General features: G+C 66.9%; 99 protein-coding genes and 3 tRNA genes (2 of these 102 running past the window's edge). 34 read left to right on the top strand and 68 right to left on the bottom strand.

Annotated features, from left to right (window positions below; genetic code table 11):
• A protein-coding gene (accD, locus tag ACM14_RS06310; RefSeq protein ID WP_065345648.1) for an acetyl-CoA carboxylase, carboxyltransferase subunit beta crosses the window boundary here: on the top strand, positions 1-559 show its 3' portion. It extends 317 nt beyond the left edge of the window; only the last 559 of its 876 coding nucleotides appear in the window; its start codon lies off the left edge, out of view; its stop codon occupies positions 557-559.
• Between the two features lie 77 nt (positions 560-636).
• Here accD and ACM14_RS06305 read toward each other — a convergent pair whose 3' ends face one another.
• Entirely contained in the window at positions 637-1,194 is a 558-nt protein-coding gene (locus ACM14_RS06305; protein ID WP_013801011.1) for a YggT family protein, read from the bottom strand.
• Between the two features lie 90 nt (positions 1,195-1,284).
• Between ACM14_RS06305 and ACM14_RS06300 the strand changes: the two genes are divergently transcribed.
• From ACM14_RS06300 to ACM14_RS06280, 5 genes are all read left to right on the top strand, one after another.
• Positions 1,285-1,959, top strand: coding sequence for an LON peptidase substrate-binding domain-containing protein (locus tag ACM14_RS06300; RefSeq protein WP_065345647.1), 675 nt, complete (start codon positions 1,285-1,287; stop codon positions 1,957-1,959).
• A gap of 245 nt (positions 1,960-2,204) precedes the next feature.
• Positions 2,205-3,764, top strand: a complete 1,560-nt coding sequence (gene lysS / locus ACM14_RS06295) for a lysine--tRNA ligase (protein WP_013801009.1) — start codon at positions 2,205-2,207, stop codon at positions 3,762-3,764.
• A 92-nt stretch (positions 3,765-3,856) separates the two neighbouring features.
• Positions 3,857-4,873 (top strand): hypothetical protein, encoded by a 1,017-nt coding sequence (locus ACM14_RS06290; protein WP_065345646.1) that lies wholly within the window; start codon positions 3,857-3,859, stop codon positions 4,871-4,873.
• A 110-nt stretch (positions 4,874-4,983) separates the two neighbouring features.
• Positions 4,984-6,066, top strand: coding sequence for a diguanylate cyclase (locus ACM14_RS06285; RefSeq protein WP_012207049.1), 1,083 nt, complete (start codon positions 4,984-4,986; stop codon positions 6,064-6,066).
• 108 nt (positions 6,067-6,174) lie between these two features.
• Entirely contained in the window at positions 6,175-6,843 is a 669-nt protein-coding gene (locus ACM14_RS06280; RefSeq protein ID WP_013801006.1) for a mechanosensitive ion channel family protein, read from the top strand.
• 70 nt (positions 6,844-6,913) lie between these two features.
• Here the strand turns inward: ACM14_RS06280 and purT are convergent, their stop codons facing one another.
• The 25 genes from purT to ACM14_RS06160 form a co-directional block, all read right to left on the bottom strand.
• Positions 6,914-8,131, bottom strand: coding sequence for a formate-dependent phosphoribosylglycinamide formyltransferase (gene purT, locus ACM14_RS06275; RefSeq protein WP_065345645.1), 1,218 nt, complete (start codon positions 8,129-8,131; stop codon positions 6,914-6,916).
• Between the two features lie 110 nt (positions 8,132-8,241).
• Positions 8,242-8,904 (bottom strand): N-methyl-D-aspartate receptor NMDAR2C subunit, encoded by a 663-nt coding sequence (locus tag ACM14_RS06270; RefSeq protein ID WP_065345644.1) that lies wholly within the window; start codon positions 8,902-8,904, stop codon positions 8,242-8,244.
• Positions 8,905-8,922: 18 nt separating this feature from the next.
• A complete protein-coding gene (locus ACM14_RS06265) occupies positions 8,923-9,582 on the bottom strand; it encodes a cold shock and DUF1294 domain-containing protein (protein WP_065345652.1) in 660 nt (219 codons plus the stop codon).
• A gap of 7 nt (positions 9,583-9,589) precedes the next feature.
• Positions 9,590-10,687, bottom strand: a complete 1,098-nt coding sequence (locus tag ACM14_RS06260; RefSeq protein WP_065345643.1) for a 6-phosphofructokinase — start codon at positions 10,685-10,687, stop codon at positions 9,590-9,592.
• A 111-nt stretch (positions 10,688-10,798) separates the two neighbouring features.
• Entirely contained in the window at positions 10,799-11,890 is a 1,092-nt protein-coding gene (gene nagZ, locus ACM14_RS06255; RefSeq protein WP_065345642.1) for a beta-N-acetylhexosaminidase, read from the bottom strand.
• A gap of 59 nt (positions 11,891-11,949) precedes the next feature.
• On the bottom strand, positions 11,950-12,345 hold the full coding sequence (acpS, locus tag ACM14_RS06250; protein ID WP_012207056.1) for a holo-ACP synthase: 396 nt from the start codon (positions 12,343-12,345) through the stop codon (positions 11,950-11,952).
• A gap of 20 nt (positions 12,346-12,365) precedes the next feature.
• Positions 12,366-13,139 carry a pyridoxine 5'-phosphate synthase gene (locus ACM14_RS06245; protein WP_043821481.1) on the bottom strand — a complete coding sequence of 258 codons (774 nt, stop codon included), beginning with the start codon at positions 13,137-13,139 and terminating at the stop codon, positions 12,366-12,368.
• A complete protein-coding gene (gene recO / locus ACM14_RS06240; RefSeq protein WP_012207058.1) occupies positions 13,136-13,906 on the bottom strand; it encodes a DNA repair protein RecO in 771 nt (256 codons plus the stop codon). Before recO ends, ACM14_RS06245 begins: the two co-directional genes overlap by 4 nt.
• Positions 13,907-13,933: 27 nt before the next feature.
• Positions 13,934-14,968: a GTPase Era gene (gene era, locus ACM14_RS06235; protein WP_012207059.1), complete on the bottom strand. Its 1,035-nt coding sequence runs from the start codon at positions 14,966-14,968 to the stop codon at positions 13,934-13,936.
• Positions 14,965-15,648, bottom strand: a complete 684-nt coding sequence (gene rnc, locus ACM14_RS06230) for a ribonuclease III (RefSeq protein WP_012207060.1) — start codon at positions 15,646-15,648, stop codon at positions 14,965-14,967. Before rnc ends, era begins: the two co-directional genes overlap by 4 nt.
• A complete protein-coding gene (locus ACM14_RS06225; RefSeq protein WP_063328135.1) occupies positions 15,649-16,011 on the bottom strand; it encodes a DUF4845 domain-containing protein in 363 nt (120 codons plus the stop codon). It abuts the gene before it with no gap.
• Between the two features lie 80 nt (positions 16,012-16,091).
• Entirely contained in the window at positions 16,092-17,069 is a 978-nt protein-coding gene (gene lepB, locus ACM14_RS06220) for a signal peptidase I (protein WP_012207062.1), read from the bottom strand.
• The gene (gene lepA / locus ACM14_RS06215; RefSeq protein ID WP_012207063.1) at positions 17,069-18,877 is read right to left on the bottom strand and encodes a translation elongation factor 4; all 1,809 of its coding nucleotides are present in this window, start codon (positions 18,875-18,877) and stop codon (positions 17,069-17,071) included. Before lepA ends, lepB begins: the two co-directional genes overlap by 1 nt.
• Before the next feature lie 428 nt (positions 18,878-19,305).
• Positions 19,306-20,778 (bottom strand): DegQ family serine endoprotease, encoded by a 1,473-nt coding sequence (locus ACM14_RS06210; RefSeq protein ID WP_043783674.1) that lies wholly within the window; start codon positions 20,776-20,778, stop codon positions 19,306-19,308.
• 304 nt (positions 20,779-21,082) lie between these two features.
• Positions 21,083-21,799, bottom strand: coding sequence for a sigma-E factor negative regulatory protein (locus tag ACM14_RS06205; protein ID WP_063328137.1), 717 nt, complete (start codon positions 21,797-21,799; stop codon positions 21,083-21,085).
• Positions 21,800-21,874: 75 nt separating this feature from the next.
• The gene (gene rpoE, locus ACM14_RS06200; protein ID WP_043783676.1) at positions 21,875-22,504 is read right to left on the bottom strand and encodes an RNA polymerase sigma factor RpoE; all 630 of its coding nucleotides are present in this window, start codon (positions 22,502-22,504) and stop codon (positions 21,875-21,877) included.
• A 38-nt stretch (positions 22,505-22,542) separates the two neighbouring features.
• The gene (locus tag ACM14_RS31405; RefSeq protein WP_139093383.1) at positions 22,543-23,064 is read right to left on the bottom strand and encodes a hypothetical protein; all 522 of its coding nucleotides are present in this window, start codon (positions 23,062-23,064) and stop codon (positions 22,543-22,545) included.
• An 85-nt stretch (positions 23,065-23,149) separates the two neighbouring features.
• Positions 23,150-24,394 carry a beta-ketoacyl-ACP synthase II gene (gene fabF, locus ACM14_RS06195; RefSeq protein ID WP_013800994.1) on the bottom strand — a complete coding sequence of 415 codons (1,245 nt, stop codon included), beginning with the start codon at positions 24,392-24,394 and terminating at the stop codon, positions 23,150-23,152.
• A 39-nt stretch (positions 24,395-24,433) separates the two neighbouring features.
• A complete protein-coding gene (gene acpP / locus ACM14_RS06190) occupies positions 24,434-24,673 on the bottom strand; it encodes an acyl carrier protein (RefSeq protein WP_003058049.1) in 240 nt (79 codons plus the stop codon).
• A gap of 149 nt (positions 24,674-24,822) precedes the next feature.
• A complete protein-coding gene (gene fabG / locus ACM14_RS06185; protein WP_013800993.1) occupies positions 24,823-25,569 on the bottom strand; it encodes a 3-oxoacyl-ACP reductase FabG in 747 nt (248 codons plus the stop codon).
• A complete protein-coding gene (fabD, locus tag ACM14_RS06180; protein WP_043796600.1) occupies positions 25,566-26,510 on the bottom strand; it encodes an ACP S-malonyltransferase in 945 nt (314 codons plus the stop codon). The genes fabG and fabD overlap by 4 nt, the downstream gene beginning before the upstream one ends.
• Positions 26,511-26,566: 56 nt before the next feature.
• Complete coding sequence (locus ACM14_RS06175; RefSeq protein ID WP_012207070.1) at positions 26,567-27,544, bottom strand: beta-ketoacyl-ACP synthase III; 978 nt, start codon at positions 27,542-27,544, stop codon at positions 26,567-26,569.
• Between the two features lie 5 nt (positions 27,545-27,549).
• On the bottom strand, positions 27,550-28,590 hold the full coding sequence (plsX, locus tag ACM14_RS06170; protein ID WP_013800990.1) for a phosphate acyltransferase PlsX: 1,041 nt from the start codon (positions 28,588-28,590) through the stop codon (positions 27,550-27,552).
• A gap of 113 nt (positions 28,591-28,703) precedes the next feature.
• Positions 28,704-28,886, bottom strand: coding sequence for a 50S ribosomal protein L32 (rpmF, locus tag ACM14_RS06165; protein ID WP_012207072.1), 183 nt, complete (start codon positions 28,884-28,886; stop codon positions 28,704-28,706).
• 137 nt (positions 28,887-29,023) lie between these two features.
• Positions 29,024-29,581, bottom strand: coding sequence for a DUF177 domain-containing protein (locus tag ACM14_RS06160; protein WP_034396686.1), 558 nt, complete (start codon positions 29,579-29,581; stop codon positions 29,024-29,026).
• Between the two features lie 25 nt (positions 29,582-29,606).
• On the opposite strand from ACM14_RS06160, the gene ACM14_RS06155 reads away from it, so the two are divergent.
• Both ACM14_RS06155 and ACM14_RS06150 read left to right on the top strand, forming a co-directional pair.
• Positions 29,607-30,227 (top strand): Maf family nucleotide pyrophosphatase, encoded by a 621-nt coding sequence (locus tag ACM14_RS06155; RefSeq protein ID WP_065345641.1) that lies wholly within the window; start codon positions 29,607-29,609, stop codon positions 30,225-30,227.
• Positions 30,224-31,015, top strand: coding sequence for an SAM-dependent methyltransferase (locus tag ACM14_RS06150; RefSeq protein WP_013800987.1), 792 nt, complete (start codon positions 30,224-30,226; stop codon positions 31,013-31,015). Before ACM14_RS06155 ends, ACM14_RS06150 begins: the two co-directional genes overlap by 4 nt.
• An 86-nt stretch (positions 31,016-31,101) precedes the next feature.
• Here ACM14_RS06150 and ACM14_RS06145 read toward each other — a convergent pair whose 3' ends face one another.
• The 5 genes from ACM14_RS06145 to ACM14_RS06125 are packed head-to-tail and all read right to left on the bottom strand — an operon-like array spanning position 31,102 to position 34,663.
• Positions 31,102-32,148, bottom strand: coding sequence for a S49 family peptidase (locus tag ACM14_RS06145; RefSeq protein WP_012207076.1), 1,047 nt, complete (start codon positions 32,146-32,148; stop codon positions 31,102-31,104).
• 1 nt (position 32,149) lies between these two features.
• The gene (locus ACM14_RS06140) at positions 32,150-32,518 is read right to left on the bottom strand and encodes a Rieske 2Fe-2S domain-containing protein (RefSeq protein ID WP_013800985.1); all 369 of its coding nucleotides are present in this window, start codon (positions 32,516-32,518) and stop codon (positions 32,150-32,152) included.
• Between the two features lie 49 nt (positions 32,519-32,567).
• Positions 32,568-33,254 carry an HAD family hydrolase gene (locus tag ACM14_RS06135; RefSeq protein ID WP_012207078.1) on the bottom strand — a complete coding sequence of 229 codons (687 nt, stop codon included), beginning with the start codon at positions 33,252-33,254 and terminating at the stop codon, positions 32,568-32,570.
• 24 nt (positions 33,255-33,278) lie between these two features.
• Positions 33,279-34,340, bottom strand: coding sequence for an RluA family pseudouridine synthase (locus ACM14_RS06130; RefSeq protein WP_034396692.1), 1,062 nt, complete (start codon positions 34,338-34,340; stop codon positions 33,279-33,281).
• Positions 34,298-34,663, bottom strand: a complete 366-nt coding sequence (locus ACM14_RS06125) for a hypothetical protein (RefSeq protein WP_224986162.1) — start codon at positions 34,661-34,663, stop codon at positions 34,298-34,300. Before ACM14_RS06125 ends, ACM14_RS06130 begins: the two co-directional genes overlap by 43 nt.
• Before the next feature lie 212 nt (positions 34,664-34,875).
• Here ACM14_RS06125 and ACM14_RS06120 point away from each other — a divergent pair, with 212 nt between their 5' ends.
• The 4 genes from ACM14_RS06120 (at position 34,876) to queF (ending at position 40,870) form a co-directional block, all read left to right on the top strand.
• A complete protein-coding gene (locus ACM14_RS06120; RefSeq protein ID WP_065345640.1) occupies positions 34,876-37,998 on the top strand; it encodes an Rne/Rng family ribonuclease in 3,123 nt (1,040 codons plus the stop codon).
• Positions 37,999-38,116: 118 nt separating this feature from the next.
• Positions 38,117-38,902 carry a peroxide stress protein YaaA gene (gene yaaA / locus ACM14_RS06115; RefSeq protein ID WP_013800980.1) on the top strand — a complete coding sequence of 262 codons (786 nt, stop codon included), beginning with the start codon at positions 38,117-38,119 and terminating at the stop codon, positions 38,900-38,902.
• A 78-nt stretch (positions 38,903-38,980) separates the two neighbouring features.
• Positions 38,981-39,865 carry a 2OG-Fe(II) oxygenase gene (locus ACM14_RS06110; RefSeq protein ID WP_012207082.1) on the top strand — a complete coding sequence of 295 codons (885 nt, stop codon included), beginning with the start codon at positions 38,981-38,983 and terminating at the stop codon, positions 39,863-39,865.
• A gap of 156 nt (positions 39,866-40,021) precedes the next feature.
• On the top strand, positions 40,022-40,870 hold the full coding sequence (queF, locus tag ACM14_RS06105; protein WP_065345651.1) for an NADPH-dependent 7-cyano-7-deazaguanine reductase QueF: 849 nt from the start codon (positions 40,022-40,024) through the stop codon (positions 40,868-40,870).
• Between the two features lie 23 nt (positions 40,871-40,893).
• Here queF and ACM14_RS06100 read toward each other — a convergent pair whose 3' ends face one another.
• The 5 genes from ACM14_RS06100 to ACM14_RS06080 all read right to left on the bottom strand — a co-directional run bounded on the left by ACM14_RS06100 (position 40,894) and on the right by ACM14_RS06080 (position 46,630).
• Positions 40,894-42,453, bottom strand: coding sequence for a PAS domain-containing methyl-accepting chemotaxis protein (locus ACM14_RS06100; protein ID WP_065345639.1), 1,560 nt, complete (start codon positions 42,451-42,453; stop codon positions 40,894-40,896).
• 191 nt (positions 42,454-42,644) lie between these two features.
• A complete protein-coding gene (gene dinB, locus ACM14_RS06095; RefSeq protein WP_065345638.1) occupies positions 42,645-43,967 on the bottom strand; it encodes a DNA polymerase IV in 1,323 nt (440 codons plus the stop codon).
• A 42-nt stretch (positions 43,968-44,009) separates the two neighbouring features.
• A complete protein-coding gene (locus ACM14_RS06090; protein WP_065345637.1) occupies positions 44,010-44,948 on the bottom strand; it encodes a DMT family transporter in 939 nt (312 codons plus the stop codon).
• A gap of 232 nt (positions 44,949-45,180) precedes the next feature.
• Positions 45,181-46,008, bottom strand: a complete 828-nt coding sequence (locus ACM14_RS06085) for an anti-sigma factor (RefSeq protein ID WP_043821459.1) — start codon at positions 46,006-46,008, stop codon at positions 45,181-45,183.
• Positions 46,009-46,045: 37 nt separating this feature from the next.
• Positions 46,046-46,630, bottom strand: coding sequence for an RNA polymerase sigma factor (locus ACM14_RS06080; RefSeq protein ID WP_013800973.1), 585 nt, complete (start codon positions 46,628-46,630; stop codon positions 46,046-46,048).
• A gap of 313 nt (positions 46,631-46,943) precedes the next feature.
• On the opposite strand from ACM14_RS06080, the gene ACM14_RS06075 reads away from it, so the two are divergent.
• Complete coding sequence (locus tag ACM14_RS06075; RefSeq protein WP_065345636.1) at positions 46,944-47,492, top strand: DUF3455 domain-containing protein; 549 nt, start codon at positions 46,944-46,946, stop codon at positions 47,490-47,492.
• Positions 47,493-47,507: 15 nt separating this feature from the next.
• On the opposite strand, the gene ACM14_RS06070 is transcribed toward ACM14_RS06075, so the two are convergent.
• Positions 47,508-48,377, bottom strand: coding sequence for a helix-turn-helix transcriptional regulator (locus tag ACM14_RS06070; RefSeq protein ID WP_065345650.1), 870 nt, complete (start codon positions 48,375-48,377; stop codon positions 47,508-47,510).
• 296 nt (positions 48,378-48,673) lie between these two features.
• On the opposite strand from ACM14_RS06070, the gene ACM14_RS06065 reads away from it, so the two are divergent.
• Positions 48,674-50,374 carry a 2-isopropylmalate synthase gene (locus ACM14_RS06065; protein WP_065345635.1) on the top strand — a complete coding sequence of 567 codons (1,701 nt, stop codon included), beginning with the start codon at positions 48,674-48,676 and terminating at the stop codon, positions 50,372-50,374.
• Between the two features lie 63 nt (positions 50,375-50,437).
• Here ACM14_RS06065 and ACM14_RS06060 read toward each other — a convergent pair whose 3' ends face one another.
• On the bottom strand, positions 50,438-51,613 hold the full coding sequence (locus ACM14_RS06060) for an alpha-hydroxy acid oxidase (RefSeq protein WP_034396710.1): 1,176 nt from the start codon (positions 51,611-51,613) through the stop codon (positions 50,438-50,440).
• Between the two features lie 219 nt (positions 51,614-51,832).
• Between ACM14_RS06060 and ACM14_RS06055 the strand changes: the two genes are divergently transcribed.
• Both ACM14_RS06055 and ACM14_RS06050 read left to right on the top strand, forming a co-directional pair.
• Positions 51,833-53,491 (top strand): L-lactate permease, encoded by a 1,659-nt coding sequence (locus ACM14_RS06055; protein WP_013800968.1) that lies wholly within the window; start codon positions 51,833-51,835, stop codon positions 53,489-53,491.
• 155 nt (positions 53,492-53,646) lie between these two features.
• On the top strand, positions 53,647-54,648 hold the full coding sequence (locus ACM14_RS06050) for a helix-turn-helix domain-containing GNAT family N-acetyltransferase (protein ID WP_013800967.1): 1,002 nt from the start codon (positions 53,647-53,649) through the stop codon (positions 54,646-54,648).
• Between the two features lies 1 nt (position 54,649).
• Here the strand turns inward: ACM14_RS06050 and ACM14_RS06045 are convergent, their stop codons facing one another.
• Together ACM14_RS06045 and ACM14_RS06040 are read right to left on the bottom strand one after the other, a co-directional pair.
• Positions 54,650-55,201 (bottom strand): cupin domain-containing protein, encoded by a 552-nt coding sequence (locus ACM14_RS06045; protein ID WP_065345634.1) that lies wholly within the window; start codon positions 55,199-55,201, stop codon positions 54,650-54,652.
• Positions 55,202-55,226: 25 nt separating this feature from the next.
• Positions 55,227-56,171, bottom strand: a complete 945-nt coding sequence (locus ACM14_RS06040) for a tripartite tricarboxylate transporter substrate binding protein (protein ID WP_012207096.1) — start codon at positions 56,169-56,171, stop codon at positions 55,227-55,229.
• Between the two features lie 128 nt (positions 56,172-56,299).
• On the opposite strand from ACM14_RS06040, the gene ACM14_RS06035 reads away from it, so the two are divergent.
• Complete coding sequence (locus tag ACM14_RS06035; RefSeq protein WP_065345633.1) at positions 56,300-56,968, top strand: TetR/AcrR family transcriptional regulator; 669 nt, start codon at positions 56,300-56,302, stop codon at positions 56,966-56,968.
• Between the two features lie 17 nt (positions 56,969-56,985).
• Here the strand turns inward: ACM14_RS06035 and pbpC are convergent, their stop codons facing one another.
• From pbpC to argH, 16 genes are all read right to left on the bottom strand, one after another.
• The gene (gene pbpC / locus ACM14_RS06030) at positions 56,986-59,280 is read right to left on the bottom strand and encodes a penicillin-binding protein 1C (RefSeq protein WP_254662004.1); all 2,295 of its coding nucleotides are present in this window, start codon (positions 59,278-59,280) and stop codon (positions 56,986-56,988) included.
• Positions 59,281-59,343: 63 nt separating this feature from the next.
• Positions 59,344-59,904, bottom strand: coding sequence for an HdeD family acid-resistance protein (locus ACM14_RS06025; RefSeq protein ID WP_012207099.1), 561 nt, complete (start codon positions 59,902-59,904; stop codon positions 59,344-59,346).
• Positions 59,905-59,998: 94 nt separating this feature from the next.
• Positions 59,999-60,868, bottom strand: a complete 870-nt coding sequence (locus ACM14_RS06020; RefSeq protein ID WP_016451137.1) for an endonuclease/exonuclease/phosphatase family protein — start codon at positions 60,866-60,868, stop codon at positions 59,999-60,001.
• A complete protein-coding gene (locus ACM14_RS06015) occupies positions 60,865-61,254 on the bottom strand; it encodes a glyoxalase/bleomycin resistance/dioxygenase family protein (protein WP_065345631.1) in 390 nt (129 codons plus the stop codon). Before ACM14_RS06015 ends, ACM14_RS06020 begins: the two co-directional genes overlap by 4 nt.
• 48 nt (positions 61,255-61,302) lie before the next feature.
• On the bottom strand, positions 61,303-62,151 hold the full coding sequence (locus ACM14_RS06010; RefSeq protein ID WP_012207102.1) for a carbohydrate ABC transporter permease: 849 nt from the start codon (positions 62,149-62,151) through the stop codon (positions 61,303-61,305).
• Positions 62,148-63,044: a carbohydrate ABC transporter permease gene (locus tag ACM14_RS06005; protein ID WP_065345630.1), complete on the bottom strand. Its 897-nt coding sequence runs from the start codon at positions 63,042-63,044 to the stop codon at positions 62,148-62,150. Before ACM14_RS06005 ends, ACM14_RS06010 begins: the two co-directional genes overlap by 4 nt.
• Positions 63,045-63,065: 21 nt before the next feature.
• Entirely contained in the window at positions 63,066-64,361 is a 1,296-nt protein-coding gene (locus ACM14_RS06000; RefSeq protein ID WP_065345629.1) for an ABC transporter substrate-binding protein, read from the bottom strand.
• Positions 64,362-64,461: 100 nt separating this feature from the next.
• Positions 64,462-65,529 carry an ABC transporter ATP-binding protein gene (locus tag ACM14_RS05995; protein ID WP_065345628.1) on the bottom strand — a complete coding sequence of 356 codons (1,068 nt, stop codon included), beginning with the start codon at positions 65,527-65,529 and terminating at the stop codon, positions 64,462-64,464.
• Positions 65,530-65,632: 103 nt separating this feature from the next.
• Positions 65,633-67,033 (bottom strand): amidase, encoded by a 1,401-nt coding sequence (locus ACM14_RS05990; RefSeq protein WP_065345627.1) that lies wholly within the window; start codon positions 67,031-67,033, stop codon positions 65,633-65,635.
• Between the two features lie 131 nt (positions 67,034-67,164).
• A complete protein-coding gene (locus ACM14_RS05985) occupies positions 67,165-68,109 on the bottom strand; it encodes a helix-turn-helix domain-containing protein (protein WP_065345626.1) in 945 nt (314 codons plus the stop codon).
• 95 nt (positions 68,110-68,204) lie between these two features.
• A complete protein-coding gene (locus ACM14_RS05980) occupies positions 68,205-70,286 on the bottom strand; it encodes a BCCT family transporter (RefSeq protein WP_065345625.1) in 2,082 nt (693 codons plus the stop codon).
• A 186-nt stretch (positions 70,287-70,472) separates the two neighbouring features.
• On the bottom strand, positions 70,473-70,769 hold the full coding sequence (locus ACM14_RS05975; RefSeq protein ID WP_084027320.1) for a hypothetical protein: 297 nt from the start codon (positions 70,767-70,769) through the stop codon (positions 70,473-70,475).
• Between the two features lie 39 nt (positions 70,770-70,808).
• Positions 70,809-71,336 carry a DUF2867 domain-containing protein gene (locus tag ACM14_RS05970; protein WP_013800955.1) on the bottom strand — a complete coding sequence of 176 codons (528 nt, stop codon included), beginning with the start codon at positions 71,334-71,336 and terminating at the stop codon, positions 70,809-70,811.
• Between the two features lie 89 nt (positions 71,337-71,425).
• Positions 71,426-77,488, bottom strand: coding sequence for an alpha-2-macroglobulin (locus ACM14_RS05965; RefSeq protein WP_065345623.1), 6,063 nt, complete (start codon positions 77,486-77,488; stop codon positions 71,426-71,428).
• Between the two features lie 432 nt (positions 77,489-77,920).
• Positions 77,921-78,919: a Bug family tripartite tricarboxylate transporter substrate binding protein gene (locus ACM14_RS05960; protein ID WP_065345622.1), complete on the bottom strand. Its 999-nt coding sequence runs from the start codon at positions 78,917-78,919 to the stop codon at positions 77,921-77,923.
• 25 nt (positions 78,920-78,944) lie between these two features.
• Positions 78,945-80,426 (bottom strand): argininosuccinate lyase, encoded by a 1,482-nt coding sequence (gene argH, locus ACM14_RS05955; protein ID WP_012207114.1) that lies wholly within the window; start codon positions 80,424-80,426, stop codon positions 78,945-78,947.
• A gap of 149 nt (positions 80,427-80,575) precedes the next feature.
• On the opposite strand from argH, the gene ACM14_RS05950 reads away from it, so the two are divergent.
• Entirely contained in the window at positions 80,576-81,730 is a 1,155-nt protein-coding gene (locus ACM14_RS05950; protein ID WP_065345621.1) for a sensor histidine kinase, read from the top strand.
• Positions 81,711-82,472, top strand: a complete 762-nt coding sequence (locus tag ACM14_RS05945) for a LytTR family DNA-binding domain-containing protein (protein ID WP_012207116.1) — start codon at positions 81,711-81,713, stop codon at positions 82,470-82,472. Before ACM14_RS05950 ends, ACM14_RS05945 begins: the two co-directional genes overlap by 20 nt.
• A gap of 172 nt (positions 82,473-82,644) precedes the next feature.
• Here ACM14_RS05945 and ACM14_RS05940 read toward each other — a convergent pair whose 3' ends face one another.
• A complete protein-coding gene (locus ACM14_RS05940) occupies positions 82,645-84,132 on the bottom strand; it encodes an aminotransferase class V-fold PLP-dependent enzyme (RefSeq protein ID WP_065345620.1) in 1,488 nt (495 codons plus the stop codon).
• A 27-nt stretch (positions 84,133-84,159) separates the two neighbouring features.
• Positions 84,160-84,630 carry a Rid family detoxifying hydrolase gene (locus tag ACM14_RS05935; RefSeq protein ID WP_012207118.1) on the bottom strand — a complete coding sequence of 157 codons (471 nt, stop codon included), beginning with the start codon at positions 84,628-84,630 and terminating at the stop codon, positions 84,160-84,162.
• A 647-nt stretch (positions 84,631-85,277) separates the two neighbouring features.
• Between ACM14_RS05935 and ACM14_RS05930 the strand changes: the two genes are divergently transcribed.
• Both ACM14_RS05930 and ACM14_RS05925 read left to right on the top strand, forming a co-directional pair.
• Positions 85,278-86,690 (top strand): cache domain-containing protein, encoded by a 1,413-nt coding sequence (locus ACM14_RS05930; protein ID WP_065345619.1) that lies wholly within the window; start codon positions 85,278-85,280, stop codon positions 86,688-86,690.
• Positions 86,687-87,349, top strand: coding sequence for a response regulator transcription factor (locus tag ACM14_RS05925; protein WP_065345618.1), 663 nt, complete (start codon positions 86,687-86,689; stop codon positions 87,347-87,349). The genes ACM14_RS05930 and ACM14_RS05925 overlap by 4 nt, the downstream gene beginning before the upstream one ends.
• 16 nt (positions 87,350-87,365) lie before the next feature.
• On the opposite strand, the gene ACM14_RS05920 is transcribed toward ACM14_RS05925, so the two are convergent.
• From ACM14_RS05920 to polA, 3 genes are all read right to left on the bottom strand, one after another.
• Complete coding sequence (locus tag ACM14_RS05920) at positions 87,366-88,199, bottom strand: ZIP family metal transporter (RefSeq protein ID WP_065345617.1); 834 nt, start codon at positions 88,197-88,199, stop codon at positions 87,366-87,368.
• A 172-nt stretch (positions 88,200-88,371) separates the two neighbouring features.
• Positions 88,372-89,268, bottom strand: coding sequence for a dienelactone hydrolase family protein (locus ACM14_RS05915; protein ID WP_012207122.1), 897 nt, complete (start codon positions 89,266-89,268; stop codon positions 88,372-88,374).
• Between the two features lie 57 nt (positions 89,269-89,325).
• Positions 89,326-92,169 carry a DNA polymerase I gene (gene polA / locus ACM14_RS05910; protein ID WP_065345616.1) on the bottom strand — a complete coding sequence of 948 codons (2,844 nt, stop codon included), beginning with the start codon at positions 92,167-92,169 and terminating at the stop codon, positions 89,326-89,328.
• 72 nt (positions 92,170-92,241) lie between these two features.
• On the opposite strand from polA, the gene ACM14_RS05905 reads away from it, so the two are divergent.
• The 5 genes from ACM14_RS05905 to ACM14_RS05885 all read left to right on the top strand — a co-directional run bounded on the left by ACM14_RS05905 (position 92,242) and on the right by ACM14_RS05885 (position 97,842).
• Positions 92,242-92,613, top strand: a complete 372-nt coding sequence (locus ACM14_RS05905; RefSeq protein WP_013800945.1) for a hypothetical protein — start codon at positions 92,242-92,244, stop codon at positions 92,611-92,613.
• 125 nt (positions 92,614-92,738) lie between these two features.
• Entirely contained in the window at positions 92,739-93,695 is a 957-nt protein-coding gene (locus ACM14_RS05900; RefSeq protein ID WP_065345615.1) for a homoserine kinase, read from the top strand.
• A gap of 146 nt (positions 93,696-93,841) precedes the next feature.
• Positions 93,842-94,675, top strand: a complete 834-nt coding sequence (locus ACM14_RS05895; protein ID WP_012207126.1) for a BPSS1780 family membrane protein — start codon at positions 93,842-93,844, stop codon at positions 94,673-94,675.
• Positions 94,676-94,981: 306 nt separating this feature from the next.
• Complete coding sequence (locus ACM14_RS05890; protein ID WP_065345614.1) at positions 94,982-96,934, top strand: PhoX family phosphatase; 1,953 nt, start codon at positions 94,982-94,984, stop codon at positions 96,932-96,934.
• 275 nt (positions 96,935-97,209) lie between these two features.
• Positions 97,210-97,842: a hypothetical protein gene (locus ACM14_RS05885; protein WP_065345613.1), complete on the top strand. Its 633-nt coding sequence runs from the start codon at positions 97,210-97,212 to the stop codon at positions 97,840-97,842.
• Between the two features lie 24 nt (positions 97,843-97,866).
• Here ACM14_RS05885 and ACM14_RS05880 read toward each other — a convergent pair whose 3' ends face one another.
• On the bottom strand, positions 97,867-100,338 hold the full coding sequence (locus tag ACM14_RS05880; RefSeq protein WP_065345612.1) for a UvrD-helicase domain-containing protein: 2,472 nt from the start codon (positions 100,336-100,338) through the stop codon (positions 97,867-97,869).
• Positions 100,339-100,690: 352 nt separating this feature from the next.
• On the opposite strand from ACM14_RS05880, the gene ACM14_RS05875 reads away from it, so the two are divergent.
• From ACM14_RS05875 to ACM14_RS05860, 4 genes are all read left to right on the top strand, one after another.
• Positions 100,691-101,668, top strand: a complete 978-nt coding sequence (locus ACM14_RS05875; protein ID WP_013800939.1) for a GMP reductase — start codon at positions 100,691-100,693, stop codon at positions 101,666-101,668.
• 184 nt (positions 101,669-101,852) lie between these two features.
• A tRNA-Lys gene (locus ACM14_RS05870) sits at positions 101,853-101,928 on the top strand.
• Positions 101,929-101,983: 55 nt separating this feature from the next.
• A tRNA-Lys gene (locus ACM14_RS05865) sits at positions 101,984-102,059 on the top strand.
• A gap of 55 nt (positions 102,060-102,114) precedes the next feature.
• Positions 102,115-102,190, top strand: a tRNA-Lys gene (locus tag ACM14_RS05860).
• Positions 102,191-102,226: 36 nt separating this feature from the next.
• Here ACM14_RS05860 and ACM14_RS05855 read toward each other — a convergent pair.
• Positions 102,227-103,225 carry a TRAP transporter substrate-binding protein gene (locus tag ACM14_RS05855; protein ID WP_065345611.1) on the bottom strand — a complete coding sequence of 333 codons (999 nt, stop codon included), beginning with the start codon at positions 103,223-103,225 and terminating at the stop codon, positions 102,227-102,229.
• A 265-nt stretch (positions 103,226-103,490) separates the two neighbouring features.
• Here ACM14_RS05855 and ACM14_RS05850 point away from each other — a divergent pair, with 265 nt between their 5' ends.
• The gene (locus tag ACM14_RS05850) at positions 103,491-104,723 is read left to right on the top strand and encodes a multidrug effflux MFS transporter (protein ID WP_012207132.1); all 1,233 of its coding nucleotides are present in this window, start codon (positions 103,491-103,493) and stop codon (positions 104,721-104,723) included.
• A gap of 22 nt (positions 104,724-104,745) precedes the next feature.
• Here ACM14_RS05850 and ACM14_RS05845 read toward each other — a convergent pair whose 3' ends face one another.
• From ACM14_RS05845 to orn, 3 genes are all read right to left on the bottom strand, one after another.
• On the bottom strand, positions 104,746-106,215 hold the full coding sequence (locus ACM14_RS05845) for a sensor domain-containing diguanylate cyclase (protein WP_330873353.1): 1,470 nt from the start codon (positions 106,213-106,215) through the stop codon (positions 104,746-104,748).
• 151 nt (positions 106,216-106,366) lie between these two features.
• On the bottom strand, positions 106,367-108,421 hold the full coding sequence (locus ACM14_RS05840) for a DEAD/DEAH box helicase (protein ID WP_065345610.1): 2,055 nt from the start codon (positions 108,419-108,421) through the stop codon (positions 106,367-106,369).
• Between the two features lie 324 nt (positions 108,422-108,745).
• Positions 108,746-109,360, bottom strand: coding sequence for an oligoribonuclease (gene orn / locus ACM14_RS05835; protein WP_065345609.1), 615 nt, complete (start codon positions 109,358-109,360; stop codon positions 108,746-108,748).
• 30 nt (positions 109,361-109,390) lie between these two features.
• On the opposite strand from orn, the gene ACM14_RS05830 reads away from it, so the two are divergent.
• The 3 genes from ACM14_RS05830 to rsgA are packed head-to-tail and all read left to right on the top strand — an operon-like array spanning position 109,391 to position 112,028.
• Complete coding sequence (locus tag ACM14_RS05830) at positions 109,391-110,692, top strand: M48 family metallopeptidase (protein ID WP_065345608.1); 1,302 nt, start codon at positions 109,391-109,393, stop codon at positions 110,690-110,692.
• A 16-nt stretch (positions 110,693-110,708) separates the two neighbouring features.
• A complete protein-coding gene (locus ACM14_RS05825; protein WP_013800932.1) occupies positions 110,709-111,041 on the top strand; it encodes a 4a-hydroxytetrahydrobiopterin dehydratase in 333 nt (110 codons plus the stop codon).
• 18 nt (positions 111,042-111,059) lie between these two features.
• Complete coding sequence (rsgA, locus tag ACM14_RS05820) at positions 111,060-112,028, top strand: ribosome small subunit-dependent GTPase A (RefSeq protein ID WP_012207137.1); 969 nt, start codon at positions 111,060-111,062, stop codon at positions 112,026-112,028.
• A gap of 88 nt (positions 112,029-112,116) precedes the next feature.
• Here rsgA and ACM14_RS05815 read toward each other — a convergent pair whose 3' ends face one another.
• Together ACM14_RS05815 and ACM14_RS05810 are read right to left on the bottom strand one after the other, a co-directional pair.
• Positions 112,117-113,106 (bottom strand): CobD/CbiB family protein, encoded by a 990-nt coding sequence (locus tag ACM14_RS05815; RefSeq protein WP_034398910.1) that lies wholly within the window; start codon positions 113,104-113,106, stop codon positions 112,117-112,119.
• Between the two features lie 68 nt (positions 113,107-113,174).
• A protein-coding gene (locus ACM14_RS05810; RefSeq protein ID WP_043825071.1) for a CoA pyrophosphatase crosses the window boundary here: on the bottom strand, positions 113,175-113,436 show its end. It continues 467 nt past the right edge of the window; 262 of the gene's 729 nt are visible here — the last part of the coding sequence; its start codon lies beyond the right edge, outside the window; it ends in the stop codon at positions 113,175-113,177.

The raw sequence follows: 113,436 nt of genomic DNA, 5'->3' as shown, positions 1-113,436 counted from the left end.
CACCGGCGAGACCGATGCCCTGGTCGTCATGGGCGGCGCCATCAAGAGCGTCAACGTGGTCGCAGCCTGCTTCGAGTTCGAGTTCATGGGCGGCTCCATGGGCTCCGTGGTCGGCGAGCGCTTCGTGCGTGGCGTCGAGACCGCCATCGAGCAGAAGGTCCCCTTCATCTGCTTCACCGCCACGGGCGGTGCGCGCATGCAGGAAGGCCTGTTGAGCCTGATGCAGATGGCCAAGGCCAATGCAGCGCTCACGCGCCTGGCCAAGAAGGGCCTGCCCTACGTCTCGGTGCTGACCGATCCCACCTTCGGTGGCGTCTCCGCCAGCTTCGCCTTCGTCGGCGATATCGTCATTGCCGAGCCCAAGACCCTGGTGGGCTTCGCCGGCCCGCGCGTGATCGAAACCACCGTGCGCGTGAAGCTGCCTGAAGGCTTCCAGCGCGCCGAGTTCCTGCAGGACAAGGGCGCCGTGGACATGATCGTGGACCGCCGCGAGCTGCGCGACCGCATTGCCGCATCGCTTGCCATGCTGCAGCGCCTGCCGGCCGACGCGGTCCAGTAAAGCCTCGCGCAGACACAAAAAAGCCGCCGCAGGTTGATGCCTGCGGCGGCTTTTTCACGTCCAGGAAACCAGGGAAATCAGGCCAGCAGCATCAGGCCCGATCCCTGGATATACCCCAGCACCATCAGCGCGATCTGCAGCAGCACCAGAGCCACCAGTGCCGACAGATCGATACCGCCGATCAGCGGAACAACACGGCGGATGGGCCGCAGCATGGGCTCGGACAGGCGCTGCAGCACGCCATACATCGGCGACTGCGGCTGCACCCACGACAAGATGGCATAGATCAGCAGCACGCCCACCATGCCCGACAGCGCCACGCGCGCCAGGCCGCACAGCGCCAGCCAGGGCAGGGCAACCACGGTGGACTGCCCACCCATCAACAGCCACAGCAGCACGAACTGCAGCATCTGCAGCAGGAAGGCGGCGATCAGGCTGGACATATCCCAGCGCCCGGCCGGCTTGATGATGCGGCGCAGCGGCATCACGATCCAGTCGGACAGCGCAAACACCAGCTGCCCCACGGGGTTGCCGAAGGGCACGCGCTGGGCCTGCATGTACATGCGCAGCAGGCAGACGCCGGTCAACAGGCCAACGACCACGTCGAGCAAAAAGGAAACGATCTGAAAAAGCATGGCGTTGTAGGACTGCGGGAGGAAGATCGGACCACGGCCATCCGGCCTTGGCACAGCATGGGATGATAGCTGCCGCATCCCGCCCATCACATGACCGCCCCTACCGCACTGCACTCCCTGCCGCTGTTCCCCCTGGGCAGCGTCCTCTTTCCCCAAGGCCTGCTGAGCCTTCGCGTCTTTGAAGTCCGCTACCTGGACATGATCCGCAAGTGCGAGCGCACGGGCGCTCCCTTTGGCGTGGTGGCGCTGCAGGCCGGCAGCGAAGTGCGCAAGGCCGGCGCGGCCGCCGAGCAATTGCACGCCGTGGGCACGCTGGCCCGCATCGTCCAGTTGCAGCAGCCCCAGCCCGGCCTGCTGCACCTGCAGTGCGAAGGCACGCAGCGCTTTCGCATGCAGGAGCACCGCCAGCTGCCCCACGGCCTGTGGGTGGCCGATGTGCAGATGCTGCCTGCCGATGCCGCCGTGCCCATCCCCAGCCACCTGCTCGCCACCGCCCAGGCCCTGGCCCAGGTGCTGATGCAGCTGCACGCGCGCTCCACAGACGCCGACCATGCCCGACTGCCCAGCGCCGAACAGATGGGCGACTGCGGCTGGGTAGCCAACCGCTGGACCGAGCTGCTGCCCATGCCGATCTCCATCAAGCAGCAACTGATGGCGCTGGACAGCCCGCTGGTGCGGCTGGAGCTCGTGGCCGATGTGCTGGAGCGCAGCGGCATAGGCCATGCCCAGGGCCCGGCACCCGGCTCCCCTTCCGGCGGGCACTGACGAATTGGCAGGACTGCGGCGTCATACCGCAGCGGCTTCCGGCACATTGGCAGCACCGCGCACCGAAAGCGCGCCAAAAAACTTAAAATCGCGGATTCAGCCCGCCAGCTGCGGGGCTTGCCGGTGGCATTTGCCGCCGCCTCTGCACCCTCCAGCCCTTTGCGCCTGGCTTTTTTCGGCTTTTCCCGCTTTTTTCCCCCGGCTTTTTTCCGGCCCCTCGGCGTTTTGCGCTGGCGCTCATTGTCATGACCGAACACAACACCCCATCCGCAGCGGACCAGACCGCTCCCCAGGACGAAAACCAACTCATCGCCGAGCGCCGCGAAAAACTCAAGGCCCTGCGCGAACAGGTCCGTGAACAGGGCGGCGTGGCCTTCCCCAACGACTTCAAGCCCGCCGACCGCGCCGAGGCGCTGCAGCAGGCCCATGCCGACAAGAGCGCCGAGCAGTTGGACGCCGAAGCCGTGCAGGTCAGCCTGGGCGGCCGCATGATGCTCAAGCGCGTCATGGGCAAGGCCAGCTTTGCCACCATCCAGGACGGATCGCTGGGCCCCACGCACGGCCGCATCCAGCTGTACATCACGCGCGACACCGTGGGCGAGGAGGTCTATGCGGCCTTCAAGCGCTGGGACCTGGGCGATATCCTGGGCGCAGAGGGCACGCTGATGAAGACCAAGACCGGCGAGCTGTCGGTCAAGGTGCAGACGCTGCGCCTGCTCACCAAGAGCCTGCGCCCCATGCCCGACAAGTTCCACGGCATGGCCGACCTGGAGCAGAAGGTGCGCCAGCGCTATGTGGACCTGATGATGGACGAGCAGGCCCGCCGCCGCTTCATCGCACGCAGCAAGGCCGTCTCGGGCATCCGCGAATTCATGGTGGAGCACGGCTTCCTGGAAGTGGAAACGCCCATGCTGCACCCCATTCCCGGCGGCGCCAACGCCAAGCCCTTCGTCACCCACCACAACGCGCTGGACCAGGAGATGTACCTGCGCATCGCGCCCGAGCTGTACCTCAAGCGCCTGGTGGTCGGCGGCTTCGAGCGCGTGTTCGAGATCAACCGCAACTTCCGCAACGAAGGCATCTCGGTTCGCCACAACCCCGAGTTCACCATGATGGAGTTCTACGCGGCCTACTGGAACTACCGCGACCTGATGGACTACACCGAGGCCCTGGTGCGCGACGCCGCGCAAAAGGCCGTGGGCACGCTGCAGCTGACCTACGGCGGCAAGCCCGTGGACCTGTCCCAGCCCTTCCAGCGCCTGACCATTCCCGAGGCCATCGTCAAGTTCACCGAGGCCGGTGACAAGGTGGCCGACCGCGAATGGCTGACCAATGCGCTGCGCAAGCTGGGCATGACGGAAGAAAAGGACCGCCTGTCCGCCCGCACCCTGGCCAGCCTGCAGGTGCTGTACTTCGAGGAAGTGGTGGAAGAAAAGCTCTGGCAGCCCACCTTCATCATGGAGCACCCCACCGAGATTTCGCCGCTGGCGCGCGCCAATGACGAGCGCCCCGAGGTCACCGAGCGCTTCGAGCTGTACATCACGGGCCGCGAATTCGGCAACGGTTTCTCCGAGCTCAACGACGCCGAGGACCAGGCCGCGCGCTTCAACGCCCAGGTCCAGGCCAAGGACGGTGGCGACGACGAAGCCATGTACTTCGACCACGACTTCGTGCGTGCCCTCGAGTACGGCATGCCCCCCACGGGCGGCTGCGGCATCGGCATCGACCGCCTGATGATGCTGCTGACCGACAGCGCCAGCATCCGCGACGTCATCCTGTTCCCCGCCCTGCGCCGCGAACAGTAAAACCCACGGCATCCAGCGCCTGCGCGCGTTGCCAACCGAAGCCGCCTGCGTTCCCTTGGGAGCCAGGCGGCTTTTCCCTATACTGGCTCGCCATGCACATCCCCACCTACTGGGCGCAGGCGCGCCTGCGGCATGAAAGCCGCCCCACCCACGGCATCACCGTCCAGCGCTGGGGATGGTCCGACACCAGCCAGGAAGCCGCCCAGGCCCACGCACAGGAGCGTGCTGGCCAGGCCCTGGAAGCCGCCCGCAATGCGGCGCTTCCAAAGGGCGAGCCCCGCATGGAATGGAAGAACGAGTACGCGCTCGACGGCTTCACCACCCCCATCCGCGAAGAAGTCCTGCAGCGCCGCGACGGCACGGTGATGACGCGCAACAGCTACGGCGCCCACTGCCTGAACACCGAGCGCGTGGCCATCGCCGATATCGACCTGCCCGAGCCGCCCAGCGCCGTGCGCTTTCCCGTCGTGACCCTGCTGTTGTTGGCTTCGGTCGCCATCTGGCTGGCCCGGCTGGCACCGCACAAGAACAATTCGCGGATGGTGGCCACGGCACTGGTCGTGCTGCTGCTGTTCCTGGCCATGCGGCGCGTGCAGCGCTGGTGGGAAGCACGCCAGGCGCGCCAGCGTGCGGCCACGGACTCGCCGGCCGCGCGCGCCATGGAGCGCGTCCAGACCTTCCAACAAAGCCACCCCGACTGGGGCCTGCGCGTCTACGAAACACCCAAGGGCCTGCGCGTCATCGTCACGCATGCCGATTTCGCATCGGACGATCCGGCCGTCGGGCGGCTGTTCGACGTCCTGCAGGTGGACCCGCTCTATGCCCTGCTGTGCGAGCGCCAGCAATGCTTTCGCGCACGTGTCTCCGGCAAGCCCTGGCGCATGGGCCTGACCGGCCTATCCACCTCGCTGCGCAGCTGGCCCATTCCCGAAGACCGGCAGGAGGAGCGCCGCCAGTGGGCACTTGCCTATGACAGCAAAGCCCAGGGCTTTGCTGCCTGCAGGCTGCTGCAGCAACTGGGCAACCCGCGCATCTGCCCGGCTGCCGACGCCTTTGTGCAGTGGCATGACGAGGCCAGCCGCGCCCGCACGGATCTGCCGCTGGCCTAGCAAAAGCCCCGTTGCACACAATCGCACACGGACGCGACACCCGACTTACACTGGCGCCATCCCCCGCCGCGCACTGCGCGGCCCCTTGATCCATTCCTGGTTTCGCAACCATGAAGGCCATGCCCCCCGCCCCACCTCCCCTGCCCACCGACAGCGCCGACTCTCCCGCCATCGAGCCCAGCGGAGCACGCTTCGCCAAGCCGACGGACGAGTCCGCGCCCTTTTGCGTGCTGGTCGTGGAAGACCAGGCCTCGGTGCGCACCAGCCTGGTCAGCGAGCTGCTGCACGCAGGCGTGACCCGCGTGCTGGAGGCTGCCGATGGCCCCAGCGCCCTGGTGCTGTTCCGCGAGCAGCGCCCCGACCTGGTGCTGCTGGACATCCGCCTGCCCGGCGAGGATGGCTACTGGGTCGCCCGCCAGCTGCGCGAGGCCGAGCCCGGCGAGTGGACGCCCGTCATCTTCCTGTCCGGCCTGGACAATGACCTGGATGTGTGGCGCGGCATCGAGGCCGGAGGCGACGACTACCTGGTCAAGCCCGTCAAGCCCATCGTGCTCGTGGCCAAGCTGCGCGCCATGCGCCGCCTGCTGGACATGCGCAGGCGCCTGGTATCGCTGTCGGCCGAGCTGCACGAGGCCAACCAGAAGCTCAATGAAATGGTCGAGCTCGACCAGCTCACGGGCCTGGTCAACCGCCGAGGCTTCGACCGCATCCTGCATGCAGAGATCGCCTCGGCCCGGCGCGAAGGCCAGCCGCTGACGCTGATGCTCTGCGACCTGGACCATTTCAAGCGCTACAACGACACCTATGGCCACGTGCATGGCGATGAATGCCTGAAACAGATCGGACGCCTGCTGCGCGAGGTCTGCGTACGCCCCCGTGACGTGGCGGCGCGCTATGGCGGCGAGGAATTCGCGCTCATCCTGCCGCGCACGCCGCGCTCGGGCGCCATGACGTTTGCGCGCGCCGTGGGCCAGATGCTGCGCGTGCTGCGCATACGCCACCCCGATTCGCCCCATGAATCGGGTCTCACGCTGTCGGGCGGCATCACCACCTGCATTCCCGACGAATACACCAGCGCCGAAGCCATGCTCATGCGCGCCGACCAGGCTCTGTACGCGGCCAAGGCGCAGGGACGCGACCGCTTCTTCAGCTTCGAGATGCAGATGGACACGGTGGAGCAGCGCCGCACCTGACTGCCGGGCCTTGCGCCTGCGCTTACGATCGCAGCTCAACGCCGGGCGCGCGCGAGCTGCGCATCCGGGTCCCGAAAGCGGATTCCTGTTTCCTGAATGTTTGAAGTTATGCGTCGTTTTCAAGCGCACCTGCCCACCTGGATGCAGGATTGGCTGGAGTTCATCATCCCCGGTGCCCAGATCCTGCTGATCATCGGTGCGGCCTGGCTGCTCAATCGCCTGGTTCGCCGGCTGATCGCACGCGCAGGCCGGCACTACGGCCTGCCGCCGGAGCTGCTGGTGCCGCTGCGCGGCGTGTTCCGCTGGATTCTGATTGCCGCCACCGTGCCGCTGGTACTGGAGCGCCTGGGCGTCTCGGCCACCGTGCTGTGGACGGCCTTCACCGGCTTTGCCACCGTGGGCGCCGTGGCTTTCTTCGCGGCTTGGAGCGTGCTGTCCAACCTGTTCTGCGCCCTGCTCATCGTCATCGTCGGGCCCTTTCGCCTGGGTGACTACATCGAGGTGCTGGACACGGCTGAAAAGCCCGGTGCCAAGGGCCGCGTGATCGACATCAACATGCTCTACACCACCTTGCAGGACGCCCATGCGCCCGATGGCTCACCCAACCTGCTGCAGATCCCCAACTCGCTGATCTTCCAGCGCGTGGTCCGGCGCTGGAAGGGCGGCTTGGGTGTGGATGGCGAGCATGCCAGCCATGGCGAGGAGGAGCGCGCCATCCGGCTGACCACGCCGCATGATGCCCAGCCCTCGCAGCCTCCCATGCACACGACCAACTAAGGCCGGCACCGCATGAAAAAAGCCGCCGCCCGGGCAAAGGGACGGCGGCTTCGCCATTGAGCAGCGCGCCTCAGGGCTTGCGCGGCCGGACCTTGCTGGCGGCCAGCTTGGCGTTGGTGCGCGCCTGCTCCACGTCTTGTGCGCGCGCCAGGGCCACGCCCATGCGGCGCCTGACGAAGCTCTCTGGCTTGCCGAACAGGCGCAGGTCCGTGCCCGGCACGGCCAGGGCTTCGTCCACGCCGTCGAACACCAGGCCTTCGGCATCCTGCCCGCCATAGATCACGGCGCTGGCGCCGGGGTTGCGCAGCGAGGCATCCACGGGCAGGCCCAGGATGGCGCGCGCATGCAGCTCGAACTCGCTTTGCCACTGCGTGGCCAGCGTGACCAGCCCCGTGTCGTGCGGGCGTGGCGAGACTTCGCTGAACCAGACCTGCTCACCCTTGACGAACAGCTCCACGCCAAACAGGCCCAGGCCGCCCAGGTCATCGGTCACCGCCTTGGCGATGTCGCGCGACTTCTGCAGCGCCGCCGGGTGCATGGGATGGGGCTGCCAGCTTTCCACATAGTCGCCGGACTGCTGGATGTGGCCGATCGGATCGCAGAAATGCGTCTGCACCTGGCCGTCCGGCCCCTTGGCGCGCACCGTGAGCTGGGTGATCTCGTAGTCGAAGTCGATGAAGCCTTCGACGATCACACGGCCATGGCTCACGCGACCGCCGGCCATGGCGTAATCCCAGGCCTTGGCCACGTCGTCCGGGCCGTCCAGCTTGCTCTGGCCCTTGCCCGAGCTGCTCATCACGGGCTTGACCACGCAAGGGAAGCCGATGGCGGGCTGGCCATCGGTGCCGTCGATGGCGGCCTGCAGCTCCTGCTGCGAATCACAGAAGCGGTAGGGACTGGTGGCCAGGCCCAGCGTCTCGGCGGCCAGGCGGCGAATGCCTTCGCGGTCCATGGTCAGGCGCGCGGCGCGGGCCGTGGGGATCACGGTGACCACACCGGCTGCTTCCAGCTCTTCGAGCATGGACGTGGCAATGGCCTCGATCTCGGGCACGACCAGGTCGGGCTTCTCGGCCTCGATCAAGGCCTTGAGCTGGGCCGGATCGCTCATGGTGATGGTGCGCGCGTGGTGGGCCACCTGCTGGCCGGGCGCGTTCTCGTAGCGGTCCACGGCGATCGTCTCCACGCCCAGGCGCTGCAGCGCGATCAGCACTTCCTTGCCGAGTTCGCCGCTGCCCAGCAGCATGACTTTGGTGGCATGGGGGGAGTAAGGGGTTCCAAGGGTGGTCATCTGCGCGTCCTGTGAGCCAGGCGGAGCCTGGGCAAGATAAGAAAGAGAGGGAGGCGGGCCTGCACGGCCCGCAGCAGCCCCCGATCATAGGACGCCGACGCAGGCGCCGCCTACAAACCCAGCGCCTGCGCGAGGTTGCGCCGCGCCCGCACCTCCAGCCGTTGCCGGAACCAGTCGGTGCAGTAGATGGCCTCGCGCTGCATGAAGCCCTGCAGCACCTCGCGGCGCTTGGCGCGGTACAGCGGCAAGGGCACCCATTCGTACTCGGCCCGCACCTGCACTTCGTATTCGGCAAAGCGCAGGGGGTCGGCCGCGAGAATGCCCAGGTCGGCATCCACCAGCAGTTGGGCGTCGATTCCGGATGGCTGTGCAGCGTGGCAGGTCGCCATGATCAGGCCGTGCACGCGCCCGGCCACATCGGCAGGCAGACCCTGTTCACGCAGCACGGCGGCGGCCCAGTCGGCGCTGCGCGCCTCGTTGTCCTTGGCTTGCGTTTGGTAGACAGCGTCATGGAACCACAGCGCCAGTGCCACCTCGCCGGGGTGCTCGGCCAGAGACAGCGCCGGCTGCAACAAGGCCAGGGCCTCGCCCAGGTGCTGCAGCGTGTGGTAGTGGCGCTGGGGCTCGCTGTAGCTTTGCAGCAACTCGGCCAGCACAGGCTGCGGAGTGCTGGCACCCAGTGCGGACCAGACGCTCTCCCAAGATGTCTGCCAGGTCTGCAGCGATGCATCGTTTGCGGAGGGCATTTCGGGCCATGGTCCAGCATGGGTCATCGCCAGTTCCTTCAATTTTCAGAAGATGCCGGGCGCCAGCGCCCGCAGCGGCGCACCTGCCGATGACAGCAGCCATGCCAGCAGGCCGCAGTTGAGCACCACGGTGATCCAGAACACCAACTGGAACGAGGCCTTGCTGGACTTATGCCGCAGCAGGCCTTGCGCCAGCAATGCGCCGGGCCAGCCGCACAGCATTGCCAGCAGGTGCAGACGGCTTTCGCTGGTGCGCCAGCGGTCGTTCCTGGCGGCGGACTTGTCGAATCCATAGACCATGAAGGTCACAAAGCTTGCCGCCGCATACAGGCCGACCAGTGTCCAGGGCATGCGGCCACTCCAGGCAACAGCCAGCAGCACGCAGAAGAAGGCAGCGGCCAGGCCTACCGCCACCGGGCCTCGCACAGGCGGCAGAGGCCGCGAAGGCGTGCCGGCACGGCTTCGCCGCGCAGGCTGCGGGCGGCCGGTCCTTGGTTCGTCAATGAAGGCCACATCCTGCGCGCGCCATTTTCCCTGGGCGTTGCGGCTGGGCACGTAGCTGACACGCTCTCCGCCCTCGGGCCTGCGGCGGCGATCGGTGAAGGACTTGATATGGACAAAGACCTGCGCGCCGCCTCCATCGGGTTCGATGAAGCCGAAGCCCTGCTCGTCCTTCCAGCCGGTGAGACGTCCCTGCTGCCGCATGGCGGGCTCAGTGGCTGCCGTCTGCGGCCGGCCGCGCATCCTGCTTGCCTGGCTCGCCCAGGCAAATGCCTATGTCGCGCGCCATGGTGAGCAGGCCGTGGTCCAGGGGCACGGTGCGCTGGGTGTTGGCCACGCGGGAGATTTCCACGCTGCCGATCTCGCCACCCTGCAGCGTGACCATGCGGCCGAAGCGCCCCGACAGCACCAGTTGCGCCGCATGGTGGCCGTACTGCGTGGCCAGCACGCGGTCAAAGGGCGTGGGGTCGCCGCCGCGCTGTACATGGCCGAGGACCGTGGTGCGCACCTCGCTCCTGAGGTGGGGCTGCAGGCGCTCGCGCAGCACATGGCCGACGCCGCCCAGGCGGACCGGGTCGGGGCTTTGCTCGATGCGCTCGCGCACCGTGAGGCTGGCGCCGCTTTCCTTGGCGCCCTCGCCGATGCAGATGATGGTGTAACGCTGGCGCTGCTCGCGGCCCCGGCAGAAATCGACGATGGCCTGCAGGTCGTAATCGATCTCGGGCAGCAGGATGACGTCGGCCGCACCGGCAATGCCGGCCTCCAGCGCCAGCCATCCGGCATGGCGCCCCATGGTCTCGACGATCATCACGCGGTGGTGGCTGTTGGCCGTGCTCTCAATGCGGCGCAGCGCCTCGGTGGCCGTGGCCACGGCGGTATCGAAGCCAAAGCTGCGCTCGCAATTGGCAATGTCGTTGTCGATGGTCTTGGGCACCCCCACGCAGGTCAGTCCCACCTGTTCGGCCAGGCCATGCGCCAGGCTCATGGTGCCGTCACCGCCGATGGCCACCACCACGTCCAGGCCCAGCGCCCGGACATTGCGGCCCACATGCTCCAGCGTGGCCGCATCGCGCAGGGGGTTGGCGCTGTTGCTGGTGCCCAGGATGGTGCCGCCCACATGCAGGATGCCCGAGACCTCGTCCCAGCCCAGCGGCTTGACGCCGGGCGGGTCGAGCATCAGACCCTCGAAGCCGTCGGCAATGCCCAGCACCTCGCACTGGCCGTGGTTGATCAGGGACTTGGTGACCGCACGGATCACCGCATTCAGGCCGGGGCAGTCGCCACCTCCGGTCAGCACGCCAACGCGCATGGGAAAACTCTCCTGTGAAACACCGGCCGACGCGCCCTTTACGACACGCACATGCCTTTGCAAAGCCCGCCTTGGCCCTCGGAGCGGCCAGCGGCGGCATTCTTCAATCCATCAAGGCAGCAGGTCCAGCGCCTGCAGATAGGCAGGCTGGCGCATGAGGTCGTCCCAGGGCTGGGGCACGGTCTCCGGCAGCAGGGCCACGCGGCGAGATTCGCTGTCGGCATCGGGCTGCCAGCGGCCGCTGCGCTGCGCGGCCTCCATGCCGGCCAGCAGCTCGTCCACATGCCCGCCCAGGCCCAGGCTCTGGTTGCACAGCAGCACCATGTCGCAGCCCGCCTCCAGCGCGGCCAGGGCCGCATCGGTATAGCCGATGAGCTGGCCGTCGATGCGGCGCGCACCCTCCATGCTCAGGTCATCGCTGAAGATGGCGCCGTCGTAGCGCAGGCGGCTGCGCAGGATGTCCTTGAGCCACTTGGCGGAAAAACCGGCCGGGCGCTTGTCCACCTTGGGGTAGATCACATGGGCCGGCATCACGGCCGTGAGCACGCTGGACAACCAGGGATAGGGCGCGGCGTCCTCGCCCAGGATGGCGGTGAGGCTGCGGCCATCGACCGGAATGTCCACATGCGAATCGGCCTTGACGAAGCCGTGGCCGGGAAAGTGCTTGCCGCAGTTGCCCATGCCGGCCTGCAGCAGGCCGTGCATGAGGCTGCGGGCCAGCGCGGCCACCACGCGCGGGTCGCGGTGGAAGCTGCGGTCGCCGATGACGCTGCTGGCACCGTAGTCAAGGTCCAGCACCGGGGTGAAGCTGAAATCCACGCCGCAGGCACGCAGCTCGGTGCCCAGCACGTAGCCGGCCGCCGTGGCAGCATTCATGGCGGCCAGGGCGCCGCTGCCTTCACGGTGCTTGCTGCCCTTGCCGTCGTCCATCCACATCTGGCCGAAGGCGCGCATGGGCGGCAGGTGCGTGAAGCCGTCAGCGCGAAAACGCTGCACGCGCCCGCCCTCATGGTCCACGCAGATCAGCAAATCGGGCTTGGCCGCCTTGATATCGGCGCACAACTGCACCAGCTGCTCGCGGCTTTCCCAGTTGCGGGCAAAGAGGATGATGCCGCCGACCAGCGGATGCGCCAGGCGCTGGCGGTCCACATCGGTGAGTGCCTTGCCGGCGATGTCGATGATGAGGGGTGCGTGCTCGGTCATGCCGGGAGTTCCTATGAATCCTGTGGAGTCAAAAAAGCCAGCGTCACGCTGGCCGGGTATCAGGCGCGGCGCTCGACCACGCAGAAGCTGGCCGCGTAGTCGCTCTCGTCGGTCACGGACAGGTGCACCTGCAGGTTGCGCGCCTCGAACCATTCCTTGAGCGCGCCGTGCAGCACGATGGCAGGCTGGCCACTGGGCAGTTTGATGACCTCGCAGCTGCGCCAGGTCATGGGCATGACCATGCCCATGCCTATGGCCTTGGAAAAGGCCTCCTTGGCGGAAAAGCGCGTGGCCACGAAGCGGATGCCGCGCTCAGGCCAGCGCGCGCGGCGGGCACGCCAGGTGGCCAGCTCGCCCTCGGCCAGCACCTTCTCGGCGAAACGGTCGCCATGGCGCTCCAGGCTGGCGCGGATGCGGCGCACGTCGCAGATGTCGGTACCGATGCCGTAGATCATGGATTCGCTCCGCGAAAGCTTCAGGCGCGCGCCGCCATGCCCTGGTCTATGCACTGCTGGTAGGCGCGCACGGTTTCGGCGTAGCCCAGCTCCAGCGCGTCGGCGATCAGCGCATGGCCGATGGAGACTTCGAGCAGGCCCGGCACGCGCGCCACGAAGGCGGCCAGGTTGTCACGGCTGAGGTCATGGCCGGCATTGATGCCCAGCCCGGCATCCAAAGCCGCCTGGGCCGCCGCCGCATAGGCCTGCAGTTGCGCTTCCTGATCTGCCGTGCCCCAGGCAGCTGCGTAGGGTTCGGTATACAGCTCGACCCGGTCGGCACCCACGGCGCGCGCAGCGGCCATCTGGGCGGGCACGGGGTCCATGAACAGGCTGACGCGCACGCCGAGTTGGCGGCATTCGGCAATCAGCGGCTTCAGGCGCTCGGCGTCCTGCGGGAAGTTCCAGCCATGGTCGCTGGTGAACTGGTCCTCGCTGTCGGGCACGAAGGTGGCTTGGTGCGGGCGCGTGTCGCGGATGAAGTCCATGAGGTTCTGCGTCGGGTTGCCCTCGATGTTGAACTCCGCCTGCGGCCACTGTGTCATCAGCGCCTGCAGTTCATAGACATCCTCGCTGCGGATATGGCGCTGGTCGGGACGCGGATGGATGGTGATGCCCTGGGCACCGGCCTCCAGGCAGATGCGCGCGGCGCGCGTCACGCTGGGAATGCCCAGGTGGCGCGTGTTGCGCAGCAGCGCAACCTTGTTGACATTGACCGACAGCGCCGTGCGCTGCGAAGCGTGGGAAAGATTCATAGCGATTGCAGATCCATCATCAGCTGGCGGGTGCGCAGCATGGGACTGCCGCAATGGTATTGCAGCAGGGCCCTCAGTTGGGGCTTGAGGGCCAGCGCCTGCTCGGGTTGGGCCACCACATGCAGCGTGGCATTGAAGGCCTGCCGGGCCTGCAGCGCGCTTTCAATGGCCTGCCATTGCGCAGCGCCCAGCACGGCGCGCTCGCCCTGCAGCGCCGGGCGCAGGCCGCCTTCGGCCACCAGCGCATAGCGGCGGCCTTCGGCCAGCGGCGCCAGCGTGGCGCTTTCCTCATTCAAGGCGGGCAGATGGCCCAGTTCGCGCAGCAGCAGCAGCTCGAAGGTGCGCAGCACGGGCTCGATGGCATCGCCATGCTGGCCCGCCAGCACGCGCACCACGCCGGCATAGATGTCGAACAGCGCCGCATAGGGATCGTCTCGCGCCAGCAGGCGCATCAGCAGCTCGTTGAGGTACAGGCCCGACATCAGGGCGTCGCCCTGGGGCATGACATGCCCGCCCACCCACTCGGCACCCTTGAGGGTGTGGATCTCGGCATTGCCCTCGCCGCCCAGGCTGTAGCTCAGGCTCAGCGGCTGCAGCGGCAGCAGCACGGGGCGAAAGTTCGAGGTCGGGCGCTTGACGCCCTTGGCCGCCAGCGCCACGCGGCCCCGGTGCCGCGTGAAGACCTCGAGGATCAGGCTGGACTCGCTCCAGTCGTAGCTGTGCAGTACATAGGCCGGCTCATCCGAGACACGCTTGGCGCTAGCCATGGACAGAGGGCCTTGCGGGGAGGTTTCTCACTCGTAGCCGAAGGAGCGCACGCGGGCCTCGTCGTCGGCCCAGCCCGAGCGCACCTTGACCCAGACTTCGAGGAAGACCTTGGCATCCATGAGCTTTTCCAGCTCCTGGCGGGCCTCGGTGCTGATGCGCTTGAGGCGCTCGCCCTTCTCTCCGATGATCATGGCCTTGTGTCCGTCGCGCTCAACCACGATGGTCGCCGCCACGCGGATGAAGCGCTTGTGCTGCTTGCTGGCCTCTTCCTCGAACTTGTCGATGACCACCGTGGAGGTGTAGGGCAGCTCGTCGCCCGTGAAGCGGAACAGCTTCTCGCGCACGGTTTCCGAGGCGAGGAACTTCTCGCTGCGGTCGGTCAGCTCGTCGGGCGCATACATCCAGTCCTGCTCGGGCAGGTACTTCTCGCAGATGCCGAACAGGCGCTCGATGTCGCCCTTGCTCTTGGCCGACATGGGCACGAACTCGGCAAACGGATGGCGCTCCTGCATGCTCTTGAGCCAGGGGGCGATCTCGGCACGGCGGCCCACGGTATCGAGCTTGTTGGCGATCAGCAGCGTGGGAATGCCGGGCTTGAACAGCGACAGCACCTTGGCATCGGCCAGCGTGAACTGGCCGGCTTCCACGACGAACAGGATCAGGTCCACGTCGCCGATGGCGCCCATCACGGTCTTGTTGAGCGACTTGTTCAGCGCCGTGCTGTGCTTGGTCTGGAAACCCGGTGTATCGACGAAGATGAACTGCGTCGCGGCACGCGAGCGAATGCCCGTGATGCGGTGGCGCGTGGTCTGCGCCTTGCGCGAGGTGATGCTGATCTTCTGGCCCACCAGCGCATTCATCAGCGTGGACTTGCCCACATTGGGCTTGCCGACGATGGCGATCAGCCCGCAGCGCTGCGGGCCCGTCGGCACCTCGGGTGCCTGGGCTTCATCAGGGGCGGATGCCGTGCGTGCTGCGCCGGCGCCGGGCTTGGCCGCAGCCAGCAGGGCATCGAGTTCGGCGGCGGTCTGTGCCGGCGCCGGAGGTTTGTCTTGGTTCATGCGTGTCTTGCTTTCAATAGTTCCAGCATGGCTGTGGCAGCCGTCTGCTCTGCGGCTCTGCGCGAGGCACCCGTTCCCCGGGCCTGCAATTGCAGCTCGGCAATCGCGCAGGCCACTTCAAAGGTCTGGCGGTGGGCGGCTCCCGTGGTGGCGACCACCTCATACTGCGGCAGCTTCATGCGCCGTCCCTGCAGCCATTCCTGCAGGGCCGTCTTCGCATCCTTTTCGGCTGCGCGCATGTGGGGGTTGATGTCCACGCCCTCGAAAAGATGGTGTACCACCTTCTCGCCCGCCGCGTAGCCGGCATCCAGATAGACCGCGCCGATCAGGGCCTCGACCGCATCGGCCAGGATGGAGGGGCGTTGCTTGCCGCCCGACTTGGATTCACCCTCGCCCAGGCGCAGCAGATCGGGCAACTGCAGCCTCAGCGCGATCTGGTGCAGCGTGCCTTCCTTGACCAGGTTGGCGCGCACGCGGGACAGATCGCCCTCGGGCATGGAACTGAGCCGCTGGTAGAGCAGGCTGGAAATGGCAAGGTTCAGCACCGAGTCACCGAGGAATTCCAGGCGCTCGTTGTTGTCTGCCGAGAAGCTGCGGTGCGTGACGGCACGCTGCAGCAATGCAGGCTCGGCAAATTGATGCTGCAGCCTCAGCTGCAGCGCATTCAGTAAGGGAGGCACCTATTGGGTCTGCTTCTTAAAACGGTAAGTCAGGTAGGCGGGGCCCACGAGATGGATCTCGCGCGAATATTCGAACCCCACCACCACACGGTCATTGATCTTGGTCACTTCGAGGTTCTCCCCCGTAATCGACTTGATGTCGTCAATCTGGGCTGCGCGATTGAAGCTGGCTTTCACGTCCGCCACGGAACTACCCTCACGGGCCGCCTTGTTGGCGGCCTTGACGATGGCCTGGTACTCCAGGAAGACCGGCACGGATTGTGCGCCCACTGCCACCACGCCCACGCCCAGGGCAATCACAAACACCAGTCCCAGAAAGGACAGGCCGCGCTGGCGCGAACGCCGGTTGTTCGATGTCAACATGCTTTTTCCTCCTCCGATGTGAATCCCTCGCGCATGCCCGGGCCACTGCGGTCCTCAGGCATGCATGTGATGTGATGTGATCAATGGAAGCTGCCGATGCGCTTGAAATCCCCGAAGTTCATCCAGACAAAGAAAGCCCGGCCCACGATGTTCTTGTCGGGCACAAAGCCCCAGTAGCGGGAATCCAGCGAGTTGTCGCGGTTGTCGCCCATCATGAAGTACTGGCCCTCCGGCACCTTGCAGGTGATGCCTTCGACGCTGTAGCGGCAGTTCTCGCGGAACTCGAAGCCGCTGGCGCCCTGGATGAAGGCCGGCACGTCCTGGTTCACGATCATGCGGTGCGGCTTGTCGCCCAGCGACTCCTCGTACTGCTTGAAGTAGCGCATCGCATCCTTGTCGAAGAAGTCGGGCAGTGCATTGACCGGGACTTCCTTGCCATTGATCGTCAGCCGCTTGTTCAGGTAGGCGATCTCGTCGCCCGGCAGGCCCACGACCCGCTTGATGTAGTCCAGGCTGGGCTGGGGCGGGTAGCGGAACACCACCACATCGCCACGCTGCAGCGGCGTTCCCTGCGTGATCTTGGTGTTGATCACCGGCAGGCGCACGCCATAGGTGAACTTGTTCACCAGGATCAGGTCGCCCACGAGCAGCGTGGGGATCATGGAGCCAGACGGGATCTTGAACGGCTCGAACAGGAACGAGCGCAGCACGAAGACGATCGCGATCACCGGGAACAGGCCTGCCGTCCAGTCCAGCCACCAGGGCTGCATGAGGATGCGGCCCTTGGCCTCTTCAGACACCTCGATGTCGGTCTTGGCGATGCCCATGCGGTCGAGTTCTGCGCGGCGTGCCACGGCAGCCTCCTCGATGGCTACGGCAGCGCGGCGTCGGCGCGGCAGGAAGTACAGCCGCTCGGCCACCCAGTACAGGCCTGTGACCACGGTGGCCAGGAACAGCAGCAGCGCGAAGTTGCCCTCGATGAAGCCTGTGTACCAAGCGCCGATATAGCCCACGAAGGCCGCGAGTACGACGGCCGTAATCCATTGCATGGCTTGCATCAATCCTCCACTTGCAGGATGGCCAGGAAGGCCTCCTGGGGCACTTCCACCGATCCGATCTGCTTCATGCGCTTCTTGCCGGCCTTTTGCTTTTCCAGCAGCTTGCGCTTGCGGGTGATGTCGCCGCCGTAGCACTTGGCCAGCACGTTCTTGCGCATGGCCTTGACGGTTTCCCGCGCAATGATGTTGGCGCCGATGGCGGCCTGGATGGCCACATCGAACATCTGGCGGCTGATGATCTCGCGCATCTTGGCCACCACGGCCCGGCCGCGGTACGTGGCCTGGGAGCGGTGCACGATGATGGACAGCGCATCGACCTTCTCGCCGTTGAGCAGGATGTCCACCTTCACCACGTCGGAGGCGCGGTACTCCTTGAACTCATAGTCCATGGAGGCGTAGCCGCGCGAGACCGACTTGAGCTTGTCGAAGAAGTCCAGCACGATTTCGCCCAGCGGCATCTCATAGGTGAGCATCACCTGGCGGCCGTGGTACTGCATGTTGATCTGCACGCCGCGCTTCTGGTTGGCCAGCGTCATCACCGGGCCCACATAGTCCTGGGGCATGTACAGGTGGACGGTGACGATGGGCTCGCGCACCTCCTCGATACGGCCGGCATCGGGCATCTTGGACGGGTTCTCGACCTGGATGACCTCGCCATCGCCCTTGACCACTTCGTAGACCACGCTGGGCGCGGTGGTGATCAGGTCCTGGTCGAATTCGCGCTCCAGGCGCTCCTGCACGATTTCCATGTGCAGCAGGCCCAGGAAGCCGCAGCGAAAGCCGAAGCCCAGCGCCTGCGAGACTTCAGGCTCGAACTGCAGGGACGAATCGTTGAGCTGCAGCTTCTCCAGCGCATCGCGCAGCTGGTCGTACTCGCTGGCTTCGGTGGGATACAGGCCGGCGAACACCTGGGGCTTGATTTCCTTGAAGCCGGGCAGGGCCTCGGTGGCAGGGCCCAGATTGTTGGGAAGCTTCTTTTCCAGCGTGATGGTATCGCCCACCTTGGCTGCCTTGAGCTCCTTGATGCCGGCAATGATGTAGCCCACCTCGCCGGCGCGCAGCACGTCGCGGGGCACGTCGGCCGGAGTGAACACGCCCAGGTTGTTGGCTTCATAGGCAGCGCCCGAGGCCATCATCTTGAAGCGCTCGCCACGCTTGAGTTCACCATCGACCACGCGCACCAGCATCACGACGCCGACATAGGTGTCGAACCAGCTGTCGATGATCATGGCGCGCAGTTGGCCATTGGGATCGCCCTTTGGCGGCGGCACCTTGGCGACCACCGCCTCCAGGATCTCTTCGATGCCCATGCCGGTCTTGGCCGAGCAGGGAATGGCGTCGCTGGCATCGATGCCGATGACATCCTCGATCTCGGCCCTGGCATTTTCGGGATCGGCCTGGGGCAGATCCATCTTGTTGAGAACAGCCGTCACTTCCACGCCGAGTTCCAGCGCGGTGTAGCAGTTGGCCACGGTCTGCGCCTCGACCCCCTGCGAGGCGTCCACCACCAGCAGCGCTCCCTCGCAGGCCGACAGCGAACGCGAGACTTCATAAGAGAAGTCAACGTGGCCGGGCGTGTCGATGAGGTTGAGGTTGTAGACCTGGCCATCCTTGGCCTTGTACTGCAGGGCTGCGGTCTGCGCCTTGATGGTGATGCCGCGCTCTTTCTCGATATCCATCGAGTCCAGCACCTGGGCTTCCATGTCACGGTCAGCCAAGCCTCCGCAACGCTGGATGAGGCGGTCAGCCAGCGTCGACTTGCCATGGTCGATGTGCGCAATGATGGAAAAATTTCTGATGTGGTTCATCAACGGGAAGGACTGCTAGTGAAAGTGGAAAACGACAGGGCCGGCGCGCAAGAAAAAAGGGCGCGTCCATGAACGACGCGCCCCGAACCAACAATCTCTGGCAACTGCGATAGTTGGGACTTTATTGTAGGCAAAACGGGCTGAAAACCAAGCCCTGACAAGGCCTGCAAAGGTCCGGGCTTGATCTGTCACAATTATTTATCAACAGTTTATCAACAGAACCGCCGAGCCATTTCTCGCCCGTCGATCACCGGATAGTGCGGTGCTTTTGCACCGCAACAATCCCCTTTGAAAACAGGTTTCTGACGCCTTGAGCCGTCACGCTTTGGTGGGGCATTTTACCCAATGCCCCAAGGGGCATGGGCGGCTCCGTGTCAGGATTCCGAGGGTATTCCCCAGGATCCGGTAAACCGCCCTCCCCTGCGGCCTCAGCGCGCCGGACGGATCAGCACGTACTGAGCCCATTCCCCACGGCGCACCAGCAGGTTCACGGGCTTGCTCTTGTCCACCTTTGCCAGCGTGGCCTCGAAGCTCTTGAGCCCCGTGATCTCGACATTGGCCAGTTGCAGGATCACATCGCCTTCGCGCAGGCCCGCACGTGCCGCAGCCTCGACGGCAGCCGTCACGCGCACGCCGCCCTTGATGCCCAGCTCCTTCTTTTGGGCATCCGTGAGCTCGGCCAGCGTCAGGCCCAGCGGCTGGGAAACCAGGGTGCTGCCCTTGCCGGTGGCCTTGGCCTGCGGAGCCGCGCCGTCGGGCTCGACCTCGGCGATCACCATGGTCAGATCCTTGGCCGCGCCGCGACGGAACACGGTGATGGTGCTGCGTGTGCCGGGCTTGGTATTGCCCACCAGGCGCGGCAGGTCGGCCACCTTGTCGATGGCCTTGCCGTCGAACTTGATGATCACGTCACCGGCCTCGACGCCCGCCTTGGCAGCGGGCGAATCCGGCTCGACGGCCGAGACCAGTGCTCCCTGCGCCTTGCCCAGGCCAATGGATTCGGCAATGTCCTTGGTGACCGGACCGATCTGCACGCCAATGCGGCCTCGCGTGACCTTGCCGGTGGCGCGCAGCTGGTCGCTGACACGCACGGCCTCATCGATCGGAATCGCGAAGCTGATGCCCATGAAGCCGCCGGAGCGCGAATAGATCTGGCTGTTGATGCCCACGACCTCGCCGCGCATATTCAGCAACGGGCCGCCCGAGTTGCCGGGGTTGATGGCCACATCGGTCTGGATGAACGGCAGATAGTCGCCCGTATCGCGCTGCTTGGCACTGACGATGCCCGCCGTGACGGAGTTGTCGAGGCCGAAGGGCGAGCCGATGGCCATCACCCACTCGCCGACCTTGAGGCGGTTCACATCGCCGATCTTCACGGCCGGCAGCCCTGTGGCGTCGATCTTGACCACGGCCACGTCGGTGCGCTTGTCGCTGCCCACGATCTTGGCCTTAAACTCACGCTTGTCGGTCAGCGTGACGATGACTTCGTCAGCGCCTTCGACCACGTGGGCATTGGTCATCACAAAGCCATCGGCCGTCAGGATGAAGCCGGAACCCACGCCGCGCGGCTGCTCCTCGTCAGGCTGTGAACGCGGCTGTGGGCGCTGGCGCGGCACATTGGGCACGGGCAGGCCAAAGCGGCGGAAGAATTCGAGCATGTCCTCGTCCATGCCCAGCGCCTCGGCAGAGTTGGCGGATACCTTCTCCAGCGTGCGGATGTTGACCACGGAAGGGCCGACCTGCTCGACCAGATCGGTGAAGTCCGGCAGCCCCCTCACCACGGCGCCACTTTGCGCATGGGCGGCACTCACCGGCACCAGCATTCCTGCGCTGCCCGCAGCAAGCGCCAGAACGCCGGCCAGTGTGCAGGACTGCAGCGTCTTCCATCGAACAGTGGTCATGGTCATCCTTTCCATCTCAATCATTACGTTGCCCCGACGCCATCGCGCCCAGGCGGTTTGTTCGGACACATGGCAGCCGACTTGCTTTCGGACGAACGTCACATTCTGGCGCAGTCCTGGCGAGCATCGGCCAGACGATGGCTCAGAAGCCTGAAAGACGCGGTTAGTTCCCGAATCGGCAGCATGCATGGGGCGCGGGCCGCCGTGCATGGAGCACAAATGACTGCACCCGCGTCCATTTCAATGCCGAAAGGCTGGACGCGGGTGCAAAAGAAGGCAGGAGAGCCATGCTCTCCTGTGAGATTCAGCGCTGGTTGGCGCGCGGTGCCGAGGCGAAGTTGGCGTTGCGCAAGAAGCTGGCAGGCATCTGCAGCGTGGCCGGCCCACTGTACTGCGGATGGGAGGCCAGCAGCGCATCCAGGCGCGGATCACGCAGCATCACGCTCTGCCCGTAGGGTCCGGCCACCGCCACGACCGAGGAAGACTGGGCCGTATCGCCAAGCGGGAAGTCCTGGGCATTGCCAGCCACCGCAACCGGCGCCGACGGAGCACCCGTCTCAAGGGCCGCCAGGGCCCGGCCCGGCGCCGCGCCGGGACCGGCAGGCGCGCCCAGCATCACGCTCCAACCAATGGCAGCCACGGCCGCCACGGAGGCAAAGCCCGCCGCCATCTTCCAGCGGAATACCGAGGCATTGGCCGCCTCGCGCAGCGGCGCGCCATTGATCACGGCCCGGTCCTGCGCCGGATGCGCAATTTGCGCCAGCTCTTCAGTGGCCACGGAAACCAGCGGACGGCGAGGCTCGTTGGCCAGTTGGGCGCGGATTCCGGAGAGCACATCGTGCCGGCTGTGATGCGCCAATTCCGGGGAGCGCAGCACATCGCCCACGAGGTGGTACATGCGCCACTCCTGCTGGCCTGCATCGCTTTCCGCATAGGCCAGCACGGCCTGCAACTCTGCGGCAGAGAGTTCACCATCAGCCAATGCCGACAATTGTTCGCGCTTCGTCAGATCGTCATTCATGATCAATCACCTGCTTGTCTGCTTTGAGACCCTGTACCCAAAAAATGCGCCACCGGCGGCCACAACCCATCACGCCTACCAACGCTTGCCCGACTGGCGCTCCAGCAAAGGCTTGACCCTGGCTGAAATCGCTTCCCGTGCGCGAAAAATCCGTGAGCGCACGGTGCCGATGGGGCAACCCATGGCGTTCGAGATTTCCTCGTAGCTCAGGCCTTCAATTTCCCGCAACGTGACAGCCTGCCGGAGATCCTCGGGCAAAGCCTCCATGGCGGCGTTGACTGCCTGGGCAATTTCCTGGGCTGCCAGGATCGTTTCGGGCGTTTCTTCGGTGGTTAGTTCCTGGCTGACCCGGGAAGTTTCATCATCGTCATCCCCGTTGTGTAACGCGCTTTCGGTGATGAGCGGCGAGCGCTTCATGTCCAGCAGCGCCTTCTTGGCAGTATTCACGGCAATGCGGTACAGCCAGGTATAGAACTGGGCATCACCCCTAAACTGGTGCAGGGCCCGATAGGCGCGAATGAAGGTTTCCTGCGCAATGTCCGGCACCAGGTCCACATCGCGCACCATGCGGCCGATGAGGCGCTCGATGCGGCGCTGGTACTTGATGACCAGCAGCTCGAAGGCCCGCATGTCTCCTGCGTTGGTGCGCTCGACCAGAGCCAGGTCGCTATCGGCAGAAGAAGGCGGGAATTCGGGAGGCGTCATGAAATCGGTGAAGACGGGCCGCGGCGGCCCTGGCGCAGTCATTGCGCCCGTTCTGTAGGTCTGGCCGGGGAATATACAGCACGCCGCAAATCACCCCAGGTTTCCGGACTCTGCCTGCACAACAGGAGAAGCCAGCGGGAGCTGCGCCAACGCAAGGGCCCCGCCGGCACCATGGAAACCAGGGGAAGGACCTGCACCCACAACCACGATCCACCATCGGCTCGCACCTGCAGCAGCACCGGCTGCGCAGCCTGGCCTGGATCCGCCTCGCCGATCGACCACTGCACGCCATCCCAGGCGATGAAACCTTTACCCAGGCTGTTCCATCCATGCCACATGCCTGCAGCAGCAACCAGGCAAACCGCAACGGCCACGGCTGCAGGCCACCACCCAGCCTGGAGATTCAAGGCCCATGCCAGCAAAAGCATGGCGGCCAGCAGCCAAAGCGCACAAAGACATGCTGCCACGGTGCGCGATGGCTTCAGCGGATGGCGAACTGCGGGCGGCGCATGGCGAGACGGCATGCCTGCAGTGTCGCAAAACCGCAGCATGACCGACATTTATCCTGCTTTCACCTGGCACATGCGCGAAATAAAAAAGCCCGCTCCCTTGCGGGGCGGGCTTTTCATGTGCGTTGCGCAGGCCTCAGATCCGCTTGAACACCAGCGTTCCGTTGGTGCCTCCGAAGCCGAAGTTGTTCTTCACCGCCACCTCGATCGTCGCGTCCCGAGCCGTATTGGCGCAGTAGTCGAGATCGCACTCCGGGTCCTGGTTGTCCAGGTTGATGGTCGGAGGAATCTTTTGCTCGTGCAGTGCCAGCACGGTGAAGACGCTCTCGATGCCACCAGCACCGCCCAGCAGGTGACCTGTCATGGACTTGGTCGAACTGACAACGATTTTCTTGGCGTGATCGCCCAGAGCCGCCTTGATGGCGTTGGTCTCGTTGAGGTCGCCCAGCGGCGTGGAAGTGCCGTGCGCGTTCAGATAGTCGATCTGGTCGGCATTGATGCCGGCATTTCGCAAAGCTGCCAGCATGGCGCGGCGCGGGCCGTCCATGTTGGGTGCCGTCATGTGGCCGGCGTCGGCACTCATGCCGTAGCCGCACAGTTCGGCGTAGATCTTGGCACCGCGGGCCTTGGCATGCTCGTACTCTTCCAGCACCAGCACGCCCGCGCCTTCGCCCAGCACGAAGCCGTCGCGGTCCTTGTCCCAGGGGCGCGAAGCGGCCTTGGGATCATCATTGCGCGTGGACAGGGCGCGCATGGCGGCAAAGCCGCCGACGCCCAGGGGGGAGACCGTGGCTTCCGTGCCACCAGCCACCACCACATCGGCATCGCCGTATTCGATCATGCGTCCCGCCTCGCCTATGCAGTGCAGCCCGGTCGTACAGGCAGTCACCACGGCAAGATTCGGCCCCTTGAAGCCGAAGCGCATGGACACATGGCCAGCCACCATGTTGATGATGGAGGCAGGCACGAAGAACGGCGTGATGCGGCGCGGTCCGCGCGCAGCCAGTTCCGCGTGGGTGTTCTCGATCAGCGGCAAGCCGCCGATGCCCGAACCGATCACACAGCCGATGCGCGTGGCCAGATCATCCGACAAGGCCTCGCCCGTGGGCAGACCTGAGTCCTGCACGGCTTGCGCCGCAGCAGCGATGCCGTAATGGATGAAGGTGTCCATGGAGCGCGCATCCTTGGCGCTCATGTACGACTCCACATCGAATCCCTTGACCTCGCCTGCAATCTTGCAGGCAAAGTTCGAGGCATCGAACTTGGTGATGAGGTCAATGCCGGACTGGCCGGCCAAAAGATTGGCCCAGGCGTCGCCCACCGTGTTACCCACGGGGGAGATGCAACCCAGGCCGGTCACGACAACGCGACGACGGCTCATGCGTAAAACCTTCTGCTGATCGCTCGGGTCAGGGCCCTATCAGGCCTTCTGGTGGGTGTTGGCGTAGTCGATGGCGTTTTGCACCGTCGTGATCTTTTCCGCGTCTTCGTCGGGGATCTCGATGCCGAATTCATCTTCCAGGGCCATCACCAGCTCCACCGTGTCCAGGGAGTCAGCACCCAGATCAGCCACGAAGGCCTTTTCGTTGGTGACTTGAGACTCTTCAACGCCGAGTTGTTCGGCAATGATTTTTTTGACACGTGCTTCGATATCGCTCATGGTTTCCCTCTGGGGGTTGTGAATGAACCCGCGATTCTAGCTGCTTCGGGCCTCAGGCCCTCTTCAGCCGGCCGTCGCGAGGAAACGGCCTCTTCTGTTGCAAGCAACGCCGGCTTCTGGCAGGGGTCTGCCCGAAGCCGCCGCAGCACTTACATGTACATGCCGCCGTTGACGTGCAATTCCTGGCCGGTGACGTATCCCGCACCCGCAGATGCGAGGTAGGCCACGGCATGGGCGATGTCGCTGGGTTGACCCAGATCGCCCATGGCGATCTGCGATTTGAGGGCGTTCTTCTGCTCTTCGGGCAGCTCCGCCGTCATGTCGGTGGCAATGAAGCCAGGCGCCACGCAGTTGACCGTGATGCCGCGGCTGCCCAGTTCACGGGCCAGCGCACGCGTCATGCCGGCAACGCCGGCCTTGGCGGCTGCATAGTTGGCCTGACCGGGGTTGCCGGAGGCGCCAACGACGCTGGTGATGTTGATGATGCGGCCAAAACGCTGCTTCATCATGGGCCGAATGGCCGTACGGCTGACTCGGAAAACCGCCTTGAGATTGGTGTCGATCACCGCATCCCAGTCGTCGTCCTTCATGCGCATGGCCAGGGTGTCGCGTGTGATACCGGCGTTGTTGACCAGCACATGCAGGCCGCCGTCATTCTTGACGATGCTGTCGATCAAGGCATCGACGGCCGCCCCATCCGTGACATTGAGGTTCACGCCGCGGCAGCCCTCATGGGCCGACAGAGCCTGGCCGATCTTTTCCGCGCCACCGTCGGTGGTGGCCGTGCCGATCACGCGGTAGCCGCGCGCTGCCAGCTCCTGGGCAATGGCAGCACCAATGCCACGCGAGGCACCCGTCACCAGGGCAACCTGGGGCTTGTTCTGGTTGTCAGTCATGCGAGGGATTCTTTCACGTCGGCCAGCGTGGCCGGATCATAGAGGGCAGCGGCCGTCAGGTCCGCGTCAATCCGCTTGGTCAGGCCCATGAGCACCTTGCCGGGACCGCACTCGACGAGATGCACGATGCCGCGCGCCTTCATGGCCTGAACGCATTCAACCCAGCGCACCGGGCCAAAGGCCTGGCGATACAGCGCATCGCGGATGGCGTCGGCGTCCTGCTCGACCGCCACGTCGATGTTGTTGAGCACGGGAATCTGCGGCGCAGCCAGCGCCGTGGCAGCCAGCGCCGCCTTGAGCTTTTCGGCCGCAGGCTTCATCAGGCTGGAATGGAACGGCGCCGACACGGGCAACGGCAGGGCACGCTTGGCGCCTGCGGCCTTGAGGGCTTCGCAGGCCTTTTCGACAGCAGCCTTGCTGCCGGCGATCACGGTCTGCGAAGGATCGTTGAAATTGACGGCTTCGACGACTTCAGCGCCACCCAGGGCAGCCGTGACCTCGGCGCAGCCTGCGCGCACCTTGTCGGCGTCCAGACCCAGGATGGCCGCCATGGCGCCCGTGCCCACGGGCACGGCCTCCTGCATGGCTGCAGCACGCAGGCGCACCAGCGGGGCAGCCTGGGCCAGCGTCAGCACGCCCGAGGCGACCAGGGCGGAATACTCGCCCAGCGAATGGCCTGCCACGACATCGGGCAGCGCGCCGCCTTCGGCCTGCCACACGCGCCAAGCGGCCACACCGGCCACCAGCATCACGGGCTGGGTGTTGGTGGTGAGCGCCAGGGCTTCCTTCGGTCCTTGCTGGATCAGCTGGCCGATGTTTTCACCCAGCGCCTCGGAGGCTTCGGCCAGCGTCTGCGCCACGACAGGATGGTCACCCCATCCGTCGAGCATGCCCACCGATTGCGAGCCCTGGCCAGGAAAGACGAATGCAAACTTCTTCATATTTTCAAAAATAAAAGCCGCGCCATGGGAGCCTGCCGACAGGCAGGCATCCCGCATCACATCTTGAGAAGCACCGCACCCCAGGTGAAGCCACCGCCCACGCCTTCCAGCAGCACGGTCTGCCCAGGCTTGACCTGGCCATTGCGCACGCCGTGGTCCAGCGCCAGCGGGATCGAGGCGGCCGAGGTATTGCCATGCTGGTCCACGGTCACCACCACCTTGTCCATGGACAGCTTGAGCTTGCGCGCCGTGCTTTGCATGATGCGGATGTTGGCCTGGTGAGGGATCAGCCAGTCGATATCGGCATCGGTGAGCCCGGCCTTGTCCAGCGTCGCGCGGGCGGCCTTTTCCAGCACGCCGACCGCCAGCTTGAACACGGCCTGTCCATCCATCTTCAGCAGCGGATCGCCGAGTACCTGGCCGCCGGATACATTGCCCGGCACGCAGAGGATGCCGACATGCTTGCCATCGGCATGCAGGTCGGACGCCAGGATCCCAGGCTGCTCGGACGCCTCCAGCACCACCGCGCCGGCGCCATCGCCGAACAGCACGCAGGTCGTGCGGTCGTTGAAATCAAGAATGCGGCTGAAGACTTCGGAACCCACCACCAGCGCGCGGCTTGCGGCGCCGGACTGGATCATGGCATCGGCCACCGTGAGAGCGTAGACAAAGCCGCTGCACACAGCCTGCACGTCAAAGGCCGCGCAGCCGTTGGCGCCAAGCTTGTTCTGCAGGATGCAGGCAGTGGACGGGAAGACCATGTCGGGCGTCGAGGTGGCGACGATGATCAGGTCGATGTCCTGTGGCTGGCAGCCAGCGGCCTCCAGCGCCTTCTTCGACGCCTCCAGGGCCAGATCGCTGCTGGCCACGTCGGGCGCGGCAAAGTGACGGGCATGGATGCCGGTGCGCTCGACGATCCACTCGTCCGAGGTCTCGATGCCACGCTGGGCCAGTTCGGCTGCCAGATCGTGATTGGTGAGTCGGCGGGGTGGCAGGTAGCTGCCCGTGCCGGTGATGCGTGCGTAGCGTCTCATCTGTATTAGGGCGCCGACGGTCCCGATTCCGACTGCGCAGCCAGCAAAAGAGGCAGGGCTGCGGAGATGCGGGTACGGACACGGTCGAGCAGGTTGTTGCGGGCCGCATCATACGCGCGGTTCAGCGCGTGCTCGAAAGCCAAGGCATCGGCTGACCCATGGCTTTTGAACACCAGCCCACGAAGGCCCAGCAGCGCCGCACCGTTGTGACGCCGATGGTCCACGCGATTCATCAGCGCAGTTAACACCGGATAGGCAACGATTGCAGCCATTTTGGTGAAGATGTTGCGCTTGAACTCCTGCTTGAGGGCATTGGAGATCATGGACGCCACCCCCTCGGAAGACTTGAGGGCCACGTTGCCCACAAAGCCGTCACAGACCACGACCTGGGTCGTGCCCTTGAAGATATCGTTGCCTTCGACGTTTCCGTAGAAGTTCAGGTGACCGGCCTTGCCTGCCGCGCGCAACAGTTCGCCCGCACGCTTGATGACTTCACTGCCCTTGATCTGCTCTTCGCCGATATTGAGCAGACCCACCGAAGGCGCCTCTTCGTTGTTCAGCGCAGACACCAGAGCCGAGCCCATGACGGCGAACTGCAGCAGATGCTCAGCCGAGCAATCCACGTTGGCACCCAGGTCCAGCACCGTGGTGGCACCACCCTTGGCGTTGGGCAACTGGGGAGCGATGGCGGGGCGATCGATGCCATCCAGCGTCTTGAGCAGGTAGCGCGAGATGGCCATCAGCGCACCCGTATTCCCAGCCGACACGGCAGCAGCAGCCTGGCCATCCTTGACCTGCTGGATGGCGACGCGCATCGAGGAATCCTTCTTCCTGCGCAGCGCCACCTCGATCGGGTCATCCATGCCGACGACTTCCGAGGCCGGCACCACGCTGGCGCGCTCATGCGCAAAGCCAGCCAGCGCATCGGGCTGGCCGACCAGCAGCAGCCGGGCGTCGGAATGGGAATCGAGGAACTGGCGGCACGCCGCGAGCGTGACGCGGGGGCCGTGATCACCCCCCATGCAGTCAACGGCCAAAGTGATCATGAGCGACTGGCAAGCCTGTTGCAAGGCCTGGAAAGATAGGAACGGCCATCAGAAAAAACAAAAGCCCGCGCTACGAAAACTGTAGCCGCGGGCTCTGCGGGAACGGTCGAAGGTCAGGCTTCGGACTTGTTCTTCAGCACTTGACGGCCGCGGTACACGCCGTTGGGGCTGATGTGGTGACGCAGGTGGGTTTCACCGGTGGTGGGTTCCACGGCGATGCCAGGCACATTCAGTGCATTGTGCGAACGGTGCATACCGCGCTTGGAGGGGGACTTCTTGTTCTGCTGAACAGCCATGATGGCTCCTGTGTATCTGAAAAGGGTTGGTAAAAAACGCGATCAGCCCATTAAAGACACGAGGGGGTTTCGCGCGAAGCCCTTGATTATAGCGCAATCGCTTTTCCCGGCCTCGACCTTTTTTCCGGGCATCTCGATCAGTCTGCGGATTTGCCCACATCCAGGCCGCGAAGGACGGCGAACGGGTTGGGCTTGTCCTCGATAGCCTGCTCGAAGTCCGCATCGCTGGACTGCAAGCTCACAGACTCGGGGCAGACATCGTGACGCGGCACCACGGGCAGCTCCATGAGCAACTCGTCCTCTATGAGTTCGAGCAGATTGAACTCGCGGCTGAGCACCAGCAGGTCCTCATCGCTTTCGTCGTCCTCGGACTCGGCTGTGGCTTCATCCGCAACAAAGCGAAAAGACCGATCAACCTGCAGGGTGATGGGCGCCAGGGCCAGGCAGCGCTGGCACACCATGGGCACGACGGCATCGGCCTGCAGATGCAGCCACACCTGACCGGGGCCGCCGGTCTGCTCGACCAGCTCGCCGTCCGCCTGCCAGTGCACCTGGCCGTGCGTGTCACCGGCATCCGGCTGCGCATCCTGGGCCAGACGCGGAAAGACTGACAGTGTTGTCTGGTCCTGAAGATGGCCCTGCGATTGCGCGAAAGCGCGAACATCGAGGCGGGCCGCAGAAAATTCCTTGCTCATGCGGGCAGTGTAAGAGAATCCGGGCATGCAAGCTCCCCACCCCGCCTTAGCCCAGGCTCCCGGCCTGGCGCGTCCCCTGATCCTTGGCTCCACCTCACGCTACCGCCGCGAACTCCTGGAGCGGCTGCGGCTGCCATTCCAGACCGCCTCCCCGGAAGTCGATGAAACACCTCTGACCGGAGAGACACCGCACGCCCTTTCCCTGCGCCTGGCCCTGGCCAAGGCCCAGGCCGTGGCTGCGCTGCACCCCGGCGCCGTTGTCATCGGCTCCGACCAGGTGCCCGAGCTCGATGGCCTGCCGCTGTCCAAGCCCGGCAACCATGAACGCGCCACCGAACAGTTGCGCCAGATGAGCGGGCGCCAGATGAATTTCCACACTGCCGTGAGCGTGGTCTGCCAGGAAACCGGCTTTTCCGAGACCGACGTGGTGACGGTTCAGGTGCGCTTTCGCGATCTCAACGATGCGGAAATCGAGCGCTACCTGCGCGCCGAGCAGCCTTATGACTGCGCAGGCAGCGCCAAGAGCGAGGGCCTGGGCATTGCCCTGCTCGACGCCATCGTCAGCGACGACCCCACAGCACTGATCGGCCTTCCGCTGATCCGCACATGCCAGTTGCTGCGCGCCGCAGGAGCCGTGCTGCCATGAGCGACGCCATCACCAAGCCCCTGACAGGAACGCTCTACCTGGTACCCGCGCCGCTGGACTTCGGCTGCGATGAGCAAACGCCGCTGACGCAGGTCTTGCCCGATGGGACACTGCGCACCGCTGCGCGGCTGACCCACTGGATCTGCGAAAACGCCAAGAGCACACGCGCCTATCTGAAGCGCATCGACGCGCTGCATGCACTGGCCCAGCCCTTGCAGACACAGCAGATCACCGAGCTGCCGCGCGAGGCCCACAAGAAGGGGGACCATGGCGACAAGGGTGCCGCCGTCTTTGACGCCAAGCCACTGCTCGCCCCCTTGCTGGCCGGACACGACATGGGACTGGTCAGCGAGGCCGGAATGCCCGCCGTGGCCGACCCCGGCAGCTCCATCGTGCGCGCCGCGCACGATTTGGGCATACGCGTCGTGCCGCTGATCGGACCCGTATCGCTGCTGCTGGCGCTGGCCGCCAGCGGGCTCAACGGACAGAACTATGCCTTTGTGGGCTACCTGCCCCAGGATGCCGGCGGACGGGTACAGCGCATCAAGGAGCTTGAAGCCCTGGCATTGCGCCAAGGCCAGACCCAGCAGTTCATCGAGACGCCCTACCGCAACGCCGCGCTTTGGCAAGCCCTGCTGCAGACGCTGCAACCCCATACCCGTTTGGCGTTGGCCTGCGGACTGACGCTGGAGAGCGCCCGCATCGAAAGCCGGCTGGTGCGCGAATGGCGCCAGCACAAGGAAGCGCCGGACAACCGCACGCCGGTGGTGTTCTCCATCGGCCGCTGAAGCCGCCCATCAGCGAAAAAGCCCGCCTTCGACAGGAAGGCGGGCTTTTTCGTCTTGGCAGACCCGAGCGGGAAACCCCGCAAGAATCAGCGCAGAGCCGGGAGGCTGGAACGCAATGCCTGCACCGCACCGCCGCCAAAAGCCGCGCCGAAACGCTTGGCCAGGCGCTCGGCCACGTTGTCGCGGCGCGTGTAATCCACCACCTCTTCCGCCTTGACCACTTCACGGGCCACATAGTCAAGACTGCCCAGCTTGTCGGCCAGGCCCATCTCCACCGCCTGCTGACCGGTCCAGAACAGGCCGCTGAAAGTCTCGGGCGTCTCATGCAGGCGGTCACCACGGCCAGCCTTGACCACGTTGATGAACTGCGAGTGGATCTGGCCCAGCATCTTGTGGGCATGTTCGCGCTGCCCTTCGGACATGGGGCTGAACGGGTCCAGGAAACCCTTGTTCTCGCCAGCCGTCAGCAGGCGGCGTTCCACGCCGAGCTTTTCCATGGCGCCGGTGAAGCCAAAGCCATCCATGAGCACGCCGATGCTGCCCACGATGCTGGCCTTGTCCACAAAGATCTCATCGGCGGCGGCGGCAATGTAGTAGGCGGCCGAAGCGCAGGTTTCCTCCACCACGGCATACAGGGGCTTGTCGTACTTGCCCTTGAGCCGCACGATTTCGTCATTGATGATGCCGGCCTGCACAGGGCTGCCGCCCGGCGAGTTGATCAGCAGTACCACGGCGCGCGAGCCCGAATCCTCGAAGGCACTGCGCATGGCGGCCACCACGAATTCCGCGCTGGCGTCGGCACCTGCGGCGATCTCGCCCTTGACCTCGACCACGGCCGTGTGCGGGGAGGAACTGGTCGTGGTCGCCGTGTCCTTGGCAAACAGCACCCACAGCACCACGAGGATGAGCGCCGTCCACAGCAGGCGGCCAAACAGGCGCCAGCGGCGCGAGGCACGCTGCTCGTTGATGGTGGCGAAGACCAGCTTTTCCAGCACCTCCCGCTCCCAGCCGCTCGATGCCGCCGTGCGCGCATCGGCAGCCGCCGTGGCGGGCGTGGCCCGGGCCCACAGGTCCGCCCCCGGGGATGGGTGCGATGCGGAGCCAGGATTTTCCGGAGGTATGGGGGAAGTCATGTCAGAACTCGACGGGTTTCAGGTTATCGGCAGTATGCCAGTGCACCACCCCCGCGCTTTCGCTCAGGGAGATTTTCACAAGGCCGCCACGGCAGGGCCCGCCAGCGCAGGCGCCGCTGTCGGGCGCGTAGGCCGCTCCATGGGTGGCGCACAGCAGCCAGCGTCCGGTGTCATCGAAAAAGCGGTCCGGCTGGTAGTCCATCTCCATGGCCACATGGGTGCAGCGATTCAGATAGGCGTGCACCTGTCCCTCGAAGCGGATGGCGAATGCGCGGCAGGCATGACCCGCGTAGACCACGTCGAAAGGCACGGCATTCGCCCCTTCCTGCAGGGCATCGCTGGCGCACAGAACGATGCGTTCAACGGTCAACGGCACACCTCACGAGCATGAATCCACGCGCTGACGCGGGCATGACGACTCAGCCATGGGCCAACAGCCACTGATGCAAATCCGCAACACTCTGCGCCACATGCAACGGCTTCAGCACGCCAAAGCCGTCGGTGGGATGCGCGCCATAGCCCACGCCCACGCTGGCACAGCCTGCATTGCGGGCCAGTTCCAGGTCGTGCGTGGTGTCGCCGATCATCAGCACCCGCGAAGGGTCCGCACCAAATTCGGCCATCAGCTCCTGCAGCATCAGCGGATTCGGCTTGCCGGCGGTCTCGTCCGCCGTGCGCGAGCTGTCGAACATGCCGCGCAGCTGCGGGTCCTGCAGCGCATCGTTCAGACCACGGCGGCTCTTGCCCGTGGCCACGGCCAGCAGGTGCCCTCGCTCGCGCAGCGCCGCCAGCATTGGCAGCACGCCGGCGAACAGGCTGATGTCGTCCTGGTGCTTGATGAAATGGTGGCGATAGCGGTTGCCCAGCTCGGGGTATTTTTCGGGCGGTACATCGGGCGCTGCACGCGCCAATGCGGGCATCAGCGCCATGCCGATCACATAGGACGCCGCCTCATCGCTGGGAGGCGTGCCCCCCACATCGGCCACGGCCGCCTGAATGCACTTGACGATCACCGCGGTGGAATCCGACAGCGTCCCATCCCAGTCGAAGGCAATGAGATCGAAGCGGCGCGCACGGTGCATCTCGGAAGAACCAGGATTTGTCATATCTACAAGGAGTCGGAGCCAGCGTCAGCCGGCGAAACGGGCCAGTTCTTCGGGAAGCTCGGCGCGCAGCTCCACCCGCTCGCCACTGGCCGGGTGGGTGAACTGTAGCCGCCATGCGTGCAGGAACATGCGTTTGAGTCCCTGTTTCTGCAGGCGTCGGTTCAGGTCGAAGTCGCCATATTTGTCATCGCCCGCAATCGGGTGCCCCTGGCTGGACAGGTGCACGCGGATCTGGTGCGTGCGCCCGGTCTTGATGGTCACCTCCAGCAGGCTCATGGCCGGCAGTCCCAGCAGGGGCTGGGGCGCCAGCGTGCTGCGAACGCGCACCAGCGTGACGGAGCGCATGCCGTCAGGATCATCGGCCGTGGTCACCCGCACGCGGCGTTCGCCGTCGGCCTGCAGGTATTTGTGCAGCGGCAGATCAATCACCTTGTGGTTGGCCGGCCAGGTGCCCTGGACCAGGGCCAGATAGGTCTTGCCGGTCTCGCGCTCGCGGAACTGGTCCTGCAGATGCGTCAGCGCCGAGCGCTTCTTGGCCACCAGCAAGATGCCGGATGTCTCTCGGTCTAGCCGATGCACCAGCTCCAGAAAACGGCTTTGCGGCCGCGCCTGGCGCAGTTGCTCGATGACACCAAAACTCACACCCGAGCCGCCATGCACGGCCACACCGGCGGGCTTGTCGATGGCGATCAGGTGCTCGTCTTCCAGCAGACTGGGGAAATCCCTGGCTGGCGCTGGCCGCTCGGCCTTTTCGGCGACTTTTTCGGAAATGCGCACGGGCGGTATGCGGACGATATCGCCGGTAGAAACGCGGGTTTCCGCACTGACGCGCCCTTTGTTGATGCGCACTTCTCCACTGCGGATGATGCGATAGACATGGGTCTTGGGAACGCCCTTGAGATGGCGTATGAGAAAGTTGTCCAACCGCTGTCCGGCCGAATCGTCATCGACTTCGATCAGCCGCACTGCGGCAGTGGCTGCGTTCAGGGAACGGTCGTCTGCCGGTTTGCCCTCTATAATGTGTTTCACCTGTGCCGAACTATTTATAAGTGGTTGATTCTCATGGAGTTTAGTCCAAACAACCATTTCCCCGCACAGGCAGGTCGATGCCATCCGGTGTCATGCACGCGAAACAGCAGGAAAAGATGGCCTGCGAAGTTCGTCGTTGCATCGGTTGTGGCTGACGAATTGAAACACTGATACGGAATCTCAAGCTGGCAGAAGGGGTCGGACCCGGCGTCCACCGCTGCCAGCGGATCAAAAGCGAGCATGTGGATCTTTTGGGCATGGATGGTCACGCTGTGGAGCAGGAAAACGCCTGCGCCCAGGATCATTGCCGCCCCCAAGCCTCCCGCCTGCCCCGCACGTGCAGCAGCTTCGCTTGAAGCTGGACGGCGTGCCTCTCTCATCGCTCTCGTCCCCCTGCCCTTGCCCCCATTGCTGACTTGAGCCAGGTCTCAAGCATCAAGGCATCCGGCGATTCCTTTCGTTTCGACGCGTCAGTCCGGCATCTCGGCTCCCTCGCGAGCCTGTCTTTGATTACAAGTCAAAGGCGTGACGGTCTGGCAGCAGAGGCTGCACTCCGGCGCGCCCCAGAGAAAACGAATAAAGGAAACGCATCATGAAACGGATGCTCATCAACGCCACGCAGTCGGAAGAACGTCGCCTTGCCATCGTCGATGGCCAGAAGCTGCTCGACTACGAAATCGAAATCGAAGGGCGCGAGCAGCGCAAGGGCAACATCTACAAGGCCGTGGTCACGCGCGTGGAGCCCAGCCTCGAGGCCTGCTTCGTCGACTACGGCGAGGACCGTCACGGCTTCCTGCCCTTCAAGGAAATCTCCAAGCAGTATTTCGCCGAAGGCGTCTCCCCCAGCCAGGCCCGCATCAACGAAGTCATCCGCGAAGGCCAGGAACTGATCGTCCAGGTCGAGAAGGAAGAGCGCGGCAACAAGGGCGCGGCCCTGACCACCTTCATCTCGCTGGCCGGCCGCTACGTGGTGCTGATGCCCAACAACCCGCGCGGTGGTGGCGTCTCGCGCCGCATCGAGGGCGAGGACCGTGCCGAACTCAAGGAGGCGATGGACCAGCTTGAGTACCCCAAGGGCATGTCCATCATTGCGCGCACCGCCGGCATCGGCCGCACCGCGCCCGAGCTGCAGTGGGACCTGAACTACCTGCTCAAGCTGTGGAACGCCATCGATGGCGCCGCCAAGTCGGCCAAGGGCGCCTTCCTGATCTACCAGGAATCGAGCCTGGTGATCCGCGCCATCCGCGACTACTTCAACGGCGACATCGGCGACATCCTCATCGACACCGACGACATCTACGAGCAGGCGCAGCAATTCATGCAGCACGTCATGCCCGAGCATGCCGCCCGCGTCAAACGCTACCGTGACGACGCCCCGCTGTTCAGCCGCTTCCAGATCGAGCACCAGATCGAATCGGCCTACGCACGCACCGTGACCCTGCCCTCAGGCGGCGCCATCGTCATCGACCACACCGAAGCGCTGGTCTCCATCGACGTGAACTCGGCCCGCGCCATCAAGGGCGGCGACATCGAGGAAACCGCCACCCGCACCAACCTGGAAGCCGCCGACGAAGTCGCGCGCCAGATGCGCCTGCGTGACCTGGGCGGCCTGATCGTCATCGACTTCATCGACATGGAGGAGAGCAAGAACCGCCGCGAGGTCGAGAACCGCCTGCGCGACGCGCTGCGCCAGGACCGTGCCCGCGTGCAGTTCGGCACCATCAGCAAGTTCGGCCTCATGGAAATGAGCCGCCAGCGCCTCAAGCCCGCCCTGTCCGAAGGCGCGCACATCAACTGCCCGCGCTGCGGTGGCTCCGGCCACGTGCGTGACACGGAAAGCTCGGCGCTGCAGATCCTGCGCATCATCCAGGAAGAGTCCATGAAGGACAACACGGCCGCCGTGCACTGCCAGGTGCCCGTGGAAGTGGCCAGCTTCCTGCTCAACGAAAAGCGCGGCGAGATCACCAAGATCGAACTCAAGCAGCGCGTCAACGTGATCATGGTTCCCAACAAGTCCATGGACACGCCGCACTACAAGCTCGAGCGCCTCAAGCACGACGACGTGCGCCTGGAAAGCATGGAAGCCAGCTACAAGCTGGCCGAGGAGCTGGACGCGGAAACCACGGTGACGCGCCGCTCGCAGGAGCCCACCAACAAGCAGACGCCCATGATCAAGGGCGTGCTGCCCGACATGCCGGCCCCCATCGCCGAGCCCCGTCCCGAAGGCAGCCGCAACCGCCCGGCCAACGGCCAGCAGCGCGATGCCAAGCCTGCGGCAACCGCTGCAGCGCCCGCACCGGCCGTCGCCCCCGTCGTGGTACGCGAGCAAGGCTTCTTTGCCTGGCTCAAGAGCCTGTTCGGCTTTAGCGCGGCACCTGCGCCAGTCGCAGCGCCCGCTCCGGCCGCCGAAGCCCCCGCTCGCGAAGCACGCCGTGACGGCCGCAACGACAACCGTGGCCGCCGCAACGAACGCAATGGTGAGCGTGGCGAGCGCTCGGAGCGCAATGGCGAGCGCGCTGGCGCCCCCAATGCCGAACGCCAGGCCGGCAACGGTGACCGCAACCGCCGCAATGCCGAGCGTGGCGAGCGCACTGAACGCGGTGAACGCCCGGAGCGTGGAGAGCGCCCGGATCGTGGCGAGCGCGGTGAGCGCGCCGACCGCGGCGAACGCCGTGGCCGTGGTGAACGCAGCCGTGACGGTGAAAGCCGCCAGCCGCTGGAAGCCGTGAACGGCGTGGCCGCTGTCGCTGCAGATGGCAGCGCCATCGAGCAGCGTCCCGAGCGCGCCCCGCGTGGCGAGCGCCAGGAGCGCGGTGAAGGCCGCCGCGAACGTGGCGAGCGCGGTGAACGTGGTGAACGCGCCGAACGCAGCGAGCGCCAGCCCCGCCAGTTCGAAGTCGTTCCCGAGACCGAAGAGAACCTGGACAACCAGGCCCAGCAACAGGACCCGTCCCTGGACAACGCTGCCCCCGCCTCCGGCGAAGAGCAGCCGCGCCAGCGCCGTTCGCGCGACCGCTATGGCCGTGACCGCCGCGAGCGTGGCGATCGCGGTGACCGTGCAGAGCGCGCACCGCGCGAAGCGGAGGGCGAAGCCGTCCAATCCTTCGAAGCCGCCGCTCCCGAGCAGGACCAGCCGGCCCGCCGCAGCTACTTCAACGCAGCCAGCCCTGCCGCCGAAGCCCAGGCTTCTGAAGCCATGGCCGAAGCGCAAGTGCCTGCGCAGCCCCCAGCAGCCGCAGCAGCCCAAGCGGTGCAGCAACCCGTGCCCGAGCAGCAGATTGCCGCTCCCGCGCCCGTGGCTGCGGTGACCCCCGCGCCGGTCGCACCCGCCCCCGTGGTGGCACCCGTGGCGGCACCTGCACCCGTGGCCGCTCCTGCCGCAGTGGCAGTCGCTCCCGCAGCAGCCAAGGCCGTTGAAGCAACCGCCGAACGCGGCCTGCCCAAGGTCCAGGCCTACCAGTTGCCCATGTCCGAGCTGCAGGCGCTGGCCGCCGCTTCGGGCCTGCAATGGGTGGGCTCCGATGCCGACAAGGTGGCGGCAGCCCAGGCAGCCATCGCCGCCGAACCGCAGCCCGAGCGCGTCGTGCGCGAGCGCCCGCCCGTGGTCGCTCTGGATGACGGCCCGCTGATCCTCGTGGAAACACGCAAGGACCTCAGCGAGCTGCAGCTGCCGTTCGAGCAGCAGCCGCAGCCACAGGGCGCGGCCCAGGTCTGACCACAGACAGTGACAACACAGGGGCCCTCGCGGCCCCTGTTTGTTTCCGCCTCCGCCCTCACCTCATCCGTCTCCCCACGCCTTCCGTCCACCTCTTTCCAGGAGCTTCCGTCCCGCCATGCTGTTGCTGCTCTCCCCCGCCAAATCGCTGGACTACGACACGCCACTGCCCCCGAAACTGCCGCACACGCTGCCCGTCTTCTCCGAACAGCCGCTGGAGCTGATCGAAGTGCTGCGCCGCCAGTCGCCCCAGCAACTGTCGGAACTGATGGGCATCAGCGACAAGCTGGCCGCGCTCAACGTGGCGCGCTACGAGGCCTTCAGCCCGCGCTTCACGGCCACCAACGCCCGGCAGGCGCTGCTGGCCTTCAACGGCGATGTCTACGAGGGCCTGCAGGCACGCAGCCTGGATGCCGAGGACCTGGACTGGGCCCAGCAGCACCTGGCCATCCTCAGCGGCCTGTACGGCGTGCTGCGCCCGCTGGACCGCATGCAGCCCTACCGCCTGGAAATGGGCACGCGGCTGGAAACCGCGCATGGCAGCAACCTCTACCAGTTCTGGGGCAGTCGCATTGCCGAGCACCTGAACCAGCGCGCGGCCAAGCAGCCGGCGGGCGAGCGCGTCATCGTCAACCTGGCTTCGCAGGAATACTTCAAATCGGTAGACTTGAAGCACCTCAAGCCCCCGGTGGTGGAATGCGCATTCGAGGATTACAAGAACGGCGCCTACAAGATCATCAGCTTCCATGCCAAACGTGCGCGCGGGCTGATGGCACGATTTGCCATACAACGACGCGCTCGCAGCGCGGCTGAACTCGAAGCCTTCGATCTGGAGGGCTACGCGCTGGCGCCAGCTTCTTCGACGCCTGCGCGCCTGGTGTTCCGTCGCAAGACCGCTGACTGAGCCTCGCCGGCCACCGGCCGGCCCCGGCCTCGATGCCTTTGGAGTCCATTCACTGCGGCAAGGGCCGCACTGCACGCCATGAGCCTCAAATCCTCACCAGATTCCCAGACCGCCGCACAGGACCTGCCCGTCGGTCTCACGCCTGAACTCATGCAATGGGTGCGCGACCAGCGCGCATCCGGCATAGGGCCTGCGGCCCTGCTGCGCTCCATGCGCGACGTGGGCTGGAGCGAAGAACTGGCAAGGCGGGCGCTGGACCTGCCCGAACAGGGCGAGGTGTCGCCACCGGCCGTCGTCGTCTCGGCCTCGAGCCTGCCCGAACCGGACCTTGCCCAGGACCCCAGCAGCATCGATGTCGGCGACCGCCAGGTCCAGGTGCTGGTCAGCATGCGCAACCCGCGCATCGTGGTCTTCGGCAACCTGCTCTCGCACGAGGAGTGCGACGCCATCATCGCCGCCGCGCGTCCGCGCATGGCGCGCTCGCTCACGGTGGCCACGCAAAGCGGCGGCGAAGAGATCAATGACGACCGAACCAGCAACGGCATGTTCTTCCAGCGCGGGGAAACCGGCATCGTCAGCCAGCTGGAAGAACGCATCGCCCGCCTGCTGCGCTGGCCGCTGGACCATGGCGAAGGCCTGCAGGTGCTGCACTACGGCCCTGGCGCCGAATACAAGCCCCACCACGACTACTTCGCGCCTGGCGAACCCGGCACGCCCACCATCCTCAAGCGCGGCGGCCAGCGCGTGGGCACCCTGGTCATCTACCTGAACGAGCCCGAGCGAGGCGGCGCAACCATCTTCCCAGAAGTGCCGCTGCAAGTGGTGCCGCGCCGGGGCAACGCCGTCTTCTTCAGCTATGAGCGCCCCGACCCCTCCACGCGTACCCTGCACGGCGGCGCGCCCGTGCTGGCCGGCGAAAAATGGATCGCCACCAAATGGCTGCGCGAACGCGAATTCCACTGAAGAGCCAGCGAACCCGGACGCACCCACCCTTATTGACCTTATATGGCCGCCCATGCCTGCGGGCATGGAAATTCAGTTAGCTTCAAAGCCTGGGTCCACGCGCTCCGCGCGGACCGTCCAGGCTTGACCAGCGCCGGCACGGCCGGCCCTTTTTCCATGAACACTCCCGAACAATCCCAGCTGGGCAAAAGCTCCGCCTACATCGACCAGTACGCCCCCTCGCTGCTGTTCCCCCTGCCCCGCGCGCCCAAGCGCGAGGAAATCGGCATTCAGGGCAGCCAGATGCCCTTCTTCGGCGCCGACCTGTGGACGGCCTTCGAGCTGTCCTGGCTCAACCTGCGCGGCAAGCCGCAGGTGGCGCTCGTGCATTTCACGATCCCCTGCGAGACCCCCAATCTCATCGAGAGCAAGTCGTTCAAGCTCTACCTCAACAGCTTCAACAACACCCGCCTGCCCGATGCCACCGAAGTGCAGGCGCGACTGCGCACCGACCTGGCCGAAGCGCTGTGGCGCGGCAGCGAGCAAAAGGGAAGCATCGGCGTGAAGATCATCGGCCTGGACCGCTTCGACCAGGAAATGGTGCAGGAGCTCGACGGCCTGCTGCTGGACCGCCTTGATGTGGAGTGCACGCAATACCAGCCCGCCCCCGAGCTGCTGCGCGCCAACCATGAAGAAGGCCCCGTCACCGAAACCCTGGTCAGCCACCTGCTCAAGAGCAACTGCCTGGTCACGGGCCAGCCCGACTGGGGCAGCGTGCAGATCCGCTACAGCGGCGCGCAGATCGACCAGGAAGGCCTGCTGCAATACCTGGTGAGCTTCCGCAACCACAACGAATTCCATGAGCAATGCGTGGAACGCATCTTCATGGACATCTGGACCCGCTGCCGCCCCCTCAAGCTCTCGGTCTACGCACGCTACACGCGCCGTGGCGGCCTGGACATCAACCCATTCCGCACCAGCCATCCTGGTGCCTTGCCGGCCAACGTGCGCTCTGCACGGCAGTAAAAGAGGCGGCCGGCCCCTACCCCTCACCGCAACGTAAACACCTCCAGCGACCGCTCCAGCGACTGGGCGCTGGCGCGCAGCGAGCCCGCCGCGCCGGCCGATTGTTCGACCAGGGCGGCGTTTTGCTGGGTGACGGAGTCGAGCTGGGCCACGGCGTCGTTGACCTGGGCGATGCCTACGGATTGTTCGCGCGTGGCGATGCTGATCTGGTGGACCAGGTCGCTGACGCGGCCCACGGCGTCGACCATGCCGTCGATGGTGCGGCCTGCGGCGTCCATGCGGGCGTTGCCATCGTTGATGCCGTCCACGGTGCGGTTGATGAGGCCGCTGATTTCCTTGGCGGCGGAGGCGCTGCGCTGGGCCAGGGCGCGCACTTCGCCCGCCACAACGGCAAAGCCGCGGCCCTGCTCGCCTGCGCGTGCTGCTTCGACGGCGGCATTCAGGGCCAGCAGGTTGGTCTGGAAGGCAATGCTTTCGATCACGCCGATGATCTCGCCCATGCGGCGCGAGGAGCCGCGGATGTGCTCCATGGCAGAGCCCACTTCCTGGATGGCGGCGCCGCTCTTGCCCGCGACCTGGCGGCTCTGGTCGCTTTCATGGGCCATGAGCTGAGCCGTGTCGGCGGTCTGCGCCACGGTGCCCGATATCTCTTCCATCGAGGCCGCCGTCTGCTGCAGGCTGGTGGCCTGGGATTCTGTGCGCTGCGCGAGGTCGAAGCTGCCCTGGGCGATCTCGTGGGCGGTGGTGGCAAAGCCGCGCATTTCGGTGCGCACGTCGCCGACCACGGCGCGCAGGTTGATCTGGATCTGCTGCAGCCGCTGCATCAGGGCGCCCATGGGGCCGCTGTAGTCGTGCTGCATGTCCGTGCCCAGCTGGCAGCTGGCAATGTCGGCGGCAAAGCCGCTGGCCTGCTCCAGGCCCGCCACGCAGCGCTGCTGGAAGCGCCAGAGCACAAAGCTGCTACCCGCCAGCAAGGCGGCCAGGCGCGTGCCCCAGGCTGCGGCGCCCTGCCAGCCCAGCAGGTCGGGCAGCATGGCGGCCAGGCCCACGCCGCCCAGCATCAGCGCCATGCGGGCTGTCAGGCCCAGGTCGCTGCGGCGGTCCCACAGGCCTGCCAGGCCCAGGCGGCGCAGTTCACCGCCGCGCAGTCGCAGGGTTTCCTGGCCGGCATCGGCTTCGGCGCGCATGCGGGCATAGAGGGCTTCGGCGGCCTCGATCTCGTCCGGCCGGGGCTTGGTGCGCACCGACAGGTAGCCGCGCGGCCGGCCGCCTTCCATGATGGGCGTGACGTTGGCGCGCACCCAGTAGTGGTCGCCGTTCTTGCGCCGGTTCTTGACCAGGGCAGTCCACGGGTAGCCGTGGGCGATGGTGCGCCACATGTCCTTGAAGGCGGCGGCCGGCATGTCCGGGTGGCGGATCAGGTTGTGCGGCTGCTCGATCAGTTCCTCGTAGGAATAGCCGCTGACCCGCACGAAGGCCGGGTTGCAATGGGTGATCTCGCCCTTGGTGTTGGTGACGGATACCAGCAGCTCATCGCCCGGAAAGTCGTAGTTGAGCTGGCTGACGGGCAAATTCACGCGCATGGGTACCACTCCTTTGGGATGTCTCTTGTTCTTGTGAAATGGCATGGCAAAACGCTCAGAAGCCACCGGAATCCATCAAACGGAAACACAAATTCACATTTCCAAATCATCTCACAGCACGGCAACCGCAGTCCCATGCTCGGAACTGGTGCATGGTTTTACAGCGTGTGCGCCAGATTTGTGGTGATGATTCAAAACAGTTGAGGTGTAAAGGGATCGCTGTCCGGCGCGGGCTGGGCCGGTCCCCTGAGCAGTTGCTCGCGCGCCAGCGGGTCGTGGGCGGTGGCGTTCCAGTCGGCCGTGCGAACGAGGTTGCCCACACGCACGCCCAGCAGGCGCAGCCGCTTGGCCAGGGGCACGCGCTTGAGGCATTGGCCTGCGGCGCGGCGCAGGGTGGCGGCATCGGCCATGGGCAGCTCCAGCGTGTGGTCGCGCGTGGCGGTCTTGAAGTCGTCGTAGCGCAGCTTGATGCCGACGGTGCGGCCCATGTAGCCCTTGCGCTGCAGGTCCTGGGCCAGGCGTTCGCACAGGTCGGTGAAGATGGCGCTCAGTTCGGCCCGGTCGCGCACGGCGTGCAGGTCGCGCTCGAAGGTGGTTTCGCGGCTCATGGAGACGGGCTCGCTGTGCGTGACCACGGGCCGCTCGTCGCACCCCCAGGACACGCCATGCAGCCAGTTGCCGTAGGCGCGGCCGAACCATTGCACGAGCTGGGGCAGGCTTTGCTTGGCCAGCTCGCCAATGGTCTGTATGCCCAGCGATTGCAGCTTGGCATCGGCCTTGGGGCCTATGCCGTTGATCTTGCGGCAGGCCAGCGGCCAGATCACGGCCTGCAGATCGTCGGGCTGGACGATGGAGATGCCGTTGGGCTTGTTGAATTCGCTGGCCATCTTGGCCAGCAGCTTGTTGGGCGCCACGCCGATGGAGCAGGTCAGGCCCGTGGCGTCGGTGATGGTTTTCTGGATCAGCCGAGCCAGCACGCGCCCGCCTTCGCGCTGGCCGCCAGGCACGTCGGTGAAGTCGATGTAGACCTCGTCCACGCCGCGGTCCTCCATCAGCGGGGCGATGGAGACGATGATCTCCTTGAACATGCGCGAGAAGCGCCGCACCTCGGCAAAGTCCACGGGCAGCAGGATGGCCTGGGGGCACAGGCGCGCGGCCTTCATCATGCCCATGGCCGAGCCCACGCCGAACTGGCGCGCCGGGTAGGTGGCCGTGGTGATCACGCCCCGGCCCACGTAGTCCTTGAGGCGAGAGAACTCGTCCACCGGAATCTCGTGCAGCCGGCCGGCGTAGCGCGCATCCAGCGCCTCGTCGTGCGCGCGGCGTCCGCCGCCGATGACCACGGGCAGTCCCTTGAGCTGCGGATAGCGCAGCAGCTCCACCGAGGCATAGAAGGCGTCCATGTCCAGGTGGGCGATGCGGCGCGGGGGCGCAGCATCGGCAGGGCTTGCGGGTGTCGTGGGTGTCGTGGGTGTCGTTTCAGGCACGCCGCCATTATTGCGGCAACTGTGCATTCATACAGCCTGCAGGGCCTGTTCACACAGGCCCTGGACCGTTCATCCCTGCAGGCAGATCAGCACCAGTCCGAGCACCATCAGAGCCATGCCGATCATTTCCTGGCGGCTCAGGCTTTCGCTGAGCACGCGGCGCGAGACGATGTAGCTGAACACCACCTCGACCATGCCCAGCGTGCGCACGGGTGCCGCGCCCTGCATGGCGTAGGCGGTGAACCAGGCCAGCGAGGCGGCCGCGCCCATGCCACCGGCCAGCAGCGAGACGCGCCAGGCGCGGAAGATGGGGCGCAGGCCCTGCGCGTGGGTGCGCGCGATCCAGGCGCCCAGGCCCAGGGTCTGCATGAGCTGGGCGATCAGCACGCCCCAGGCGCCCGACAGCCAGGGAGATATCTCGTCCAGGCGCGCCAGTTCCACGGCGCCGCCCCGATAGCCCACGGTGGCGATGGCAAAGCAGGCACCGCAGGCCAGGCCGTAGAGCGCCGAGCGGCTGGCCCAGGCCGACAGCGACAGCATCTGGCCGCGCGGCGGCAGCGACAGGATGAGCACGCCGAAGGTGGCCAGCGCCATGGCCGCCAGCGCCACGGCGGTGGGCAACTCATGCAGGAAGATGCCGGCGAACAGGGCCACCTGCAGCACCTCGGTCTTGGACAGGGTGACGGCCACGGCGAAGTTGCGCTCCTTCATGGCCAGCAGCAGCGCCGCCGTGGCCGCGACCTGGAAGAAGGCGCCCAGCGCGATCCAGCCCAGGTAGGCCCATGAGAACCGGGGCAGCGACCAGGCGCCATCGCCTCCCAGGTACAGCGCCAGCAGGTAGATGCCGGCAAACGGCAGGCCGTACAGAAAGCGCACCAGGGTGGCCGGCAGGGTGCCGAGCTCGGCGGTCAGCGAGCGCTGGGCCGTGTTGCGCACGGTCTGGGCGGCTGCGGCGAACAGCACCACGGGCACCCACAGCCAGGTCAGGTCTTGGAGGGAAGAAAGCATGTCGGCAAAAAAGGGAAGGCACCGCCGGCAAGGCGCGGGCGACTGAGTGCCGGCCAGCATAGCCGCCGGTCGGGCACCAGGCGCACGCGCTTGGAGAAGGCTGCCGCGCCCGGCAGCGAAACAGAGGCCGGCCAGGCAGCGCTGCACGCGCGCCCTGCTCTGGCCAGGGCAAGCAGGCTGCGTTGTGCAGCAGCACGGCCGTCGCCAATGGCGAGCGGGCCTGCGCGGCGCGCTACAGGTCGCGCCGGATCAGAGCGCCCTTGAACAGCACCGGCCCCGTGGGCCCGGTCTGGCTGGGCACGCCGCCCTTGGGCTCCAGGCTGATGGCCAGGGCAGGCACGCCCTGGACCTCGGCGGCCGCGGCGGTCAGCTTGACCAGCTTGTCGCGTCCCAGCACGCCCAGCGATTGCGGGCCGCCCTGGGGCGGCAGGGCCCACAGCTGCAGTGATTTGTCGGAGGCCTCATGGAAGTCGCCCACGCGCTGCAGCACCAGGGTGTTCTTGCCGGGGTCGAAGGTCACGAGCATGGAGGCATCGGCCTTGTCGTCGGCCAGCACGGCCACGTACTGGATCTGGGGCGCGGCCTGCAGCGCAGCCTGGGTGGCCTGCAGCTGGTTGTTCAGCACGGCCAGCTGGCGCTCGCCACTTTGGCGCAGGTCCTGGTGCGACCACAGCCCCACGGCCACGGCCGCCACGGTGGCGCAGGCGCCCAGCACGGCGGCGCCGCGCCACCAGGCCAGGGCGCGGCCCACGGCGGATTCCGTGCGCCGGGCCATGCCAGGCGCATCGTCGGCACGCCGCCGGTGCGCCTGGGCGGCGCGGGCCTTTTCGGCCTGCAGCAGGTTGTCGATACGGACCCAGACCGCATCGTCAGGGCGTACGGGCGCCTGCATTTCGGACAGGGCCGACCAGCGGCCCTGCCACAGCAGGGCGGCGGCGCGCACCGGGGCCTGGTCACGGGCCAGTTGCTCGAAGCGGCGGCGTGCCGCGCCCCGCAGCGTGCCCAGGGCGTAAGCGGCGGCCAGCCGGTCCAGCAGTTCGGGGTGTCGGGAAATATTCATGGCAAATCCTTTGGCCGCTCAGAGCATGTCAACTGCTTCACGCATGGCGTGACAGGCAGCGGCGCAGCTGCTCCAGGCCGCGCCGTATCCAGGTCTTGACCGTGCCCAGCGGCAGTTGCAGCTGGCCCGCCAGCTCGCCATGGCTGAGGTCGCGCAGATAGGCCAGGCTGACCACCTCGCGCTGGCGGCCTTCCAGCCGCTCCAGGCACTGGTACAGCGCCACGGCCTGTTCGCTGGCCTCGGCCAGTTGCAGCGGGCCCTGGCTTTCATCGTTTCCACCGCCATGGGCCGCCAGTTGCGCCTCGTCGAACTCTTCGTTCAGGTGCAGGCGTTCGGCGCGGCGCCGGCGCAGAAAGTCCAGGGCCCGGCTGCGCACCACCAGGCCCATCCAGGCCAGCGGCGGGCTCAGCGTGCCCCGGTAGCCCGAGGCGCTGCGCCAGATGTGCAGGTAGCTGTCCTGCAGCACGTCTTCGGCCCAGTCCTTGTGCCGCAGGATGCGCAACGCCAGCCCGTACAGCCGGGACGAAGTGGCCTCGTACAGGCTGCGGAGCGCGGGCTCGTCCTGCGCTGCGATGCGGTCCAGAAGGTCCATCAGCTCTTGGTCGGTTGGTGTGGTGCCCATGCACGCATTGTGGGCGAGCGGGCGGCCCCGTGGCCCGCACTGTTGCGTGGCCGCCCGGGGGCTTGCTCTGTCTTTCGATCGGATTCAAGGGGCATATCGGTGCTCAGCCGGGGGTTTGCAGAAGGTCTGGCGGGGGTCTCCCGGCTTGCACCGGCTCTCCGTGAGTAATACGCAGCGCATTGCGAACCGGATGCGGATAAATTTTTTTTCCATTCAGGTGAATCCAGCCGCTGCCTTGCTGCGTATTCCCTGTGTCGCGCCCCGGAAAGCGGTCCAAGGCGACACCCCTCAACCCATCGACCTGGAGACCTTCATGAGCTACATCCTCCCCCTCGGCCTGGCCACCATGGCCGCACTGACCCTTGGCGCCTGCTCCTCCATGGACATGGGCAAGAGCTATTCCCAGTCCGACCTGCCGGCCGCCGTGCAGGTGCCCGCAGGCCACAAGGTTGCCATGGAGACTGTGGGTATAGGCCAGATCACCTATGAATGCCGCGCCAAGAAGGACCAGGCGATGGAGCAGGAATGGGCCTTTGTCGGCCCCGATGCCCGCCTGACGGACCGCCAGGGCCGCGTCATTGGCCGCTACTTCGGCCCGCCCGCCACCTGGGCGCACCAGGACGGCTCCAAGGTCACGGCCACCCAGGTCGCCGTGGCGCCGTCCAGCGCGGGCAACATCCCCATGCAACTGGTCAAGGCCGAGCCCGCCACCGGCATGGGCGCCATGCAGGGCGTGACCTATATCCAGCGCGTGGCCACGCGCGGCGGCGTGGCCCCTGCCCTGGCCTGCAACAGCTCCACGCTGGGCCAGAAGCAGGTCGTCCAGTACCAGGCCGACTACATCATCTGGAAGGCCGCCTGACGCGGCCCGGCCCTCCTACGGCCTGTCGCCCCTGGCCCCGAAGGCCGAGGGCGGCATGCCGAACTGGCGCCTGAAGGCCAGCGAATAGGCGCTGTGGCTTTCATAGCCGGCCTCCAGCGCCACCTGCACGATGGGCCTTCCGGCCAGCAGCGCCTGCATGGATGACAGCAGCCGTGCGCGCTGACGCCAGCGGCCAAAACTCATTCCCGTGGCCTGCAGAAAATGGCGGTGGAAGGTCTTCTCGCCCATGGCCAGCCGTGCGGCCCAGTCGGCGGCTGTGGCAGTTGCGGCCCCTATGTCGGCTGCGGCGGCTGCGGTGGCAAAGCCATCCGCCCCCTCTCCTTCGGCCAGCGCATGGCAGACAGCGGCCATGCGCGCATCCTGCGGCCAGGGCAGATGAAACGGCACCACGGGCGGCTGGCGCAGCTCCTGCAGCAATAGCTCGACCACCATGGATTCACGCCGCCCCGGCGGTGCCGATGCAGGCCAGCGCGCCACCTCGCTGATGAGCTCGCGCAGCAGGGGAGAGACCTCGATCACGCAGTCCGTACCCGGCAGGTCTGCAGCGGCCAGCGCATCGACGAACAGGCTGCGCACCTGTACCGCGCCGCGCATGCGCAAGCCGTGGGGCACGCCCGAGCGCAGCCAGACGCCGCGCGTGGGCGGCACCACCCAGCGCCCGCTGCCTGCGCGCACCTCCAGCACCCCCTGCACGGCATAGAGCAGCTGGCAGCATTCGTGGGAGTGTTCCTCCACCTCCAGCCCCGCCGGATAGTCGGCGGCCACGCCCGTGACCGGCAGCGGTGCGGCGGCCTGCAGCTCGGGCAGCCCGGCATGGCTGCAGGGAACGGCGGCTGCCGAAGCCGGGGCATGGGTCGTGCGCATATTGTCCAGATCCATATAGAAAATGAGAAATTCTATAAAGACAGACAAGCACCCTGCCCGCAAACTGGCACCCGTTCCCTGTGATTCACCGCCATCGCACCATGCACCGCCTGCCCTCGCCCTCCCTACCATCCCTGGCCCATGGCCGGGGTCCGGGCGCCTGCGCAGGCGCCGCATTTCGCACCGACTCTCCCTGATCCCGGCCTGGCGCAGCTTCCCCACACCGGGAAGCCAGGAGAGCGGGGCCGCCGGCCGATCCGGTGGCTGCAAACCCCAGCGTTTCCTGCGAGGCCCGCATGCTGAAGAATCCCGCGTCCAGATACCTTCCCTTCCCCGCCATCGACCTGCCCGAGCGCCAATGGCCCTCACGCCAGCTGAGCCAGGCGCCCGTGTGGCTGTCCACCGACCTGCGTGATGGCAACCAGGCCCTGTTCGAGCCCATGAACCGCGAGCGCAAGCTGCGCCTGTTCCACGAACTGGTGCGCATAGGCTTCAAGGAGATCGAGGTGGGCTTTCCCTCGGCCTCGCAGACCGACTACGGCATCGTGCGCCACCTGATCGACAACGGACTGATTCCCGGCGACGTGACGCCCATGGTCATCACCCAGCTGCGCGAGGACCTGATCCGCGCCACGGTGGACAGCGTGGCCGGAGCGCGGCGCGCCATCGTGCACTTCTACAACGCCATTGCCCCGGCCTGGCGCGAGATCGTCTTCGGCATGCAGGTGCCCGAGATCATCGCCATGGTGGAGCACCACATCGCCCTGCTGCGCGAACTGACCGATGCCCACCCCGAGACCGAATGGATGCTGCAGTACTCGCCCGAGACCTTCTGCATGGCCGAGCTCGACGTGTCGCTGGCCGTGTGCAACGCAGCCATCCGCGCCTGGGATGCAGGCCCCGCGCGGCCCATGATCATCAACCTGCCGACCACGGTGGAAGTGAGCACGGCCAATGTCTTCGCCGACCAGATCGAGTGGATGCACCGCCGCCTGGAACGGCGCGAGCACATCGTGCTGTCCGTGCACCCGCACAACGACCGGGGCACGGGCGTGGCCTGCGCCGAGCAGGCGCTGCTGGCCGGCGCCCAGCGCGTGGAAGGCTGCCTGTTCGGCAATGGCGAGCGCAGCGGCAACCTCGATGTGGTGACGCTGGCGCTCAACCTCTACACGCAGGGCATCGCGCCGGGACTGGACTTCTCGGACATCGCCGCCGTGGCGCGCATTGCGGAGGAATGCACGGCACTGCCCATCCATCCGCGCCACCCCTATGTGGGCGACCTGGTGTTCACGGCGTTCTCGGGCTCGCACCAGGATGCCATCGCCAAGGGCTTTGCGGCGCAGCGGCCCGATGCGCCCTGGCGCGTTCCCTACCTGCCCATCGACCCGCAGGACCTGGGCCGCACCTACGACAGCATCGTTCGCGTCAACAGCCAGTCGGGCAAGGGCGGCATTGCCTTTTTGCTGCAGCGCGACCATGGCGTGACCATGCCGCGCCGCATGCAGGTGGAGTTCAGCGCCGTGGTGCAAAAACAGGCGGACGCCTGCGAGGCCGAGCTGGCCAGCGACGACCTGTGGAAGCTGTTCGAGGCGACCTACCTCGCACCCCTGCAGCTTCCCTGGCACTACCGCAGCCACCACCTGTTCGACAGCGCCCAGGGCCAGGGCATTGCGCTGGAAGTGGTCCGGCCAGACGGCCTTCGGCTGCAGCTGTATGGCGAAGGCAGCGGCCCCATCGATGCTGTGGCCGCCGCCCTCGGCCAGCACCTGGGCGTGGCGCTGCGCATTGACCACTACGAGGAGCGCAGCCTGGGCCAGGGCGCCGGGGCCATGGCGCTGGCCATCGTCGAGGCCGCCCTGCCCGGCGTGGCGGGCACGCGCTTCGGTGCGGGGCGCCATGCCAACATCGTGACCGCGTCCATCCTGGCCGTGCTGCATGCGGCGGGCCGGCTGGTGGCGGCGCAGCCGGAAAGCCGGCGCGTACCTGCCCAAGCCTGAGGCGCAGCCTGAAAGGAAAAAGGACCGCCTTGGCGGTCCTTTTTTCGTGCGGCTTTTGCCGGTTCAGCGCACGGCGCCCGGATAGGTTCCTGGCAGCAGGATGCTGCGGTCCACGGTATCGATCTGCGTATGGCCGCAGAAGGCCATCGTGGTCTCCAGCTCCTTCTGGATGATCTGCAGTGCACGCGTCACGCCGTCCTGGCCATAGGCGCCCAGGCCGTAGAGGAAGCTGCGGCCAATCATGGTGCCCTGGGCGCCCAGGGCACGCGCCTTGAGCACGTCCTGGCCGCTGCGGATGCCGCCGTCCATCCAGACCTCGATGTCCTTGCCCGCCGCTTCGGCAATGCCGGGCAGCGCCTCGATGGACGAGGGTGCGCCGTCGAGCTGGCGGCCGCCGTGATTGCTGACGATGAGCGCATCGGCGCCGCTGTCGGCCGCCAGTCGCGCGTCCTCGGCGTCCATGACGCCCTTGAGGATGAGCTTGCCGCCCCAGAGCTTCTTGATGCGCTCCACATCGCCCCAGTTCAGGCTGGGGTCGAATTGGCTGGCGGTCCACGACGACAGCGAACTCATGTCGGCCACGCCATCCACATGGCCGACGATGTTGCCGAAGGTGCGGCGCTTGGTGCCCAGCATGCCCAGGCACCAGTGCGGCTTGGTCGCCAGGTTGGCCAGGTTGCGCAGCGTGGGCTTCGGGGGCGTGGACAGGCCGTTCTTGATGTCCTTGTGGCGCTGGCCCAGGATCTGCAGGTCCAGCGTCAGCACCAGGGCCGAGCAGTTGGCGGCACGGGCGCGCTCGATCAGGCGCTCCATGAACCGGCGGTCGCGCATCACATAGAGCTGGAACCAGAACGGATGGCGGGCCGTGTGCTCGGCAATGTCCTCGATGGAGCAGATGCTCATGGTGGACAGCGTGAACGGAATGCCGAAGGCCTGGGCCGCGCGCGCGCCCAGGATCTCGCCATCGGCGTGCTGCATGCCGGTCAGGCCCGTGGGCGCAATGGCCACGGGCATGGCCACCTGCTGGCCGATCATGGTGGTGCGCGTGCTGCGCCCCTCCATGTTCACGGCCACGCGCTGGCGCAGCTTGATCTTCTGGAAGTCGTCCTCGTTGGCGCGGTAGGTGCCCTGGGTGTAGGAGCCCGAGTCGGCATAGTCATAGAACATGCGCGGCACGCGGCGCTGGGCCACGACGCGCAGGTCTTCGATGCAGGTGATTTTGGAAAGGTCGGTGGACACGTTTTCTGGCTTTCTGGAACCCGCATGCCGCGGGACTGCCGAGCATGGTAGTGCGCAGGGCGCGTTCCAGTCACCCGTTCGGGTTTGAAGTGATTTGTGCGCCGATTGAAATTTTCTCTCTCGCAGCCCAACCGAGGGCTAACGCTAGTGTGCCAACCAGCCATGAGAGCGACGATCCGCCCCGCACAACATCCTAAAAACTCTTCAGGAGACGCTCCTATGGTTTGGCAGCAGGTCTACGACCCTCTTTCCAACATGTGGCTGTCCACACTGCTCGCGGCCATCCCGGTCGTGGTCATGCTGGTGGGATTGGGCTTTTTGCACATGAAGGCCCACCTGGCGGCCGGCGCCGGGCTGATTGCGGCGCTGGTGATCGCGGTCTTCGTCTACAACATGCCGGCAGGCATGGCCGGGCGCGCGGCACTGTTCGGCGGCTTCACGGGGCTGCTGCCCATCGGCTGGATCGTTCTGAACATCATCTTCCTGCACCAGCTGACCGAGAAGAACGGCAGCTTCAAGATCCTGCAGGACTCCATTGCCGGCATCACCGAGGACAGGCGCATCCAGCTGCTGCTGATCGCCTTCGCCTTCGGCGCCTTCTTCGAGGGTGCGGCCGGCTTCGGCACGCCCGTGGCCGTGACGGCGGCCATCCTCATCGGCCTGGGCTTTTCGCCGCTGGCCGCCTCGGGCCTGTCGCTGATCGCCAATACCGCGCCCGTGGCCTTCGGCGCGCTGGGCACGCCGGTGATCACGCTGGCCAAGGTGCACGGCTACGACCTGATGGAAGTCACGGCCATGGTCGGCCGCCAGCTGCCGTTCTTCTCGGTGCTGGTGCCGTTCTGGCTGATCTGGGCCTTTGCCGGGCGCAAGGCCATGATGGAGATCTGGCCCATCATTTTGGTGACCGGCGTGTCCTTCGCCATTCCGCAGTACCTGGTGTCCAACTTCATCGGCCCCGAGCTGGTGGACATCATCGCGGCCATCGTCTCCATGGTCTGCACGGTCGGCTTCCTGCGCATGTGGCAGCCCAGGACCATCTGGCGCTCGACCTCGCTCAAGGGCCATGAGAACAGCGGCGGCGAGGCCCAGGCGCCCCGCGCCGTGACCCAGCACCCGCGCGCCGACGTGATCCGCGCCTGGACGCCCTGGGCCATCCTCACGGTCTTCGTCTTCATCTGGGGCCTGCCCTCGGTCAAGGCCGCGCTCAACGGCCTGTTCGCCCCGGCCTTTCCCATGGAAGGCCTGCACAACCTGATCGAGAAGGTGCCGCCCGTCGTGCGCCAGCCCACCAAGGAAGGCGCCATCTACACGCTGAACCTGCTGTCGGCCACGGGCACGGGCATCCTGCTGTCGGCCATCGTGGGCGGCCTGGTCATGAAGTACAACCCCGTGCAGCTGGTCAGCCAGTTCGTGCGCACCATCTGGCTGGTGCGCTATTCGCTCATCACCATCGTGCTGATGCTGGCCCTGGGCACGCTGACGCGCTACTCGGGCACGGACACCACGCTGGGCCTGGCCTTCGCCAATACGGGCGTGTTCTACCCCTTCTTCGGCACCTTGATGGGCTGGCTGGGCGTGGCGCTGACGGGTTCGGACACGGCATCGAACGTGCTGTTCGGTGGCATGCAGAAGGTGGCGGCAGAGCAGCTGGGCCTGTCGCCCAACCTCATGGGCGCGGCCAACAGCTCGGGGGGCGTGATGGGCAAGATGATCGATGCGCAGTCCATCGTCGTCGCCTCCACGGCCACGCGCTGGTTCAACCATGAGGGCGACATCCTGCGCTACGTGTTCTTCCACTCCGTCGCCCTGGCCTGCCTGATGGGCATCTTCGTGACACTGCAGGCCTATGTCTGGCCGTTCCGCCTGATGGTCAATTGAGCCTTGCGCATCTGCGCCAGGCCCCAGCCGCCCGCATGCGCCGGGCGGCTTTTTTACGCCTGGGGTACGCATCGCTGCATCAACAGATGCGCAGCGGCATTTATGGTTGTACCATGCAACCATATTCAAACCCTGCACGGCCCCAAGGAGCACCCATGCCGCAGCACGATCTTTCCCTGGTGGATGGCATCCGCGCCGCCTCGCGCCTGATGGTGCGCGAGCTGGGCTTCATGCAGGCCACGCTGGCGGCCACGGACTATCCGCCCTCGGCCGTGCATGCCATCCTGGAGATCGGCGCGCAGGGGCGCATGGCGGCCTCGCAACTGGCCCTGGTCCTGGGGCTGGAGAAATCCAGCGTCAGTCGCATGGTGCGCAAGCTGGTGGAGGCGGGCGAGCTGAAGGAAGCCGCCGATGGAGAGGATGGCCGCGTCAAGCAGCTGGCCCTGACCGCCAAGGGCCGGCGCACGCTGGCCGCCATCGAGGCCTTCGGGCACCAGCAGGTGACGGCGGCGCTGGACCGCATGCAGGCGCCGCAGCAGCAGGCCGTCGCCCAAGGGCTGGCACTGTACGCCCGGGCGCTGCAGGCGCACCGGCAGGAGGAGCCCCTGCCCCAGCCCGTGCCCACGCAGATACAGGTCCTGCCCGGATACCGGCCCGGCTGCCTGGGCCGCATCGTGGACATGCATGCGCGCTTTTATGCGCGCCACGCAGGCTTTGGCGTCTTCTTCGAAAGCCGCGTGGCCAGCGGCCTGGCCGAGTTCGCGGGCCGGCTGGACAAGCCCTGCAACCAGCTGTGGACGGCGCTGGACGGCGACCGCATCGTGGGCTCCGTAGCCATCGATGGAGAGGACCTGGGCAAGCACCCCGAGGACCGCCAGGCGCATCTGCGCTGGTTCATCCTGGAAGACGGCCTGCGCGGCGCCGGCACGGGGCGCCAGCTGCTGCAGCAGGCCTTGGCGTTCTGCGACCAGCAGGCCTTCGAGGCCACCCAGCTGTGGACCTTCCGGGGCCTGGATGCAGCACGCCGGCTCTACGAATCGTCAGGCTTCACCCTGGCCGAGGAATGGCCGGGCCAGCAATGGGGCGAGACCGTGATCGAGCAGCGCTTCGTGCGGCCACGCCCTGCCGTGGCGGCATGGGCTGGCCAGGCACCCTGAGTCAGGAGCCCTGCTCGCCCGCCACCAGCACGAAGGCAATGCGCGCAGGCCGGCCCGAGCGGTTGGCCCAGGCATGGTTGGTGCCGCGCTGTATGAGCACGTCACCGGCGCGCAGCACGGTTTCCTGGCGGTCCAGGATGGCGACCAGCTCGCCCTCCAGCATCAGCGCGTAGTCCACGGTATCCGTGCGGTGCATGCCCGGATGCTCGCCGGGCTGCACGTTGCGGAGGGCGTCGCCGTACATGCGTGTAAAGGTGGCATGCAGGGCGCGCGCCAGCTCCTGCGGATCGGCAGGTTCGGGCGGAATGTCCAGGATGCGCAGCACCGTGCCATAGGGCGGCGGTGCCACGCCCTGGTGGATGGCAATGGTGTCGGGCGCATTGATCTGCGCGGGTGAGGCATCGGTGCGCCACAGGTTGGTGATGCGGTAGCCGGGGCGTTCCTCGACCAGGCGCACGGCGGGCGAGGCGCCGTCCTCGGCGATGAAGGAGCGGCCCTGTGCGTCGTTGGCCGTGATCACGCGGCGGATGGGGGGCAGGCTGGAATCGGTCATGGATGAAGAGATGGCGGAAAGGAGGTCACTGCGCATGGCGTTCGGCCGCTGCGCCCTGTTTGCGGAATTCGTCGTGGATGCGCCGGTCCCACTGGCGGCGGTCCTGGTGGAACACCACCTGGTCGCCGCGCTGGGCCACCTGCCTGACGGCATCGGACCGCGCGGCGGCGGCGCAGGCAGCGTCCAGCCGGCCCAGCACCGCCTCGGGCACGCCACGCGGCACGAACAGGCCCGCAAACGATTCCTCCTGCACCGCCATGCCCAGTTCCTTGAAGGTGGGGACCTCGGGGAAGGCCGGGTGGCGGCGCTCCGAGGCCACGGCCAGCAGGCGCAGCTTGCCCGCGCGTATCTGGGGCGCAGCCGAGGCCGCGATGCTGCTGACGAAGTCCAGCCGCCCGGCCAGCAATTCCTGTATCGAGCCGGCATCGCCCTTGTAGGGCACATGCACAAGCTTGAGGCCCTGGTCGCGCTCCAGCTGGTCCATGGCCAGGAAGGGCGCCGAGTTCGGTCCCGGCGATCCGTAGCTCAGCGAGCCCTTCTTCGCCGCCGCCACCAGCTCGCCTATCGTCTTGAAAGGGCTGTCTGCGCGCACGCTGACGCCCAGGATGTTCTCCGTCACGCCGCACAGCGGCTGCACGCTGTCGGGCCCCAGCTTCAGGCCCTTGACGTAGTGCGGCTGCACGGTGATGGGGGTCATGGGCGTGAAGGCCAGCGTCAGCCCGTCGGCCGGCGCCTGGGCCAGCACATTCATGCCGATCACGCCCGAGCCCCCGTCGCGCGAGACCACGACCACGCTCTGGCCCAGCTGCTTGCGGAACTCCTCGGCCAACGTACGCGCCATCACGTCGGTGGAGCTGCCCGCCGCCCAGGGGTTGATGAGGGTCAGCGGCCGCGACGGGAACGGCTCCTGCGCGGTGGCCAGGGTGCAGCCCAGCGCCATCAGGGCGCCGAGCCACTTGCGGGTGGTCATGCTGTGTCTCCTTGTCGTTGTGTGATGGCTGCGCATGTTAATTCAGTCAGTCGACTGAATCAATCCATGTCACCACCATGCCATGGTTTGGTGCGGCAAGGGCCTGGCGCTGTCTATGATCCGCAGCCATGACGTCCAGTACCGATGACACCGCGGCCGAGGAACCCCGCGCCCAGGCCCGCGAACGCCTTCTGCAAGCCGCCGAGCAGCTGTTTGCGCGGCATGGCTACGCGGGCACGTCGCTGCGCGCCGTCATGGCGCTGGCCGATGTGGACACGGGCGCCATCCACTACCACTTCCGCAACAAGCTGGGCCTGCTCAAGGCCTTGTTCGAGCAGCGCGTGATGGCCGTCAACGGACAGCGCCATGCGCTGCTGCAAAGGCTGGAGCAGCAGTCGCCGCAGCCCGCCGTGGAGGACATTCTTCGGGCCTTCATCGCCCCTGCGCTGCGCGCCGCCCACAGCGAGGGCGAGGCCGACTTCAACCGCGTCACGGCCCTGTGCTCGGTCGATCCCGACCAGGCAGTCAGGGAGGTGGTGTTTGCCGCCTACGACGAGGCTGCCAAACGCTTTGCGGCCCTGCTGCGCCAGGCTCTGCCGCAGCTGTCGCAGCACGATTTCCAGTGGCGCCTGGAATGCATGTACGGCGCCATGATGTATATCCGCTCCGACAACGGCCGAGTCAGCCGCATGCTGGGCGGCGGCCACCGCGCCGACCCCGTGGAGCATGTGATCGACGAGCTGGTGGCCTTCACTGCGGCGGGCTTCCGTGCGGCGGGCACCCGCGCGGCGCAGTGATCACGACCGGCGCCTGATCAGCGCCCGCCGGCGCGCGAAGCCACCACGCCGGCGCCGCGCACCTCCACCTGCACGCTGTCCAGCACCTGCCCCTTGGCATCGACCAGCTCCAGCCGGTGGCGGCCGGGCCAGGGCATCCAGGCGGCGGCAGCACCCCGGCCGATCTCCTTGGGCGCAGGCTCGGCCGCGCCGGGCGGGGCGGCGCTGACCATGCGCCAGCGCAGGCTGGCGTCCTGCCATTCCTGCGTGGCGGCCGTGCCCGAGGGCCGGGCCGACAGCTGCACGCGCTGGCGGTCTGGCGGAATGTCGGGGTCCAGCGCGAGGATGGTGCCGTTGGCCGGGCGCGCAATGCGCACGGGCGAGGCTGCCGAAGTCCCGCGTGTTGATGCGGATGCGGCAGGCAGGCCGCTGCCTGCCATGGCGAACAGGCTCTGCTGCGTGCCCGCCACGAACCACTCGCTGCGCGCGCTCTCCAGCGGCAGGCCCGAGGCATCGGGGCCGAAGCGCACCGCCTGCTGCAGCACACCCGCCGGCGCCTTGGGCGCGCGGCTGGGTGTGCGGGCATGCAGGAAGCCCATCACGGCGGCCCAGACAGGTGCCGCGCCGCTGGTGCCGCTGACCGAGTGCATGGCCTCGCCGCGCGCATTGCCCACCCACACGCCCACGGTGTAGCGCTGCGACCAGCCCACGGCCCAGTTGTCGCGCATGTCCTTGCTGGTGCCGGTCTTGACGGCTGACCAAAAGCGCGTGGCCAGCACGCTGTCCGTGCCGAAGGTGGGCGCGCGCGCCATGGGATCGGACAGGATGTCGCCCACGATGAAGGCCGCGCGTGCGTCGATGGCCTGCACGGGCGCAGCCGACTTTTGCGCTGCGGACCCCGCGCCCGTGGGCTGCGCCGCCCAGCGCACGGGCGTCAGTTGCCCGCCGTTGGCCAGGGCGCGGTAGGCATTGGTCAGTTGCAGCAGCGGCACCTCGGCGCTGCCCAGCGCCAGGCTGAAGCCGTGGTAGCCGCCGCTTTCGCGCAGGGGCAGGCCCAGGCGCTGCAGTTGCGAGAAGAAGGCATCGGGTGTGACCATGACCAGGGTGCGCACGGCCGGCACGTTGAGCGAGGATGCCAGCGCCGTGCGCGCCGAGACCCAGCCCTTGAAGCGCCGGTCGTAGTTCTGCGGGATGTAGAGCCCGTTCTGCGTGGGAATGTGGGCCGATGAATCCTCGATCAGCGAGGCCGCCGTCAGCCGCCGCTCGGCAATCGCCTGGGCATAGAGAAAGGGCTTGAGCGTGGAGCCGGGCTGGCGCATGGCCGTGACGCCATCCACCTCGGCCGCCTGGCTCAATTCGCCCGACGAGCCCACCCAGGCCAGCACCTCGCCCGTGGCGTTGTCCAGCACGACGATGGCGCCGTCCTCCACGTTGCGGCCCTGCAGCTCGCGCAGTTGCTGCTGCAGGCTTTGCACGGCAAAGCGCTGCACGGGCGCGCTCAGCGTGGAGCGTACGCGGGCCTGGCCTTTGGACTGCGGCTCGGCCAGCAGGCGGCGCGCCAGATGCGGGGCCTGGCCTTCGCTGGCCGCCCATTGCCGGCGCAGCAGCACGCTGGCGGTGAGCAGTTCCATGGCCGTGCAATCGCGCGCCGCCGCATCCTCGGGCGCCAGCGACTGCAGCACGCCGCAGGCGCGCCGGCCCACGCGCTCGGGAGAGGCGTTGGGGGCACGCACCAGGGCGGCGGCAATGGCGGCCTCGCGCGCGTCCAGCCCGTGCGCGGCCTTGCCGAACAGGGTGCGCGACAGCGCATCGATGCCCACGATCTCGCCACGGAAGGGCACCAGGTTCAGGTAGGCCTCCAGGATCTGGTCCTTGCGCCAGCGCCGGTCCAGCACCTGTGCCGAGACGGTCTGGCCCAGTTTCTGCACCACGCTGCGCCCGCCCGGACCCTGGCGCCAGTCGCCGTCGAGCAGGCCCGCCAACTGCATGGTGATGGTGCTGGCGCCTCGCGTGCGCTGGTTCCAGAGGTTGCCCCAGGCGGCGGCGGACACTGCAGTCCAGTCCACGCCGCTGTGTTCGTAGAAGCGCTTGTCCTCGCTGACGACCAGAGCCGTGCGCAGCGCGGGCGAGATGTCGGCCAGGGCCACCCAGTCGCCACGGCGCACGCTGGCGTCGGTGCGCTGGCGCTGCAGCACCTCGCCCTCGCGCGAGAGCAGTTCGGTCTCGGAGGAACGGTGGCCTTCGCGGACCTCGGAAAAGCTGGGCAGCGCCTGGGCGGCACCGGCCGCCGCGAACAGCAGCGCGGCCGCCAGGGCCGCGCGGGGAAGACGCATGAAGGGAGAAGGTCGCCGGGATTCGATCATGGAGCCGGCATTGTCCGCCTTTGCACCAGCGGCTCAGGAAGAATGGCGTATGCCCTTCTTGAGCTTGAAGGACAGCAGCACCATGAGCACGCCGAAGACCACCGCATACGTGGCCAGCACCCAGAGCATGGCCATCATGCCCGCGCCCGGCTGGGCCAGCACGAAGGCGCCGAACAGCACGGACAGCACGCCGCCCAGGATCAGCAGCCACTCGCCCGTGATCTCCTTGCGCAGCCGCACGGCCGCCACGATCTGCAGCAGGCCCGTGACCAGGGCCCAGGCGCCGATGTACAGCGTCATCACCAGCGCCGTGACGCCGGGCGCGACCACGGTGAGCACGCCCACCACCACGCCGGCCAGGCCCCACAGCAGCAGCACCCACCAATGGCGCATCTGGTCGCGCCCCTGGATGGCCGAGTACACGCCCAGCAGGCCATCCACAAAGGTGAAGGCGCCGAAGGTCAGCACCAGCGCCGCCAGCGATACCGCAGGCTGCGCCCAGGTCAGCACGCCGAAGGCGATGGCGACCAGGCCGCGCAGCAGCAGCACCCACCAGGTGCGGTGAAGAATCGTGGACAGCGGATTGGGGCTCATGGATGCTCCTTCAAAACAGTCCCCATGACCTTGGAGCAGGCCCGCCACACTGTCTGTAGGCGAAGGCCGGCTTGGCGGCGGACCCTGACCTGGATCAATCCAGTTGCAGCAGCACGGGCTGGTGGTCGGAGAGCCTTGTGTCGCTGTCCACGGCCCAGCCACGCACATGGCCGCGCAGGCTGTCGCTGACCCAGGCGAAATCGCAGGCGCCGGGCTCGGGACCCCACTGGCGGTCGAACAACCGGAAGGTGGGCGGCTGGGGCTGGTCCGGGTGCAGCACGCTCCAGCTGTTGTGCCACTGGCCGGCGCTCAGGGCGCCCTGCTCGCCGGCCGCCCAGGGGGCGGACAGGCCGGCGTACTCGTCCTCATGCGGCTCGAAGTTGAAGTCGCCGCAGAGCACGGCATGCGGCGTGTGCGGCTTGGTCTGCTGGGGCGAGCCGTCGCTGGCGGGCTGGGGCGGCGCCTCGGCCTGGCCCAGGGCCTCGATCTGCAGGGAACGCAGCGCCAGCGCCTGGGCCATGCGCTGGCGGCGCGAGAAATATTCGAGGTGGGTGCTCATCACCCGCACGGGGCCCAGCGCGGCATCCATCACCGTGGCCGCCGTGCAGCAGCGCGGCATGCTGCGCACGCCGCCATCGTGCGGATACGGCAGGCGGTGGTGGGCCAGTTGCAGCACCGGCAGGCGCGTGGCCACCAGGTTGCCGAAGCGCTGCCGGCCCACGGCCGTGAACTCGTCCACGGCGGCACCGAAGAAGACCTTCCAGCCTTCGGGCAGGGCCTGGCGGATCTGCGCCACCTGGTCGCCGGGCGCGCCCTGCAGGCCGGGATAGTGGATGGCGATTTCCTGCAGGCACAGCACGTCGATATCGGCCATGGACAGCGCATGCGCCACGATGCGCTCCGGGTCCATGCGGCCGTCCAGGCCCAGGCACCATTGGGTGTTCCAGGTGAGGATCTGCATCATGCGGGCAGCGGCTCGCGCAGCTGGAACAGGTTGCCTTCGGGGTCCATGGCGTTGCAGACGCGAAAGCCCGGACCCTGCCAGGACTGCTCCCACAGCTGGCCGCCATGGGCGATGACCAGGGGACGAACGGCCGCGAAGCTGGCCACGGTGGCAAAGAATTTGAGGGCCACGTTCTCGCGCGGCTGGGGTGGCTCGGTGATGGTGATGTGCCGCGCAATCGCCTCGGGAATGGCGTGCAGCACCAGTTGCAGGTCCGGCGACTGCAGCACCATGAGCTCGCTCGTGTGGTGCAGCATGCGCATGGCCAGCACCTCCATGTAGAACAGCGCCAGCCGGTCAGGCTGCTTGGCGTAGATGAACAGACCTGCGGATGCGGGACCGGACATGGTGGACCTCGGGGTGAAAGGCTGGGACAAGGAACTTTAGCACCGCCCTCACTTGATCCCCGCACGCATGAAGCTCTGCACGAACTGGCGCTGGAACAGCACGAAGGCCACCAGCAGCGGGCCCGAGCTCATCAGCGTGGCGGCCGTGATGGTGGCCCATTCCACGCCAGACTCCACGCTGGAGAACACCTGCAGCCCCACCGTGAGCGGGCGCGCCTGCACGCTGTTGGTGATGATCAGCGGCCACAGGAAGTTGTTCCAGTGAAAGCTCACCGACACCAGCGCAAACGCCAGGTACACGGGCCGCGCCAGCGGCACGTAGACGCGCCACAGGATCTGCAGGGTGCTGGCGCCCTCCACCCGCGCGGCCTCGTCCAGTTCCCGGGGAATGCCCAGGAAGGTCTGGCGCAGCAAAAAGATCGCAAAGGCCGATGCGAAGTACGGCAGGCCGATGCCCAGCAGCGTATCGACGGCGCCCAGACGCGACAGGGTCTGGTAGTTCGCCACCAGCAGGATGTCCGGCATGATCATCAGTTGCACCAGCACCAGGGCAAAGGCCAGGCCCTGGCCGCGAAAGCGGTAGCGCGCAAAGGCATAGGCGGCCAGCGTACCCAGCACCAGCTGGGCCGCCAAAATCATGACCACCAGCACGGCCGTGTTCAGGAAATAGCGCGCAAAGGGCGCGGCCTGCCAGGCACGGCGAAAGTTCTCCAGCGTCCAGGGCGCGGCCAGGTCGAAGCGTGCCGAGTATTCGGGCGGATGAAAGGCCGTCCAGAACGCATAGGCCAGCGGCAGTATCCACAGCAGGGCCAGCAGCCAGGCGGCCAGCGTGTCCAGCCAGGTGGCGCCGTACAGCGCGGGCGGCGCATGGCGCGGGGCAATGGGTGCGGCGCTCATTGGTAGTGCACCTTCTTGTCGAGCACGAAGAACTGCAGCAGCGCCACGGCCGCCAGCACAACGACCAGCACCACGGTGATGGCGGCCGCATAGCCCGTGTCCCAGAACTTGAAGCCCACTTCGTACAGGTGATAGAGCAGCAGCGTGGAGGCGTTGTCCGGCCCGCCGCGCGTGAGGATGAAGAGATGGTCCACCAGGCGGAAGGCATTGATCACCGCGTTGACCAGCACGAACAGCGTGGTCGGCATCAGCAGCGGCCACTGCACGCGGCGCAGGAAGTACCAGCGCGAGGCCCCCTCGATGGCCGCCGCCTCCTTGAGGCTGGGGTTGAGCGTCTGCAGCGCGGCCAGGTAGAAGATCATGAAAAATCCCGCCTCCTTCCACACCGCCACCACGGTCACGCAGGCCAGCGCCGTGGACGGATCGCCCAGCCAGTTGTGCGCGGGAAGGCCCAGTGCGCCGCGCAGTTGCTCCAGCAGCCCGTACTGCGGCGTGTAGAAGAACAGCCAGATGTTGGCCACGGCAATCATGGGCAGCACCGTGGGCGTGAAATACGCCATGCGCACGAAGGCGCGGCCGGCCAGCCTCTCGTTGACCCACAGCGCCATGGCCAGCGCCAGCGCCATGGACAGCGGGATCGTGGCCGCCGCAAACCACAGGTTGTTGCGCACGGCCTGCCAGAACACCGGGTCGTCCACCATCACGGCGTAGTTCTCCAGCCCCACCCATGGCCCCGGCTGGCCGCCGCGCGGCGTGGCATGCAGGCTGTCGATCAGCGTGGCCACGGCCGGCCAGTGCGTGAAGGCCACCAGCAGCACCAGCGCCGGCAGCAGCATCAGCCAGGCATGGACGGCCTGGCGGCCGCGGACAAGGGAGGCGGGAGCGGAGCTCATGCGGTCAGCGGCACTGCGCCATCACTTGTAGCGGCGCAGGATGCGGTCTGCTTCCTTTTGCGCATCCTGCAGGGCCTGGGCCGAGGTCTTGCTGCCGTTGAGGGCGGCCTGCACGGCGTCGTTGAGCACCTTGGTCACGCGCTGGTTCTCATGCGTGGAGAACTCGGCCACCGATACCGGCAGCTGGTCGCGCGCCACCAGGGCCTGCGGGAAGTCCTGGCCGTACTTCTTGAGCGCGGGCGTGTCATAGGCGGCGGGCGAGACGGCCACGTAGCCGCTGTCCATGCTCCACTGCGCGGCCAGCGGGGGCTGGGTGACCCACTTCATGAACTGGAAGGCCGCCTCCTGCTGCTCCCGGGGCGCCTTCTTGAACAGGTAGAAGTTGCCGCCGCCCGTGGGCGAGCCCTTGCGCACATTGCCTGCGATCTGGCCCACGCCGAAGTCGAATTTGGCATTGGCACGGATATTGGTCAGGTTGCCCGTGGTGGTGACGATGATGGCCGCCTTCTTTTCCATGAAGTCCTTGGGCGTCGTGCCCCACTCCACCACGCCGGCCGGGTGCACGCCTTCCTTGACCAGGCCCACCCAGAAGTCCAGCGCCTCCACTACCTTGGGGCTGTCCAGCGTGACCTGGGTGCCGGCCTCGTTGGCCAGCAGCACGTCATTGGGCGTGGTCAGCGTCTGCAGCATCCAGTAGGCAAAGCCCGTGGACGGGATCTGGATGCCGTACTGCACGACCTTGCCGCTGGCGTCCTTCTTCGTCAGCCTGTGGGCGGCTTCCTTGAGTTCCTTCCAGTTCTGCGGCGCCTTGTTCGGGTCCAGGCCGGCTTCCTTGAAGGCTTCCTTGTTGTAGTACATGACCACGGTGGAACGCTGGAAGGGCACGCCCCAGGTCTTGCCGCCCGCCTGGCTGTTGGCCATGAAGGCCGGGTAGAAGCCCTTGAGCCAGGCCCGGTCGGCATCGGTCTTCACGAAGTCGTCGATGGGGGCGATGGCGTCCTCGTCGATCAGCGTGAACATGTCGGTGGACAGCAGCACCGAGCTGGCCGGCGGCTTGCCCGACTTGTGGGCCGTCAGCGCCTTGACGATGGTCTCCTGGTAGGTGCCCGCATAGACGGGCGTGATCCGGTACTGCGGATGGGCCTTGTTGAACTCGGCCGCATAGCCGTCGATCACCTTGGTGATGGGGCCGCCCACGGCCACGGGGTAGTAGAACGGCACCTCCAGCGGCGTCTGCGCGCTGGCGGTGTTCAGCAGGCCCGTGGCGGCCAGGGCGGCAGCGGCTGCGAAGGTTCTGAGGAAGGCATGGCGTTGCATGGCGGACTCTCCTGGAAGGTGCTTAGGATGCGAAAGCCGGAACGGCTGAAACGGCTGAAACGGTGAATCGGCGAAGGAATTGGGGGCCGGTGCCTCGGCATCAGGCCGTGCAGCGCCGCCCCTTTTCGTCAAAGAAATGCGTGGCCTCGCGCGCCCAGCGCAGGCCCACGAGCTGGCCCGGCTGCAGGCCGCCGAGCTGGCTGCCAGCGGTGCGCACCATCAGTTGTTCGCTGCCCACGCGGCAGCGCAGCACCAGGTCGGCGCCCAGGTATTCGAGGCTTTCGATGTCGGCAGCCACCACGGGGCCGCTGCCGACATCGCCATGGAGCGACAGGCGCATGTCCTCGGGCCTGACGCCCAGCCAGCGCGCCTGGCCCGGCTGCTGCAGGCCGGCGGGCGCGGCGCTGGCATGGCTGCCCGCGATGTGCAGGCCGTCGAGGCGCGCGATGTTCATGGCCGGCGTGCCGATGAAGCGCGCGGCAAAGGTGGTGGCGGGCCGGCTGTAGATCTCCTGGGGCGCGGCGCACTGCTCCACGCGCCCCTGGCTGAGCAGCACCACCTGGTCGGCCATGCCCATGGCCTCGGCCTGGTCGTGCGTGACATAGACCACGGTCAGGCCCAGGCGCCGCTGCAGCTCGCGCAGCTCGGTGCGCATTTCCTGGCGCAGCTGGGCGTCGAGGTTGGACAGCGGCTCATCCATCAGGCAGACGCGGGCGCGGGCCACCAGGGCACGGCCCAGCGCCACGCGCTGCTGCTGGCCGCCCGACAGCTGGCCGGGCCGGCGCGCCAGCAGCGCGTCCAGGCCCAGCAGCGCGGCGGCCTCGTCGATGCGCCGGCGCGCCTCGGCCGCCGGGACCTTGCGCACGGACAGGCCGAAGCCGATGTTCTGCGCCACCGTCAGGTGCGGGAACAGCGCGTAGTTCTGGAACACCATGGCAATGCCGCGCCGTGCGGGCGGCAGGTGGGTGACGTCCTGGCCATCGATGCGCACACGGCCCGAGGTGGCGCTTTCCAGGCCCGCGATGATGCGCAGCGTGGTGGACTTGCCGCAGCCCGAGGGACCGAGCAGCACGCAAAAGGATCCGGGTTCAATGCGCAGATCCAGCGCCTGCAGTGCCGTGGTGCCGCCCCAGGACTTGGCGACACCTTCCATCTCGATCAAGGACATCGCGCCAGTCTAGGAAGGCTGTGTGACAGGCCCGTGTCGCGCCACCGGACTGGCGGCCCCATGCAGCTCAGGCAGCTCAGGCAGCTCAGGCAGCTCAGGCAGCTCAGGCAGCAGGGTGCTGTCTGTGCCAGTCCGTGGCCTGCTGGAACGCCCAGCCCGCGCGCACCAGCAGGTCTTCGCGGAAGTCGGGGGCCACGAACTGGAAGGCCACGGGCGCGCCCTCAGGAGTGCGTCCTCCGGGCAGCGTGATCGTGGGGCTGCCCGTGAGGTCGAAGGGGCAGGTGTAGCGCAGCATGCCCGAGAACAGCTCGGCATCGGAGCCGAAATGCGCCATGCGTTGCAGCGTGGGGGCCGCAAAGGCCGTGGCGGGAACCAGCAGCAGGTCCACCTGCGCGAAGAGTGCACGCACCCGGCCCGTGAAGTCCGCGCGGCGCAGCAGCAGCCGCTGGTAGTCGGTGGCGGACAGGCCCAGCCCCAGGTCGATCAGCCCGGCGAGCCCGGGGCCATAGGCCTCGCGCCGTGCAGGGAAAGTGGCGCCGTGCGCCACGGCGGTCTCCACCGCGCACAGCGCCGGCCAGTCCTCCACCGCCTGGGTGGCATCGGGAAAGCGGACTTCCTGCACGCTGGCCCCCAGGCGCTGCGCCACCGCCAGGGCCTGCTCCACCGCCTGGCGGGAAGGGGCATCCACGCCGTCCAGTGCCCATTGCCGGTCCATGCCCAGGCGCAGGCCGGAGAATCCGCGCGTCATCATGGCCAGATAGTCGGGCACGCTGAACTGGCTGGCCGTAGGGTCCAGCGGGTCCGCCCCGGCGATGGCCGCGAGCATGGCTGCGGCATCGGCGGCACTGCGCGCCATCGGGCCTATGTGGTCCAGGGACGCGGCCAATTCGAAGGCGCCGTGGCGGCTCACCCTGCCCCAGGTGGGCTTGAGCCCCGTGATGCCGTTGGCGGCCGATGGAAAGCGGATGGAGCCCCCGGTGTCCGTGCCCAGCGATCCGAAGCACAGCCCCGCCGCCGTGGCCACGCCCGAGCCGCTGGACGAGGCCCCGGGCCACAGCTGGGCGCCCCAGGGGTTGACGGGGGCAGTGATCTCGGGATGGTGGTCGGCGAAGGCGCCTTCGGTCTGCTGCAGCTTGCCCAGGATGACGGCACCGGCCTCGCGCAGCCTGCGCACCACGGTGGCATCTTCCGTGGGGCGATGGTCGCGGTGCAGCGTCATTCCATGCGTGGTGGGGACGCCCCGGGTCCACAGCAGGTCCTTGAGCGCCAGCGGCACGCCGTGCAGCGCACCGCGGCGGCGGCCCTGCGCGATCTCGGCGTCGGCGCGGCGGGCGTCCTCCAGCGCCTGCTGCGCCATCACCGTCACGTAGCTGTGCAGCCGCGCATCCACGGCCTCGATGCGCGCCAGCATGTAGCGGGTCACCTCTTCCGAGGAAATGCGGCGGGACTGGATCTCGCGCCCCACCTCCAGCAGTTCGAGATGGTGCAGTTCGCTGTCGTTCATGGCATGTCTCCCGGCGCCCGGCTCCGGGGCGCCACCGTTGTTGCACTGGAAAAGCCGCACGGGACGCACGGCAGGCCCATGCTAGGGAGCCGGCGGCGCCGACGCTTGTTCGTGAGGGTCAGCGACCTTGCTCAGGCGGCCAGCAGGCTGCGGGGCGTGCAGCCGAACGCCTTGCGAAAGGCTCGGCTGAAGTGCGCCGCATCGGAGAACCCATGCGCGAAGGCCGCCTCGGTCACGCTGGAGCAGCGCCCCTGCATCAGGGCCTGGCGGCTGGCCTGCAACCGCAGCTGCCATACCAGGCCCATGGGCGTCTGGTTGTGCCGCGCAAAGGCCCGCGTCACGGTACGCGGCGAGACGTTGTGCTGCTGCGCCAGCCATTGCAGCGACAGCTCGGGCGAACCCAGGTTGTCCTGGATGAACGCCTGGATGCGGCCGTGCAGGTCCCTTTCCGAGCGGGGCTGCACGGCCATTTCCTGCATCTCCAGCGCCAGGGCCAGCACGTCGAGCAGCGCCATGCCGAAGCGCTGCGCCAAGGCATCACCGTGCGGCGCAGGCGGCATGGCGATGGCCTCGCCGAGCATGGCCCGCAGCGGCGCCACGGCCGGGGCATGGCCATGCAGCGCCCGGCCCGCGTGCGAGGGTGCACGGGCAAAGCGATTCAACAATTCGCTGCGCGGAATGCGCATCAGCAGGATATCGCGGGGCGCCACCGAGAATTCGAAAGGCTGCGCAGCGTCATAAAGCACCAGATTGCCCGCGCTCAGCCGGGCCACTTGCCCGCCCTGGCGCACCTCGGCCTGGCCCTGGAGCAGATAGCCCAGCCACAGCTCGTCGCGGGCATGCAGGCGCAGGTGGGCCGCGTTGCGCACCCAGCGGTGGCTGGGTGCCGACATGGCACTGATCTCCAGCAGTCCCAGGGACCGCACGGACAGCGTGGCCCCGAAGCCGCCGGGACCTGCACCATCCCCCTGCGCGCGGTGGCTGTCGGCCGGGATGCAGTGGCGGCAGACCACCTCGTGCCAGTAGTCGAAACGATGGCGTGGCTCCTGCGAATGGGTAGAGTATTCGAGCTGCATGGCAGCGCCCAGTATCCGCAGGCGGCCGCCGGCTGGCACCCCGGTGTTTACCCAAAGGCCCGGGGTGCCGCGACGGCGGCACTGCGCAGCACGGCTCAGCTGTGGCCCGGCGCCCGGTTCAGCAGATGCGTGCGCTGGTCGGCGCTCAGCGACAGGTAGCGCTCGTAGTGGCGCAGGATGTCGGCGATGACTTCCTCGCTGCGCAGGTACTGGATGTCGTGGCCCAGGCGACCGTCCTCGAAGAAGGTGATGGGCTCGTAGACATGGCGCCGCTCCTGCTCGCTGGCCGCCTCGCTCACCAGGAAGGTGGGCACCGTGCGGCGCGTGGCGCGCACGCCGTAGACGAAGTCGCGCAGCGAGGGATCGGGCACGGTCAGGCGCACGGCGCCCTCGCCGTCCAGGTCCTCGGTGACCACGGCCTGCACGCCGCGCCTTTGCATCTCGGCGGCCACCTCGTTCATGGCCGGCAGCACCACGCCGGCCAGGAACCTGCGCACGTCGGCGCGCGAGGGCTGGTGCACGATCTGCTCCAGGCGCTTGCGCCAGTGCTGGCCGCTCCAGAAGCTGGTGGCCGGGGCCAGGTCGGGCGAGAAGTGCGCGCGGTCGGCCTGCAGCCCGCGCCACAGCCCGTAGCACAGGGCCAGCATGATGACGGCCACCGGCAGGGCCGCCACCAGGGTCATGGCCTGCAGCGCCTTGAGGCCGCCGGCCAGCATCAGCACCATGGCCGTCACGCCCAGCACGGCAGCCCAGAACAGCCGCTGCCAGACCGGCGAACGCGCATGGCCGCGCGAGGCGATGTTGTCCACCACGAAGGCCCCGGAGTCCGCCGAGGTGACGAAGAACACCGCGATCAGCACGATGGTGAGCCAGGCCACGGGCTTGAACCAGGGCAGGTACTCGAAGAAGCGGAACAGCAGCGCATCCACGTTCGAGGCCGTCTGCCCCAACGCGCCCATGGCCACGTGGGTGTCTATCCAGATGGCGCTGTTGCCGAAGGCCGTCATCCACAGCAGGTTGAAGGCCGTGGGCACCAGCAGCACGCCGGTCACGAACTGGCGGATGGTGCGCCCGCGCGAGATGCGCGCGATGAACATGCCCACGAAGGGCGACCAGGAGATCCACCAGGCCCAGTAGAGGATGGTCCAGCCGCCGAACCAGCCTTCCTGGCTGGGCGGCTCGTAGGCGAAGGTGCGGAACGACAGCTGGACCAGGCCAGACAGGTAGTTGCCGATGTTCTCGCTCAGCGCCTCGAACAGGAAGACCGTGGGCCCCGCGACGATGACGAAGGCCAGCAGGATGAAGGCCAGCACGAGATTGAACTCGCTCAGGCGGCGCACGCCCTTGTCCAGGCCCGAGACGGCCGACAGCCCGGCCAGGCAGACCACGATGACGATGACCGAGATGCGGAACAGCGCCGTGGAGGTGTCCCATCCCGTCACCGTATGCAGGCCGGCGGCCAGCTGCAGCGCGCCATAGCCCAGCGTGGTGGCGATCCCCGCGATGGTGCCCACCAGCGCGAAGGCATCCACGCTGTGGCCGATGGGGCCGTTGATGCGCTTGCCCAGCAGCGGGTACAGGCCCGAGCGCATGGTCAGCGGCAGGTTGTAGCGAAAGCCGAAGTAGGCCAGCACCAGGCCCATGGTCCCGTAGACGGCCCAGGCATGAAAGCCCCAGTGGAAGAAGGTGGACTGCAGCGCCTCGCGCGCGGCAGCCGGCGTGGAAGGCACGGCCGTGGGCGGCTTGAGGAAATGCTGCAGCGGCTCGCCCACGCCAAAGTACATCAGGCCGATGCCCATGCCGGCGGCGAACAGCATGGCGGTCCAGGAGATGAAGCTGAACTCGGGCTCCGCATCATCGGGACCCAGGCGGATATCACCGAAACGGCTGGACGCGACGAAGATCAGAAAGACCAGGAACAGCGTGACCGAGACGGCATAGAACCAGTCCATGTGCCCCACCACCCAGGCCTGGGCGCTGGAGAACAGCCGGTCGGCGCTGTCGGGCATGAGGCCGCAGTACAGCAGCAGCAGGCCCAGCACCAGCAGGGAAGGAATGACGACGGGGCCGGAGAACGTGATGCGCGGTGCAGGCTCGGCTGGCGATGGCGTGGCCGCCTGCGGTGCATCCGGTGGCGCGGGTGGCGCCGGTCGGGGATCGGTGGTCGTGTCTGGCATATACCCTCTCTCTTGTGATCAATGGTGTGCCCGGGAACCGATTCGCAATGGTGGCGGCCCTGCCCTTGTGGGGCGGGCCGCGTTCCCTGCTCGGGGGATGTCCGCCGGGCAAAGGCCGCAAGTATGCAAGGGCGGCGTGGATGCAGGCGTCGGACGCCAACGCCAAAGGCTTCCGATTTGCTGACTTCAGGGCCGACGCCCCAGCACGCTGCTCCAGCGCGCCAGCGCAGCCAGTACGGCGGGCCAGAACACGGTATTGGCAATGTCGTGCAGGCTGGCGCCCCAGCGCCAATACCCCAGGCTCGCGATATCGTCGCGCATGTCCAGCAGCTCGCCCGTCATGGCCACCGCCAGGGCCGCCAGGAGGGGCGTCCAGCTGCCCAGGGGTCTGCGCAGCACGGCGCAGGCGGCCAGCGCCACCGTCAGGCCCACGTAGATATGCAAGGCGTCCTTGGACAGCCCCGAGGCACCCACGACGGCCATTTTGATGGCCTGGACAGCCGACGGCTCCATCCGCAGCTTTCAGCCAGCCAGCTTGGCCACCACGGCCGGGGCGATGACGCGGTGGGCCGGCGCCACGCCCAGCATGTAGATGCGGCCCAGCGCATTGTGCACATGGACCACGGTGGACATGGCGGCGGTGAAGGTGCCGGACGGCGCGCCCTCGGGGCTGGGCAGCCGCATGAGGGAGACCTGCACGTCCAGGTGCCGGTCGCTGTCGCCCAGGACCACTTCGCTGTCGCTCAGGGCATGGACACGGAAGATGCCGGCGCGGTCGCCCACGCGGTAGCTCGATGGCTGGCGCTGCGCATCGACGCCGCTGAGCGTGCCCAGGTCCTTGATGCCGAAGGGCGCCACCACGCGGTTGCGCAGGCGCATCAGAAAGTCGATCCAGCCCGGCGTGCGGCCCACGCAGCGCAGGTACAGCGCCATGGGGCTGCTGCCGTCGTCCGGCAATTGCAGCTGGTAGCTGTCGTGGAAATAGGCGGTCTTGAGGCGGTCCTGCAGGGCGCTGCCTGCGGGAACCGGTGAGAGGATGACTTGTGCCATGGAGCGGAGGGTGATGAAAAAAGGGGGCGGTCCTGCAGCCATCATAGGCCGCAGGGCCGCCCCCTTGTCAGGGCGCCATCAACGCTGCATCAGCGCTTGTCGCTCACCTTGATGCGGGCGTTGGGAACCTCGCCGAACATCTCGGGCGCATACAGCGCCTCCACCCGCGTGGGCGGCAGCGCGAAGTCGCCGGCGTTGTTCAGCCGCACGGTGTACTCCACGCGCGTATTGCCCTTGGGCAGGTACTGGTAGTAGGCGCGGTAGGCCTCGAAGCTGCGCTCTTCATAAGCCAGCCAGCCCGCGCCTTCCGCGCGCTCGCCGCCCGAGGCGATCTCCGAGTCGCGCCCCAGACCGCCGCCCAGGATGGTGGCGCCCGTGGGCACGGGGTCGGTGATGGCCACCCAGGTCATGTCGGTGCGGGCCTGCACCTCCAGCGTGACGCGCAGCACGTCGCCGCGCGAGTACTGTCCTGCGGGCAGGCTCTTGTCGGCCTGCTCCACGGGCTTGACCGTGCGCGTGACGGTGTAGCCGGCGCTGAACGGCGCCTTCAGCTGCACGGCCGCCACCGACTGCAGCGTGAGCCAGGGCTTGCCGGTGCCCTGCTGGGTCACCGTCAGCTGGCCCTTGCGGGCATCACCCACCGCGCTCCAGGGCAGGAACATGGTGTTGTTGCGCAGGCCGCCGACCACCGTGGTCGCGCCGAAGCTGGACGCCTGGTGCGCCGCGCCCTCGGTGTCGCTGGCGCGCATGCGCGTGACCTGGCTCCACTCCACGCGGGCCTGGGACGCGCCCAAAGCCGCCTGGGTGGCGCCCGTCACGGGCGTGGCCTCGAACTGCTGCGAGAAGCGCTGCAGTGCCAGCGCGCCCCACAGGTTGGCCGTGGTCGTGCCCCAGGCGCCGTTGCTCTGGCGCGAGATGAAGCCGTTGGCCAGGCGCGGCAGCTCTTCCTTCCACGTCGGGTCGTCCATGTTGACCAGCATCAGGCGGGCCAGGTTGACCTCGGGACCCTGCATCAGCCACCACCACTGGTCGTCCTGCTCATTGCTGAAGGCCACGCGCGTGCCCTGGTAGCTCAGGCGGGCGCGCAGGATCTGCTGGGCCTGGGCCAGCTGCTGTTCGCGCTGGGGCAGCTCGCGCATGTGCTTGAGCAGGGCCACCCAGTCGATGACGGCATGCGTGGGCCAGTCGTTGGGCGCGATGGTGATGCTGTCGAGCATGCGCGGATTGGCGCGGCCCGTCAGCGCCAGCGCCTGGATGGCGGCCAGCTTGCGCATGTCCAGATCCTTGCGCGGGCTCCAGAAGCTGCGCTGGATGCGGCCTTCGACGAAGGCGATCAGGCCGTTTTCCATGCGCTCGCGCTCGGCCGCCGGCAGCACGAAGCGCTTGTCCACGCCCTGTGCCAAGGCCGAGAGGTTGAGCAGGTGGGCCGTCAGCGTATCGCTGCCGCGGGCCGCACGGCCCGAACCGTCGCCCGCCAGCGGGAAGTAGCTGGCCAGGCCGTCGCTGTCCAGGTAGCTGGGCAGTTGGCCCATGGTGGACTGCCACAGCGTGGCGTCGCTCATGCCCACGGCCTTGCTGGTGACCTGCTCCAGGCAGCTGTAGGGATAGCGCGCCCACCAGTCGCGCACGCCGGGCAGGCCTTCGGCCAGCTTGGGCGCCAGCGACATGCGCAGGCCGCCGCGGCCGGACAGCGCATCGGCCGGCAGCTGCACGGGCAGGTTGATGCTGCCATCGACCTGCATCAGCGTGCCCTGCTGCACCGTCAGCGGCACGGCCGGGATGATGCGCTGGCTGACCTTCAGCCTGTCGCTGGCCGGCTTGTCGCCGCCTGCGGTGTCGCGGGCCTCGATCTCCCAGATGAGCGCCTCGGCGCGGGTCTGGCCCAGCTGGGCCGGGGCCGTGACGTTCCAGGCCACCTCGCGCGCCTCGCCCGCGGGAATCTCCACGGTCTGCGCTGCCAGCTCCAGCAGCGTGGCACGCGGCGTGACCTGCACCTTCATGGCCTTGGCCGAGGTGTTGCGCAGCGTGACCATGGCACGGAACTGGTCCTCCTCGCGCACCAGCGGCGGCAGGCCGCTGATGATCTGCAGGTCCTGGGCCGTGCGGATGGGCGCCTGGCCCGTGCCGAACATCGACACGCCATGGTCGGCCACCGCCACCACCTGGAAGGTGGTCAGCGAGTCGTTGAGCGGCACGCTGACCTGGGCCTTGCCCTGGGCATCGAGCACCACGCTCGGATTCCACAGCAGCAGCGTCTCGAACAGCTCGCGCGTCTGGCTGCGGCCACCGCCGCCGCCAGCGGCCACGGCCTTGCGGCCATAGTGGCGCCTGCCGATCACCTCCATCTGCGCGGTCGAGGTCTGCACGCCCCACTCGCGGCGGCGCAGCATCGCGTCGGCCAGCTGCCAGCTGGTGTTGGGCATGAGCTCCAGCAGGGCCTGGTCCACGACCGCCAGCGCCACCTCGGCGCCAGCGGCGGGCTTGCCGTCGGGCAGCGTGGCGCTGATGGTGACCTTGGCGGTGCCGCGCACCTGGTAGCTGGCCTGGTCGGCCGTGACCTTGACGTCGATGCGGTGGGCCTTGGTGCCCACGCGGATCTCGGCCATGCCCAGGCGGTAGGCGGGCTTGGACAGATCGACCAGGGCCGTGGGCGCGATGTATTCCTTGCCCTCGTGCCAGAAGGCGTTCCACCACTCGCGCGGCGCCTTGAAGCCCCAGGTGAAGAAGCTGTACCAGGGCACCTCGCGCAGCCGCCCGCGCAGGGCCAGCACGCTCACGTAGACGTTGGGGCTCCAGTCGGGCTGGACCTTCAGCTCCACGGTGGGGTTCTGGCCATTGAGCTGCATGACCTGGGTGCTGACGATGCCTTCGCGTTCCACGGCGACCAGGGCCGTCGCATAGCGGAAGGGCATGCGCACCTGAAAGCGCGCGGTCTCGCCGGGCTCGTAGCTGCGCTTTTCGGGCAGCACGTCCATGCGGTCATGGTCCTCGCCGCCGAACCACAGTTCGCCCTGGCGCGTGACCCAGACGCTGGAGGCGGCCTGGGCGGGCCGGCCGTCCTTGTCGGAGGCGGTGACGATCAGCTCCACCTCGCCGGGCTGCGAAAGCTGGGCCTCGCACTGCACCATGCCCTGGGCATCGCTGTTGCCCGTGCACACCGTGCCCATGGACTTGAGCGTGGTCTGGTTGTCATAGCTGTAAAAGCCCCCCACCAGGCGCTTGCGGCTGCTGGTGGTGACGCGGGAGATGGCCTCCACCTTGACCGGCACGCCGGCCTGGGGCTTGCCGTCCACGCCCAGGGCCAGCGCCTGGAACTGGAGCTTGCGGCCCGTGGTGATCCAGCTTTCGGCGCGCACGCCGGCCACGATGGCCGCGGGCCACAGCATCTGCGTGCTGCGCAGGGTCTGCACCTCGCCGTTGGGATCGGCATAGGTGGCCTCGATCAGCAGCTCGCGCGGCTCGCGCAGCTTGGGCAGGTTCTCGATCTTGAGCTTGCCCAGTCCTTCACGGTCCAGCGTCACGGGCAGCTTGTCGGCCACCACCTTGCTGTCCTGGGAGGCTGTGGCCTCCTCGTCATCGCTCTGGCCCGTGTCCTGGGCGCTGCGCGGTGCCGAGAAGCTGAAGCCCTGCCAGTCGCTGCGGTCCATCCAGGTGGAGCGCACCAGGGCGGACACGCGCACCGGCAGGTTGGCGGCCGGGCCGCCGGAGACGTAGTTCACCTGCACCTGCACCGGCAGGCTGGAGACGCCGACCAGGGCCTGCTTGCCTTCGGGACCCACACGGCCTTCGAGCACGGGCAGGCGGAATTCCTCGACACGGAAGCTGCCCGTGCCGAAGCGGTTGTTGCGCCCGCGCGAGCCGTTGCCATCGCCGCGCAGCTCCACGGAATACGAGCCGAGCTTGGCGCCCTTGGGCACGGAGAAGCTGTTTTCCGCACTCAGGCCGCCCGTGCCCGTGGAACGCCACTGCAGCGGCTGCGTGTACTGCTGGCCGCTGCCTTCATGGGTGATGACCAGTTGCGTGGGCCGCTGCTCGGGCAGCGCAAAGCCGCCCTGCCCCTGGCCGATGCCGGTCTGGGTGCGCATCAGGTGCTTCATGGACACGGTCTCGCCGGCGCGCAGCAGCGTGCGGTCGAAGATGGTGTGGGCCACCTCGTCGCGCTGGGCGCTGCGGCTGGTGGGCACGTTGAAGCGCCAGGACTCGATGCCGCGCTGCCAGTCGCTCCAGGTGAAGGCCAGCTCCTGCTGGCCGTCCTTGCCCTGGGCGCGTGCGCTGACGAAGTAGGCAGGCGAGCGGTAGCCGACACCGCCCGTGCACTGGGGCGGCTCGGGCGACAGGCCGTCCAGGCGCGCCACGCCGCTGGCGTCGGTGGTGGCCGAGGTCAGCACCTTGCCATTGCAGTCGGAGACCTGGATCTTGGCATTGGCCACGGCCTGGCCCTTGTCCAGCGTGGTCACCCAGGCGGCCGCGTTCTCGCGGCCGAGCTTGAAGTGCACGGACAGATTGGTCACCAGGGCGGAGGTGCGCACATACATGCTGCGCGCCGAGCCGTAGCGCTCATCGAGCAGCGACTGGCCCAGCAGCGGCGAGGCGATCTCGACCACGTGAAAGCCCGGCGTGAGCGGAATGCCCACCACCTCGAAGGGGCGCGGATCGCCCTTGACGGGCTTGGGCAGCTCCAGCGTCTTGACGTCGCCCTGGCCGGCCAGCAGCGACAGCATGCGCGTTTGCACATAGTCGCGGTTTTCGTTGTCGATCACGGGCGGCAGCGGGCCCTTGATGTCGCGCGAGGCGCGCTTGCGGTCCATGTCGGAGGACTCGTAGTCGGCCACACGGCGCATCCAGGCGATGATCTCGGCATCGCTGCCGGGCTGCTTGGTGCTCACGCGGCTGGCATCCAGGGACTTGGTGGCCAGCTCGGACTCCACATTGCGCAGCGTCACGGGCAGCAGGGCCGGGCCGTCCGGGCCTTCGGCATAGCGCTCGACGATGCCGAAGGGCGAGGCCGCGAACTTGGCCAGTGGCGGCAGCGCGCCCGTGGCCACCTGCAGCGGGAACATGTCGGCATTGCTCAGGCTGCGGCCTGCCGCGTCCTTGAACTGCGGAGGCAGCTCCACCGTATAGCGCGCCTGGGCCTGCATGGTGGCCGGGAAGCTCAGGTTCTGCACCAGCGAATCCTCGCTGAGCTTTTCGCCGTATTCGCCGTCGATCACGGGCGCCACCTTGGAGGCGCCGCTACTCAGGCGAATGCCCTCGGCCAGCTTGCGCGGCACGGGGGCATTGAAGCTCAGGCGCATGGGGCGGATCGGCAGGCAGGCGGCCTGGGCGTTCTCGCGCTCGCAGCTGAACTCGGCCGCGAAGGGCTCGCGCACGCGGTACTCGAAGCGCTTGTCCTGGCGGCTGGCCACGCCATTGGGCGTGGCGATGCCGGCGCCAAAAACCAGCTTCATGGTCGTGCCCGCCGTCAGCCGGCGGTTGCAGGCCAGCGTGGCGTACTGCAGAGGGTTCTTGGCGGCGGCCTTGTCCCAGCCGCGGTGCTTGAGCAGCTCGTCGCGCTCCTTGCCGTCGATCAGGCGCACGGGTATGCGCTCGCCCACGCCTTCGGCCGTGCACCACATGTGCTGCTGCAGGCTTTGCACGGTGGCCGGGCCCGACAGGCGCAGCGCGAAGTACTGCTCCTCGTCGATCTGTTCATAGGTGTCTGGCGCCATGTCCAGCACGGCCGGGCCGCCGGTCTGGAACTGGTAGCTGGCAGCGCCCGTCACGGCCGTGCCCGCAGGCGACTTGTAGCCGGCCACCAGCTGGGCCGTGCAGCGCACGCCGGGCGGCAGGGCCTGCTTGAAGTCGAACACCCATTCGCGGTCGCTGTTCCAGCGGCCCGTGCCCTGGGTGGCCGCCGCATCGCTGCAGCTGAGCGTGACCGGCGCGGCCGCCTTGGGGTCGCCAAAGCGCACGGCCGTGCCATCGAATTGCACCACCACCTGCTCGACCTTGGCCACCTCTCCCTGCGGGCTGAATTGGCGCACGCCCACGGCCTGCGCCGTCAGCGCCGCCGATCCCAGCAGCAGCCCCAACCCCCACCGGCTCCAGGGCCGGCTGTGCGCCGGAGCCCCCTGCAACCCACTGATCGCTTTCGTGCGAAGCACCCCCATGGCAATCCCTTCTGTCGGGCTCAGATGGCCCGCTGTTTTCTTGGAATGAGCAGGCTTTCAGCACTGCGACGCGAGCTGTCCGCATGACACGCTGCAAATGAAAAACCCTGCGCTGCAGGCAGGGCTCGGCGGCAAGGGCTGGAACAAGGCGCAGGCCTGTCGCCCGCATGCACCGAATGCAGGGCCGCATCCGCTGCGGCTGAAAACCACTGCGCGGGATGATACCGGCCCGCATCCGCTGCAGGCCCTGCTGCGGGTGCCCGGAACCGGGTCTGCGGTGTATCCGTCTGTAAGACATCGGCGCATGAAGGCGTCATATATGTCCGATCACAAGGATTCGCGCCACCCACTGCGCTGGCAGCTCCGGCGATGGCCGTACCAAAACACAGCGCTTGGCGGCCGCGGAGGCTGTCGCCCCGCAGTCCGCATGTCTTACTGCGGCTGGAAGTCGCTGGTCTGGATGATGCGTTTCCAGACCTGGGTATAGGCCTGCTCGCGCTCGGCCAACTGGGCGGGCGGCATGTGGCCCACGGTCAGGCCCAGGGCGGTGAGCTGCTCGTGCACATCGGGCTGCTTGAGCACGGCGGCCACGGCGGCGGAGAAGCGGTCGATGAAGGCCTGGGGCGTGCCGCGCGGCGCGTAGATGCCGTAGTAGGGCGTGTCCTCGAAGCCCTTGACGCCCTGCTCGGCCAGCGTGGGCACTTCGGGCATGGTGGCCTGGCGGCGCGTGCCCAGCACGCCGATCACGCGCAGCTTGCCGGCCTTGTGGTTTTCCATGAAGTCCTGCACCGAGGCGATGCCGGCCGGAATCTGGTTGCCCAGCATGTCGGCCAGCATGGGCGCGCTGCCCCGGTAGGGCGCGGCCACCAGGTCCAGCCTGTAGTGCTCGCCCAGCAGCCTGACCAGGAATTCCGGCGTGGACGCGGGCGCGGGAATGCCGATGCTGCCGCGCTTTGCGCCCTGGCGCACCCACTCCACATACTCGGCAAGGTTGCGCGCCGGCGTGTTGGCGGAGACCGCCAGCGCGTTCACGAAGGTGGCAAAGCCGGCCACGGGAACGAAGTCATGGCCAGGGTCGAAACCCGGCTTCTTCACCACCTGGGGCAGGATGGAGATGGTGTGGTCGTGCGTGAGGAACAGCGTGTGGCCATCGGCCGCAGCCGCCTTGAGCTGCTGCGCCGCGATCTGCCCGCCCGCGCCGGGGCGGTTGTCCACCAGCACCGTGGTGCCCAGCACGTCCTTGAGCCGGTCGGCCAGCAGGCGTGCGATGGCATCCGTGCCGCCGCCCGGCGGAAAGCCCACCAGGATGCGGATGGCCTGCCCGGGCTGTGCCCAGGCCAGCGGAGCCAGGGCCGACGAGGCGGCAACGGCAGTCACTGCGCCAGCGGCGCGCAGCGCCCCGGTCAGCAGTTGGCGGCGGGAGGATGTCATGGCGCGGCTCCGGCGAACGGGGGGATCAGCCCAGGCGTGCGTTCAGGCGTGCATTCAAGCGCGCCTGGTGGCCTGCGAGCTGCTTGCGCACCTGGGCCGGCGCCGTGCCGCCCAGGGTGTTGCGCGCATTGAGCGAGCCTTCCAGGCTGAGCGCCTCGAAGACGTCGGCCTCGATGCCGGGATTGAAGGCCTGCAGTTCGGCCAGCGGCAGCTCGGTCAGGTCCACGCCCTTTTGCGAGGCCAGCTTGACGGCATGGGCCACGGTCTCGTGCGCGTCGCGGAAGGGCAGGCCCTTCTTGACCAGGTAGTCGGCCAGGTCGGTGGCCGTGGCATAGCCCTTGAGTGCGGCGGCGCGCATGGCTTCGGCGTTGACGGTGATGCCGCCCTTCTTGCCGCCCGTGGCCGGGTCGGCCTGGCCGCCGATCATCTCGGCGAAGATGCGCAGCGTGTCCTTCAGGGTGTCCACGGTGTCGAACAGCGGCTCCTTGTCTTCCTGGTTGTCCTTGTTGTAGGCCAGGGGCTGGCCCTTCATCAGGGTGATCAGGCCCATCAGGTGGCCGACCACGCGGCCGGTCTTGCCGCGTGCCAGTTCGGGCACGTCGGGGTTCTTCTTCTGCGGCATGATCGACGAGCCCGTGGTGAAGCGGTCGGCGATGCGGATGAAGCCGAAGTTCTGGCTCATCCAGATGATCAGCTCTTCGGACAGGCGGCTCACGTGCACCATGCACAGGCTGGCGGCCGAGGTGAATTCGATGGCGAAGTCGCGGTCGCTGACGCCGTCCAGCGAGTTCTGGCAGACGCCTTCCATGCCCAGGGTGCGGGCCACGCGCTCGCGGTCCAGCGGGTAGGTGGTGCCGGCCAGGGCCGCGCTGCCCAGCGGCAGCACGTTGACGCGGCGGCGCAGGTCCAGCATGCGCTCGGCGTCGCGCTTGAACATTTCCACATAGGCCAGCAGGTGGTGGGCAAAGCTCACGGGCTGGGCCACCTGCAGGTGGGTGAAGCCGGGCAGGATCACGTCCACGTTCTTCTCGGCCACTTCGACCAGGGACAGCTGCAGCTCGCCGAGCAGGCCTTCGATGAGGTCGATCTCGCCGCGCAGCCACAGACGCACGTCGGTGGCCACCTGGTCATTGCGGCTGCGGCCCGTGTGCAGGCGCTTGCCGGCGTCGCCGACCAGCTGGGTCAGGCGGGCCTCGATGTTCAGGTGCACGTCTTCCAGGTCGAGCTTCCACTCGAACTGGCCGGACTCGATTTCCTGCGTGATCTGAGCCATGCCCTTGCGGATGGACTCGTGGTCGGCGGCGGCGATGATGCCCTGGGCCGCCAGCATCTCGGCATGCGCCAGGCTGCCCGTGATGTCGGCCTGCCACAGGCGCTTGTCGAAGAACACGCTGGAGGTATAGCGCTTGACCAGATCGCTCATCGGCTCTTCAAAGAGAGCGGACCAGGCCTGGGCCTTGGTGTCGAGCTGGTTGTGCGAGGCGGACGTTGGTTGATTGGCAGACATGTGAGGACGCGATCTTCGATTAGGCGGTGCAGGCGGCGGGCGGCACGCCCCCGCGCGGGCAGGAAGCGAAGATTCTATCGACCTGGGCGGCGCCACGCCCGTGCAGGGGCCTGCATGGGCGGTGTGACCGCTGTGCAGGCCCGCCCGGCATGACCATAATCCGGGCATGCGGCGCGAACCCCACCCGCCGAAACACTACCTGCCGCCCCTTGCCGACCCAGCCGACCCCCACCACCGCCCCGCCGCCCCTGCCTGCGGCGCTGGTCTTCGACGCCTGCAACGTCGGCGTGGTACTGCGCGCCGTGCTCTTCGTGCAGGCCGTGGCGGCCACGGCTGCGATGTTCGGCGCCGACTCGCTGCTGCAGTGGCTGGAGAACATGGCCCTGCTGACCGGCGCCAGCCTGCCCGGCACCCTGGTCTGGCTGGTGGCGGCCTGCCTGCTCAAGCATCCGCTGCAGCGCCTGCCGTCCACCGGGCAGTACGCGGCCGGCGTGCTGCTGGGCATGGCGGCCGGGCTGTATGCCTGCGCCATGCTGCAACTGGCCGGCGGCACCAGCGCTCCCTGGCTGGCCAGCGCCATGTCCGGCGGACTGCTGGCGGCCCTGCTGGTGGCCGCCCTGGTGCTGCGCGCACGCGGCCACACCCCCGCCGACACGCAGGCGCGGCTGGCCGAGCTGCAGTCGCGCATACGTCCGCATTTCCTGTTCAACACGCTCAACAGCGCCATCGCCCTGGTGCGCGCCGAGCCCGCCAAGGCCGAGGCCCTGCTGGAAGACCTCAGCGACCTGTTCCGCTACGCATTGGCCGAGCCGCACAGCACGACCACGCTGGCCGAGGAGATCGAGCTGGCCCAGCGCTACCTGGCCATCGAGCAGGTGCGCTTTGGCGAACGGCTGCAGGTGCGCTGGCAACTGGACCCTGCCGCCCACGGCGCCCTGCTGCCGCCGCTGCTGCTGCAGCCGCTGGTGGAAAACGCCATACGCCATGGCGTGGAGCCCAGCGCACGCGGCGGCAAGCTGCAGGTGCGCACCGAGCGCCGTGGCGATCTGGTGGAGGTGCGCATCACCAACACCCTGCCCACCGAGATCGATTCCGCCAGCGCAGCTGGCACGCGCGGCAACGGCATTGCGCTGGCCAATGTGCGCGCCCGGCTGTCGCTGCTGCACGACCTGCAGGCCCACCTCACGGCGCGCACGCTCAAGGGCCATTTCGTGGTACGCATCAGCCTGCCGCTGGCTGCGCCTGCCAGCCACCCCACGAAGGCCGTATCGAAGAAGAAGGACCATGCACATCCTGATCGTTGACGACGAAGCCCTGGCCCGCGCGCGACTGCGCACCCTGCTGGCCGATGTGGAAGCCTGCACGGGCACCGGCCCGCACCAGGTCAGTGAAGCGGCAGACGCGCGCCAGGCCATGGCCGTGCTGCAGGCGCCGGGCCCCCGCGCCGTGGAACTGGCGCTGCTGGACATCCACATGCCGGGCCAGGACGGCCTGGCCCTGGCGCACGCACTGCGCCGCCTGCCGCTGCCGCCTGCCGTGGTCTTCGTCACCGCCCATGCCGGCCATGCGGTCGAGGCCTTCGACCTGGACGCCGCCGACTACCTGACCAAGCCCGTGCGCCGCGAGCGCCTGCAGCAGGCCCTGGCCAAGGCCGCACGCACGGCGGTGCACCAGACGGCCGAGCGCGACAGCGGCCCCGTGCTGCTGATACAGGACCGGGGCACCACCGTGCGCCTGCCCCTGTCCGAAGTGCTCTACCTCAAGGCCGAACAGAAATACGTGACCGTGCGCACCGTGGGCCGCAGCTACATCCTCGACGGCGCCCTGGCCGACCTGGAAACCCGCCACGCCGACCACCTGCTGCGCGTGCACCGCAACGCCCTCGTGGCCCGCAGCGCCCTGCGCGCCCTGGAACGCCACGACGACCCCACCGAAGGCGAAGGCTGGGCCCTGCGCCTGCACGGCATCCCCGAACTGCTCATGGTCTCGCGCCGCCAGCTCCCCCAGGTCCGCGCCGCCATCCGCGACGAAGGACAGCCCGGCTGACGATGAAAGGCTGAGGACAGCGCTCCGCGCCTAAAAGCGCGCCCCCAACACAAGCATGGCCCAACGCGAGGGACACCGAGCAAGGGCCTATGCCGGCCGCGCCGCCCCGCAGCGAGGGTGTCGTCCCCCTCCGCGAAGCGAGAAGGGGGAAGCCGCGAAGCGGCTCAGGGGGTCAAGCCATCTTTCTAGACAGATCCCACATCGCATCCACCAGCAAATCGACGTCCCGCGCGTCATGCCACAGGTGCGTGGAGACGCGCACGCCGTAGTGGTCTGCCGCCGCGCCGATCACGGGGAAGTTGGAGTTGCGGATCACGAAGCCCTGCGGATAGTCGCTGAGCATGCGCGCCACGAAGGTCGATGACTTGGTCCCGTTCATCACGTCGTCCTTGTTCTGGAACGGGTTGAAGCAGGTCAGCGCCGACAGCAGCTTGGGATCGTCCTTGGGCGAGTACAGCGAGTCCACGCCCCAGCGCTCGACGATCTTTTCCTTGAGGTAGGACGACAGCGTCAGGTCATAGGTCTCGATCTTCTTGCGGCCGATGCTGTCCCACTGCGTGCAGGCCTGGGCCAGCGCCATGAACATGGGCGTGTGCACGCTGCCGCAGGAGGTGACCGAGGCGGCGATGTCGTAGGTCTCCTTGGCCGTGGTCGTGCGCTCCAGCGCCGGGTAGGCGCTGGTGTGCACCGGGTACCACTTGGGCAGGGGCAGCGGGTTGGAGGCGCGCATCTTGTTGCGGATGATGAGGATGCCCGTCGAGCCCGGGCCGCACTGCCACTTGTGGCCCGCGCCGGACATGAAGTCCATGCCCAGCTCCGCATAGTTGTAGGCCATCATGCCCGGCAGGTGGGCGCCGTCCACGATGCTGATCAGGCCATGCGCCTTGACCACGCCCATCAGGTCGGCAATGGGCAGCATGGTGCCGGTCTTGTAGGTGGGCGAGGACCACATCATGGCGCGCACGCGCTTGCCCTGGGCCTTGAGCGCGCGGATGCGCTCGTCGAATAGGTTCACGTAGGTGGCCGCCGTCTGGTTGTTGCCCACGGGCAGCGCAATGCGCGAGACCTCGATGCCGTAGCGGTCCTGCGCGATCTTCAGCGGCGTGTCGCCGCCGCCGTGCTCGTGGTTGGTGGTGACCACCACGTCGCCACGCTGCCAGTCGATGCCCAGGATGGCATGGCACATGCCCGAGGAGGTATTGGCCGAGAAGGCCAGCTCGTCGGCATCCACGCCAAAGCCCGGCGCCACCTGCTTGCGCAGGTCCAGCAGGTTGCTGTAGCCATTGCCAGAGTCGGCGGCCTTCTTGCGGTTTTCGGTATCGAACACATCGAGCACCAGCTTGGGCATGGAGCCGGCCGTGCCGATGTTCATGTAGGTCTTCTCGGGCTTGAGGATGAACATGCTCTGCACGTCGGTCCAGAAGGCCTCGTCGCGCATGAGCTGCTCGCGCAGCGCGGCGGCCGAGGTCTGGGCGTTTCCGCTGCCGCAGGCGGCCAGCAGCGGGCCCAGCGTGGCGGCGCCGGTGCCGTAGCCCAGCATGCGCAGGAAGTCGCGGCGCTTGGAAGTCCAGCGCGCGGGATAGCCGGATTCGCCGGCGGCCGCAGTGGCGGTCAGGGATGTGGCCTGCTCGGCCGCGATCTGGGGGTGTCGTGCGTTCATGCGGTCCTCCTGTCGTTGCGCAAGCGGTCAGCGGCGGCCGACGATGGCCGAGATTTCGATCTTCACATCGCGCGGCAGGCGCGCCACCTCCACCGTGGCCCGAGCGGGGGCGCCGGTCTTGAAGTACTCGCCATAGACCTTGTTCATGGCGGCGAACTCGTTGAGGTCCTTCATGAAGACCGAGGTGGACAGCACATCCTCGTAGCCCAGTCCCTGGGACTTGAGCTTGGCGCCGATGTGGTCCAGCACGGCGCGCGTCTGCTCTTCGATGGTGGCGCCCTGGATGGCCGTGCCCTGTGCGTTCAGCGGCAGCACGCCCGAGAAGTAGATGGTGTTGCCATGCGCCACCATCTGCGAGTACGGGCCGATGGCCGGGTAGATCTGCGTGGTGGACAGCACCTCGCGCTTGTTGGGCGCAGCGCAACCCACCAGCGCCGCCGCCGTCACCGCCACCCCGCATGCCAGCGCCATGCGCCCCAGGTTCGTTCGAATATCCATGGTATTGCCCTTCTCAAACAAAAATACAAGCTGCCACTGCCGTGCCACGCATTACTGCATTGGCGTTATGGAAACACTTTGTCACCATTAACCCAGTCCTCAGAGGTGACCTGAATCATCGATACAAAATGATTCGAATTCGTGATTTCACGGAGAAATTCTAGGCAGGGATCTGGGGCATTCGATAATGAATTTTCCCCTACGCACCACTACGCACACGGACCCACGCAGTGCTACGCAGCCCTTCAACATTCTTTGAAAACAATGGTTTGGCACGGAATCTGCTCAACAGCAAGCAGCACATCAGGCATCAGAGGGACGGCGCACCACAATACGGCAAAACGATTATCCAAAACCCCAAAAAGGGGAGTACGCACCAAGAAAATGCATCTCGGATTTCCAGTATCCATGGGATATTGTTTCGCACCCAAAAACTATTTTCCATGGTGTTTCCCTTGGGATATTCAAACGCCTTTTCACGCGCGCGTGAATCTGTGTGGATATACGGGGCGCGCAGGCCATTGGAAAATACAGCGCCTGCCATTCAAAGGCCGTCGCCCTGGCGCTGGCGGCATGCGCGCAAGCCCTGTTGACAAGGCCCGGCCACTGGGCGGAAAAGATCGTCGGTGCACCCCACACAGGCTTCCATGCAACTTCCGCTGAAACTTGCACTTCTGTCGATTGCCGCCATCGCGCTCGCCCTGGGCCTGGTCGCGGCGACCGTGCAGCACCAGACCCTGGAGCTGGCCCACCAGGAACGGGAACTGGTCGAGACCGCCTACCTGCACAGCAAGGAGACGGAGCTGCGCCACTACGTCCAGCTGGCGACCACGGCGCTGACGCGCATCAAGTCCAGCGGCGAGGAGCAATCCGTGCAGCGGCGCCAGGCGCTGGATACGCTGTCGCGCATGCAGTTCGGCGAGGACGGCTACTTCTTTGTCTACGACGAACACGGCAACGTGCTGCTGGATGCGCGCCAGATGGGCCTGTCGGGCGTGGACCTGTGCGATCCCAACAGCCCCGGCGGCGCAGGACCCGCCAGGATCATCCTGGACGCCGCGCGCAGCGGCGGCGGCCTGGTGCGCTACCAGTGGCAAAAGCCGTCGTCGCTGCGCACCGAGGCCAAGCTCGCCTACGTGGCCACGGTGCCCGAATGGGGCTGGTCGCTGGGCACGGGCCTGTACCTGGACGATGTGGAGCAGGCGCTGCGCCAGATCGACGAAAGCGCCCAGGCCAACATCGCGGCCACGCGCTGGCGCATCTTCGGCATTGCGGCGCTGTGCATCGTGCTCATCGGCGTGGCGGGGCTGGTCTTCAATCTCAGCGATCACCGCGTGTCCAGCAACAAGCTGCAGCGGCTGGCCCAGCGCGTGGTGCATTCGCAGGAAGAGGAACGCACGCGCGTGGCGCGCGACCTGCATGACGGCGTGGTGCAGGTGCTGGTCTCCTCCAAGTTCCTGCTGGAGACGGCCCAGGCCCAGCTCAGGCGGCTGGCCGCGCAGGACCCGGCCACGGCCCAGCGCATGGTGGACCAGGGCCTGGAGCAGCTCAACCACGCGCTGGTGGAGATACGGCGTGTCTCCCACGGCCTGCGCCCCGCCCTGCTGGACGACCTGGGCCTGGCCCCGGCCCTGGCGCTGATGAGCCAGCAGATGCAGGCCGAGGACGGCCTGCGCATGCAGTTCGGCTGCCGCGGCGAGACGCGCTTTCTGCCGCCCAGCCATGCCACGGCCCTGTTCCGCGTGGCCCAGGAGGCCGTGACGAATGCGCAAAACCATGCCCAGGCCACGCGCATCGATGTCAGCCTGCACTTTCAGCGCCGCCGCGTGGTGCTGCAGGTCAGCGACGACGGCCAGGGCTTCGACATGCGCCGCGTGCAGCGCGACCGCCAGGGCGGCATCGGCCTGCGCAACATGCGCGAGCGCATCGAAGGCCTGGGCGGCCACCTGTCCATCAGTTCGGGGCGCCGGGGCACCCGGCTGGTCGCCGTGCTCTACCGCGATGGCGGCATGCCGCTGTCTCCCTCACCGGAATTCGAACTCCCACGGGCCGCTGCATGAACCCCATGATCCGCATCCTCCTGGTGGACGACCACCCTCTCGTGCGCGACGGCGTGTCCATGCGCCTGCAGGCCACGGACCATATCCGTGTGGTGGGCGAGGCCGCCAGCGTGGACCAGGCCCTGCCGCTGGCCCGCGAGCTGTCGCCCGACCTGGTGGTCACCGACATCCGCATGCCGGGCGCCAGCGGCATCGACCTGGCCGCGCTGTTCCGCGATCAGTTCCCGCTGGTGCGCGTGCTGGTGCTGTCCATGCACGAAGACCCCGAATACGTGCGCCGCGCCGTGGCGCTGGGCGCGCGCGGCTATGTGCTCAAGGACGCGCCTGCACAGCAGCTCATCGAGGCCATAGACCGGGTCTACGCCGGCGGCCTGTATTTCAGCCCCGGCCTGCAGCCCGTGGCCGAGGAAGACGGCGGCGCGTCCGGGCCCCGGCGCGCCCTCACGCCGCGCGAGGCCAGCGTGCTGCAGTGGATATCGGAGGGCCGCTCCAACAAGGAGATTGCGGCGCTGATGGGCACCTCGGTGCGTACCGTGGAAACCCACCGCCTGCACCTGCGCCGCAAGCTGCGCATCGACGGCCATGCGGCCTTCATCAAGTACGCGGTGGATTACGCCGACCTGCTGGGGACGGCGCCCCAGGAAGCCCGCGCAGGCTAGGACTCGCGCCTCAGCCTCAGTGCGCGTGCGCCGCGCGGCTGACCACGGTGACCAGCACGATGCCCAGCATCAGCCAGCCCACCTGGGCCACGGTCTCTCGCGCGCTCAGGCGCTTTTGCAGCTGGGGAATCAGGTCGGCCAGCGCCACGTAGATGAAGCTGCTGGAGGCCACGGCCAGGAAGTACGGCAGCAGTTCCTGCAGCTGTCCCACCAGGAAATAGCCGCCAATGCCACCCAGCGTGGTCACGGCCCCGGCCATGGACACCTTGATCAGCGCCACGCGCCGGTTGGAGCTGGACTGGCGCAGCACCACGATGTCGCCCATGTGGTGCGGCACTTCGTGGGCCAGCACCGACACCGCCGCGATCAGCCCCAGGCGCATGTCGGCCATGAAGGCGGAGGCGATCAGCACGCCATCGCCGAAGCAGTGCACGCTGTCGCCGGTCAGCACGGCCCAGCCGCCGTGGCGGTGGCCATGATGGTGATCATGGGAATGGTCATGGGCGTGGCCCTGGTGATCGTGATGTTGGTGATGATCGTGCTCATGGGCCGGCGGCGCGCCGTGCTCATGCCCGTGGTGCCACAGCTCGGCCTTGGACAGCAGGAAAAAGAACACCAGGCCCACCAGCAGCGTCACGAACAGGTCATGCGCCCCGGCCTCGCTCTCGAAGGCTTCGGGCAAGAGGTGCATGAAGGCCGTGGCCAGCAGCGCGCCCGCCGCCAGGCTCAACAGCCGCTGCGGCATCATGCCCGGCGAGCGATTGCCTCCCAGCCCCATCAACAACGCGGCCACCCAGACGCTGCCAATACCGGCGGCCAGGGTGGCCAGAATGATTGCTACCAATGTCATAGCGATTTGTGCTTCAACCGTATGCCCTTGCAGGCGAAACCCGCGAATTCTCGCAGAAAGACAGGCCCCATCGCAGCCGTGGCCTGCGATCCCATGAAGGAAGCAGGCCACGGTGTCGGGCGCCCTCGGTTTCAGCCTACAGAAGCTGTCAAGCCCCCCTGCGCAAAAAAGCTCAGGGCGCGACGCCGTTCTTGTTGAACCAGGCCAGCATTTTCTGCCAACCGTCGCGCGCAGCCTGCTCGCGGTAGCTGGGCCGGTAGTCGGCATGGAAGGCGTGCGGCGCCTCCGGGTAGATCACGAACTCCGAGGCCTTGGCCGCTGCCGAGCCCTGCTTGAGCGCCTCGCGCATGCGCTCCACGGACTCCAGCGGAATGCCCGTGTCCTGCCCGCCATACAGGCCCAGCACCGGCGCCTTGAGGCTGGAGACCAGCTCCAGCGGATGGCGTGGCTGCAGCGCGGTCTTGGCGCCTTCCAGCCGGCCGTACCAGGCCACTCCGGCCTTGACCGGGCCATGGGCCGCATACAGCCAGGTGATGCGCCCGCCCCAGCAAAAGCCCGTGATGGCCACGCGCGCCGTATCGCCGCCCTGCGTGCCGGCCCATTGCACGGCGCCGTCCAGGTCGGCCATGACCTGCTCGTCGGGCACCTTGGAGACCAGCTCGCTCATGAGCTTGGCGATGTCGGTATAGGTCTTGGGATCGCCCTGGCGCGCATACAGATCGGGGGCAATGGCCAGGTAGCCGGCACGCGCCAGGCGGCGGCAGGTGTCGGCAATGTATTCGTGCACGCCGAAGATCTCGGAGATCACCAGCACCACGGGCACATTCTTCTTGCCCGCGGGCGCGGCGCGGTAGGCGGGCACCTTGAAGCCGTTCACGGTGAAATGCACCTCGCCGGCCGTCAGGCCGTCGGCGGGCGTGGAGATGGCGGTCTGCGCCATGAGCGGCGTGGCCGCTGCGGCATAACCCAGGCCCAGGGCCGTCTGCAATGCCAGGCGCCGCGTGGGCCCCTCTTCGCTGCTGCGCCCCGGAACCAGGGCCTTCAGGTCTTGCTGCTGATCGTCACGCATGCATCTCTCCTTGGTGGTGGTTGAGAACCGGCCAAGTCTACGATGCCTGCGTGAAGCTCAATGCGCCTTGTCCCAGTTGGGTCCCAGGCCCACCTCGGCGAGCAGCGGCACCTTCAGGTCGGCCACGCCGGCCATCAGGCGCGGGATCTCGGTGCGCACCCAGTCCGACTCGCCTTCGGGCAGCTCGAACACCAGTTCGTCGTGCACCTGCATGATGACGCGGACCTCGGACTGCCTGGCATCGAGCTCGGCCTGCACCGCCACCATGGCCTTCTTGATCAGGTCGGCCGCCGTGCCCTGCATGGGCGCGTTGATGGCCTGGCGTTCGGCCGCCTTCTTGCGCGGGCCGCTGCCGCCGTTGATGTCCACCAGGTACAGGCGGCGGCCGAAGACGGTTTCCACGTAGCCGTGGTCGCGCGCGAATTCCACCGTCTCGTCCATATAGCGCTTGACGCCCGGATAGCGCTGGAAATAGCGGTCGATGTAGGCGGCCGCGGCCTTGGTCTCTATGCCCAGGTTCTTGGCCAGGCCAAAGCTGCTCATGCCGTAGATCAGCCCGAAGTTGATGACCTTGGCATAGCGGCGCTGCTCGCTGCTGACCTGCTCCAGCTCCACGTTGAAGACTTCCGATGCCGTGGCACGGTGCACGTCGCGGCCTTCGTGGAAGGCACGCAGCAGGGACTCGTCGCCCGACAGGTGGGCCATGATGCGCAGCTCGATCTGCGAGTAGTCGGCGCTGGCGATCACATGGCCGGGCGCGGCAATGAAGGCCTCGCGCACGCGCCGGCCTTCGGGCGTGCGGATGGGGATGTTCTGCAGGTTGGGGTCGTTGCTGGACAGGCGCCCCGTCACGGCCACGGCCTGGGCGTAGTGCGTGTGCACGCGGCCCGTGCGCGGCAGCGCCAGCTGGGCCAGCTTGTCGGTATAGGTGCCCTTGAGCTTGGACAGGCTGCGGTGCTCCAGCAGCTTGGCGGGCAGCGGATAGTCCTCGGCCAGCTTCTCCAGCACCTCTTCGTCGGTGCTGCGTGCGCCGGTGGCCGTCTTCTTGACCACGGGCATGCCCAGCTTGTCGAAGAAGATTTCGCCCAGCTGCTTGGGGCTGGCCAGGTTGAAGGGCTGGCCCGCGATGTCGTAGGCCTCCTGCTCCAGCTGCACGATGCGCTGGCCCAGGTCGTTGCTCTGCCTGGCCAGCGTGGCGGCATCGATGAGTACGCCGTTGCGCTCTATGCGGAACAGGGCCTCGCTGGTGGCGATCTCCAGCTCGTAGACGCCGCGCAGGCCGTCGTTGGCCTGCAGCTGCGGCCACAGCACGCGGTGCACGTCCAGGGTCTGGTCGGCATCTTCGCAGGCATAGGCGGCAGCCTTGTCCACGGGCACCTGGGCGAACGGGATCTGGTGGGCGCCCTTGCCGCACAGGTCTTCATAGCTGATGCCCGTGCGGTTGGTGTGGCGCAGCGCCAGGCTGGCCAGGCCGTGCGGGCGGTGCACTTCCAGCACATAGCTTTGCAGCATGGTGTCGTGCACATAGCCCTGCACCTCGATGCCGGCATTGGCGAAGACATGGCGGTCGTACTTGACGTGCTGGCCCAGCTTGGGCCGGGCCGCATCCTCCAGCCAGGGCTTGAGGCGCTGCAGCACCTCGTCGGCCGGCAGTTGCTCTGGCGCGTCGGGGCCGGCATGGCGCAGGGGGATGTAGGCAGCGGCGCCGGGCTCCACGCTCAGCGAGATGCCCACGATCTCGGCACGCATCTCGTCCAGCGAGGTGGTTTCGGTATCCAGGGCCGTGAGTTCGGCGGCGTTGATCTTGGCCAGCCACTGGTCGAACGCTTCCCAGGTCAGCACCACGTCATAGTCCAGCGGGCGCTGCTGGACGGCCTCGGCCTCGGTGGTGGCGTCGTCGGATTCGGCCTGCTCCTGGGCAAACATGTCGCCCGTGGACTGGTCGGCACGCGGCTTGGCCGCTGGCTTGCGGCCGGCCTTGACGGCCTCCAGCGCATCGGGCTCGGGCGCGGCACCGCCGAGCATGCGCGCCAGGCCCTTGAAGCCGTAGCGCTCATAGAAGTCGCGCAGCGGCGCGGTATCGGGCTCGCGCGGCGCCAGCGCGTCGAGCACCGGCAGGGTGGGCACTTCGGCGGTCAGGTCGCAGTCGGTCTTCATGGTGACCAACTGGCGGCTCAGCGCCAGCTGGCCCGAGGCGATGGCATCGCGCAGGTTCTGGCCGGCCACGCCCTTGATGCCGTCGGCCGCAGCAATCAGGCCGTCGAGCGAGCCGTGCTCGGCCAACCACTTGACGGCCGTCTTGGGGCCCACCTTGGACACGCCGGGCACATTGTCCACGGCATCGCCGACCAGGGCCTGGTAGTCGATCATCTGCGTGGGCGGCACGCCGAACTCGGCCGTCACGCCGGCCACGTCGCGGCGCTTGCCGCTCATGGTGTCCATCACCATGATGTGGGAGTCCACCAGCTGGGACAGGTCCTTGTCTCCACTGGAGATGACCACGTTCACGCCCTGGGCGGCGGCCGTCTTGGCCAGGGTGCCGATCACGTCGTCGGCCTCCACGCCCTGGATGGCCAGCACGGGCCAGCCCAGCAGGCGCACCACTTCATGGATGGGCTCGATCTGCGAGCGCAGATCGTCGGGCATGGGCGAGCGGTGCGCCTTGTATTCGGGGTAGAGCGTGTCGCGGAAGGTGGGTCCGCTGGTATCGAACACGCAGACGGCGTAGTCGGCCGCCACTTCCTTCCTGATCGCCTGGAGCATGTTGATCATGCCGCGGATGGCGCCCGTGGCAGGGCTTTCCGGGTTGCCGGGCTCGGCGCGCAGGTCCGGCATGGCGTGGTAGGCGCGGTAGAGGTAGCTGGAGCCGTCGATCAGCACCAGGGTCTTGGAATTGCTCATGCGCCGATTGTGCACGCGCCGGCAGGGTGACAGGGCGGGACAGCGCCCGCTGCAAGTTCTACAATGGAGCCTATGCGCGCCGCTCCACTTTTCATCTTCCTGACCCTGGCCGCCAGCTCCGTGCTGGCCCAGAACCCCACGCCTGCCCCGGCTGCCTCCACCGCTCCTGCGGCGGCGACCGAGCAGACCGCGCCGGACACGGCCAAGCCCGAGGGCCGCGACCGAACCAACCAGCGCGTGGAACACATCCATGTGGAAGATGGCGGCAGCCGCGTTGACGAGCTGCGCGTGGGCGGCCAGACCCGCAGCATCACCGTGCAGCCCAAGGTCGGCGACATGCCTTCGTATGAAGTGCAGTCCAACGACGGCGCCCGTTCCTCGCGCAACCGCGGCGATGGCGACGGCACCAACGGCACGCGCGTCTGGAACCTCAAGAAGTTCTGATCCTCACCGGACTGTCCGGGCCCCCGGCCCGGCGGCATCCCAGGGGGCAGCACCTGACGGCGCTGCCCTCTTTCCATATCTGACGACAACGATTTCCGCCGCGCCCTGAAGGCCGGCAATGCAACATGGCCGTTTTCACCGAAGTCTCCGACAAAGACGCGCGCGAGCTGCTGCGCCGCATGTCCCTGGGTTCCTTCAAGGAGCTGCGCGGCATCCAGGGCGGCATAGAGAACACCAACTACTTTCTCACCACCGAACAGGGCGAGTGGGTGCTGACGCTGTTCGAGCGCCTGACGGCCGAGCAACTGCCCTTCTACCTGTACCTGATGAAGCACCTGGCGCAGGCCGGCATTCCCGTGCCCGACCCGCAGGCCGAGACCCGCAGCGGCGACATCCTGCTGAGCGTGTGCGGCAAGCCGGCCTCCATCGTCAACCGCCTGCCCGGCAAGAGCGAGCTGGCGCCCCAGCCCGCGCACTGCGCCGCCGTGGGCGAGATGCTGGCGCGCATGCACCTGGCCGGACGCGACTACGATCGCCAGCAGCCCAATCTGCGCAGCCTGCCCTGGTGGAACGAGACCGTGCCCACGGTCATCCCGCACATAGACGCACCCACGGCCGACCTGCTGCGATCCGAGCTGGCCTTCCAGAACCATGTGGCCGCCTCGCCCGCGTATGCGGCGCTGCCGCGCGGCCCCGTGCACGCCGACCTGTTCCGCGACAACGTGATGTTCGAGGGCGAGCGCCTGACCGGCTTCTTCGACTTCTACTTCGCGGGCGTGGACAGCTGGCTGTTCGACCTGGCCGTGTGCCTCAACGACTGGTGCATCGAACACGCCACCGGCGCCCATGACGCCACCAAGGCCAAGGCCATGATTGATGCCTATCAATCGGTACGCCCCCTGACCGCCGCCGAGCGCGAGCTGTTCAACCCCATGCTGCGCGCGGGCGCGCTGCGCTTTTGGATTTCCCGCCTGTGGGATTTCCACCTGCCGCGCGAGGCCTCCATGCTCGTTCCCCACGACCCCACCCATTTCGAGCGCGTGCTGCGCCAGCGCCTGGCCCACCCGGTGGCGCTGGACTGACGTCCGAAGACCGCCACAGCGCGGCCGACAGAGGGCTTTGCGGTCCACGGGCCGCGCGTCCTCGGGTACAGTCCCCGTTCGGGCGCCAGCGGCGCGGCCCATGCCAGAGGCCATGCCCCATCCAGGCGCCCCGACTTCCTCACCCCATGAAACTTCTCATCGTTCCCGCCCGTACCGGCCTGCAATGGGTGCAGCAGGGCATCCGCACCTTCCGCCAGCAGCCGCTGGCACTGGCGGCGCTGTTCTTTCTGTCGATGGCGGCCATGTCGCTGGTCACGGTGCTGCCGCTGATCGGCCCCGTGATCGCGCTGGGCCTGCTGCCTGCCACCTCGCTGGCCATGATGGTGGCGGCGGCCGAGGCATCGCACGGGCGTGCGCCCACGCCGGCCCTGCTGCTGGTGGCCTTTCGTACCGGGCGCCAGCGCCTGAACTCCATGCTCACGCTGGGCGCCATGTATGCGGCAGGCTTCCTGCTGATCATGGGCCTGTCCATGCTGGTGGACGACGGCCAGTTTGCCAATGTCTACCTGGGCGGCGAGCCGCTGACGCGCGAGATCGCCGAGTCGCCCGACTTCCAGGCCGCCATGTGGCTGAGCATGGGCCTGTACCTGCCGCTGTCCCTGCTGTTCTGGCACGCGCCGGGGCTGGTGCACTGGCACAACGTGCCCCCGGTCAAGGCCGTGTTCTTCAGCCTGGTGGCCTGTGTGCGCAACATCGGCGCGCTGGTGGTCTTCGGCCTGAGCTGGATGGGCGTGTTCATCGTGGCCGGCATCGTGATGGCCCTGATCTCGGCCGTGCTGGCCCAGGTGCTGGGCAGCATTGCCAACGGCCTGATGATCGGCACGGCCATGCTGCTGGCCGCCATGTTCTTCACCTCCATCGTCTTCACCTTCCGTGACTGCTTTGCAGCGCCCGATGAAAGCGATGGCAGCGACGCCATCGGCACCGAGCCGCCTGCGCCACCCGGACTGTCAGGCTGAGCGCTTCGCCACTGCACCCCACAAAGCCCCTTTCAAGGGGCTTTTTCTTTGGACCTTTCTTCGGACCCTTCTTCGGCTCCCTCTTCGCGCCTCTTCTTTGTTTTTTTGACTGGCCGTATCGCCTGGCACCCCTCGCCTGGCGGCTGTCATATGACGCTGTCACGGTTTCGTCATGCGGATGCCATCGCTCTGTCACACCGGCTGCCTAGCATGCCGTGCGGATGTCAAGCCAGCGAGTGCGCGGCGGCATCCCGGCCCATCCCGCCCCTGATGGGTTGACGCTGACAAACCCATAACGGAAGCCCCATGTCCCAATCCACGATGCTCTCCCGCCGCAAGGCGCTGCAATTCCTGACCGGCGCCCCCCTGCTGCCGCTCGGCTCCGCCGTGTCCGCCACCGGCCTGCTGACCGCCTGCGGCGGCAGTGACGACGGCCCCGCGAAGAACTATGTGGCGGCCAGCTTCACCTCCATGGCAGCGCCCACGCTGGCCAACCCCCAGGCCATGGCCAAGATGACCGTGGCCTCGCAGCTCAAGGTGCAGTTCAGCGACAACAGCGAGCAGAGCTTCGACCTGGGCTACCAGCCCTTCTTCGTGACCGGCGATGAAGTGTCCGACGGCAAGGGCGGCAAGATCCTGGCCGGCGGCTACTACGACATCAACAACAACAAGATCATCGACCGCACCGTGGCCGGCAGCGAGCGCCACTTCTTCTCCGATTCGCCCGACGGCACCTCGCTGCTGACCGTGCCCAATGCCAAGGTGGACGGCGTCAAGGGCAAGCCCGTGTTCGCCGTGGTGCAGTTCGAATACACCACCTGGGCGCAGGACGGCAAGACCGACATGTACGGCAAGCTGCCTTCGCCCATCGCCGTGCTGACGCTGGACCAGGACCAGACCACGGGCAAGCTCAGCCTGGTCAAGTACCACAACGTGGACACCTCCAAGGTGCACGGCCTGTGGATCACCTGCGGCGCCAGCCTGTCGCCCTGGGGCACCCATCTGTCCAGCGAAGAGTACGAGCCCGACGCCTTCGCCACCGGCAATGCCCAGCTGCTGGCCTTCAGCCAGAACCTGTATGGCGACCAGAACAAGGCCAACCCCTACCACTACGGCCACATGCCCGAAGTGACGGTCAACGTGGACGGCACGGCCAGCATCAAGAAGCATTTCTGCATGGGCCGCATCTCGCACGAGCTGGTCCAGGTCATGCCCGACCAGCGCACGGCGCTGATGGGCGACGACGCCACCAACAGCGGCTACTTCGTCTTCGTGGCCGACAAGGAAAAGGACCTGTCCTCGGGTTCGCTGTACGTGGCCAAGGTGGGCGCGGGCTTCTCCATCGACCCCGCATCGGGCAGCGCCGCCGCGCTGACCTGGATCAAGCTGGGCTCGGCCACCAGCGCCGAGATCGAGCAGCTGGCCAACACGCTCAAGCCCACGGACATCATGACCGTGGCCAAGACCGATCCGAGCGACGCCAGCTACACCAAGATCACGGCCAACGGCAAGGTCGAGTGGATCAAGATCAACCCCGGCATGGACAAGGCTGCCGCCTTCCTGGAAACCCACCGCTACGCAGCCTTCAAGGGCGCGAGCATGGGCTTCACCAAGATGGAAGGCACGACCGTCAACGCCAAGGACAAGGTGGCCTACTCGGCCCTGCAGAACTGCGAAAAGTCCATGGTGGCCGGTGATGCGCTGAACGTGGCCGGCAACGGCGTGTCCATCCCCAAGCAGCTCAAGGCCGGCGCCGTGATGGCACTGAACCTGCGCGGCGGCCAGAAGGACACGGCAGGCGCCGCCATCAACAGCGAGTGGATGCCCGTGGACACCAAGGCCCTGCTGGCCGGCGAAGACATCAGCGCCGACGCGCTGGGCAACACCGGCAACCCGAACAAGATCTGCAATCCCGACAACCTCAAGTTCTCGGAGAAGATGCGCACCCTGTTCATCGGAGAGGACAGCGGCCAGCACGTGAACAACTTCCTGTGGGCCTACAACATCGACACCAAGCAGCTGTCGCGCCTGATGTCGATTCCCGCAGGCGGCGAATCCACCGGCCTGCATGCCGTGGACGAGATCAACGGCTGGACCTACATCATGAGCAACTTCCAGCACGCCGGTGACTGGGGCGCCATCCACAACGTGGTCAAGCCCACGCTGGACCCGCTGATCAGCGCCAACTATCGCGGCAAGTTCGGCGCCGCCGTCGGCTACCTGACCGGCTCCGCTGCCCAGCCCAAGCTGTCGGCCTGACCGCTGCCCCAGCGCCCCGCCGCCCTGCGGCGCGTGGCGCAGCCACACAAAGGCCATGGATTTCCATGGCCTTTTTGCATGTCTGCGTCGCAATTGCATGGATGTCATGAACCCGACTCTTAGCGTGCAAAACAAGAGTCATTCTCACCTGATCGCTATAATTTCTGATGCATTGCGGCGTCGCTCGTCCGCCATCGCACCATCTTCAGCCCCGCCGGATCACGCCCCTCAAGGCCCGGCAGGCGCACGCAGAGCCACACCACAGGAGAGACTCCATGACCGAACCTTCCCGCATCCTTCGCAGCACCGCCGCGTGGCTGGCCGCCGCCGCCGCACTGGCGGTGCCGGCCGCGCATGCCGACTATCTCTGGCTGCAGCAGGACGCAGGACAGGCCCGGGCCTATGCCGGAGAGCTGCGCAAGCCGCTGCAACAGCTGCCGGCCCTGGAAGACGCCAAGCAGGTCCTGCCCGACGGCAAGAGCCTTCCCCTGAAGGCCGATGCCAATCATTTCACCGCGGACGCAGGCCAGGGCGATGTGCGCATCGCCGCCACGCGCCCCGGCGCCAATGGCGTGCTGACCTACTACCAGGCCCGTTTCGGCCGCAACGACACCAAGGCCGTGAACGATCTGGAGCTGGTGCCCACCACGGCGGGCGGCGATACGTTCCAGCTGGTGTTCAAGGGCCGCAAGGTCGCGGCCAGCCAGGTCAACGTGCAGACCAGCGAGGGCTGGTACCGCACGCTCACGCCATCGCAGGACGGCACGGTGAGCTTCAAGCCCTACTTCCCGGGCCTGTACGTGCTGGAGGTGACGGCGCGCGTGGACAACGGCTCGGTCACGCTGGACGGCAAGAAATACACCGACGTGCGCCACACCACGACGCTGAGCTTCGAAGTCAAGCCCTGAGCGCCGGGCGCGGCAGCCCGCGCCTCACTCCACGACCGTGAGCTTGGCAATGGAAAGCGCCAGCCACTTCGTGCCGTGGCGCCCAAAGCTGACCTGGGCGCGCGCGTCGTCGCCCGTGCCTTCCAGGGCCAGCACCTTGCCTTCGCCGAACTTGTTGTGGAACACGTTCAGGCCCACGCGCAGGCCGTGGCCCGGAGCGGCCTTTTGCGGCGGCACGGGCGGGCTGGCGAAGACCTCGCTGCGCCAGCCTTCGGCCTTGTTGCCGAAGCCGCCGCGATCGCGTGAACCATAGCCGCCGCCACCACCGCCGCCACCGGGGCGGGGCGCGTAGCTGCCAAAGCCGCCCTGCTTGGGGGTGATCCACTTGAGCGCCTCATCGGGCAGCTCATCGAAGAAGCGGCTCTTGACGTTGTAGCGCGTCTGCCCGTGCAGCATGCGCGTCTGCGAATGGCTCAGGTACAGGCGCTTGCGCGCGCGGGTGATGGCCACATAGGCCAGGCGGCGCTCTTCCTCCAGGCCGCCGCGGTCCATCATGGCGTTCTCATGCGGGAACAGGCCCTCTTCCACGCCGCCGATGAAGACGGCGTCGAACTCCAGCCCCTTGGAGGCATGCACGGTCATCAGCTGCACGGCGTCCTGGCCGGCCTGGGCCTGGTTGTCGCCAGCCTCCAGCGCCGCGTGCGTCAGGAAGGCGGCCAGCGGCGACAGGGTCTCGCCGGTATCGGCATCGACCATGCCGGCCACGGTGCCGGCCGGCGGCGTGAGCGGCGTGTCCAGCAGCGGCAGCGCAGGGTCCAGGCCCTGGCTGGCGGGACTTTGCGTCAGCGCCCTGGCGCCGTCGTGCTCGTCCAGCGGCAGGGCCACGGCGTCGCGGCCAAAGCCCTCCTGGGTGACAAAGCTCTCGGCCGCGTTCACGAGTTCCTGCAGGTTCTCGATGCGGTCGGCGCCTTCCTTTTCGTTGCGGTAGTGCTCGAGCAGGCCGCTTTCTTCCTCGATGGCCTCGATGATCTCGCGCAGCGTGCGGCCCTGGGTCTGCTCGCGCAGCACGTCGATCTTGGCGACAAAGCCTGCGAGCTTGGTGCCCGGCGCGCCCGGCACCGCCGAGACGGCATCGTGCAGCGAGCAGCCCGCGCTGCGCGCCGCGTCCTGCAGCGTCTCCACGCTGCGCGCGCCGATGCCGCGCGGCGGGAAGTTCACCACGCGCAGAAAGCTGGTGTCGTCGTGCGGGTTCTCCAGCAGGCGCAGGTAGGCCAGCGCATGCTTGATTTCGGCGCGCTCGAAAAAGCGCAGCCCGCCGTACACGCGGTAGGGAATGGCGGCATTGAACAGCTGCGATTCGATCACCCGGCTTTGCGCATTGCTGCGGTAGAGCACGGCGATTTCCTGGCGCTGCCAGCCGTCCTTTTTCACGAGCTGCTGGATTTCCTCGACCATCCACTGCGCCTCGGCCATGTCGGTGGGCGCCTCGTAGATGCGCACGGGCTCGCCCGGGCCCTGGGTGGTGCGCAGGTTCTTGCCCAGGCGCTGGCTGTTGTGGCTGATGAGCGCGTTGGCGCAGTCCAGGATATTGCTGTAGGAGCGGTAGTTCTGCTCCAGCTTGATCTGCTGGCGCACGTCGAACTCGCGCACGAAGTCCTGCATGTTGCCCACGCGCGCACCGCGAAAGGCGTAGATGCTCTGGTCGTCGTCGCCCACGGCGATCACGCTGCCCATGGCCTGCAGGCGGCCATCCACCATGTCGCCCGCCAGCTGCTTGAGCCACTGGTACTGCAGCTTGTTGGTGTCCTGGAACTCGTCCACCATGATGTGGCGAAAGCGCCGCTGGTAGTGGGCGCGCAGCGCGGCATCGTCGCGCAGCAGCTCATAGGAGCGCAGCATCAGCTCGCCGAAATCGACCACGCCCTCGCGCTGGCACTGCTCCTCGTAGAGCTGGTAGATCTCGACCTTCTTGCGCGTATCGGGATCATTGGCCACCACGTCGCCGGGGCGCATGCCCTCTTCCTTGCAGCCGGCAATGAAGTACTGCAGCTGCTTGGGCGGGAAGCGCTCGTCGTCCACGTTGAACTGCTTGCACAGGCGCTTGACGGCCGACAGCTGGTCCTGCGTGTCCAGGATCTGGAAGGTGGACGACAGCTTTGCCGCCTGGTGGTGGGCGCGCAGCAGCCGGTTGCACAGGCCGTGGAAGGTGCCGATCCACATGCCGCGCACGTTGTAGGGCAGCATGGCCGACAGGCGGGCCAGCATTTCCTTGGCCGCCTTGTTGGTGAAGGTCACGGCCAGGATGGAGCCCGGCGTGGCCTGGCCCGTCTGCAGCAGCCAGGCGATGCGCGTGGTCAGCACCCGCGTCTTGCCCGAGCCCGCGCCGGCCAGGATCAGCGCGTGGCCGGCCGGAAGCGTGACGGCAGCGAGCTGCTCCTCATTGAGGTGGGTCAGCAAAGGGGAGTTGGGGGCGGGCGCGGCACCGGAGGCGCCGTCGAGCAGATCGATCGGGAACATCCTGGCATTGTAGAAAGCACCTCGCTCCCCAGGGAAACCGATGCCGCATTTCCCGCAATCGGCCCGAAATCTGCCCGCGATCTGCCCACAATAGGCCCGCGCGGCGCGCCCTTGCAGGTTCATAACGCCATCCCTATAACCGCTATATCGACAGGGTGCCCAGGCCCGTCGCCGGCAACGTATAGAATCAATCACCGGGCCCAAGTTTCTTGCGGTCCGGTTTTTTGTGCCCGGGCCACAGCCGCCCTGGCGACGCGGCCCGCCCGCGCCGCCCGCAAGACCGGCCTCCAAGCCAAGCGCCCCATCGCGGAGGGATGTTCCTGCCGCGACCTTTCATGGAGCTTGGAATCAAATGGAAATCTTCGACTACGACAACATCCTGCTGCTGCCGCGCAAGTGCCGCGTGGAAAGCCGCTCGGAGTGTGATGCCAGCGTGGAGCTGGGCGGTCGGTCCTTCCGCATCCCGGCCGTGCCGGCCAACATGAAGACGGTGGTGGATGAGAGCATCTGCACCTGGCTGGCCCAGAACGGCTACTTCTACGTGATGCACCGCTTTGACCTGGACAACGTGCAATTCGTGCGCGAGATGCAGGGCAAGGGCTGCTTCGCCTCCATTTCGCTGGGCGTCAAGAAGCCCGACTACGACACCGTGGACCGCTTCGTCGCCGAAGGCCTGTGCCCCGAATACATCACCATCGACATCGCCCACGGCCATGCCGACAGCGTGAAGAACATGATCGGCTACCTCAAGGAAAAGCTGCCCAAGTCCTTCGTGATCGCCGGCAACGTGGGCACGCCCGAAGCCGTGATCGACCTGGAGAACTGGGGCGCTGACGCCACCAAGGTCGGCATCGGCCCCGGCAAGGTCTGCATCACCAAGCTCAAGACGGGCTTTGGCACGGGCGGCTGGCAGCTGTCGGCGCTCAAGTGGTGCGCGCGCGTGGCGACCAAGCCCATCATTGCCGATGGCGGCATCCGCAGCCACGGCGACATCGCCAAGAGCGTGCGCTTTGGCGCCACCATGGTGATGATCGGCTCGCTGTTCGCGGGCCACGAGGAATCGCCGGGCCAGACCGTCGAGGAAAACGGCCAACGCTTCAAGGAGTACTACGGCTCGGCCTCGGACTTCAACAAGGGCGAGTACAAGCACGTGGAGGGCAAGCGCATCCTCGAACCCGTCAAGGGCCTTCTGGCCAACACCCTGATCGAGATGGAGCAGGACGTGCAAAGCTCGATCAGCTACTCCGGCGGCAAGAAGCTGATGGACATCCGCAAGGTCAACTACGTGATCCTGGGCGGTGACAACGCAGGCGAACATCTGCTGATGTAAGCGCGCTGCGCGCCAGCACCCCAAAGGCGGCCTCGGCCGCCTTTTTTGCGGCTGCGCACCGCGTGGCACGCGGGCCCGGCTCAGTGCCACCAGGCCATGAACTAAAAATTTGGCGCGTCTTCCTGCAAGCGCACAAAAAATGCCGCATAATTGCGGTCTCGTTTGCAGCGCAGACTTGTTTTTGGGGCTCTTAGCTCAGCTGGTAGAGCAGCGGACTCTTAATCCGTTGGTCGAGTGTTCGAATCACTCAGGGCCCACCAAAAATTCCTTTTCAGCCTGGATTCATCCAGGCTGATTCCTTCGGAATACCCGAGGGGGCTCTTAGCTCAGCTGGTAGAGCAGCGGACTCTTAATCCGTTGGTCGAGTGTTCGAATCACTCAGGGCCCACCAAAAATTCCTTTTCAGCCTGGATTCATCCAGGCTGATTCCTTCGGAATACCCGAGGGGGCTCTTAGCTCAGCTGGTAGAGCAGCGGACTCTTAATCCGTTGGTCGAGTGTTCGAATCACTCAGGGCCCACCACCAATACCCAGAACAAGGCACTCGGCGCGACAGCGCTCAGTGCCTTTTCTTGTTGTATTCCATCAGCACAGACATATTGCTGCTGCCAGCCTTGGCCACCCACTCCCGGCCAAAGCGCTCCCCCATCAAATCCAGCATGCGGCGCAGGTCCGCCGATGGCGTGGCCACGGACATCTTGTTGTCGACAAGAACCTTCTTGCCCAGCTCATCGGCCTGCTGGGCCAGCGCCCAGCCTTCTTTCTCGGCCAGCGCGGCGGCGCGGCTGATGGCCTGGCGTTCCGGCTCGGCAAAGCCCTTCCAGGCAAGTTCGCTGACGCACAACATGTTCTTGGGAATCCAGGCCTTGATGTCCAGAAACACCTTCATGGTCTTCCAAGCTTGGCTGTCGACGCCGGTGGCACTGGATGAAACCATGGCGTCAATACCTCCCTGCTCCAGCACCATGCCAAGATCACCGGCCGCGAGCACCACCGGCTGCGCTCCCCAGAGTTCAGCCAGCCGCTTGGTCGCATCGCTTTGCACACGCAGCCTGAGCCCCCTGAGATCCACGATGCTGTTGACCGGGCGCCGGCAGAACAGGCCCTGCGCCGGCCAAGGCACGGCAAACAGCAGGCGCACACCCTGCTGAGCCAGCAAAAACTCCTGCAGCACGGGACGGGTCAGTTGCCACAGGTGCGCAGCCTCGTCAAAGCCACGCACGATGAAAGGCAGCGAGTCCATGGCCAGCAGCGGATGGATATCCACATAGGACGACATGAGAACTTCGCCGAACTGGATTTCATTGCGCTTGAGCGCAGGAAGCACCTGCGCCATGGGCTTGAGCGCAGAGTTGGACACCACATCGATCTCCAGCGCCTGCTGGGTATCGGCACCCACGCGCGCCGCGAAGTTGCGCAGATTCTGCGTGTGAAAGATGCCATCGCCATAGGCCGCCGAGAGCTGCAGTCGGCGGCCCTTGGACCAGGCAGCGCCGGCGGTCAGTTGCAACGCAGCCGGGGCCAGACCCGATATCAACGTGCGGCGAGAAACAGTCATGAAAGATCCTTGGCGAAAGCGCCCAGAACCATGCCATCCCCCCACGGCGGACCTGTGCATGCTGGCGCAAAAGATAAATTCTATCGATATTTACATCATTTAGATACAAACTATCGACCCATTCCATCGCCCAGGTCATTCGCCAAGCCATCCGTCACACCGGATTCCAGCCAAGCCGCTACAGTGTCACCCTGCCGCAGGCGCAAGGGCGCGCGGCCTTTTTCTGCGCCTGCGGTCTCCCGCAGCGCACAACCGCCTCGCCTGCATGCCACAAAATGTTTCCCCGCTCTGGCAGGGCCCGCGCTGGGCCCTGGCCGTCCTGCTTGCCATCCTGGGCATGCTGGGGCCGTTCTCGATCGATACCTACATCCCCGCCTTCTCCGGCATCGCCCAGGCCCTGAACGCCACGCCGCTGCAGATGCAGCAGACGCTGTCGGCCTATCTGTTCGGCTTTGCCTTCATGAACCTTTTCCACGGCGCCATGGCCGACAGCTTTGGCCGCCGCCCCGTGGTGCTGTGGGGGCTGGCCGTATTCACGCTGGCATCGGCGGGCTGTGCGCTGTCGCAGAACATCACGCAGCTGGTGCTGTTTCGCGCGTTGCAGGGCCTGTCCACGGGTGCCGGCATCGTGGTGTCGCGCGCCGTGGTGCGCGACCTGTTTCCACCCGCCCAGGCCCAGCGCGTGATGGCGCAGATCACCATCTTCTTTGGCATCGCGCCAGCCCTGGCCCCTGTGATGGGCGGCTGGCTGTTCATACACCTGGGCTGGGCGGCAGTGTTCTGGTTCCTGACCCTCGTGGGCGTGCTGCTGTGGGGCATCAACTGGCGATTCCTGCCGGAATCCCTGCCACAGGCGCAGCGCCAGCCCTTCCGCTTCAAGCCTCTGATGCACGGCTACAAGGAGCTGTGCAGCGATCCGCGCTTTGTGCTGCTGGCCTTTGCCAGCGGCGTGCCGTTCAACGGCATGTTTCTGTATGTGCTGTCGGCGCCCGCCTTCCTGGGCGACCTGCTGCACCTGCAGCCGCAGCAGTTCTTCTGGTTCTTCGTGATCTCGATCTCGGGAATCATGGGCGGCGCATGGGTGAGCGGTCGTCTGGCCGGGCGCATTCCGCCCAAGCACCAGATCCGCCATGGCTTTCTGATCATGTTCGTCGTGTCCATCATCAACCTGGTCGCCAACCTGATCTGGCCCGCCCACGTGAGCTGGGCGCTGATTCCAGTGGGGGTGTTCGCCTTCGGCTGGGCCATGATGGTGCCCGTCGTGACCTTGCTGGTGCTGGACATCCACCCCGAGCGGCGCGGCCTGGCCTCATCGCTGCAGGCCGTGGTCGGCTCCACGGCCAATGGCATCGTGGCCGGCATGATTGCACCGCTGGTGATGCATTCGACCGTACTGCTGGCCCTGGGCTCGATCAGCATGATGCTGATCGGGCTGGCGTCCTGGATCTACCTGCACCACCGCTGGCCCGAAATCGGGCGGCACGCCTCGGAGGCCTGATAGGCACTGCGGTGCAAGACCGCTAAGCGCGGCCCGCGCGGCGGTCCAGCATTCTTTCCTTGTAGTAGCGCGCCTTTTCGGCATACATGGCCTGGTCGGCGCGCGAGACGGTGGCCTCGACCTGGCTGCCCGAATCGCAGCAGGCCACGCCCATGGACAGGCTGACCGCCTGGCCCGGATAGAACTGGTTGTTGAGCTCCAGCAGCGAGAGGATGCGCTCCTTGACCGCCTCGGCGCCGCGCTCGTCCGAAGCCGGCAAAAGCACCATGAATTCGTCGCCGCCTATGCGCGCCGCGCAGGCAGGCGCATCCACGGCCTTGGTCAGCACTTCGCCCACGCGGCGCAGCATGTCGTCGCCTGCAGCATGGCCATGCTCGTCATTGGCCTCCTTGAGGCCATTCATGTCGATGGCAATCACCGCCAGCGGCCAGGGCCCCTTGCGTGCCAGGCGATTGAGTTCCTCGATATAGAAGGCGCGATTGCGCAACTGGGTCAGCACATCGTGCTTGCCCAGGTATTCGAGGTAGGCCTCGGCCTTCTTGCGCGCCGTGATGTCCACCAGCGACAGCAGCACCAGCCCCCAGTCATCGGCATGGCCATCGAGCACGGCCAGCTGCATGTGGATGTGCAGAGCGTCGCCTGACAGGGCGTAGTTCACCACTTCGCGGTGCTGCACGAGCTTGCCGCTCCAAAGGTCCTGCAACTGATCGGCAAAGGAGTCGATCATCTCGTCACGGAAGATGCGGCCCAGCCGGCTCAGCAGTTGCAGCTTGTCGGTGGCGCCGAACATGCGCAGCGTCTGGCGGTTCACGTCCACGACGCGAATCTCCTGCATGCAGCGCGAGACGAATTCCGGGTGCACCTTGAGGAAGGTGGCGAAGTCGCTGATGCCCTGGGCACGCACATCGTCGAGCAGGCGCTTGATGGCGCTGAAATCCTCGACCCACAGCGACACGGGCGAGTACTCGAACAGGTCGCGCGAGTACTGTTCGCTGCGGTGCAGCTGGCGCGCGCTGCGCATCTCGGCCGTCACGTCTTCCAGCGACACCAGCACGCAGTCCCAAAGCGCTTCATGACCGGGCAGGATGCGGCCACGGATCTGCACATCGAGCCGTCGCCCGTCCAGCGTGTAGTTGGCGGTGCGGTTGGCAAAGCTCAGAGAGCCTTGCCACAGATCCTCCAGCTCGCAGGCCAGTCCCGCGTGCATGTCATCGCGGAACACCTGGCCTAGGCTGGCAAGAAAGGTCTGCTGGTCACTGGCGCCGAACAGGTCCAGCGTGCGCTGGTTGACGCGCACCACCTTGAGCGCCGCGCTGCACTGCTGCAGCGCCTGCGGGTGGGCCAGGAAATGCGCCTGCAGATCGGTCACGCCCTGTGCACGCCACTGGTCGAGCAGCCGCTTGAGCGCGCTGTAGTCCTCCAGCCATAGCGAGACGGGGGCCAGTTCGAACATGTGTTCAAAATCCACACTGGACGCGATCAAAGACTCCACAGGGCACCTCCGCGCCGCGATTATGGCAGTCACAGAGCCCGCCAGACAGCAGGTTCTGCACCATCAAGGACAGGCCGCGCCACGCGAGGACGCAGATGGCCGAAAAAAAACCGGCCCCGAAGGGCCGGTCTGCATGCAATGCCGAGATCGATCAGCGCACGACGCGCTTGCGATCACCGCCCTGGGGCGAGTAAGGCTTGGGAGCGCTCTTGCCGAAGGCAGGACGGCGCTCGCCGCCGCCGAAGCCGCCACGGGATTCGCCACCGCCAAAGCCGCGCGACTCACCGGATGCACCACGGAAGCCGCCTTCGCGGGGAGCGCCATCACGGCGATCGCCGCCACGCGGAGCGCCACGGTCGCCGCTGAAGCCACGGCCTTCACCGCCACGGCCAAAGCCGCCTTCGCGCGGGGCCTGGCTGTAGCCGCCTTCACGCGGAGCCTGGCTGTAGCCGCCTTCGCGCTGACCTTGGCCCTGGCCGAAGCCGCCTTCGCGCTGGCCACCGCCAAAGCCACCGAAGCCAGCCTTGCGGCCATAGCCTTCGGAATCACGGCGTGCGCCGAAGCCACGATCGCCACCGCGATCACCGAAGCTGCGCTCGCGATCGCCGCCAAAGCCACGATCACCACCGAAACCGCCACGGCCACCGCCGCCGGCACCACGGCGATCGCCGCCACGGCTTTCAAAACCACCGCCGCCACGACGGCCGCCACGGCCTTCGTTGCTGCTGGGTGCGCGCTGTGCAGGTTCCAGGCCAGGAATCACTTCGGCCTTGAATTGCTGGCGGCTGTAGGCCTCGATATCGAAAATGCGACGACGGTCACGGAATTCCGCGAACGTGACGGCCACACCTTCGCGACCGGCACGGCCCGTGCGGCCGATACGGTGGGTGTAGTCCTCTGCCTTCATGGGCAGGCCGTAGTTGAAGACGTGGGTGATGGTGGGCACGTCAATGCCGCGTGCGGCCACATCGGTAGCCACCAGCACCTGCACCTGACCGCTGCGCAGCGCCATCAGGCGGCGGTTGCGCAGGCCCTGGCTCAGGGCGCCGTGCAGTGCCACGGCGGAGAAGCCGTCTTGCTGCAGGTCATTGGCCAGACCGTCGCACTCGACCTGGGTCGATGCGAAAACGATGGCCTGGTTGATCGTGGTGTCGCGCAGCCAGTGGTCCAGCAGCTTGCGCTTGTGCTGGGAGTTGTCGGCCCAGAACAGCACTTGCTTGATGCTGGCGTGCTTTTCCTGAGGCGTGTCGATGGTGACCTTCTTCACGCCGGAGCCGCCGTCATGCATCACGCGCATGGCCAGTTGCTGGATGCGGGGCGCGAAGGTGGCGCTGAACATCATGGTCTGCTTGCGCTGTGCCGTCAGGTCGTTGACTTCGGCCAGGTCATCCGAGAAGCCCAGGTCCAGCATGCGGTCGGCTTCGTCCACCACCAGGAACTGAACCTGGTCGAGCTTGATCTGCATCGAGCGCTGCAGGTCCAGCAGACGGCCGGGAGTGGCCACCACGAGGTTGGCGTTCTGCAGCTTGGCGATCTGCAGCTGGTAGGGCATGCCGCCCACCACGTTGGCGATGCGGATGCCGCGGCAGTGCTTGACCAGCTCGATGGCGTCATGCGCCACCTGCTGTGCCAGCTCGCGCGTGGGGCACAGGATCAGGGCGCCGGGAACGGCTGCCTTGAAGTTGCGGGGATTCGTGGGGTCCTTGCGCTTGTTGCGCTTGGGCGTGGGCTGGCCGCTGGCCGTTGCTTCGGCGCACTGGCGGTCATATTCGGCGCGAATGGCGGCTTCTTCGTCAGCCTTTTGCTGGATCAGCGTGTGCAGCACGGGCAGCAGGAAGGCAGCGGTCTTGCCCGAGCCGGTCTGGCTGGACACCATCAGGTCGATGAAGGCCTGGTCATCGCTGCCCATGGCCAGGGGAATGGCTTGCGCCTGCACGGCCGTGGGCTGGGTGTAGCCCAGATCGGCAACGGCACGGACCAGTTCTTCAGCCAGGCCCAGCTCGATGAAGGCATTGGGCAGTTCGGGGGCTGCTTCAACAGCCTCGGCGCCTTCGGCGATTTCCACGACTTCGGCGGCGGCCAGGGATTCGGCGGCCTGCTCGGCGCTGGCAACGGCGGCGTTCAGCACGGAAGATGCTTCAGCGGCGGAAGCAAAAGAGGAATCGGCAGCGGCAATGATGCCCTGCTCTTGAGAGATATCGTTCATGAATGGCTCTAACGAAAAGCACGCGCAGTCAGCGATCTGGCACGCTTTTCTCGACGGTTGGGTCAACATCCACCGTCAGACTTAACCGGCCCTTCGCAAAAGGGCGGATGGGCATTTTCGGCTGGTCCGAAACCGGTGGTCCCGCCATCCATGAAATCCTTCATGGTGGTCTATGGACACCGACCACAGACACACAGCGCAGGGGCCCTTGTGTGATGGAGATGTGCAAATTGCCCCTTGTTGATGGGGGCAAGCTGTAGATTGTCGCACTCCCCGGGTTTTCCCGCAAGCCCCTGGCACAAAAAATGGCCGGGGCCGCCAGATTCAGACGTTCAGCAGGCGCGCGCGATAGTGCGCCAGCTCATCGATGGACTCGTGCACATCGGCCAGTGCGGTGTGGCGCTGGGCCTTCTTGAAGGAGGCGTAGGCGTCGGGCTTCCAGCGCCTGGCCAATTCCTTGAGGGTGCTGACATCGACATTGCGATAGTGGAAGAAGTTGTTGAGCTTGGGCATGTAGCGCTCCATGAAGCGCCTGTCCTGCCCGATGCTGTTGCCGCACAGCGGGGCCTTGGCCTTGGGAACGTACTGCGAGAGGAACTTGATCAGCGCAGCCTCCGCATCGGCCTCGCTGGTGGTCGATGCCTTGACGCGATCGATCAGGCCGCTCCTGCCATGCGTGCCCTTGTTCCAGGCATCCATGCCATCGAGCAGCGCATCTGCCTGATGGATGGCAAATACCGGCCCTTCGATGCGAATGGCCAGGTCCGGACTGGTGACGACCACGGCGATCTCGATGATGCGATCGGTATCGGGCTGCAGCCCGGTCATCTCGCAGTCGAGCCAGACGAGGTTGAGATCGGATTTGGCCAGGGTGATGGACGTGCCGGGTTCGGCGGGGGCGGGAATGCAAGCGCTGGCGGCTTCGGAGGCTTCGGACATGGCCCAAATTGTCGCCTACACTGCGGCCACATGGCCTTCAACCCCGATTTTTCCTCGACGCTGTCCCTGCTGTTTGCCGCAGCCGTGCTCGCCCAGTGGCTGCTGCGCGCCTGGCTGGCCTCGCGCCAGGTCCGCCATGTGGCCCGCCATCGGGCCGAGGTGCCTGAGGCCTTTGCGCAACGCATCAGCCTCGCGGCCCATCAAAAGGCCGCCGACTACACGCTGGCCAAGGCCCGCATCGCCCTGATCGAGATGACGCTGGGCGCCGTGGTGCTGCTCGCATGGACGCTGCTGGGCGGGCTCGACGCGCTCAACCAGTGGCTGCTGGAACTGATGGGCACCGGCCTGTGGCAGCAACTGGCACTGCTGGCCGGCTTTGCCCTGATCTCCGGGCTGGTGGAGCTGCCGCTGTCGCTCTACCAGACCTTTGTGCTGGAGCAGCGCTTTGGATTCAACCAGATGACGCTGCGGCTGTGGCTGACCGATGCCATCAAGTCCACCGCCATGGGCGCGGCCATCGGCCTTCCCCTGGCGGCCCTGATCCTGTGGCTCATGGGCTCGGCCGGCGACCTGTGGTGGCTGTGGGCCTGGGCCGTGTGGACGGCGTTCAACCTGCTGCTGATGTGGATCTTTCCGACCTTCATCGCACCGCTGTTCAACAAGTTCGAACCGCTGGCCGAAGGCACGCTCAAGGAGCGCGTGAGCGCGCTGATGCAGCGCTGCGGCTTCACGGCCAAAGGCCTGTTCGTGATGGATGGCAGCCGCCGCTCGGCCCATGCCAATGCCTATTTCACGGGCTTCGGCCATTCCAAGCGCGTGGTGTTCTTCGACACCTTGCTCAAGCAGCTCGACGCCGACGAGGTGGAGGCCGTGCTCGCGCACGAGCTGGGCCACTTCAAGCACCGCCACATCCTCAAGCGCATGCTGCTGATGTTCGCCGCCAGCCTGGCCGGCTTCGCACTGCTGGGCTGGCTGTCGCAGCAGCTGTGGTTCTACCTGGGCCTGGGCGTGCGCCCCGGCCTGGACCTTGCGCTGGGCCATGGCGGAATAGGCGCCGGCAACGAAGCCGTGGCACTGCTGCTGTTCCTGCTGGCCGTGCCGGTGTTCAGCTTCTTTGTCACCCCGCTGTTCTCGGCCCTGTCGCGCCGCGATGAGTTCGAAGCCGATGCCTATGCCATGCAACAGGCCAGCGGCGCCCATCTGGCCTCGGCACTGCTCAAGCTGTACGAGGACAATGCTTCAACGCTCACGCCCGATCCCTGGTACGTGGGCTTTTACTACTCGCATCCGCCCGCCCTCGCCCGGCTGGCGCGCATGCCTTCTCCGACCTGAACCTTTCACATCCACCATGAGCACACAACGCTTGCAACAACAGGACTGGTCCACGCAGCAGCGCCGCGCGCTGACGCCGGACGAATTGCGCACCGCACTGGCGGACCTGCCGGGGTGGCAGCTCGATGGCGATGCCATCGCCAAGAGCTACGCCTTTGCCAATTACTACGAGACCATGGCCTTCGTGAACGCACTGGCCCTGATCGCCCACCAGCAGGACCACCACCCCGACCTGACCGTGAGCTACGGCCGTTGCGGTGTGCGCCTGAACACGCATGACGTGAACGGCATCTCGTCCACCGACATCGAGTGCGCACGGCGCATCGATGCGCTGCTGGAGCGTCCATGAATCCCACCCCGGCATCCCATGGCTGAGCGCTCCGCATTGCGAGAAGGCCTGGTCGTCTCCAGCCATGGCCGCCACTGCGTGGTCGAGACCGAAGAAGGCGCACGCCACATCTGCCATCCGCGCGGCAAGAAGAGCCAGACCGTGGTCGGCGACCGCGTGCGCTGGCAATTGCCACCCGCCGGCCAGGGCGAGGAAGGCACCATAGAGAAGGTGCTGGAACGGCGCAACCTGTTCTACCGCCAGGACGAGGTACGCACCAAGTCCTTTGCGGCCAACATCGACCAGGTGCTGATCCTGATCGCGGCCGAGCCGGTGTTCTCCGAAAGCCAGCTGGCCCGTGCCCTCATCACCGCCGAAGCCACCCACATCAAGCCCCTGATCGCCCTGAACAAGCGTGACCTGGCCGAGCCCTTCGCCGATGCCTGGGAGCGCCTGAAGCCCTATCGCGAGATGTACCTGGGCCAGGAAACGCCGCACTACGAGGTGCTGTCGCTGTCGCTGGCCAACGAAGGCGAGGCCGACCGGCAGTTGCTGATGCAACACCTCAAGGGCAAGGCCACCTTGGTCCTGGGACCCTCCGGCTCGGGCAAAAGCACCTTGATCAACCTGCTGGTGCCCGGCGCACGCGCGGCCACCAACGAGATCTCGCAGGCGCTGAACTCCGGCAAGCACACGACCACCACGACCAGCTGGTACTGGATGGACGAAGAGCGCACCACGGCGCTGATCGACTCACCGGGCTTCCAGGAATTCGGCCTGCGCCACATAGAGCCCACGGACCTGCCCCGCTGCATGCCCGACATCGGCGCCCACGCGCAGGAATGCAAGTTCTACAACTGCACCCACCTGCACGAGCCGGGATGCGCCGTCATGCCGCGCGTGGAAGACGAGGAAACCGGAATGGATGCCGACCACGACATCAGCGCCAACCGCTACTACATCTACGCCGAGCTGTTCGATGAATTGAGCCAGGCGCAGAAGTACTGACCTCCTCAAAACAACGACCCGGCTGCATCAGGAAGGGCGGGCTGCTGCCTGGCAAGACAGGCAGGGCTCGCCTTCTGCGGCGCAGCGATCAGCCCAGCAAACGCGCCAGCGACAGCAGGGCCAGCAGCAGCAGCCAGACCACGACCGAACGCCAGACCAGGCCGACCACGCTGCGCAGATGGCCGATCTCGGGCTCGCGGCCCGGCGTGGCTTCGCTGTCCACATCGAGATCGATCTCCTCGCCGTCGTCGCGGGTCACCGAGATGCCTTCGCGGCGCTTGAGCGCCTCGCCGCCCAGGCGCACGTTGATGGCACCCGAGGTGGCGGCCAGGATCACGCCATCGTTGTCGTTGGGAAAGCGCTGGGCGTGGAAGCGCCAGCCTTCGATGGCTTCCTCGAAGCTGCCGACCACGGCAAAGGACAGCGCCGTCAACCGTGCAGGCAACCAGTCGATCACGGTCCAGGCCAGCCGGGAGGTGTGCTGCAACTGGGGACTGACCTGGGTGCCGCCCACCAGCCCCTTGCGCGACCAGGAGCGCGACAGGTGCTCGGTCATGCGGTAGAACACGGCGCCGAGCGGACCCAGCCCCAGCGCTGCCAGCGCAGAGAACCAGAACAGAACGCCAAACACATGGCGATGAGCGGCCAGCACCGAGTACTCGATCACATGGCGCACGACCTCGCTGCGCGGAACCTCGCTGGCATCGACCTGCTGCCAGTGAGCCAGCGCCTCGCGCGCGGCATACTCATCGCCTGCATCCAGCGCATCGCGGATGCGTGTGAAGTGGTGGCTGAACTGGCGAAAGCCCAGCGTCACATAGAGCACGGCCACATTCCAGACCATGGCCAGCGGCCAGCCCACGCCCCACAGCAGCAGCAGATAGATGCCCGTCACCAGCACGCAGGGCAATGCCACCGCCACGGTCCAGGCCAGCCAGCCATGGTGCGCCTGGCCGGCATCGAAGTTGCGGCGCACCGAAACCGTCCAGGCTCTGTAGCCTGTGTGCACGAGATTGGCCGGCGTCAACGGGCGCGCCTGCTCGATCAGCAAGGCGATCAGAATGGCAAAGAAACTCATCCGGCCATCATACTGGCGCATGCAGACAGGTCAGTGACCCCGGGGTGGCACGGCCCGCGATCCGGGCATCAGGCCGACAGGAATCGGTAAAGATTTCGCAGCATGCCGGCCGTGGCGCCCCAGATGTAGCGCTGGCGATCACCATCCTGGTAGGGCATTGCAAACCATTCGCGCGGTACGCCGTTCCAGACCATGGAGTGGCGCTCATGGTTGGCAGGATCGAGCAGGAAGGCCAGCGGCACCTCGAACACATCCGCCACTTCGTAGGGATTGGGATTGAGGTGCGCCCGGGGATCGACCAGGGCCACCACCGGCGTGATCAGGAAGGCC

The sequence above is a fragment of the Delftia sp. JD2 genome, from assembly GCF_001682645.1.
Lineage (GTDB): Bacteria > Pseudomonadota > Gammaproteobacteria > Burkholderiales > Burkholderiaceae_C > Comamonas > Comamonas acidovorans.
This window is presented reverse-complemented; position numbering and strand designations above follow the sequence as displayed.

Bases quoted from the DNA above. Each gene is read 5' to 3' on its own strand.
- ACM14_RS06035 (WP_065345633.1), top strand. From the start codon at position 56,300: ATGACGTCCAGTACCGATGACACCGCGGCCGAGGAACCCCGCGCCCAG.
- ACM14_RS05815 (WP_034398910.1), bottom strand. From the start codon at position 113,106: ATGAGTTTCTTTGCCATTCTGATCGCCTTGCTGATCGAGCAGGCGCGC.
- lepA (WP_012207063.1), bottom strand. From the start codon at position 18,877: ATGAACCACATCAGAAATTTTTCCATCATTGCGCACATCGACCATGGC.
- ACM14_RS06070 (WP_065345650.1), bottom strand. From the start codon at position 48,377: ATGCGCACGACCCATGCCCCGGCTTCGGCAGCCGCCGTTCCCTGCAGC.
- ACM14_RS05960 (WP_065345622.1), bottom strand. From the start codon at position 78,919: ATGACATCCTCCCGCCGCCAACTGCTGACCGGGGCGCTGCGCGCCGCT.
- ACM14_RS06085 (WP_043821459.1), bottom strand. From the start codon at position 46,008: ATGAATATTTCCCGACACCCCGAACTGCTGGACCGGCTGGCCGCCGCT.
- ACM14_RS06135 (WP_012207078.1), bottom strand. From the start codon at position 33,254: ATGACAAATCCTGGTTCTTCCGAGATGCACCGTGCGCGCCGCTTCGAT.
- ACM14_RS05880 (WP_065345612.1), bottom strand. From the start codon at position 100,338: ATGTTCCCGATCGATCTGCTCGACGGCGCCTCCGGTGCCGCGCCCGCC.
- fabG (WP_013800993.1), bottom strand. From the start codon at position 25,569: ATGACTGACAACCAGAACAAGCCCCAGGTTGCCCTGGTGACGGGTGCC.
- ACM14_RS06025 (WP_012207099.1), bottom strand. From the start codon at position 59,904: ATGAGCCCCAATCCGCTGTCCACGATTCTTCACCGCACCTGGTGGGTG.
- argH (WP_012207114.1), bottom strand. From the start codon at position 80,426: ATGTCTGCCAATCAACCAACGTCCGCCTCGCACAACCAGCTCGACACC.
- ACM14_RS06145 (WP_012207076.1), bottom strand. From the start codon at position 32,148: ATGACTTCCCCCATACCTCCGGAAAATCCTGGCTCCGCATCGCACCCA.
- ACM14_RS06175 (WP_012207070.1), bottom strand. From the start codon at position 27,544: ATGAGACGCTACGCACGCATCACCGGCACGGGCAGCTACCTGCCACCC.
- fabD (WP_043796600.1), bottom strand. From the start codon at position 26,510: ATGAAGAAGTTTGCATTCGTCTTTCCTGGCCAGGGCTCGCAATCGGTG.
- rpmF (WP_012207072.1), bottom strand. From the start codon at position 28,886: ATGGCTGTTCAGCAGAACAAGAAGTCCCCCTCCAAGCGCGGTATGCAC.
- ACM14_RS06225 (WP_063328135.1), bottom strand. From the start codon at position 16,011: ATGTTGACATCGAACAACCGGCGTTCGCGCCAGCGCGGCCTGTCCTTT.
- ACM14_RS06205 (WP_063328137.1), bottom strand. From the start codon at position 21,799: ATGAATGACGATCTGACGAAGCGCGAACAATTGTCGGCATTGGCTGAT.
- ACM14_RS06090 (WP_065345637.1), bottom strand. From the start codon at position 44,948: ATGCTTTCTTCCCTCCAAGACCTGACCTGGCTGTGGGTGCCCGTGGTG.
- ACM14_RS06300 (WP_065345647.1), top strand. From the start codon at position 1,285: ATGACCGCCCCTACCGCACTGCACTCCCTGCCGCTGTTCCCCCTGGGC.
- ACM14_RS05980 (WP_065345625.1), bottom strand. From the start codon at position 70,286: ATGCCAGACACGACCACCGATCCCCGACCGGCGCCACCCGCGCCACCG.
- nagZ (WP_065345642.1), bottom strand. From the start codon at position 11,890: ATGACCGAGCACGCACCCCTCATCATCGACATCGCCGGCAAGGCACTC.
- ACM14_RS05890 (WP_065345614.1), top strand. From the start codon at position 94,982: ATGTCCCAATCCACGATGCTCTCCCGCCGCAAGGCGCTGCAATTCCTG.
- ACM14_RS06065 (WP_065345635.1), top strand. From the start codon at position 48,674: ATGCTGAAGAATCCCGCGTCCAGATACCTTCCCTTCCCCGCCATCGAC.
- ACM14_RS05855 (WP_065345611.1), bottom strand. From the start codon at position 103,225: ATGACTGTTTCTCGCCGCACGTTGATATCGGGTCTGGCCCCGGCTGCG.
- ACM14_RS06265 (WP_065345652.1), bottom strand. From the start codon at position 9,582: ATGCGGCAGCAGGGACGTCTCACCGGCTGGAAGGACGAGCAGGGCTTC.
- ACM14_RS05850 (WP_012207132.1), top strand. From the start codon at position 103,491: ATGCCACAAAATGTTTCCCCGCTCTGGCAGGGCCCGCGCTGGGCCCTG.
- ACM14_RS05930 (WP_065345619.1), top strand. From the start codon at position 85,278: ATGCAACTTCCGCTGAAACTTGCACTTCTGTCGATTGCCGCCATCGCG.
- ACM14_RS06125 (WP_224986162.1), bottom strand. From the start codon at position 34,663: ATGAGAGAGGCACGCCGTCCAGCTTCAAGCGAAGCTGCTGCACGTGCG.
- era (WP_012207059.1), bottom strand. From the start codon at position 14,968: ATGAACCAAGACAAACCTCCGGCGCCGGCACAGACCGCCGCCGAACTC.
- ACM14_RS05970 (WP_013800955.1), bottom strand. From the start codon at position 71,336: ATGGCACAAGTCATCCTCTCACCGGTTCCCGCAGGCAGCGCCCTGCAG.
- ACM14_RS06005 (WP_065345630.1), bottom strand. From the start codon at position 63,044: ATGAGCTCCGCTCCCGCCTCCCTTGTCCGCGGCCGCCAGGCCGTCCAT.
- ACM14_RS05895 (WP_012207126.1), top strand. From the start codon at position 93,842: ATGAAACTTCTCATCGTTCCCGCCCGTACCGGCCTGCAATGGGTGCAG.
- ACM14_RS06130 (WP_034396692.1), bottom strand. From the start codon at position 34,340: ATGGTTGTTTGGACTAAACTCCATGAGAATCAACCACTTATAAATAGT.
- acpS (WP_012207056.1), bottom strand. From the start codon at position 12,345: ATGATCTACGGCATCGGTACCGACATCTGCGACGTGCGCCGCATCCGC.
- ACM14_RS06305 (WP_013801011.1), bottom strand. From the start codon at position 1,194: ATGCTTTTTCAGATCGTTTCCTTTTTGCTCGACGTGGTCGTTGGCCTG.
- ACM14_RS05830 (WP_065345608.1), top strand. From the start codon at position 109,391: ATGGCCTTCAACCCCGATTTTTCCTCGACGCTGTCCCTGCTGTTTGCC.
- ACM14_RS06210 (WP_043783674.1), bottom strand. From the start codon at position 20,778: ATGACCACTGTTCGATGGAAGACGCTGCAGTCCTGCACACTGGCCGGC.
- ACM14_RS05965 (WP_065345623.1), bottom strand. From the start codon at position 77,488: ATGGGGGTGCTTCGCACGAAAGCGATCAGTGGGTTGCAGGGGGCTCCG.
- ACM14_RS05990 (WP_065345627.1), bottom strand. From the start codon at position 67,033: ATGAACGACAGCGAACTGCACCATCTCGAACTGCTGGAGGTGGGGCGC.
- ACM14_RS31405 (WP_139093383.1), bottom strand. From the start codon at position 23,064: ATGTCGGTCATGCTGCGGTTTTGCGACACTGCAGGCATGCCGTCTCGC.
- rpoE (WP_043783676.1), bottom strand. From the start codon at position 22,504: ATGACGCCTCCCGAATTCCCGCCTTCTTCTGCCGATAGCGACCTGGCT.
- ACM14_RS06280 (WP_013801006.1), top strand. From the start codon at position 6,175: ATGCGTCGTTTTCAAGCGCACCTGCCCACCTGGATGCAGGATTGGCTG.
- ACM14_RS06100 (WP_065345639.1), bottom strand. From the start codon at position 42,453: ATGCGCGTGAATTTGCCCGTCAGCCAGCTCAACTACGACTTTCCGGGC.
- ACM14_RS06285 (WP_012207049.1), top strand. From the start codon at position 4,984: ATGAAGGCCATGCCCCCCGCCCCACCTCCCCTGCCCACCGACAGCGCC.
- ACM14_RS06055 (WP_013800968.1), top strand. From the start codon at position 51,833: ATGGTTTGGCAGCAGGTCTACGACCCTCTTTCCAACATGTGGCTGTCC.
- ACM14_RS06160 (WP_034396686.1), bottom strand. From the start codon at position 29,581: ATGAGCAAGGAATTTTCTGCGGCCCGCCTCGATGTTCGCGCTTTCGCG.
- ACM14_RS06010 (WP_012207102.1), bottom strand. From the start codon at position 62,151: ATGAGCGCCGCACCCATTGCCCCGCGCCATGCGCCGCCCGCGCTGTAC.
- rsgA (WP_012207137.1), top strand. From the start codon at position 111,060: ATGGCTGAGCGCTCCGCATTGCGAGAAGGCCTGGTCGTCTCCAGCCAT.
- ACM14_RS06045 (WP_065345634.1), bottom strand. From the start codon at position 55,201: ATGACCGATTCCAGCCTGCCCCCCATCCGCCGCGTGATCACGGCCAAC.
- ACM14_RS05825 (WP_013800932.1), top strand. From the start codon at position 110,709: ATGAGCACACAACGCTTGCAACAACAGGACTGGTCCACGCAGCAGCGC.
- ACM14_RS05875 (WP_013800939.1), top strand. From the start codon at position 100,691: ATGGAAATCTTCGACTACGACAACATCCTGCTGCTGCCGCGCAAGTGC.
- ACM14_RS05905 (WP_013800945.1), top strand. From the start codon at position 92,242: ATGCGCGCCGCTCCACTTTTCATCTTCCTGACCCTGGCCGCCAGCTCC.
- ACM14_RS06155 (WP_065345641.1), top strand. From the start codon at position 29,607: ATGCAAGCTCCCCACCCCGCCTTAGCCCAGGCTCCCGGCCTGGCGCGT.
- ACM14_RS05950 (WP_065345621.1), top strand. From the start codon at position 80,576: ATGACCATAATCCGGGCATGCGGCGCGAACCCCACCCGCCGAAACACT.
- recO (WP_012207058.1), bottom strand. From the start codon at position 13,906: ATGGCTAGCGCCAAGCGTGTCTCGGATGAGCCGGCCTATGTACTGCAC.
- ACM14_RS05975 (WP_084027320.1), bottom strand. From the start codon at position 70,769: ATGGCCGTCGTGGGTGCCTCGGGGCTGTCCAAGGACGCCTTGCATATC.
- ACM14_RS06075 (WP_065345636.1), top strand. From the start codon at position 46,944: ATGAGCTACATCCTCCCCCTCGGCCTGGCCACCATGGCCGCACTGACC.
- ACM14_RS06290 (WP_065345646.1), top strand. From the start codon at position 3,857: ATGCACATCCCCACCTACTGGGCGCAGGCGCGCCTGCGGCATGAAAGC.
- plsX (WP_013800990.1), bottom strand. From the start codon at position 28,590: ATGATCACTTTGGCCGTTGACTGCATGGGGGGTGATCACGGCCCCCGC.
- ACM14_RS06260 (WP_065345643.1), bottom strand. From the start codon at position 10,687: ATGCGCGTTGGCGTGCTGACCGGAGGTGGCGACTGCCCCGGCCTGAAT.
- ACM14_RS05985 (WP_065345626.1), bottom strand. From the start codon at position 68,109: ATGCAGCTCGAATACTCTACCCATTCGCAGGAGCCACGCCATCGTTTC.
- ACM14_RS06270 (WP_065345644.1), bottom strand. From the start codon at position 8,904: ATGACCCATGCTGGACCATGGCCCGAAATGCCCTCCGCAAACGATGCA.
- lepB (WP_012207062.1), bottom strand. From the start codon at position 17,069: ATGCAAGCCATGCAATGGATTACGGCCGTCGTACTCGCGGCCTTCGTG.
- purT (WP_065345645.1), bottom strand. From the start codon at position 8,131: ATGACCACCCTTGGAACCCCTTACTCCCCCCATGCCACCAAAGTCATG.
- ACM14_RS06000 (WP_065345629.1), bottom strand. From the start codon at position 64,361: ATGCAACGCCATGCCTTCCTCAGAACCTTCGCAGCCGCTGCCGCCCTG.
- acpP (WP_003058049.1), bottom strand. From the start codon at position 24,673: ATGAGCGATATCGAAGCACGTGTCAAAAAAATCATTGCCGAACAACTC.
- ACM14_RS05925 (WP_065345618.1), top strand. From the start codon at position 86,687: ATGAACCCCATGATCCGCATCCTCCTGGTGGACGACCACCCTCTCGTG.
- ACM14_RS05885 (WP_065345613.1), top strand. From the start codon at position 97,210: ATGACCGAACCTTCCCGCATCCTTCGCAGCACCGCCGCGTGGCTGGCC.
- ACM14_RS05940 (WP_065345620.1), bottom strand. From the start codon at position 84,132: ATGAACGCACGACACCCCCAGATCGCGGCCGAGCAGGCCACATCCCTG.
- ACM14_RS05935 (WP_012207118.1), bottom strand. From the start codon at position 84,630: ATGGATATTCGAACGAACCTGGGGCGCATGGCGCTGGCATGCGGGGTG.
- ACM14_RS06245 (WP_043821481.1), bottom strand. From the start codon at position 13,139: ATGAATCTTTCCCACGCTTCGCAGCGCACGGCGCTGTCGGTCAATGTC.
- ACM14_RS05915 (WP_012207122.1), bottom strand. From the start codon at position 89,268: ATGCGTGACGATCAGCAGCAAGACCTGAAGGCCCTGGTTCCGGGGCGC.
- ACM14_RS05840 (WP_065345610.1), bottom strand. From the start codon at position 108,421: ATGAACGATATCTCTCAAGAGCAGGGCATCATTGCCGCTGCCGATTCC.
- lysS (WP_013801009.1), top strand. From the start codon at position 2,205: ATGACCGAACACAACACCCCATCCGCAGCGGACCAGACCGCTCCCCAG.
- ACM14_RS06150 (WP_013800987.1), top strand. From the start codon at position 30,224: ATGAGCGACGCCATCACCAAGCCCCTGACAGGAACGCTCTACCTGGTA.
- ACM14_RS05945 (WP_012207116.1), top strand. From the start codon at position 81,711: ATGCACATCCTGATCGTTGACGACGAAGCCCTGGCCCGCGCGCGACTG.
- yaaA (WP_013800980.1), top strand. From the start codon at position 38,117: ATGCTGTTGCTGCTCTCCCCCGCCAAATCGCTGGACTACGACACGCCA.
- queF (WP_065345651.1), top strand. From the start codon at position 40,022: ATGAACACTCCCGAACAATCCCAGCTGGGCAAAAGCTCCGCCTACATC.
- ACM14_RS06120 (WP_065345640.1), top strand. From the start codon at position 34,876: ATGAAACGGATGCTCATCAACGCCACGCAGTCGGAAGAACGTCGCCTT.
- ACM14_RS06050 (WP_013800967.1), top strand. From the start codon at position 53,647: ATGCCGCAGCACGATCTTTCCCTGGTGGATGGCATCCGCGCCGCCTCG.
- ACM14_RS06110 (WP_012207082.1), top strand. From the start codon at position 38,981: ATGAGCCTCAAATCCTCACCAGATTCCCAGACCGCCGCACAGGACCTG.
- orn (WP_065345609.1), bottom strand. From the start codon at position 109,360: ATGTCCGAAGCCTCCGAAGCCGCCAGCGCTTGCATTCCCGCCCCCGCC.
- ACM14_RS05900 (WP_065345615.1), top strand. From the start codon at position 92,739: ATGGCCGTTTTCACCGAAGTCTCCGACAAAGACGCGCGCGAGCTGCTG.
- ACM14_RS06080 (WP_013800973.1), bottom strand. From the start codon at position 46,630: ATGGGCACCACACCAACCGACCAAGAGCTGATGGACCTTCTGGACCGC.
- ACM14_RS05920 (WP_065345617.1), bottom strand. From the start codon at position 88,199: ATGACATTGGTAGCAATCATTCTGGCCACCCTGGCCGCCGGTATTGGC.
- fabF (WP_013800994.1), bottom strand. From the start codon at position 24,394: ATGAGCCGTCGTCGCGTTGTCGTGACCGGCCTGGGTTGCATCTCCCCC.
- ACM14_RS05995 (WP_065345628.1), bottom strand. From the start codon at position 65,529: ATGTCCTTGATCGAGATGGAAGGTGTCGCCAAGTCCTGGGGCGGCACC.
- ACM14_RS06040 (WP_012207096.1), bottom strand. From the start codon at position 56,171: ATGACCACCCGCAAGTGGCTCGGCGCCCTGATGGCGCTGGGCTGCACC.
- polA (WP_065345616.1), bottom strand. From the start codon at position 92,169: ATGAGCAATTCCAAGACCCTGGTGCTGATCGACGGCTCCAGCTACCTC.
- dinB (WP_065345638.1), bottom strand. From the start codon at position 43,967: ATGCACAGTTGCCGCAATAATGGCGGCGTGCCTGAAACGACACCCACG.
- ACM14_RS06020 (WP_016451137.1), bottom strand. From the start codon at position 60,868: ATGATGCAGATCCTCACCTGGAACACCCAATGGTGCCTGGGCCTGGAC.
- ACM14_RS06015 (WP_065345631.1), bottom strand. From the start codon at position 61,254: ATGTCCGGTCCCGCATCCGCAGGTCTGTTCATCTACGCCAAGCAGCCT.
- pbpC (WP_254662004.1), bottom strand. From the start codon at position 59,280: ATGCGTCTTCCCCGCGCGGCCCTGGCGGCCGCGCTGCTGTTCGCGGCG.